At 71.4% G+C, this 113479-nt stretch carries 105 protein-coding genes and 4 pseudogenes (2 of these 109 cut by a window edge); 33 read left to right on the top strand and 76 right to left on the bottom strand.

Annotated elements, in window-relative coordinates; genetic code table 11:
• Window positions 1-863: the 3' portion of a serine/threonine-protein kinase gene (locus OG413_RS24755; protein WP_266808868.1), read on the top strand. It extends 451 nt beyond the left edge of the window; the window shows 863 of its 1314 coding nt (coding positions 452-1314); its start codon lies beyond the left edge, outside the window; it ends in the stop codon at window positions 861-863.
• Window positions 864-924: 61 nt separating this feature from the next.
• On the opposite strand, the gene OG413_RS24750 is transcribed toward OG413_RS24755, so the two are convergent.
• The 8 genes from OG413_RS24750 to OG413_RS24715 form a co-directional block, all read right to left on the bottom strand.
• Window positions 925-1743, bottom strand: coding sequence for an RNA methyltransferase (locus OG413_RS24750; RefSeq protein ID WP_266808866.1), 819 nt, complete (start codon window positions 1741-1743; stop codon window positions 925-927).
• A gap of 64 nt (window positions 1744-1807) precedes the next feature.
• Window positions 1808-3061: a uroporphyrinogen-III C-methyltransferase gene (gene cobA / locus OG413_RS24745; protein WP_266808865.1), complete on the bottom strand. Its 1254-nt coding sequence runs from the start codon at window positions 3059-3061 to the stop codon at window positions 1808-1810.
• Window positions 3062-3447: 386 nt separating this feature from the next.
• Window positions 3448-6903: a nicotinate-nucleotide--dimethylbenzimidazole phosphoribosyltransferase gene (gene cobT / locus OG413_RS24740; RefSeq protein ID WP_266808864.1), complete on the bottom strand. Its 3456-nt coding sequence runs from the start codon at window positions 6901-6903 to the stop codon at window positions 3448-3450.
• 336 nt (window positions 6904-7239) lie between these two features.
• On the bottom strand, window positions 7240-8478 hold the full coding sequence (gene cbiE, locus OG413_RS24735; RefSeq protein WP_266808863.1) for a precorrin-6y C5,15-methyltransferase (decarboxylating) subunit CbiE: 1239 nt from the start codon (window positions 8476-8478) through the stop codon (window positions 7240-7242).
• A 105-nt stretch (window positions 8479-8583) separates the two neighbouring features.
• Window positions 8584-9270, bottom strand: coding sequence for a GNAT family N-acetyltransferase (locus tag OG413_RS24730; RefSeq protein WP_266808862.1), 687 nt, complete (start codon window positions 9268-9270; stop codon window positions 8584-8586).
• 103 nt (window positions 9271-9373) lie between these two features.
• Window positions 9374-10240, bottom strand: a complete 867-nt coding sequence (locus tag OG413_RS24725; RefSeq protein WP_266808861.1) for a MetQ/NlpA family ABC transporter substrate-binding protein — start codon at window positions 10238-10240, stop codon at window positions 9374-9376.
• Between the two features lie 81 nt (window positions 10241-10321).
• Entirely contained in the window at window positions 10322-10993 is a 672-nt protein-coding gene (locus OG413_RS24720; RefSeq protein WP_073729361.1) for a methionine ABC transporter permease, read from the bottom strand.
• Window positions 10990-12051: a methionine ABC transporter ATP-binding protein gene (locus tag OG413_RS24715; protein WP_266808860.1), complete on the bottom strand. Its 1062-nt coding sequence runs from the start codon at window positions 12049-12051 to the stop codon at window positions 10990-10992. The genes OG413_RS24720 and OG413_RS24715 overlap by 4 nt, the downstream gene beginning before the upstream one ends.
• Window positions 12052-12724: 673 nt before the next feature.
• Here OG413_RS24715 and OG413_RS24710 point away from each other — a divergent pair.
• Together OG413_RS24710 and OG413_RS24705 are read left to right on the top strand one after the other, a co-directional pair.
• Window positions 12725-13084 (top strand): hypothetical protein, encoded by a 360-nt coding sequence (locus tag OG413_RS24710; RefSeq protein ID WP_073729357.1) that lies wholly within the window; start codon window positions 12725-12727, stop codon window positions 13082-13084.
• Between the two features lie 2 nt (window positions 13085-13086).
• Window positions 13087-13515 carry a hypothetical protein gene (locus OG413_RS24705; protein WP_266808859.1) on the top strand — a complete coding sequence of 143 codons (429 nt, stop codon included), beginning with the start codon at window positions 13087-13089 and terminating at the stop codon, window positions 13513-13515.
• A gap of 29 nt (window positions 13516-13544) precedes the next feature.
• Here OG413_RS24705 and OG413_RS24700 read toward each other — a convergent pair whose 3' ends face one another.
• From OG413_RS24700 to OG413_RS24690, 3 genes are all read right to left on the bottom strand, one after another.
• A complete protein-coding gene (locus OG413_RS24700) occupies window positions 13545-14048 on the bottom strand; it encodes a GNAT family N-acetyltransferase (protein ID WP_266808858.1) in 504 nt (167 codons plus the stop codon).
• A gap of 45 nt (window positions 14049-14093) precedes the next feature.
• Complete coding sequence (locus tag OG413_RS24695) at window positions 14094-14666, bottom strand: sigma-70 family RNA polymerase sigma factor (protein WP_266810345.1); 573 nt, start codon at window positions 14664-14666, stop codon at window positions 14094-14096.
• A 133-nt stretch (window positions 14667-14799) separates the two neighbouring features.
• Window positions 14800-15954, bottom strand: a complete 1155-nt coding sequence (locus tag OG413_RS24690) for a glycerophosphodiester phosphodiesterase (protein WP_266808857.1) — start codon at window positions 15952-15954, stop codon at window positions 14800-14802.
• Between the two features lie 244 nt (window positions 15955-16198).
• Here OG413_RS24690 and OG413_RS24685 point away from each other — a divergent pair, with 244 nt between their 5' ends.
• Window positions 16199-16870 carry a 1-acyl-sn-glycerol-3-phosphate acyltransferase gene (locus OG413_RS24685; protein ID WP_266808856.1) on the top strand — a complete coding sequence of 224 codons (672 nt, stop codon included), beginning with the start codon at window positions 16199-16201 and terminating at the stop codon, window positions 16868-16870.
• An 82-nt stretch (window positions 16871-16952) separates the two neighbouring features.
• Here the strand turns inward: OG413_RS24685 and OG413_RS24680 are convergent, their stop codons facing one another.
• The 4 genes from OG413_RS24680 to OG413_RS24665 all read right to left on the bottom strand — a co-directional run bounded on the left by OG413_RS24680 (window position 16953) and on the right by OG413_RS24665 (window position 21932).
• Window positions 16953-18497 (bottom strand): MFS transporter, encoded by a 1545-nt coding sequence (locus OG413_RS24680; RefSeq protein WP_266808855.1) that lies wholly within the window; start codon window positions 18495-18497, stop codon window positions 16953-16955.
• Window positions 18494-19045 (bottom strand): TetR/AcrR family transcriptional regulator, encoded by a 552-nt coding sequence (locus tag OG413_RS24675; protein WP_266808854.1) that lies wholly within the window; start codon window positions 19043-19045, stop codon window positions 18494-18496. Before OG413_RS24675 ends, OG413_RS24680 begins: the two co-directional genes overlap by 4 nt.
• A gap of 119 nt (window positions 19046-19164) precedes the next feature.
• Window positions 19165-20514, bottom strand: a complete 1350-nt coding sequence (locus tag OG413_RS24670) for an MFS transporter (protein WP_266808853.1) — start codon at window positions 20512-20514, stop codon at window positions 19165-19167.
• Window positions 20511-21932 carry an alkyl sulfatase dimerization domain-containing protein gene (locus tag OG413_RS24665; RefSeq protein WP_266808852.1) on the bottom strand — a complete coding sequence of 474 codons (1422 nt, stop codon included), beginning with the start codon at window positions 21930-21932 and terminating at the stop codon, window positions 20511-20513. The genes OG413_RS24670 and OG413_RS24665 overlap by 4 nt, the downstream gene beginning before the upstream one ends.
• A gap of 240 nt (window positions 21933-22172) precedes the next feature.
• On the opposite strand from OG413_RS24665, the gene OG413_RS24660 reads away from it, so the two are divergent.
• Together OG413_RS24660 and OG413_RS24655 are read left to right on the top strand one after the other, a co-directional pair.
• Complete coding sequence (locus tag OG413_RS24660) at window positions 22173-23414, top strand: CdaR family transcriptional regulator (protein WP_266808851.1); 1242 nt, start codon at window positions 22173-22175, stop codon at window positions 23412-23414.
• An 81-nt stretch (window positions 23415-23495) separates the two neighbouring features.
• Entirely contained in the window at window positions 23496-24020 is a 525-nt protein-coding gene (locus OG413_RS24655) for a hypothetical protein (protein WP_266808850.1), read from the top strand.
• 86 nt (window positions 24021-24106) lie between these two features.
• Here the strand turns inward: OG413_RS24655 and OG413_RS24650 are convergent, their stop codons facing one another.
• From OG413_RS24650 to OG413_RS24640, 3 genes are all read right to left on the bottom strand, one after another.
• Window positions 24107-25078, bottom strand: a complete 972-nt coding sequence (locus OG413_RS24650; RefSeq protein ID WP_266808849.1) for an aldo/keto reductase — start codon at window positions 25076-25078, stop codon at window positions 24107-24109.
• A gap of 100 nt (window positions 25079-25178) precedes the next feature.
• Entirely contained in the window at window positions 25179-26618 is a 1440-nt protein-coding gene (argH, locus tag OG413_RS24645) for an argininosuccinate lyase (RefSeq protein ID WP_266808848.1), read from the bottom strand.
• 88 nt (window positions 26619-26706) lie between these two features.
• Window positions 26707-27900, bottom strand: a complete 1194-nt coding sequence (locus OG413_RS24640; protein WP_266808847.1) for an argininosuccinate synthase — start codon at window positions 27898-27900, stop codon at window positions 26707-26709.
• 170 nt (window positions 27901-28070) lie between these two features.
• On the opposite strand from OG413_RS24640, the gene OG413_RS24635 reads away from it, so the two are divergent.
• Both OG413_RS24635 and OG413_RS24630 read left to right on the top strand, forming a co-directional pair.
• Complete coding sequence (locus tag OG413_RS24635; protein ID WP_266808845.1) at window positions 28071-28679, top strand: pyridoxamine 5'-phosphate oxidase family protein; 609 nt, start codon at window positions 28071-28073, stop codon at window positions 28677-28679.
• Between the two features lie 64 nt (window positions 28680-28743).
• Entirely contained in the window at window positions 28744-29445 is a 702-nt protein-coding gene (locus OG413_RS24630; RefSeq protein ID WP_266808843.1) for a L,D-transpeptidase, read from the top strand.
• A gap of 118 nt (window positions 29446-29563) precedes the next feature.
• Here the strand turns inward: OG413_RS24630 and OG413_RS24625 are convergent, their stop codons facing one another.
• From OG413_RS24625 to argC, 5 genes are read right to left on the bottom strand one after another with little or no spacing between them, the layout of a single operon-like run.
• A complete protein-coding gene (locus OG413_RS24625; protein WP_073729331.1) occupies window positions 29564-30100 on the bottom strand; it encodes an arginine repressor in 537 nt (178 codons plus the stop codon).
• Window positions 30101-30125: 25 nt separating this feature from the next.
• Entirely contained in the window at window positions 30126-31322 is a 1197-nt protein-coding gene (locus OG413_RS24620) for an acetylornithine transaminase (protein WP_266808840.1), read from the bottom strand.
• On the bottom strand, window positions 31319-32233 hold the full coding sequence (argB, locus tag OG413_RS24615; RefSeq protein WP_266808839.1) for an acetylglutamate kinase: 915 nt from the start codon (window positions 32231-32233) through the stop codon (window positions 31319-31321). The genes OG413_RS24620 and argB overlap by 4 nt, the downstream gene beginning before the upstream one ends.
• Window positions 32230-33384: a bifunctional glutamate N-acetyltransferase/amino-acid acetyltransferase ArgJ gene (gene argJ, locus OG413_RS24610; RefSeq protein WP_266808837.1), complete on the bottom strand. Its 1155-nt coding sequence runs from the start codon at window positions 33382-33384 to the stop codon at window positions 32230-32232. Before argJ ends, argB begins: the two co-directional genes overlap by 4 nt.
• Window positions 33381-34409, bottom strand: coding sequence for an N-acetyl-gamma-glutamyl-phosphate reductase (argC, locus tag OG413_RS24605; RefSeq protein ID WP_266808836.1), 1029 nt, complete (start codon window positions 34407-34409; stop codon window positions 33381-33383). The genes argJ and argC overlap by 4 nt, the downstream gene beginning before the upstream one ends.
• A 594-nt stretch (window positions 34410-35003) precedes the next feature.
• On the opposite strand from argC, the gene rox reads away from it, so the two are divergent.
• Window positions 35004-36431 (top strand): rifampin monooxygenase, encoded by a 1428-nt coding sequence (rox, locus tag OG413_RS24600; protein WP_266808835.1) that lies wholly within the window; start codon window positions 35004-35006, stop codon window positions 36429-36431.
• 330 nt (window positions 36432-36761) lie between these two features.
• Here the strand turns inward: rox and OG413_RS24595 are convergent, their stop codons facing one another.
• Window positions 36762-37337 (bottom strand): TIGR03086 family metal-binding protein, encoded by a 576-nt coding sequence (locus tag OG413_RS24595; RefSeq protein ID WP_266808834.1) that lies wholly within the window; start codon window positions 37335-37337, stop codon window positions 36762-36764.
• Window positions 37338-37554: 217 nt separating this feature from the next.
• Here OG413_RS24595 and OG413_RS24590 point away from each other — a divergent pair, with 217 nt between their 5' ends.
• Window positions 37555-38409, top strand: a complete 855-nt coding sequence (locus OG413_RS24590; protein WP_266808833.1) for an isocitrate lyase/phosphoenolpyruvate mutase family protein — start codon at window positions 37555-37557, stop codon at window positions 38407-38409.
• Window positions 38410-38442: 33 nt separating this feature from the next.
• Here OG413_RS24590 and OG413_RS24585 read toward each other — a convergent pair whose 3' ends face one another.
• Complete coding sequence (locus tag OG413_RS24585) at window positions 38443-38958, bottom strand: DUF6630 family protein (RefSeq protein ID WP_266808831.1); 516 nt, start codon at window positions 38956-38958, stop codon at window positions 38443-38445.
• A gap of 135 nt (window positions 38959-39093) precedes the next feature.
• Between OG413_RS24585 and OG413_RS24580 the strand changes: the two genes are divergently transcribed.
• On the top strand, window positions 39094-39480 hold the full coding sequence (locus OG413_RS24580; protein ID WP_266808829.1) for a hypothetical protein: 387 nt from the start codon (window positions 39094-39096) through the stop codon (window positions 39478-39480).
• 114 nt (window positions 39481-39594) lie between these two features.
• Here the strand turns inward: OG413_RS24580 and OG413_RS24575 are convergent, their stop codons facing one another.
• The 5 genes from OG413_RS24575 to OG413_RS24555 all read right to left on the bottom strand — a co-directional run bounded on the left by OG413_RS24575 (window position 39595) and on the right by OG413_RS24555 (window position 44059).
• Window positions 39595-40092 (bottom strand): peptidylprolyl isomerase, encoded by a 498-nt coding sequence (locus OG413_RS24575; protein ID WP_266808827.1) that lies wholly within the window; start codon window positions 40090-40092, stop codon window positions 39595-39597.
• A gap of 92 nt (window positions 40093-40184) precedes the next feature.
• Window positions 40185-41336, bottom strand: a complete 1152-nt coding sequence (locus OG413_RS24570; protein WP_266808825.1) for a serine hydrolase domain-containing protein — start codon at window positions 41334-41336, stop codon at window positions 40185-40187.
• A 183-nt stretch (window positions 41337-41519) separates the two neighbouring features.
• A complete protein-coding gene (locus tag OG413_RS24565; protein ID WP_266808823.1) occupies window positions 41520-42095 on the bottom strand; it encodes a histidine phosphatase family protein in 576 nt (191 codons plus the stop codon).
• A gap of 60 nt (window positions 42096-42155) precedes the next feature.
• On the bottom strand, window positions 42156-42587 hold the full coding sequence (locus tag OG413_RS24560) for a GNAT family N-acetyltransferase (protein ID WP_266808821.1): 432 nt from the start codon (window positions 42585-42587) through the stop codon (window positions 42156-42158).
• Entirely contained in the window at window positions 42584-44059 is a 1476-nt protein-coding gene (locus tag OG413_RS24555; protein WP_266808819.1) for a PLP-dependent aminotransferase family protein, read from the bottom strand. The genes OG413_RS24560 and OG413_RS24555 overlap by 4 nt, the downstream gene beginning before the upstream one ends.
• On the opposite strand from OG413_RS24555, the gene OG413_RS24550 reads away from it, so the two are divergent.
• The 3 genes from OG413_RS24550 (at window position 44058) to OG413_RS24540 (ending at window position 46259) form a co-directional block, all read left to right on the top strand.
• The gene (locus OG413_RS24550; RefSeq protein ID WP_266808817.1) at window positions 44058-45149 is read left to right on the top strand and encodes a DMT family transporter; all 1092 of its coding nucleotides are present in this window, start codon (window positions 44058-44060) and stop codon (window positions 45147-45149) included. The two genes, OG413_RS24555 and OG413_RS24550, sit on opposite strands and share 2 nt — an antisense overlap.
• A 42-nt stretch (window positions 45150-45191) precedes the next feature.
• A complete protein-coding gene (locus OG413_RS24545; protein ID WP_266808815.1) occupies window positions 45192-45401 on the top strand; it encodes a DUF1918 domain-containing protein in 210 nt (69 codons plus the stop codon).
• 294 nt (window positions 45402-45695) lie between these two features.
• Window positions 45696-46259 (top strand): hypothetical protein, encoded by a 564-nt coding sequence (locus OG413_RS24540; RefSeq protein WP_323137891.1) that lies wholly within the window; start codon window positions 45696-45698, stop codon window positions 46257-46259.
• A 319-nt stretch (window positions 46260-46578) separates the two neighbouring features.
• Here OG413_RS24540 and OG413_RS24535 read toward each other — a convergent pair whose 3' ends face one another.
• On the bottom strand, window positions 46579-47853 hold the full coding sequence (locus OG413_RS24535) for a glycoside hydrolase family 10 protein (RefSeq protein WP_266810343.1): 1275 nt from the start codon (window positions 47851-47853) through the stop codon (window positions 46579-46581).
• A gap of 258 nt (window positions 47854-48111) precedes the next feature.
• Between OG413_RS24535 and OG413_RS24530 the strand changes: the two genes are divergently transcribed.
• Complete coding sequence (locus OG413_RS24530; RefSeq protein ID WP_266808813.1) at window positions 48112-48972, top strand: 3-hydroxybutyryl-CoA dehydrogenase; 861 nt, start codon at window positions 48112-48114, stop codon at window positions 48970-48972.
• A 194-nt stretch (window positions 48973-49166) separates the two neighbouring features.
• On the opposite strand, the gene OG413_RS24525 is transcribed toward OG413_RS24530, so the two are convergent.
• The 9 genes from OG413_RS24525 to infC all read right to left on the bottom strand — a co-directional run bounded on the left by OG413_RS24525 (window position 49167) and on the right by infC (window position 59389).
• Window positions 49167-49697: an NUDIX domain-containing protein gene (locus tag OG413_RS24525; protein ID WP_266808811.1), complete on the bottom strand. Its 531-nt coding sequence runs from the start codon at window positions 49695-49697 to the stop codon at window positions 49167-49169.
• Between the two features lie 88 nt (window positions 49698-49785).
• A complete protein-coding gene (locus OG413_RS24520) occupies window positions 49786-51126 on the bottom strand; it encodes a transcriptional regulator (RefSeq protein ID WP_266808809.1) in 1341 nt (446 codons plus the stop codon).
• Window positions 51127-51579: 453 nt separating this feature from the next.
• The gene (pheT, locus tag OG413_RS24515; RefSeq protein ID WP_266808807.1) at window positions 51580-54093 is read right to left on the bottom strand and encodes a phenylalanine--tRNA ligase subunit beta; all 2514 of its coding nucleotides are present in this window, start codon (window positions 54091-54093) and stop codon (window positions 51580-51582) included.
• Window positions 54093-55232 (bottom strand): phenylalanine--tRNA ligase subunit alpha, encoded by a 1140-nt coding sequence (pheS, locus tag OG413_RS24510; RefSeq protein ID WP_266808805.1) that lies wholly within the window; start codon window positions 55230-55232, stop codon window positions 54093-54095. Before pheS ends, pheT begins: the two co-directional genes overlap by 1 nt.
• A 199-nt stretch (window positions 55233-55431) precedes the next feature.
• Entirely contained in the window at window positions 55432-56691 is a 1260-nt protein-coding gene (locus tag OG413_RS24505; RefSeq protein ID WP_266808803.1) for a PAS domain-containing sensor histidine kinase, read from the bottom strand.
• A 202-nt stretch (window positions 56692-56893) separates the two neighbouring features.
• Window positions 56894-57733, bottom strand: coding sequence for an RNA methyltransferase (locus OG413_RS24500; RefSeq protein WP_266808801.1), 840 nt, complete (start codon window positions 57731-57733; stop codon window positions 56894-56896).
• A gap of 116 nt (window positions 57734-57849) precedes the next feature.
• Window positions 57850-58233 (bottom strand): 50S ribosomal protein L20, encoded by a 384-nt coding sequence (gene rplT, locus OG413_RS24495; RefSeq protein ID WP_007457565.1) that lies wholly within the window; start codon window positions 58231-58233, stop codon window positions 57850-57852.
• Between the two features lie 106 nt (window positions 58234-58339).
• Window positions 58340-58534 (bottom strand): 50S ribosomal protein L35, encoded by a 195-nt coding sequence (gene rpmI, locus OG413_RS24490; RefSeq protein ID WP_266808799.1) that lies wholly within the window; start codon window positions 58532-58534, stop codon window positions 58340-58342.
• A gap of 120 nt (window positions 58535-58654) precedes the next feature.
• Entirely contained in the window at window positions 58655-59389 is a 735-nt protein-coding gene (infC, locus tag OG413_RS24485; RefSeq protein ID WP_266808797.1) for a translation initiation factor IF-3, read from the bottom strand.
• A 320-nt stretch (window positions 59390-59709) separates the two neighbouring features.
• Between infC and OG413_RS24480 the strand changes: the two genes are divergently transcribed.
• The gene (locus OG413_RS24480) at window positions 59710-60081 is read left to right on the top strand and encodes a DUF1844 domain-containing protein (protein WP_266808795.1); all 372 of its coding nucleotides are present in this window, start codon (window positions 59710-59712) and stop codon (window positions 60079-60081) included.
• A 101-nt stretch (window positions 60082-60182) separates the two neighbouring features.
• Here OG413_RS24480 and OG413_RS24475 read toward each other — a convergent pair whose 3' ends face one another.
• Window positions 60183-60896: an MIP family channel protein gene (locus tag OG413_RS24475; protein WP_266808794.1), complete on the bottom strand. Its 714-nt coding sequence runs from the start codon at window positions 60894-60896 to the stop codon at window positions 60183-60185.
• Window positions 60897-60990: 94 nt separating this feature from the next.
• Window positions 60991-61719 carry an SseB family protein gene (locus OG413_RS24470; protein WP_266808792.1) on the bottom strand — a complete coding sequence of 243 codons (729 nt, stop codon included), beginning with the start codon at window positions 61717-61719 and terminating at the stop codon, window positions 60991-60993.
• Between the two features lie 164 nt (window positions 61720-61883).
• On the opposite strand from OG413_RS24470, the pseudogene OG413_RS24465 reads away from it, so the two are divergent.
• A pseudogene (locus OG413_RS24465) lies at window positions 61884-62779 on the top strand (serine hydrolase).
• Here OG413_RS24465 and mycP read toward each other — a convergent pair.
• Window positions 62763-63947: a type VII secretion-associated serine protease mycosin gene (mycP, locus tag OG413_RS24460; RefSeq protein WP_266808790.1), complete on the bottom strand. Its 1185-nt coding sequence runs from the start codon at window positions 63945-63947 to the stop codon at window positions 62763-62765. The pseudogene OG413_RS24465 and the gene mycP overlap by 17 nt on opposite strands.
• Entirely contained in the window at window positions 63944-64852 is a 909-nt protein-coding gene (locus tag OG413_RS24455) for a hypothetical protein (protein WP_266808788.1), read from the bottom strand. The genes mycP and OG413_RS24455 overlap by 4 nt, the downstream gene beginning before the upstream one ends.
• 735 nt (window positions 64853-65587) lie before the next feature.
• Here OG413_RS24455 and OG413_RS24450 point away from each other — a divergent pair.
• Complete coding sequence (locus OG413_RS24450; RefSeq protein WP_266808787.1) at window positions 65588-66790, top strand: amino acid deaminase/aldolase; 1203 nt, start codon at window positions 65588-65590, stop codon at window positions 66788-66790.
• A 103-nt stretch (window positions 66791-66893) separates the two neighbouring features.
• Here the strand turns inward: OG413_RS24450 and OG413_RS24445 are convergent.
• From OG413_RS24445 to OG413_RS24430, 4 genes and pseudogenes are all read right to left on the bottom strand, one after another.
• Window positions 66894-67864 (bottom strand): annotated as a pseudogene (locus OG413_RS24445) (DUF2510 domain-containing protein).
• Window positions 67865-67916: 52 nt separating this feature from the next.
• Window positions 67917-68705: a 3-oxoacyl-ACP reductase gene (locus OG413_RS24440; protein ID WP_266808785.1), complete on the bottom strand. Its 789-nt coding sequence runs from the start codon at window positions 68703-68705 to the stop codon at window positions 67917-67919.
• Window positions 68706-68711: 6 nt separating this feature from the next.
• Complete coding sequence (locus tag OG413_RS24435) at window positions 68712-70079, bottom strand: aldehyde dehydrogenase (RefSeq protein WP_266810341.1); 1368 nt, start codon at window positions 70077-70079, stop codon at window positions 68712-68714.
• A gap of 65 nt (window positions 70080-70144) precedes the next feature.
• Window positions 70145-71506, bottom strand: a complete 1362-nt coding sequence (locus tag OG413_RS24430; RefSeq protein WP_266808783.1) for a glutamine synthetase family protein — start codon at window positions 71504-71506, stop codon at window positions 70145-70147.
• A gap of 74 nt (window positions 71507-71580) precedes the next feature.
• Here OG413_RS24430 and OG413_RS24425 point away from each other — a divergent pair, with 74 nt between their 5' ends.
• A complete protein-coding gene (locus OG413_RS24425; RefSeq protein WP_266808782.1) occupies window positions 71581-72318 on the top strand; it encodes a FadR/GntR family transcriptional regulator in 738 nt (245 codons plus the stop codon).
• A gap of 109 nt (window positions 72319-72427) precedes the next feature.
• Entirely contained in the window at window positions 72428-73174 is a 747-nt protein-coding gene (locus OG413_RS24420) for a gamma-glutamyl-gamma-aminobutyrate hydrolase family protein (RefSeq protein WP_266808781.1), read from the top strand.
• Between the two features lie 139 nt (window positions 73175-73313).
• Here the strand turns inward: OG413_RS24420 and OG413_RS24415 are convergent, their stop codons facing one another.
• Window positions 73314-74252, bottom strand: coding sequence for a LysR family transcriptional regulator (locus OG413_RS24415; RefSeq protein ID WP_266808780.1), 939 nt, complete (start codon window positions 74250-74252; stop codon window positions 73314-73316).
• A 70-nt stretch (window positions 74253-74322) separates the two neighbouring features.
• Between OG413_RS24415 and OG413_RS24410 the strand changes: the two genes are divergently transcribed.
• Complete coding sequence (locus OG413_RS24410; protein ID WP_266808778.1) at window positions 74323-75498, top strand: TDT family transporter; 1176 nt, start codon at window positions 74323-74325, stop codon at window positions 75496-75498.
• On the opposite strand, the gene OG413_RS24405 is transcribed toward OG413_RS24410, so the two are convergent.
• The 4 genes from OG413_RS24405 to OG413_RS24390 all read right to left on the bottom strand — a co-directional run bounded on the left by OG413_RS24405 (window position 75437) and on the right by OG413_RS24390 (window position 80793).
• Entirely contained in the window at window positions 75437-76144 is a 708-nt protein-coding gene (locus OG413_RS24405) for a helical backbone metal receptor (protein WP_266808776.1), read from the bottom strand. The genes OG413_RS24410 and OG413_RS24405 overlap by 62 nt on opposite strands.
• Window positions 76145-76346: 202 nt before the next feature.
• The gene (locus OG413_RS24400; RefSeq protein ID WP_266808775.1) at window positions 76347-76892 is read right to left on the bottom strand and encodes a helix-turn-helix domain-containing protein; all 546 of its coding nucleotides are present in this window, start codon (window positions 76890-76892) and stop codon (window positions 76347-76349) included.
• A 180-nt stretch (window positions 76893-77072) separates the two neighbouring features.
• Window positions 77073-79709, bottom strand: coding sequence for an ABC transporter permease/substrate binding protein (locus tag OG413_RS24395; RefSeq protein WP_266808773.1), 2637 nt, complete (start codon window positions 79707-79709; stop codon window positions 77073-77075).
• Window positions 79702-80793: a glycine betaine/L-proline ABC transporter ATP-binding protein gene (locus tag OG413_RS24390; protein ID WP_266808771.1), complete on the bottom strand. Its 1092-nt coding sequence runs from the start codon at window positions 80791-80793 to the stop codon at window positions 79702-79704. The genes OG413_RS24395 and OG413_RS24390 overlap by 8 nt, the downstream gene beginning before the upstream one ends.
• 228 nt (window positions 80794-81021) lie before the next feature.
• On the opposite strand from OG413_RS24390, the gene OG413_RS24385 reads away from it, so the two are divergent.
• Both OG413_RS24385 and OG413_RS24380 read left to right on the top strand, forming a co-directional pair.
• Complete coding sequence (locus OG413_RS24385) at window positions 81022-81930, top strand: 5'-3' exonuclease (RefSeq protein WP_266810339.1); 909 nt, start codon at window positions 81022-81024, stop codon at window positions 81928-81930.
• Between the two features lie 77 nt (window positions 81931-82007).
• The gene (locus OG413_RS24380; RefSeq protein WP_266808770.1) at window positions 82008-82841 is read left to right on the top strand and encodes a siderophore-interacting protein; all 834 of its coding nucleotides are present in this window, start codon (window positions 82008-82010) and stop codon (window positions 82839-82841) included.
• 518 nt (window positions 82842-83359) lie between these two features.
• Here the strand turns inward: OG413_RS24380 and OG413_RS24375 are convergent.
• Window positions 83360-83959: pseudogene (locus tag OG413_RS24375) on the bottom strand (MerR family transcriptional regulator); the annotation flags it as partial.
• A gap of 112 nt (window positions 83960-84071) precedes the next feature.
• Between OG413_RS24375 and OG413_RS24370 the strand changes: the two are divergent.
• From OG413_RS24370 to OG413_RS24355, 4 genes are all read left to right on the top strand, one after another.
• Entirely contained in the window at window positions 84072-85034 is a 963-nt protein-coding gene (locus tag OG413_RS24370; RefSeq protein ID WP_266808768.1) for a hypothetical protein, read from the top strand.
• Window positions 85031-85519 carry an ABA4-like family protein gene (locus OG413_RS24365; RefSeq protein WP_266808766.1) on the top strand — a complete coding sequence of 163 codons (489 nt, stop codon included), beginning with the start codon at window positions 85031-85033 and terminating at the stop codon, window positions 85517-85519. The genes OG413_RS24370 and OG413_RS24365 overlap by 4 nt, the downstream gene beginning before the upstream one ends.
• A 152-nt stretch (window positions 85520-85671) precedes the next feature.
• The gene (locus OG413_RS24360) at window positions 85672-86256 is read left to right on the top strand and encodes a sigma-70 family RNA polymerase sigma factor (protein WP_266808764.1); all 585 of its coding nucleotides are present in this window, start codon (window positions 85672-85674) and stop codon (window positions 86254-86256) included.
• Window positions 86253-87008, top strand: coding sequence for an anti-sigma factor (locus OG413_RS24355; RefSeq protein ID WP_266808762.1), 756 nt, complete (start codon window positions 86253-86255; stop codon window positions 87006-87008). The genes OG413_RS24360 and OG413_RS24355 overlap by 4 nt, the downstream gene beginning before the upstream one ends.
• Before the next feature lie 143 nt (window positions 87009-87151).
• Here the strand turns inward: OG413_RS24355 and OG413_RS24350 are convergent, their stop codons facing one another.
• From OG413_RS24350 to OG413_RS24330, 5 genes are read right to left on the bottom strand one after another with little or no spacing between them, the layout of a single operon-like run.
• Window positions 87152-87955, bottom strand: a complete 804-nt coding sequence (locus OG413_RS24350) for a DUF1295 domain-containing protein (protein ID WP_266808760.1) — start codon at window positions 87953-87955, stop codon at window positions 87152-87154.
• A complete protein-coding gene (locus OG413_RS24345) occupies window positions 87952-88083 on the bottom strand; it encodes a hypothetical protein (RefSeq protein WP_266808758.1) in 132 nt (43 codons plus the stop codon). The genes OG413_RS24350 and OG413_RS24345 overlap by 4 nt, the downstream gene beginning before the upstream one ends.
• On the bottom strand, window positions 88080-89345 hold the full coding sequence (locus tag OG413_RS24340; protein ID WP_266808757.1) for a cyclopropane-fatty-acyl-phospholipid synthase family protein: 1266 nt from the start codon (window positions 89343-89345) through the stop codon (window positions 88080-88082). The genes OG413_RS24345 and OG413_RS24340 overlap by 4 nt, the downstream gene beginning before the upstream one ends.
• A complete protein-coding gene (locus OG413_RS24335; RefSeq protein ID WP_266808755.1) occupies window positions 89342-90064 on the bottom strand; it encodes a DUF1365 domain-containing protein in 723 nt (240 codons plus the stop codon). Before OG413_RS24335 ends, OG413_RS24340 begins: the two co-directional genes overlap by 4 nt.
• A complete protein-coding gene (locus tag OG413_RS24330; RefSeq protein ID WP_266808753.1) occupies window positions 90061-91335 on the bottom strand; it encodes an NAD(P)/FAD-dependent oxidoreductase in 1275 nt (424 codons plus the stop codon). Before OG413_RS24330 ends, OG413_RS24335 begins: the two co-directional genes overlap by 4 nt.
• 247 nt (window positions 91336-91582) lie before the next feature.
• On the opposite strand from OG413_RS24330, the gene OG413_RS24325 reads away from it, so the two are divergent.
• The 5 genes from OG413_RS24325 to OG413_RS24305 all read left to right on the top strand — a co-directional run bounded on the left by OG413_RS24325 (window position 91583) and on the right by OG413_RS24305 (window position 96891).
• A complete protein-coding gene (locus OG413_RS24325; RefSeq protein ID WP_266810338.1) occupies window positions 91583-93118 on the top strand; it encodes a molybdopterin-dependent oxidoreductase in 1536 nt (511 codons plus the stop codon).
• Window positions 93119-93200: 82 nt separating this feature from the next.
• Window positions 93201-93845, top strand: coding sequence for a fasciclin domain-containing protein (locus tag OG413_RS24320; RefSeq protein ID WP_266808752.1), 645 nt, complete (start codon window positions 93201-93203; stop codon window positions 93843-93845).
• A gap of 75 nt (window positions 93846-93920) precedes the next feature.
• Window positions 93921-94928: an ADP-ribosylglycohydrolase family protein gene (locus tag OG413_RS24315; RefSeq protein ID WP_266808750.1), complete on the top strand. Its 1008-nt coding sequence runs from the start codon at window positions 93921-93923 to the stop codon at window positions 94926-94928.
• Between the two features lie 103 nt (window positions 94929-95031).
• Entirely contained in the window at window positions 95032-95472 is a 441-nt protein-coding gene (locus OG413_RS24310; protein WP_266808748.1) for an SPW repeat protein, read from the top strand.
• Window positions 95473-95790: 318 nt separating this feature from the next.
• Window positions 95791-96891, top strand: a complete 1101-nt coding sequence (locus tag OG413_RS24305) for an LLM class flavin-dependent oxidoreductase (RefSeq protein ID WP_266808746.1) — start codon at window positions 95791-95793, stop codon at window positions 96889-96891.
• Window positions 96892-96978: 87 nt separating this feature from the next.
• On the opposite strand, the gene OG413_RS24300 is transcribed toward OG413_RS24305, so the two are convergent.
• The 12 genes from OG413_RS24300 to OG413_RS24245 form a co-directional block, all read right to left on the bottom strand.
• Window positions 96979-99807 carry an RNA helicase gene (locus tag OG413_RS24300; RefSeq protein WP_266808745.1) on the bottom strand — a complete coding sequence of 943 codons (2829 nt, stop codon included), beginning with the start codon at window positions 99805-99807 and terminating at the stop codon, window positions 96979-96981.
• Window positions 99808-99868: 61 nt separating this feature from the next.
• A complete protein-coding gene (locus OG413_RS24295; protein ID WP_266808744.1) occupies window positions 99869-100744 on the bottom strand; it encodes a diacylglycerol kinase in 876 nt (291 codons plus the stop codon).
• Between the two features lie 18 nt (window positions 100745-100762).
• Window positions 100763-101728: a twin-arginine translocase subunit TatC gene (gene tatC / locus OG413_RS24290; RefSeq protein WP_266808742.1), complete on the bottom strand. Its 966-nt coding sequence runs from the start codon at window positions 101726-101728 to the stop codon at window positions 100763-100765.
• A 49-nt stretch (window positions 101729-101777) separates the two neighbouring features.
• Window positions 101778-102074, bottom strand: a complete 297-nt coding sequence (tatA, locus tag OG413_RS24285; RefSeq protein ID WP_266808740.1) for a Sec-independent protein translocase subunit TatA — start codon at window positions 102072-102074, stop codon at window positions 101778-101780.
• Between the two features lie 216 nt (window positions 102075-102290).
• Complete coding sequence (locus OG413_RS24280) at window positions 102291-102488, bottom strand: hypothetical protein (RefSeq protein ID WP_266808738.1); 198 nt, start codon at window positions 102486-102488, stop codon at window positions 102291-102293.
• A gap of 16 nt (window positions 102489-102504) precedes the next feature.
• Window positions 102505-102768, bottom strand: coding sequence for a hypothetical protein (locus tag OG413_RS24275; RefSeq protein WP_266810337.1), 264 nt, complete (start codon window positions 102766-102768; stop codon window positions 102505-102507).
• 54 nt (window positions 102769-102822) lie between these two features.
• Window positions 102823-103779: a YafY family protein gene (locus OG413_RS24270; RefSeq protein ID WP_266808736.1), complete on the bottom strand. Its 957-nt coding sequence runs from the start codon at window positions 103777-103779 to the stop codon at window positions 102823-102825.
• 12 nt (window positions 103780-103791) lie between these two features.
• On the bottom strand, window positions 103792-104745 hold the full coding sequence (locus OG413_RS24265) for a YafY family protein (RefSeq protein WP_266808735.1): 954 nt from the start codon (window positions 104743-104745) through the stop codon (window positions 103792-103794).
• A 139-nt stretch (window positions 104746-104884) separates the two neighbouring features.
• The gene (locus OG413_RS24260) at window positions 104885-105259 is read right to left on the bottom strand and encodes an FKBP-type peptidyl-prolyl cis-trans isomerase (protein WP_266808733.1); all 375 of its coding nucleotides are present in this window, start codon (window positions 105257-105259) and stop codon (window positions 104885-104887) included.
• A gap of 43 nt (window positions 105260-105302) precedes the next feature.
• Window positions 105303-106241 (bottom strand): FKBP-type peptidyl-prolyl cis-trans isomerase, encoded by a 939-nt coding sequence (locus OG413_RS24255; protein ID WP_266808731.1) that lies wholly within the window; start codon window positions 106239-106241, stop codon window positions 105303-105305.
• Window positions 106242-106368: 127 nt separating this feature from the next.
• Window positions 106369-107730, bottom strand: a complete 1362-nt coding sequence (gene pafA / locus OG413_RS24250; protein WP_266808729.1) for a Pup--protein ligase — start codon at window positions 107728-107730, stop codon at window positions 106369-106371.
• Between the two features lie 9 nt (window positions 107731-107739).
• Window positions 107740-108999 carry an MFS transporter gene (locus OG413_RS24245; protein WP_266808727.1) on the bottom strand — a complete coding sequence of 420 codons (1260 nt, stop codon included), beginning with the start codon at window positions 108997-108999 and terminating at the stop codon, window positions 107740-107742.
• A gap of 167 nt (window positions 109000-109166) precedes the next feature.
• Between OG413_RS24245 and OG413_RS24240 the strand changes: the two genes are divergently transcribed.
• Window positions 109167-110207, top strand: coding sequence for a LacI family DNA-binding transcriptional regulator (locus OG413_RS24240; RefSeq protein WP_266808725.1), 1041 nt, complete (start codon window positions 109167-109169; stop codon window positions 110205-110207).
• Window positions 110208-110269: 62 nt separating this feature from the next.
• Here OG413_RS24240 and prcA read toward each other — a convergent pair whose 3' ends face one another.
• The 5 genes and pseudogenes from prcA to dop all read right to left on the bottom strand — a co-directional run.
• Complete coding sequence (prcA, locus tag OG413_RS24235; protein ID WP_266808723.1) at window positions 110270-111199, bottom strand: proteasome subunit alpha; 930 nt, start codon at window positions 111197-111199, stop codon at window positions 110270-110272.
• 57 nt (window positions 111200-111256) lie between these two features.
• The gene (prcB, locus tag OG413_RS24230) at window positions 111257-112102 is read right to left on the bottom strand and encodes a proteasome subunit beta (protein WP_266808721.1); all 846 of its coding nucleotides are present in this window, start codon (window positions 112100-112102) and stop codon (window positions 111257-111259) included.
• Window positions 112054-112248: pseudogene (locus OG413_RS24225) on the bottom strand (endonuclease VII domain-containing protein); the annotation flags it as partial. The gene prcB and the pseudogene OG413_RS24225, both read right to left, overlap by 49 nt.
• 121 nt (window positions 112249-112369) lie before the next feature.
• Window positions 112370-112588: a ubiquitin-like protein Pup gene (locus OG413_RS24220; RefSeq protein WP_016325855.1), complete on the bottom strand. Its 219-nt coding sequence runs from the start codon at window positions 112586-112588 to the stop codon at window positions 112370-112372.
• A gap of 120 nt (window positions 112589-112708) precedes the next feature.
• Window positions 112709-113479, bottom strand: partial view of a depupylase/deamidase Dop gene (dop, locus tag OG413_RS24215; protein WP_266808719.1) — the 3' portion only. It continues 741 nt past the right edge of the window; 771 of the gene's 1512 nt are visible here — the last part of the coding sequence; its start codon lies off the right edge, out of view; it ends in the stop codon at window positions 112709-112711.

Here is a 113479-nt window from a genome sequence, read left to right as displayed (position 1 = left end):
GCCCCCGGATCATCGACTTCGGTATCGCTTGGGCGACCGGGGCGAGCACGCTGACCCACGTCGGTACGGCGGTGGGGTCGCCCGGCTTCCTCGCGCCCGAGCAGGTCCGGGGCGCGGCGGTGACGCCCGCGACGGACGTCTTCTCGCTCGGTGCCACCCTCGCCTACGCGGCGATGGCCGATTCGCCTTTCGGGCACGGCAGTTCCGAGGTGATGCTGTACCGAGTGGTGCATGAGGAGCCGCAGCTGTACGACGTGCACGACGCGCTCGCCCCGCTGGTACGCGCCTGCCTGGCGAAGGACCCGGAGGAGCGGCCGAGCACACTCCAGCTCTCCATGCGGCTCAAGGAGATCGCGGCCCGGGAGGCGCAGGGCCTGCACGAGAGCCGGCCGCCCACCCAGCGCTCCGCGCAGGAGCTGGACCGGCCGACCGGCCGCCTGGACGGTCCGTACACCGAGCAGCACACCCGTCGCGCGGACGGCTCCCCGGCGTCCCGCCCCCAGCAGAACAGGCGTACCGCGCCCGCTCGTCCGGCCGCGCCCCGTACCGGAGGTTCGCGCTCCCAGCCGGCTCCGCGCAACACCACGCGTTCCGGCAGGCGCCCCGGCGCGGCGAACGGGACGAACGGGCGGCCGGGCACGAGAGGCGGGGCCCGGACCACCTCGGCGGGACGGCGGCCGGCGAATCCGCGGCTGCTGCGGCAGCGGCTCGTCGTCTTCGTCGTCGTGACCCTCCTCGTGGCGCTGGGCATCGCCGCCGCACAGGGCTGCCAGGGTCCGGCGCGGGGGCTGGGCGTCTCGCAGCCGCACACGCAGGCCGCCGACGCGCGGCACGCGCAGGCGGGTATCCCTCTGGAACGGTAGGTTCCGGGGCGAGCGACCGCCGGAGCGCGGTCAGCCCGGCGGCCGGGTCCCAGGGGCGCGGTCAGCCCTGGGGCCGGCCCGTCGCCACCGCGTAGAAGGCGACCGCCGCCGCCGCTCCCACATTCAGCGAGTCGACGCCGTGCGCCATGGGGATACGGACCCATTCGTCGGCGGCCATCAGTGCCTGGGTGGACAGCCCGTCGCCCTCGGCCCCGAGCATCAGTGCCACCCTCTCCAGCCGGTGCGGTGCCGCCTCGTCGATGCTGGACGCCTTCTCGTCGGGCGTGAGCGCGAGGAGCTTGAAGCCCGCCTCCCGTACCGACTCCAGCGTCTTGGGCCAGGCGTCGAGCCTGGCGTACGGAACGGAGAAGACCGCGCCCATCGAGACCTTGACCGAACGCCGGTAGAGCGGGTCGGCGCAGTCCGGTGAGAGCAGTACGGCGTCCATGCCGAGGGCGGCCGCGCTGCGGAAGATCGCACCGATGTTGGTGTGGTCGTTGACCGACTCCATGACGACCACGCGGCGGGCCGTGGCCAGTAGTTCGTCGGCGGAGGGCAGCGGCTTGCGCTGCATGGAGGCGAGGGCCCCCCGGTGCACGTGGTAGCCGGTGACGCGCTCGGCGAGCTCCGGAGTGACCGCGTACACGGGGGCCGGGACCTCGTCGATGACGTCGCGCATCACATCGACCCACTTGGCGGAGAGCAGCATCGACCGCATCTCGTACCCGGCGTGCCTGGCCCGTCTGATCACCTTCTCGCCCTCGGCGATGAAGAGACCTTCGGCCGGCTCACGGCGGCGCCGGAGTTCGACATCGGTCAGGCCCGTGTAGTCGCGCAGGCGCGGGTCGTCGGGATCGTCGACGGTGATGAGATCTGCCACAGGGTGATACTGCCTTGTCCGGTGTGTGGTGCCAACGCCTTGGATGAATATCGGTTACCGCGGGTTACCCAGCGGGGGGTGCCACGGAGTCCGGTCCGACCGCGACGACTTCGCCGATGACGATCACGGCGGGCGGGCGCACCTCTTCGGCGACGGCTCGTTCGCCGACGGTCGCCAGGGTCGCGTCGACCCGGCGCTGCGCGGCCGTGGTGCCTTCCTGGACCAGCGCGACCGGGGTCTCGGGGTCCTTGCCGTGGGCGATCAGCGCGGCGGCGATGGCGCCGATCTTGTCGACGGCCATCAGCAGGACGAGAGTGCCGCGCAGTCGGGCGAGCGCCGCCCAGTCGACCAGTGAGCGCGGGTCCTCCGGGGCGACATGGCCGCTGACGACGGTGAACTCATGGGCGACGCCGCGGTGGGTGACCGGGATACCGGCCGCGCCCGGAACGGAGATGGAGCTGGAGATCCCTGGGACGACCGTGCAGGAGATGCCCTCGGCGGCCAGCGCCTGGGCCTCCTCCATGCCCCGGCCGAAGACGAACGGGTCGCCGCCCTTGAGCCGGACGACGGCCTTGCCCGCTTTGGCGTGCTCGATCAGCGCCTGGTTGATAGCCTCCTGGGCCATGTAGCGGCCGTACGGGATCTTCGCGGCGTCGATCACCTCGACGTGCGGCGGGAGTTCGTCGAGCAGGTCACGGGGGCCCAGCCGGTCGGCGATGACCACGTCGGCCTCGGCGAGCAGACGGCGGCCGCGCACGGTGATCAGGTCCGGGTCGCCGGGACCGCCGCCGACCAGCGAGACGCCCGGGGCGCGGGTGCGGTGGTGCGGGGCGGCGAGGGTGCCGTCGCGCAGACCCTCGACGATGGCGTCGCGGATGGCCGCGGAGTGGCGGGGGTCGCGGCCCTGCGAGGTGGTGGTGAGGACGGCGACCGTGACGTTCTCGCTGCGGCCGGTGGCCGGGGTCCAGGCGGTGGCGGCCTCGGCGTCGTCGCTGCGGACGCACCAGGTCCGGGAGCGCTCCGCCTCGGCGGAGGCGGCGTCGGCGGCGGCCGGGTCGGAGCACGCGACGAGGGCGTACCAGGTGTCGCCGAGGTCGCCGTCGCGGTACCGGCGGCGCTCCCAGCGGATCTCGCCGGCGTCGGCCATCGCCTCGACGGACGGGGTCGCGGACGGGGAGATCAGGGTGATATCGGCACCGGCCGCGATGAGCGCGGGCAGGCGGCGCTGCGCGACCTGGCCACCGCCGACGACGACGACGCGGCGCCCGCTCAGGCGCAGTCCGACGGGGTACGCGGGGTGATCGGCGTGCTCGGCCATGGCGGTGCGGGCTCCTCGTGCGGGGTGGTGCGTAGGGGGCCGCTACGGGGGTGGAGCGGCTGGGGCGAGTGGGGGTGGGGGTGTCGCGGGGGACCACGATACGTGGGGTGGGTACGGAGGTGGGGCGCCTGCGGCGGGCTTGTCCCCTACCCGCCCCTTCCCGAAACCGGGGCGCTGCCCCGGGCCCCGGGAAAGATGCCCTCAAACGCCGGGCGGGCTGAAGAATCGGACCCCGCTCCTCAAGCACCGGCGGGGCTTGAGTTGAGCTCAAACGCCGGGCGGGCTGAAGAATCGGACCCCGCTCCTCAAGCGCCGGAGGGCTTGAGTTGAGCTCAAGCGTCGGGCGGGCCGGAGGAGCGGGGGTGGCTGGTCTGTCGCCGGGGGTGTTACTTCTCCGTGACGCCTGCTGCGTCGAACGTCGCCACCTCGTGCATCGCGCGGGCCGCGCTCTGCACGATCGGGAGCGCGAGCAGGGCGCCCGTGCCCTCGCCGAGGCGCAGGTCGAGGTCGACCAGTGGGCGCAGGCCCAGCTTGTTGAGGGCGGCGACGTGGCCGGGCTCCGCGCTGCGGTGACCGGCGATGCAGGCGGCGAGGGCCTCGGGGGCGATGGCCCGTGCGACCAGGGCCGCCGCGCCCGCGCTCACGCCGTCCAGGATGACCGGCGTGCGCAGCGACGCGCCGCCGAGCAGGAAGCCCGCCATCGCGGCGTGCTCCAGTCCGCCGACCGCGGCGAGCACGCCGATCGGGTCGGCCGGGTCGGGCCGGTGCAGGTCGAGCCCCCGGCGTACGACATCGACCTTGCGGGCGTGCATCTCGTCGTTGATCCCGGTGCCCCGGCCGGTCACCTCGGCCGCGTCGACGCCCGTGTACACGCAGATCAGGGCGGCCGACGCGGTGGTGTTGGCGATACCCATCTCGCCGGTCAGCAGCGCCTTGTTTCCCGCGGCCACCAGATCGCGGGCGGTCTCGATGCCCACCTCGATGGCCGCGAGGACCTCTTCACGGCTGAGAGCGGGACCGGTGGTGAAGTCCGCCGTGCCGGGGCGCACCTTCCGCGGCAGGAGACCCGGCGTCGCGGGCAGTTCGGAGGCAACCCCGACATCGACCACGCAGACCTCGGCGCCGACCTGGGCCGCGAAGGCGTTGCAGACGGCTCCGCCACCGAGGAAGTTGGCCACCATCTGGGCCGTGACCTCCTGCGGCCAGGCGGTCACGCCCTGGGCGTGCACCCCGTGGTCACCGGCGAAGATCGCGACGGCCGCGGGCTCGGGGATCGGCGGCGGGCACATCCGGGAGAGCCCGGACAACTGGGCGGAGATGATCTCCAGCATGCCGAGCGCACCGGCGGGCTTGGTCATCCGCTTCTGGCGTTCCCACGCCTCGCCGAGCGCCTTGGCGTCCAGCGGACGGATGTTGGAGATGGTCTCCTGGAGCAGGTCGTGCGGCTCCTCGCCGGGCAGGGCGCGACGCCCGTACGTCTCCTCGTGCACGACCCAGGACAGCGGGCGGCGCTTGGACCAGCCCGCCTGCATCAGCTCGGGCTCCTCGGGGAACTCGTCGACGTATCCGACACAGAGGTACGCGACGACTTCGAGGTGCTCGGGCAGTCCGAGCGCGCGGACCATCTCACGCTCGTCGAAGAAGCTGACCCAGCCGACGCCGAGGCCCTCGGCGCGTGCGGCGAGCCACAGGTTCTCCACGGCGAGGGCCGAGGAGTACGGGGCCATCTGCGGCTGGGTGTGCCGGCCGAGGGTGTGCCTGCCGCCACGGGTGGGGTCGGCGGTGACGACGATGTTCACCGGAGTGTCGAGGATGGCCTCGATCTTCAGTTCCTTGAACTGCTTGGCCCGGCCCTTGGGAAGCGAGCTGGCGTAGGCGTCACGCTGACGCTGGGCCAGTTCGTGCATGGACCGGCGGGTCTCCGCGGAACGGATGACGACGAAGTCCCAGGGCTGCGAGTGGCCCACGCTCGGTGCCGTGTGCGCGGCTTCGAGGACGCGGAGCAGGACCTCGTGCGGGATCGGGTCGCTGCGGAAGCCGTTGCGGATGTCGCGGCGCTCGCGCATGACCCGCAGGACCGCTTCGCGTTCGGCGTCGTCGTACCCGGGAGCGGGCGGGGTGAACTCCTCCGCGGGCTGATCCTGTGCGGGCGGTTCCTCGGCAGGCTGCTCCTCGGCGGCCACGGCGTCGGCCGGCCGCACGGCAGCGGGGGGAGCCTCGGTCGGCTCCTGCTCCACGAGCTCCGGGGTTTCGATGATCTCGGGCCCGGTGAAGTCCTCGGGTACGGGGACCTGCTGGGGGGCCTGGGCGGTCTCCGGCTCCACCACGGGTTCCGGAGCGGCCACCACTGCGGGCGCCTCCTGCGTCACCACAGGTCCGGCTTCGGCGGGCGCCGCCGCCACGGGCGGCGGCTCCACCGGTGCGGCGGGCTCGGCGGTACCGGGCTCCACGGCTTCCGGCGCGACCGGCGCTGCCACGGGCTCGATCACCGCGGGGGCGACGGCGGGCGCCTCGATAGCCGCCTCGACGACGACCGGTTCGGGCTCGGGCGCGGGTTCCGGCTCGACAACGGCTTCCGGCAGCTCGGCCTCGGCGACCGGCACCGGGGCGGGCGCGGGCGCGGGCGCTGGAGCGGAAGCGGGATCCGGAGTCGTTGCCGGGCCCTCCACGGGTACGAGGGGTTCTGCGGGCTCCTCCACCGTGGCGGTGGCCTCGGCCGTGACCTCGACGGGGACCTCCGCCGGGGTCTCGACGGGGATGTCCGCCGAAGGGGCCGTCGCTGCCTCCGCGGAGACCTCGACCGACGCCTCGACCGGCACCTCGGCGGGTGCCTCGGCACCTACCTCCGTCGGGATCGCCGGAGCCTCCGCCTCCGTCTGCTCGGGGACGACCGTTTCTGCCGGAGCGGCCTGCTCGGGCTGGACGGCCTGCTCGGGCAGGATCACCTGGTCCTGCTGGCCCGTGGCCTCCGGCTGGACGACCTGGACCGCCTGCTCGGGTGCGGGTGTCTCCACCGCCTGCTGCTGGGGGGCCTGGGCGGCCCACGGAGCCCCGCTCTGCGGCGGGAGCTCGCCGAGCTGCGGGCCGGGCAGCACCGGGGCCTCCTCGGCCGGGGCGTCGAAGTACTCGGGACCCGTCGGGGGCGGTCCCGCGTGCCGTGCGGGCATCGGGGTCTGGGTCTGCGTCTGGGTCTGCGGTGCCCCGGCGGGTCCCCGGTCGGCGAGCGAGCGGACCACGCCGCCACTGGGCGTACCGCCGTACGACGGCGCCTCCGCCGATGCCGGGCCGCGGTGCAGCGGGCGGCGGGTGGGAGCCGCGGCGTGCGCGGCGACCGGGACCTGGGCGGGAGTCTGCGCGGGCGTGGGGCCCGGAATCCGTACGCCGTTGAGGTCGATGCCACCGGCGTCGCGGCCACCGGACTCGTGGGTGCCCTGGACGGTGCCGGGCGCCTGGGTGGCGTACGCGGCCTGTTCCTGCGCGGGAACCCCGGACTGCGGGGCGGTCCTGGCCTGCGCCTGTGCCTGGTTCTGGGGTTGGGCCTGAGCCTGATCCTGGGCAGGGGCCTGCTGCGCGGCCTGCTCGGCGCTCGGGGCCGGTGCGTGGCCCGGGGCCGGTGCGTAGGACGCGGCGACTCCCGGGGCCTGGCCGGGAGCGACGGGGGCCGCCTGCGGGTCGCTCCAGGCGCCCTGGGAAGTCGGCATCAGCAGAAGATCGTCGTCCTCGGGTGTGTGCTCGGAGGGATCGAGGAAGGTGTACGCGTCCGGGGCGGGGATGCCCGGCTGCTCCACCATGCCTGCGTTCTCCGGCAGTCCCTCGCCCGGGATCTGGCCGGTGTCAGTCATGCGTACCCCTCGCCCATCGTCAGTGCTCCTTCGGCCCTTCGCCCGGGATGCCCGAACCACGGCACGCCGGTGCTCGTCAACAAGAACGAGCGGGCTCGCCGCGCGGCACGAAACGCCCGCGGACCTCTTCATATTCTCGCGGCCCTACGCCGCCGCGGCAGGAACTTCTGCCACGGCTCTCTGTGGACTGCGCCACTTCGCGCGTCCCCCGGGATGCGCCGTACCACAGTGCGGACCAAAACGGTCCCCTTTTCCGGACATTGACGAACGAAGCGACGAACGGCCGGGCGCGGTACAACGATCGGCCAGCCTACCCCGCGCGGCGCGCCGCACAGGTCAGGGGGCGAGGTCCGAACGCCGTGCGGAGAGCAGGAAGACAACGGACCGTTCGCGTTCGGTCCATGCCGTGGTGTCGAGTTCGACGGACTGGAGCAGGGAGCATTCGACGGTGAATCCGTTCCCCGCGAGCGCGGCTCCGAGCGCCTCCGCCTCGTCCCGGGTCGACGCGTGGGTCACGATGCGTTCCGGGCGACGGTCGGCGACGGCGGTGACGACGGGGACTCCGCCGCCCCCGATCCGTACGACGTCCGGTTCGGGCAGCCGTTCCAGGATGTGCGGGGCCCGCCCCTGGACGATCTGGAGGGGTACGCCGAAGGCGCGGGCGGCAGCCGCCGTACGGTCGCAGGCGGCCCGGTCGCTGTCCACGGCCAGCACCGCCGCGCCGAAGCGGGCCGCCTCCACGGCCAGGGCTCCGCTGCCGGAACCGATGTCCCAGAGCAGGTCGCCGGTGCGCGGGCCGAGGCGGGCCAGCTGGGCGGCGCGCAGGCCCGGGGACTCGCCCTCGCCGCTCTCCTCGCCGGGGTCCGGCGCGCCGTCCCGGTACGCCTCGGCGGGCAGCGCCCAGCCTCGGGCCCCGCGGGGGTAGGCGGGCTGGCGGCCGGCGATCCAGGCACCGGTGGCGGTGGTCTCGGGGCCGCCGCCGATGACGATGACGACGTTCGGGTCGCGCCAGGCGTGGTCGGCCGCCTTGTCCGAGGTGAGGACCGTGACCTGCTCGCGTGCGGTGCCGAGCTCCTCGCAGATCACGAAGGTGCGGTGCACGCCTTCGAGGAGGAGTGCCAGTTCGGCGGGGCCCGCGCCGGGTGAGGTGAGGACGGCGACCTTGTGGTGGGCGCGGCAGACGTTGACGGCGCGGCGCAGCGTACGGGGGTGGGCGACGACGACCTGTGCGTCGTCCCAGGGCATGCCGGCGCGGGCGAACGCGGTCGCCACGGACGAGACGGCGGGCACGACTTCGACTTCCAGGCCGTGTTCGGGGGCGCGCAGGGTGCGTACGACGCCGAAGAAGCCGGGGTCGCCGTCGGCGAGGACCACGGGGCTGCCGCGATGTCCGGCGATCCGGCGGGCGGCCAGGTCGACGCTGCCGAGGCGGATGCGTTCGGCGCGTTCGGGGACTTCGGGCAGCGCGAGGTGGTGGGCCGCGCCCGCGACGAGCGTGGCGGCCGAGAGCGCCGCTGTCGCCGCTGCGGTCAGTGGCGAGCCGTCCCAGCCGATCACCGTGACCCGGTCGGCCATCGTCGTCTGTCTCCTGGGGGTGTAGCAGGCGGGGGTTGCCCACGGGTGGCGGGCAGGGTGAGAGTACCCGGTCGGTGCCGGGGCCCGGCGGGGGGCTGCGCGGTGTCAGTTCCAGTCGTTGTAGGTGCCGTAGCCACCGGCGTCGGCCAGCTCCTCGGCGACGCCTTCGAGGTCCTCGGGGAGCAGACCCCAGACGATCAGGTCGGTGCGGATGTCGGTCCAGCCGCCGTCCGTGCCGTTCTCGGTCCGGGTGCGCGCTATCCGGGCGTTGCGCAGGACGCCCTCGCTGATGCAGCCCAGCTTCTGGGCGACCTGCTGGGAGGCGGTGTTGTCGGCCGGGGTGCGCAGCTCGATGCGTTCGAACCGCTGGTCGCGGAAGAGCCATTCGGCGACCGCCAGCACGGCTTCGGTGGCGTAACCCTCGCCGCGCGCCCAGGGGGCGGTGATGTAGCTGACCTCGGTGGCCAGGGTGCGCCAGTCGGTGTTCAGGAGCCGGACGGAGCCGACGAGGCGCTGGGTGAGGAATTCGGTGACGGCGAGGACGATGCCGTTGCCCGCGGTGCGCTCGGCGGGAGCGATCCTGCGGACCCAGCGTTCGGCGTCGACCTGGGTGTACGGGTGCGGTCCGTCGGTCCAGGCGGTGACGAGTTCGTCGTTCATCATCTCGATGTACGCGGGGATGTCGGCCATCTCGAAGGGGCGCATCACCAACCTGTCCGTGCTGATGGAGATGGACGGAAAGGTGGTAGTCATGCGCAGCTCCATGCCGAAGACCGGGTAAAGGCACAGCATGCAGCATCGGGCCGAGGTTGTGCATGGGCGGGTCCGCACGGCGGAGCCCCGCGCCCTCCCTCGGGGAAGGCGCGGGGCTCCGTTCGCAAGTGCCCGGCGGGGGTCAGGACTTGGCGGGGGTACCGAAGGCCGGGATGACCGAGCCCTGGTAGGTGTCCTCGATGAACTTCTTGACCTCGTCGGAGTTGAGGAGCTTGATGAGCTTCTGGACGCGGGCGTCCTTCTCGTTGCCCTTCTTCACGGCGATGATGTTGGCGTACGGGTTGCCGTCGGCCTTCTCCAGCGCCAGGGAGTCCTTGGAGGGCTTGAGCTTCGCCTCGATGGCGTAGTTGCCGTTGATGACGGCGGCGTCGACGTCGTTCAGGGCGCGGGGCACGGTTGCGGCCTCCAGCTCCTTGAACTCCAGGCCCTTCTTGTCGGTGATGTCGCTCAGCTTGGCGTCGGTGCCGACGCCGTCCTTGAGGGTGATCAGACCGTTCTGGGCGAGCAGCTGAAGGGCGCGGCCCTCGTTGGTGGTGTCGTTCGGTACGGCGATGGTCTGGCCGGACTTGATGTCGCCCAGGTCCTTGACCTTCTTGGAGTACAGGCCCAGGGGCTCCAGGTGCACCGTGCCGACGGAGACGAGGTGGGTGTTGTTCTTCTTGTTGAAGTCGTCCAGGTACGGCTGGTGCTGGAAGAAGTTGGCGTCCACCTGGCCGGTCTCGGTGGCGGTGTTCGGCAGGACGTAGTCCGTGAACTCCTTGACCTCCAGCTTGAGACCTTCCTTGGCCGCCAGGTTCTTCTGGACGAAGCCGAGGATGTCGGCGTGCGGCGTCGGGGACGCGGCGACGACGAGCGCCTTGGAGGTGTCGGCCTTGGCGCCGGTGTCGCCCTTGGACGCCGGGTCGGAGTCCGTACCGCAGGCGCTGAGGCCCAGGGCGAGGGCGGCGGTGGCGGCGGCAGCTGCGGTGATCTTGATGTTCTTACGCACGAAAAGTGCCTCTTTCGGTGATGAGGTGGTGCGCCCGGACAAGGAGTTCGGGCTTGAGGGAGGAGAAGAAGTCGGGGGGCGTCAGGAGAGGGTGCGGCCCCGGCGGGCCAGCAGCCGCACCACTCCGTCGCCGATCAGCTGGATCACGGTCACGATGACGATCAGCAGCGCGACGGTGATGAGCATGAACTGGTTGTCGAAGCGCTGGAATCCGTAGGTGACGGCCTTCGAGCCGAGCCCTTCGCCGCCGACCGCGCCCGCCATGGCGGAGTAGCCGATGAGCACGATGACGGTGGTGGTGACGCCGGAGACGAGCGAGGGCAGCGCCTGCGGCAGCAGCACCTTGCGGACGATCGTCGGAATGGATCCGCCCATCGACTGGACGGCCTCGACGAGCCCGTGATCGACCTCGCGGACCGCCGTCTCGACGAGCCGGGCGAAGAACGGGATGGCGCCCACGGCGAGCGGCACGATCATCGCCGTCGGGCCGATGAAGGTGCCGACGACCCAGGTGGTGAAGGGGATCAGCGCGATCAGCAGGATGATGAACGGCAGCGAGCGGCCGATGTTCACGATCACGCCGATGACCTTGTTGACCGCCGTGTTCCGCAGGAGTCCACCCCGGTCCGTGAGGACCAGCAGGACACCGAGCGGAAGGCCGACCAGCACGGTGACGACCGCGGACCACAGCACCATGTAGAGGGTGTCGACGGTGCCCTGGGTCAGCAGTGGCTGCATTTCGGACCAGGTCACTTGGCGACCTCCTTGGTGAGCGGGGCGGATGCCTGTTCCGGTACGGCGGGGGCCTCGGCGTCCACGACCTCGGCCTGGAGTCCCTGCTCACGCAGGAAGCCGATCGGTACGACGTTGTCCTCGAAGCGGCCGGGCAGCTCGATGCGCATCCGGCCGATCTGGTTGCCGCCGACGGTGTCCATCGCGGCTCCGAGGATGGAGATGTCGATGTTGTACGTACGCGAGAGCTGGGAGATCACCGGCCGGCTCGCGGCCTCCCCGTGGAAGGTGACGTCGACGACCGTGCGGTCGGGGCCGGAGGCGGCGCCGCCGACCGGGAACAGCTCGTGGGCCAGTTCGGAGCCGGGGGTGGCGAGCAGCTCACCGACGGTGCCGGACTCGACGATGCGGCCGCGCCGCATCAGCGCGGCGGAGTCGCAGACCGTCTTGACGACGTCCATCTCGTGCGTGATGAGCAGGACGGTGAGACCCAGCTGCTGGTTGAGGTCGCGCAGCAGCGCGAGGATGGAGCGGGTGGTCTCGGGGTCCAGCGCGGAGGTCGCCTCGTCCGAGAGCAGCACCTTGGGGTCGCCGGCCAGGGCGCGGGCGATGCCGACGCGCTGCTTCTGACCGCCGGAGAGCTGGCCCGGGTATGCCTTCGCCTTGTCGGTGAGGCCGACGAGGTCGAGAAGTTCGAGTGCCTTACGGGTACGGGCCTGGCCGGAGACGCCGAGGATCTCCAGCGGGAGTTCCACGTTGTCCCGCACATTGCGCGAGGCCAGGAGGTTGAAGTGCTGGAAGACCATGCCGATACGGCTGCGCGCCTCGCGCAGCTCCTGGCCCGCGCGGCGACCGCGGCCCGCGAGTGCGGTGAGGTCCTGGCCGGCCACCGTGACGGTGCCGGACGTGGGCCGCTCCAGCAGGTTGACGCAGCGGATCAGGGAGGACTTCCCGGCGCCGCTCTGTCCGATGACGCCGTATACCTCGCCCTCGCGGACGTGCAGGTCGACGCCGTCGAGTGCGGTGACCTCACGGCCGCGCGACTGGTAGACCTTCGTGAGGCCCGTAGTGGTGATCACAGGGGTTTCCGTCACTGTCGAGTGCGCGACGCGGTGTCCGCCGGGCACGGGGCATTCGTCTGAAGAGACTGTTCGGGCTGGTCTGCCGGTGGGTCTCGGCATGGCTGAGTGCGGCGGAAGGCCGGGAGGCAGCGCATGCTCGGGCGGGCTCGTTCCATTGGGTGCAAACGGCGCAGGCTCGGTCTCGCTTCGGGGCGCGAGGCTCAGGCGGGGGCCCTCAGAAGGCGCGCATTCGACACATACAACGAGCACCGGGCGTGCTGATCGCCTCGGTCGCAAGGATGCGGCTGCTCGTCGTGGTCATGTCCCAAGTAAAACAGACGTAACGACTGCCCGATCCCGGTTGTCCGGATAGCGGACAGCCGTGGATGGTCGCGCGGGGCGGGGTGAGGGCCGCCGGAGTCCTCCCCGCGCAGGTCTGTGACCTGCGTCGATACACGGGGTCAGGGGGTGGGGGCGGCCACCTGGGTCGGTGCGATGCGGAGGGCTGCTGTGGCCAAGGCCACGATGCCGGGTGCCGCTGCGGCCAAGGCCACGATCCCGTGAGCGAGACCGTGCCCGTGCGGCGTGCCCGTGCGGCGTGCCCGCGACCGTTGCCGCGACACGGGCCTTCGGGCGCGAGGGGCGCCGGGCCCCTCGCGGAGGTCCGGCGGCCCCGTAATACCCTCGCTACATGCTTGACGCCCTGACGGTCGCGGTCGCCGTGTCCGCGCTCGCCCTCGCCGCCTGGTGCGGATTCGCCGCCTACCGGGACCAGCCCACGAAGGACTGGCACTTCATCGGGATGGCCGTCGTCTCGGTGCTGGCCCTGGCCCAGCTGGTGGTGGGAATCGTGCAGCTGGCCCGCGGCGAGCGGCCGGAGCAGGGCATGACCATCTTCATCGCCTATCTCATCGGTTCCTTCGCCGCCGTACCGGCCGCCGGTTTCCTGTCGCTGACCGAGCGGACCCGCTGGGGTTCGGTCACGGTGGCGGCGGGCGCGGTCGTCCTGGCGGTCCTCGAAGTGCGGCTCTACGACATCTGGGGAAACTGACCGTGACCGACACCGAACGCCCCGAGGCTCCCCCGAAGCAGCCCTTCGAGCTGGGCACCGGTCCCGGACGGGTACTGGTCTGGTTCTACGGCGTGTTCACCGTGGCGGCCGCCTCCCGCTCCATCGTCGAGATGATCCTGGACTTCGACAAGGCACCGCTGGCCTATGTGCTGTCGGCCGTCGCGGCCCTCGTGTACGGCTTCATCACGTACTCGCTGGTGCGGGGCGGGGAGAAGGCCCGAAGGGCGGCGCTGGTGTGCTGCGCCGCCGAACTCGCGGGAGTGCTCGTCGTCGGTACGTGGACGCTGGTGGAGCCGTCCGCCTTCCCCGATGCGACCGTCTGGTCGGACTTCGGGATGGGCTACCTGTTCATCCCGGTGATCCTGCCGGTCACCGGGATGATCTGGCTGCGCCGCGCCAGGACCGCCTAGGGGCTACCCACGACGACCCGACGACCCCGTCAGGCGCTGGCCACGTAGGCCCGCGCCTCGGCATCCTTCTCCAGCAGGAGCATCCGCACCCCGTCCGCACCGGTGGCGGCCCCCACCTGCGCGTATCCCGCCCTGCGGTAGAGCCGCAGATTGTTCTCGCTGCGGTGGCCGGTGTGCAGCCGGAAGCGGGTGGCCGAGCGGTCCGCGGCCAGGCCCGCCTCCGCGGCCCGCAGCAGACGGGCCCCGAGGCCGTGTCCCTGGAGCCGGGGGTGGACGCAGAGCCTGGAGATCTGACCCGTACCGTCCTGGTCGATGAATCCGCGTACCGAACCGACCACTTCCTCACCCAGCCTGGCCACGAAGACCAGATCCGCGGTGACTTCACCGCGCACCGATTCGAGGCTCTGGACGAGAGGGTCTATCCGGTAGTTGTCGTAGAGCTCCGCCTCGCTCTGGAAGCAGAGGTACTGGAGCCTGAAGATCTGCTCGACGTCCTGTGCCGTCGCCGCCGAGATGGTCACACTCATGCCCATGTGCGCATGCCTCCCGCTCACCTGTCCGCCGGTTGTCTACCGCTCCTATCCCCGCGGTTCAGGAGCAACAACCTCCGCCGCCAGCATTCTGCGCAGACATCCAAGGCAACGGGAACGCATCGGACCCAAACTGCCCTGTGACATACCCAACTCCCCTGCGATTTCCCGGTAGGTCGGATCGCCGGGGGCGAGCATCGCCTCCAGCAGCCGGGAGCAGCGCCGGGGCAGCCGGGCCACGGCCGCGCGCAGCGCCCGGCGTTCGGCCGCGCCCAGGGCGGCGCGCTCCGGGCACCCGGCCGGATCGGCGCGGGGTTCCACCCGGGCGTACGGGTGCTCGTGCCGGGCCGTGCGGCGGCCCCGGCGGGCCTCCGCCCGTACGGAGTCTCGCACCCAGCGGGCGGAGTCGTCCGGTGGTCCGACCGTCGCCAGACGTTCCAGCAGCCGCAGCCATACGGCCTGTTCGAGGTCGGCGGGGTCGAGGGCGGCGGCGGACGCCTCGGCCGAAGCCTCCGCGCGCACCAGGGGGCGCAGAGCACTGACGACGAGGGCGGGAGCGGCGGAAGGGCAAGCGGAGGCGGGGGAAGCCGGGGCGGCCGGGGCATGATCGAGAGGGGTCATGCCCCAGCGGACGTGCCCCGCGGGCAGCCGGTTGCCGTGTGCGGGGAGCACCACCCGACCGGGGCATGCCCGGCCGGGTGGCTGACGGCGGCGGCTGACGGCACGCGGTGCTCGGCGGGGCCGGAGGGGTACGTCAGTTCCTGGCGAAGTCCGCCGCCGCGAGCAGGGCGGTGTCCGGGTTGTCGGAGAAGACTCCGTCGATACCGGTGGCGAAGTACGCCCGGAAGGCACCGAACGCGTCGCCGTACGCGTTGGGATCGGTGCCCCGGCGGAAGTCGGCGGGCAGGAAGGTGTTCTCGTTGCGCATCGTGTACGGGTGGAGGATCAGGCCCTGCGCGTGCGCGTCCTTCACCAGCGTGGTCGGCGTGGTCAGCCGGCCCGAGGCGTCCTTGGGAATGATCAGGTCCAGGGTGGGGCCGATGCCCTGTGCGAACGAGGCCATCCACTTCAGGCCGGCCGGCGTGACGAGGTCGGCGACCGTACGCGGGTCATTGGCCTCCACGAAGTCCCAGGGACGCTCCTTGGGCCCGGACAGCAGGACGACGCGCGGGGTGGCGACGAGCCTGGACAGCCGCTGGATGGAGCCCGGCTCGAAGGACTGGAGTATGAGCGGGGCGTTCGCGCGGTGGCGGTGGTAGCGGCGCAGCAGCCGGGCCAGCGGCTCCTCCAGGCCGAGGCCCAGGCCGCGGAAGTACGTGGGGTGCTTGGTCTCGACGTAGAGCCAGACCGGCTTGCCGCGTCGGCGGCCCTCCTTGTCGGCCCAGCGCAGGACCTCCTCGAAGGTGGGGATCTCCCAGCGGCCGTCGTAGAGGGTGTTCTTCTGGCGGTTGCCGGGGATGCGCTCCTTGGCACGCAGCGTCTTCAGCTCGGCCAGCGTGAAGTCCTCGGTGAACCAGCCGGTGAGGGGGATGCCGTCGATCTTCTTGGTGGCCTTGCGGCTCGCGAACTCGGGGTGGTCGGCGACATCGGTGGTGGCGGTGATGTCGTTCTCGTGGCGGCACACGAGGTGACCGTCCTTCGTCGGCACGAGGTCCTGCTCGACGATGTGCGCGCCCATGTCGAGGGCCAGCCGGTAGGAGCCGAGGGTGTGCTCGGGGCGGTAGCCGCTGGCGCCCCGGTGGCCTATGACGGTCGGTACGGGCAGGTCCCGGAGGGAGCCGTTGCCGTGGCCGCCGCCGGCACGCTCGGTGGCCTGCGCCGCGGCGGGCAGTCCCAGGGCCGCCGTACCGAGGACGGCCGCCCCCAGCAGGGTCCGCCGGCCGGGGCTCGTCTGCGCACGCTCTGTCATGAATGCTCCTCGCTGTAGTGTCTGGCACCTGTCGAGCGAGGGCCGATCGTAGGCAGCGGGGCCGTCCGCACGGCAGCGCCGGTGCGAACATGGCGCAAACACGCGTCAACACTGCGTATCCACTTCGTGAACCCGATGTGCGATCAGGCGGTACCCGCGAGTATCGTCCTCACCTGCACAGACCCTCACCCGCACAGACCCTCACCGCACCTCGGCCGGCCCGGCCACGACACCGGAGGAACCGTTGTCCCGACTCACGGTCATCAAGGCAGTGCTCGGACCGATCCTGCGCCTGATGTTCCGCCCGCAGGTGGAAGGCGCGAAGAACATCCCCGGGTCCGGGCCGGTGATCCTCGCGGGCAACCACCTCACGTTCATCGACTCGATGATCATGCCGATCTGCTGCGACCGGCCGGTGTTCTACATCGGCAAGGACGAGTACGTCACGGGCAAGGGCCTCAAGGGCCGCCTGATGGCCTGGTTCTTCACCGGCTGCGGCATGATCCCGGTGGACCGGGACGGCGGGCGCGGCGGTGTGGCGGCGCTGATGACGGGCCGCCGGGTGCTGGACGAGGGCCATGCCTTCGCCATCTACCCGGAGGGCACCCGCTCCCCCGACGGCCGGCTCTACCGGGGCCGTACGGGTATCGCCCGGCTGACGCTGATGACGGGCGCGCCGGTGATCCCGTTCGCGATGATCGGCACGGACAAGCTCCAGCCGGGCGGCTCCGGACTGCCCCGGCCCGGCAAGGTCACCGTGCGCTTCGGTGAGCCGATGGAGTTCTCGCGCTACGAGGGCATGGACCGCGACCGCTATGTGCTGCGGGCCGTGACGGACTCGGTGATGGCCGAGGTGATGCGGCTGTCCGGCCAGGAGTACGTGGACATCTACGCGACGAAGGCCAAGGCCGCCTGAACCCGGTGACGGAGAGGGCCCGCACCCCTGGGGGTGCGGGCCCTCTCGCGTACGGGTGACTACGGGTGCTGCGTACGGGTGGTCACGGGTGCTCGATGCCCTCCTCCAGCTTCTGGCCCCGCAGCAGGAACCAGGCGGCGACGGCGGTCGCCAGGAGTACCGAGGCGCCGATGCCCGCGGCGAGCTGGAGCCCGTCGACGAACGCCTCCTGGGCCACCGAGATCAGGGGATCCGCCTGCCCGGCGGGCAGGGCGGTGGCCGCTTCGACGGCGCCGCCGAGGGATTCATGGGCGGCCGCCGCCGTGTCCGAGGGGATGCCCGGCGGGGTCACGAAGTCCTGGTAGACGCCGGTGACGATGGATCCGAGCAGGGCGATACCGAGGGCGGCGCCGAGTTCGTACGCCGTTTCGGAGACGGCGGACGCGGAGCCGGCCTGCTCCTTCGGCACGCTGGAGAGGATGACATCGGCGGTGACGGTGAAGGCGAACCCGGCGCCGACGCCGACGACCAGCAGCATGCCGCCGAGCAGCGGGTATCCGGTGTCCTTGCTGAGCACGGTCACGGACGCCAGGGCCAGGCCGACCGCCGCGAGTCCGCCGGAGACCACGGAGCGGACCGAGAAACGGCGGGCGGCGAATCCGGCCAGCAGACCCGCGGTGACCGCGCCGACGGCCGCGGGCAGTTCGGCGAGCCCGGCTTCCAGCGGGCCGCGGCCCTGGACCAGTTGCAGGAACTGGGAGAGGAAGAAGACCAGTCCGGACAGGCCGAGGATGGTCAGCAGGTCGGCGAGGACCGCGCCAGAGAAGCCCCGGTGGTGGAAGAGCCGCATGTCCAGCAGGGGTGCGGGCAGCTTGAGCTGCCTGCGGATGAACCAGGTGAGCGCGGCCACGCCGATGACGGCCGACGCGGCGACCTCCCAGCTCGGCCCGTGTGCGGCCACCTCCTTGATGGCGTACACCACTGCGATCATGCCGATCAGGGAGAGCGCGACACTGACCAGGTCCCAGGGGCCCGGTGCCGGGTTCTTCGACTCGGGGATCAGCTTGATGCCGACGACCACGAGGACCGCCATGACGGGCAGGTTGATGAGGAAGACCGATCCCCACCAGAAGTGTTCGAGGAGGAATCCGCCGACGACGGGTCCGACGGCCGCGCCCGCGGAGGCCATGGCGCCCCAGATGCCGATGGCGAGGCTGCGTTCGCGCGGGTCGTGGAAGAGGTTGCGGATCAGGGCCAGGGTGGACGGCATCAGGGTGGCACCCGCGACACCGAGCAGCGCCCGGGCCAGGATCATCATCTCCGGGGTGTGCGCGTACGCGTTGAGCACGGAGACCGCACCGAACGCGACGGCGCCGATCAGCAGCAGCTTCTTGCGGCCGATACGGTCACCGAGGCTGCCCATGGAGACGAGGAGTCCGGCGATGACGAAGGAGTAGACGTCGCCGATCCAGAGCAGCTGGGTGCCGGTCGGTTCGAGGTCCTCGCTGAGGAACGGGGTCGCGAGGCCGAGGACGGTCGCGTCGACGGCCACCAGCAGCACGGCGAGGACGAGTACGGCCAGGGCGATCCACCGCCCTGGGCGGCGTACGGCGTCCGCGGTGTTCTGTCGCTGGTCGATGCTGGTCATTGCTCCACGCTCCGCCGTGCTCCGCCGAGCAGCAACTCGACGATCATGTACTGGAAGTCCTGTGCGGCGACCCGTCCCACCTGGACGGACCAGGCGCCGGCGCCGATGAGCCCGTAGAGGGCCTCGGTCAGCCAGGCCGGGGTGAGGTCGATACGGAACTCGCCGCGTTCCTGACCGCGCCGGAAGAAGGCGGAGACCCTGGCATCGAGCCGGTTCCAGCCCTCGTGGACCTCATCGCCTTCGAAGAGCTGGTTCTCGGTGACGAGGAAGGACAGCAGTCCGGCGCCGGGTTCGACGGCCGCGACGAGGCGGCGCAGCCCCTCCTCGGCGGTGCCCTCGTCGAGCACCGCGGCATCCAGGGCCGCTTCGAATTCCCGGATGCCGAGGTCCTCCAGCGCCTTCACCAGGGCGTCCCGCCCGGCGAAATGACGGTGCAGGGTGGCGCGGCCGATGCCCGCGGCCTTGGCGACCTCATCCATGGTGGCCGTGGATTTATGGGTCAGCAGGGCGGCGGCACTGCGCAGCACCTGCTCACGGTCGAGAGTCATGAGACGATCTTAACCCATGCGAGACATTAAAGTCTCATCAAGGTGGTGGAGTGCCGCAGTACCGCACGCCCTGTCCGCGCCCTGGCCGCGCCCCGCCCAGTAGCGCGACCAGGAAGCGCTCAGTGGCTGACAGGCACGCCGACGTGTGGTGACTCCGGTACCCCCAGGCGCCGGGCGTCCCGTTCCGGGCGCGTGAAGAGAGCCGCCAGGACGCCCGCGACCAGCAGCAGAGCCGCCGTGACCAGCCAGCCGTTCCGGTAGCCGGACGCCGCCGTCGCGGCACTGTCCACGACCCACCCCAGGACCAGGGGCGACACGACGCCCCCCAGCGCGAAGACCGCCACCAGGGCACCGAGGACGACACCGCGCTGGGAGGGTGGCGTGATCCGCGCGATGGCCGTCTGCGCGGCAGTGATCATCACCAGGCCCACCGCCATCGGGCCGAACATCATCGGAACCTTGATCCAGAGCACGTCGACGGTGGCGAACAGCGTCACCGCGCCCGCCGACACGACCAGCAGCAGACCGGCTCCGGCGCCCTCCGGCAGCCTGCGGCCGGTGCCGCGCAGGGTGGCCCGGCGGGCCAGCAGCCCGTGTGCCAGCAGGACCACACCGTTGGCCACGGCGCCCGCGCCGACCGCGGCACTCGCCCGGCCGAGCTCCCAGCCCACCACCGACCGCAGATAGTCCGGCAACCAGGTGAGTTTGGCGCTCATCACCCAGTAGGCGGCGAACGCTCCCAGTGCGGCCGTGAGGAACGTACCGGAGGTGAGGACGGCCTTCAGCCGGACCTCGGATCCCGGGTCGTCGCCCGCGGCGGACGGGCCGCGGGCCACGGGCGGGGCCAGCGGTCCCTCCTTGCCCTTGACGCTCCACACCACGGCCCACAGCAGGCCCGCGGCGCCCGACACCCCGAACGCCCAGCGCCATCCGAAGTGGGAGATCACCGCCCCCAGGGCCGGTGCCGCGACGGCGACACCGGCTGCCGCGCCCACCATGAGGATCGCGGTCGGCAGGGTGCGCTCCCGCTGTTCGAACCAGCCGTGCACATGGTGCACGGCCACCGGCGCCGCGGGCCCCTCGGCGAATCCGAGGAGCACCCTGGTCGCGATCAGCGCGCCGAAACCCGCCGCGCTCCAGAGCATCGGCAATTGCGCGACCGACCACAGCAGGGCCATCACCAGGAGCAGCACCGAGGTGCGTACCTTGCGGGTCAGGAACGACACTCCCAACGCGGACAGCGAGAACAGGCTGAAGAACGCGGCCTGCGCCAGGCCGAACTCCTGGCGGCTGAGGCCGAACTCCCGCATGATGTCCGGCCCGGCGAGCCCCATGACGGCCTTGTCCGCGAAGTTCACCAGCATGAAGACCAGCAGCAGCCAGGTGGTCGTCCACGCCTGTCGCCCGGCGGCCGGCGGGCGCGCGGCTCCCGTGCGCGGCGCGCCGGTGACCGCTCCTCCCGCGGTCATGCCCCTCCCTCTGCTCCCTCTGCGCCGGCCGCCGCACGTGCGCCGCATCCGCAGCCGTCGTCGTCGACGACGCCCACGCTGATGGCGCCGGCGGCCCGCCGCCGCCCCGCGTCGCTGCGCGTCAGTTCGGTCGTGAGGTCCGTGCCCTCCGCCACGGCGGCGGACTCCGCGGCCGCCCATTCGAAGACGCCGCGCGCCATGGTCGAGGTCTCGCGCGCGGCCCGGCGCGCGAACACCCGCGCCCTGATCCGGGCCACCTCACGGTCGTCCGGAGCGGCCAGCGCGGCGGTCTCGGCCAGGTGCGACGCCAGGCGCGGCTCCCCACGGTCGAGCAGTCGCTCGGCCCGGTCGGCCAGGAGCCGGGCCCCGCCCGCGGCCTCGGCGAGTTCGGCGGCCAGCGCGGCCTCGGGGGCCGGCTTGAGGTTCGCCGGATTCTGGTCGTACCAGCCGCCCCACAGCCGCCACAGGTTCCGTACGACGAACTCCGGCTCGTCGTACGCGGGGTGCAGATACGGCTTCTCCAGCAGACCGGCCGGGACCGTGACGCCGTGCAGTACCTCGTCGAGGCGGGCGCCGCTGTTCATCAGCTCGCGGGTCTGGGCGCACAGTGATTCAAGCAGCTCCGCCGTGTCGCCCAGGGCCTGGCCGATGCGGTCCCGGCCGATGATCGGTACGCCGTGTCCGGGGAGCAGCACCTCGGCGCCCAATTCCCGCATGGAGCGCAGCGCCCGTGCCCACTCCACCGGATAGCGCTGCACCTTCTGCGGATTGCCGGCGTTGGGGGAGTTCCAGATGAACAGGTCACCGGTGCACAGGGTGCGCAGTTCCGGGATCCACACATAGGTGTGGTCGTCGGTCTCGCCGCGGGCATGGACCAGCTCGAAGGTCAGCCCGCCCCGGCGCAAGGTCAGCCGGTCGCGGTAGGTCGTGTCCGGGTAGCGGTACTCGGTCGGCCAGACCAGCGAGGGCACGCCGAACTGCCGCCGGTTGATCCAGGTGTTGTAACCCGCGGTGTCGCGGTAGCGGTCGAAGCGTGCCGCCACCGCCTCGTGCGCGATCACCTCGGGCCGTCCTGTCCCGTTTCCGGCCGCCTCCTTGTCGAAGGGGCCGACGCCGAAGACATGGTCCACGTGGCCGTGGGTGTAGACCACCGACCGTACGGGGGAAGCCGAGAAGCCCCGCACGGACTCGTGCAGCGCGGCCGCGGTGCGGAAGTCCCCGGAGTCCACCAGCACCAAGCCGTCCCCGGTGTCGAACACGGCCACGTTGGAGAAGGCGGGGAAGAACCCGGTCCGCTCGCCGATCCGCACCAGCCCGTCGCCGGTGAACTCGCCGGTGAAGTGCGCCAGCAGGGTCTCCTCGCCCGACCAGACCCGGTCCGCGTACTCCATGTATCCCTGGGAACTGTGCTCCGTCATAGTCCTGGCTCCTCACACGTCTTTCGTGGAACCACCACCTGCGCTGCGCGGCGGCCCGTCGATGTCCGTAGAGTCTGTGGCGCTGCCCGCCGGGGAGACATCCGTCGTCCTCACAGGAGCGCGGGACGGGTTCTGTGATCCGTCACAGTCCACCCGTGCGAGAAGTCCGCTCATGCCAGAAGACCGTCCGTGCGAGAAGTCCGTACCTGCGAGAAGTCCGCCCGATCGAGAGGAGGCCCGGTGCCGCCCGGTTCCCCGCCGGTCCCCCGGTCCGGCCCGCCTGCGGTCTCCGCCGCGGCGCGGGCTCTCGCGGCGCGCTGCGAGAGCCGGGTCAACGAACTCGCCCGGCGGATGGCCCGGGACGCGTTCGAGCGGCTGCCCGGTTACCCGGATCTCCCCGCCGACGTCAAGGACGTGGAGATCGCGGCCACGGTGCGCAACGGCCTGCGCCTCTTCCTGCGCCGCGTGCGCGACTCGCAGAGCCGTCCCGGGGACTACAGCCTCTTTCGCGAACGTGCGGCACAGCGCGCCGAGGAGGGGATGCCCCTGCACACCCTGCTGCGCAGCCACTCCATGGGTGTCTACGTTCTCTGGCAGGCGCTCAGGGACGAGGCCAGGAGCGGGGAGGAGGAGGCCCTCATCGAGCTCGTGGACTTCCTTCTGCGTGGCCACGAGGCGATCGTCGGAGCCGTCGCCGAGACCTATCTCGATGAGCGGGCCGCACTCTTCGCGGAACGCCGCGAGCATCACCGCTCCCTGGTCCGGGGGCTGCTGGACGGATCGCTGCCACCCCTGCGCGCCTTCGAGGAGCTGGGCCTCCACGGCCCGTCCCTGGTCCTCCATCTGCACCTGCCCCAGGGGCCGGACCCCGCGGCATCGGCCGTCGCGGTCCGTCGCCGGATCCGCCGCGTCCAGATGGCCCTCGACCGCACGTTCGACACCGAAGTGGTGTGCCTGCTCGGCGTCGGCGGAGGCGACGCCATCGTTCCGCGGCGGGCGGACGACCTCACCGGGCAGCACCGTTGCGAGGAGCTGTCCTCCCGGCTCCGGCAGGTCTGCGGCAGCGACGTCCGGCTGGCCGCGGTGGCGGCGGAGACCGCCGCGGACGTGCCCGCCGCCGCCCGCACCGCCGCCGAGGTCGTACGGGTCGCCCGCGCCTGCGGCCGGCCGGCGGGACCGCACCGCATGGAGGACGTCCTGCTGGAGTACCACCTCTCCCGGCGTGACGAGAGCAGCGACCGCATCGCCGCACTTCTCGACCCCATCGGCGACCGGCCGGAACTCCTCAGGACGCTGCGCGTCTACCTCGAACACCGACAGGACCGCCGCGTCAGCGCCCGCCATCTCGAACTGCACCCCAACACCGTGGACAACCGGCTCACCAGAATCACCGAGCTCACCGGCCTCGACCTCGCCTCCCCGCGGGGCACCGCTCTGGCACTGGCGGCTCTGCTCCTTCGCGGCGACGCGCCGACGCCGTGACCCGGTCCGCCGCCGCTGCCGAGTCCGCCGCCGGGCGATAATCCGGTGCCGCCCCTGCGGTGAAGTGGGCAGCATAAGGTCATGAAGCCGCTGCTGCTGATCGACATCGACGGTCCGCTCAACCCGTACGCGGCGCTGTCCCGCCGCAGGGCACCGGCCGGATACCGCAGACACCGGATGCGCCCGACTGGGTGGACCGAGGGCTCTCCCCTTCCCGTCCTGCTCAACCCGGAACACGGCGACGAGCTGCTGAGCCTGGCCGGACGGTACGAGCTGATCTGGGCCACCACCTGGAAGGACGAGGCCAACGAGTGGATCGGCCCGCATCTCGGGCTGCCCGCGCTGCCGTACATCGACTGGCCCGAGATGCACGGCAGCGCGCCGGACGGGACGTACTGGAAGACGCGGTACGTCGTCGAGTACGCGGCCGGGCGGCCATTCGCCTGGGTCGACGACGAGATCACCGGCCGGGACCGGGAGTGGGTCGCCGCCCACCACCCGGTGCGAGCGCTGCTGCGGCAGATCGATCCGCGGATCGGCCTGGAGCGCGGCGACTTCGACGCACTCGCCGACTGGGCCACGGGAGCCGGGGCCACCGGTCCTTGAGGGATCGGTCCTTGAGGAGTGTCAGGTCCAGGCCCCGCGGACCGGGCGAACATCATCGCCCGGCGGGCCGGTGTGGCGGGGCCGGGTCAGCTCCACGGCAGTGCGGAGCGGTGACGCCAGTACGCCTCCGGATCCTCCACCAGCGCGTCGAGCCGGTCGCGCCGTTCCTCGTCGAGATCGACGACGGCGGCGTGCAGATTGCCGGAGAGCTGGTTCACGGTGGCCGCGCCGGAGAGGACGACGCCGGTCCACGACTGGCGCAGGACGAACGCGAGAGCGACCGCGTCACTGCCGACCCCGGCCTGTGCGGCGATCTCGCGGACGACGGCGGGGGCCTCGGCACCGGCCAGGCGCCCGTTGGCCATGCCCTCCTTGACGATCACGGTGAGCCCGGCGTCATGGGCCTCGGCGAGCGCCGGTCCGGCCGAGGTCTCCAGCGCGTTGTAGGTGGCCTGGACGGTGCGGAACAGGGGCTCGCCGTCCACCGTGACGGTGAGGGCGGCCCGGATGGCGTCGGCCTGACCGGGTCCGCTGGTGGAGAGCCCGACCGTGACGCCCTCGGCGGCGAGCGCGGCGAGGCGCGCGTGCAGCGCCTTGTCGCCGAGCGCCGGGCTGTCGGCGGTCACCGAGTGGATCTGGTAGAGGTCGAGCCGGTCCCCGAGCAGCTCGCCGGTCTCGGCGCGCTGGCGCTCGTACATCGACAGGCTGTGGTCCTTGACCTCGTGTGCCTCGGCGTCGACACTCCAGTCCGCCGTGTAGGTGTAGCCCCATTTGCTGCCGATGACGACGTCCGTGGCCTCGGGGTGGGCGCTCAGCCAGCCCGCCAGGAACTCCTCGGAGCGGCCGTAGGAGCGGGCCGCGTCGAAGTAGCGGACGCCCTGGGCGTAGGCGGCGTCCAGGAGCTCATGGGTGCGCGCGCGCAGCGCGTCGACGCTCCGGTCGGCGGGCAGGTCCCGGTCGCGGTGCAGATTGATGTAGCCGGGCCTGCCGACGGCGGCAAGGCCGAGCCCGATGTGAGCGGTCGGGGTCGTCGCGGCGGCCAGGGCGGCGAAGGGCATCGCGGGCTCCTCGTGGTCGGTTCCGTTGCTCCGTCCCGACCAACGTAGCCCGCGATGCCGTTCGTACACCTGTTGAGCGGGCGCCGCGCCCCTCGTGCCGCTACCGCTGTGCGGTCGCCCAGGCGTGCTGGGCCGCCAGGTCCGTCTTCACCTCGGCGAGCTGCACGGCGACTGCGGAGGGCGCGGTACCGCCCCGGCCGTTACGGGAGGCGAGGGCGCCGCGCACGTTGAGGACGGTGCGGACCTCCGGGGTGAGGTGCTCGGAGATCTTCGCGAACTGCTCGTCGGTGAGCTGGTCCAGCTCGATGCCGTGCTGCTCGCACTCCTTGACGCACTCGCCCGCGACCTCGTGCGCGACCCGGAACGGGACGCCCTGCTTGACCAGCCACTCGGCGATGTCGGTGGCGAGCGAGAAGCCGGCCGGGGCCAGCTCCTCCATGCGCTCCCGGTTGACGGTGAGCGTGGCCATCATGCCGGTGAAGGCGGGCAGCAGGACTTCGAGCTGGTCGCAGGAGTCGAAGACCGGCTCCTTGTCCTCCTGGAGGTCGCGGTTGTACGCGAGCGGCAGGGCCTTCAGCGTGGCCATCAGGCCCGTCAGGTTGCCGATCAGACGGCCGGACTTGCCGCGCGCCAGCTCGGCGATGTCCGGGTTCTTCTTCTGCGGCATGATCGACGAGCCGGTGGAGAAGGCGTCGTGCAGGGTGACGAAGGAGAACTCCTTCGTGTTCCAGATGATGACCTCCTCCGCGATCCGGGAGAGGTTGACGCCGATCATCGCGGTGATGAAGGCGAATTCGGCGACGAAGTCCCGCGAGGCCGTGCCGTCGATGGAGTTGGCCACCGAGCCGTGCTCGAAGCCGAGGTCGGCGGCGACCGCCTCCGGGTCGAGGCCGAGCGAGGACCCGGCGAGCGCTCCGGAGCCGTACGGGGACACGGCGGTCCGCTCGTCCCACTGGCGCAGCCGCTCGGCGTCCCGGGTCAGGGACTGGACGTGGGCCAGCACATGGTGGGCGAAGAGGACGGGCTGGGCGTGCTGGAGGTGCGTACGGCCGGGCATGGCCACCTCCGGGTGTGCCTCGGCGAGACCGACCAGGGCGTCCTGGAGGTCGGCGATCAGCGAGCCGATGATCCGGGCGTGGTCGCGCAGGTACATCCGGAAGAGCGTGGCGATCTGGTCGTTGCGGGACCGGCCGGCCCGCAGCTTGCCGCCCAGGTCGGGGCCGAGACGCTCCAGCAGGCCGCGCTCCAGCGCGGTGTGGACGTCCTCGTCGGCGATGGTGCCGGTGAAGGATCCGTCGGCGACGTCGGCTTCGAGCCGGTCGAGACCGGCGGTCATCCGGGTCAGTTCGTCCTCGGTGAGCAGGCCCGCCTTGTTGAGGACACGCGCGTGGGCGCGGGAGCCGGCGATGTCGTACGGCGCGAGCCGCCAGTCGAAGTGGACGGACGCGGACAGCTTGGCCAGCGCCTCGGCCGGGCCGTCGGCGAAGCGGGCGCCCCAGAGGCGTACGTCGCTGTTGCCGTTGCCGGTGCCGTTGCTCACTGCGTGCTCCTCGGAGAACAAGGGGGTGGATGTGCGACCGCCTCCCCGCCGCGAAGGAACGGGGAGGCGGTGACGTAACAGGTGGCGGTCAGACCAGGTCACGCTTGGCGGCGATCTTCGACGAGAGGCCGAAGATCTCGATGAAGCCCTGCGCCTTGGACTGGTCGAACGTGTCGCCCGAGTCGTAGGTGGCGAGGTTGAAGTCGTACAGCGACTGCTCGGACCTGCGGCCCGTGACGACGGCGCGGCCGGCGTGCAGGGTCATCCGGATGTCACCGGTGACGTGCTGGTTGGCCTCGTTGATGAAGCCGTCCAGGGCGCGCTTGAGCGGGGAGAACCACAGGCCGTCGTAGACCATCTCGCCCCAGCGCTGCTCGACCTGCCGCTTGTAGCGGGCCAGTTCGCGCTCGACGGTGACGTTCTCCAGCTCCTGGTGGGCGGTGATCAGGGCGATCGCGCCGGGAGCCTCGTACACCTCGCGGGACTTGATGCCCACGAGCCGGTCCTCGACGATGTCGATCCGGCCGACGCCCTGGCCGCCGGCCCGCTCGTTGAGCTGCTGGATCGCCTGGAGCACGGTGACCGGCTTGCCGTCGATGGCGACCGGGACGCCCTCCTTGAAGGAGATGACGACCTCGTCGGCCTCGCGCACGGCGGCCGGGTTCTCGGTGTACTCGTAGATGTCCTCGATCGGCGCGTTCCAGATGTCCTCCAGGAAGCCCGTCTCGACGGCGCGCCCGAAGACGTTCTGGTCGATGGAGTACGGGGACTTCTTGGTGGTCGCGATCGGGAGGTCCTTCGCCTCGCAGAAGGCGATCGCCTTGTCCCGGGTCATCGCGTAGTCACGGACCGGGGCGATGCACTTCAGGTCGGGGCCGAGGGCCGAGATACCGGCCTCGAAGCGGACCTGGTCGTTGCCCTTGCCGGTGCAGCCGTGGGCGACGACGCCCGCGTTGTGCTTCTTCGCGGCGGCGACGAGGTGCTTGACGATGGTCGGCCGGGAGAGGGCGGAGACCAGCGGGTAGCGGTCCATGTAGAGGGCGTTGGCCTTGATCGCGGGGAGGCAGTACTCCTCGGCGAACTCGTCCTTCGCGTCCGCGACCTCGGCTTCGACGGCACCGCAGGCGAGCGCGCGCTTGCGGATGACGTCCAGGTCCTCGCCGCCCTGGCCGACGTCCACGGCAACGGCGATGACCTCGGCGCCCGTCTCCTCGGCGATCCAGCCGATGGCGACGGAGGTGTCCAGGCCGCCCGAGTAGGCGAGTACGACGCGCTCGGTCACGGGTTTCTCCTTACGGTGCAATCACTGATGGGTATAACTATGCAGTCCTCCGTATGCTTTGTCAAAACCGCTGGTCAGGGGCGTACGGCGGGGATGCGTCGTGTCGCATCCCTCGGCAGGCGGGCCTTCATCCCTCGGCAGGCGAGCCTTCGCCGCCGATACTCGACGCCATGGGAAAGACATATGAACGCATCGACGGACGGCTGAGGACCTTCATCGAGGAGCAGCCCCTGTTCTTCACGGCGACCGCTCCCCTGGACGCCGACGGCACGGTCAACCTCTCCCCCAAGGGCGTCAGCGGCTCGTTCGCCGTGGTCGACGAACGGACCGTGGCCTACCTGGACTTCGCCGGGAGCAACGCGGAGACCATCGCCCACCTGCGCGAGAACGGGCGCATCACGCTGATGTGGTGCGCCTTCCAGGGGCCGCCCAACATCGTGCGGGTACACGGCCGCGGTGAGCCGGTCTTCCGCGACGACCCGCGGTTCACCGGACTCCTGGACCACTTCCCCGGTGTCGACCCCACCCCGCACGGGCTGCGCGCGATCATCGTCGTGCGGGCCGAACTGATCCGGGACACCTGCGGATTCGCGGTGCCCCACCTCTCGTACGACCAGGACCGCTCGCTGCACGCGGACCGGTTCCGGCGCGAGGACGACGAGAGCCTCAGCGCGTACTTCGAGAAGAAGCCGGACATCGCCACGAGCATCGACGGGCTGCCGGGGCTCCCCCTCCCGCTGCCGCCGATGGCGCCGACGGCGGCGCCGCCCGGGCGATGAGCGACTGGGCCGTACGGAGCAGGCCCGGTGGGGCCGCCGCACCGGGCGCCGTACGGTCCGGACCATGCGCGTTTCTCTGGTGACCGGTGGAGTACTGCTCGCCCTGCTGGGCTCGGTCGCGGCCCGGCCCGACGACGGGCCGCCGCTCCCCGCACGGCTGGCCGACACCGGCGGCGGCAGCCAGCTGATCACGGCCGAGGCCCCGGAGGCGGGCTCCACCACCGGCACGGTGACCTGGTGGGAGCGGCGACGGGGCGGCTGGCTGGCGGCGGGTTCGGCACCGGCCCGGTTCGGCGCGAACGGGCTCGCCGAGGGCCGTACGCGCGAGCAGGGCACGAACACCACGCCCACCGGGCTGTACGACCTCCCGTACGCCTTCGGGATCAAGGAGCCCGCACCGGGGACGGCGTACCCCTACCGGCGCGTCAACGACCGCTCCTGGTGGTGCCAGGACAACGCGGCACGGGCCTACAACCGCTGGGTGGAACCGCGGCCCGCGGACTGCCGGGCGGACGAGGCCGAGCATCTGGTCACGTACACCGCCCAGTACGCCCGTGCCCTGGTCATCGGCTTCAACTACGCCCGGCCGGTACGGGGCCGGGGCGCCGGGATCTTCCTGCATGTGAACGGGCGCGGTGCGACCGCCGGCTGCGTTTCCGTACCGGCGGCCGCGATGGACCGGATCCTGGCCTGGGCGAACCCGGCCCGCCGCCCGCACATCGCGATCGGGACCGCCTCGGGACCGACCGCGATCACCCGCTACTGAGGGCTGTCCCGTAGGCCGTGTCCGCAAGGTTCCGCCCGGCCGGTCCGGACGGAAGGGCCTGGACCGGCCGGGGGGGGCGCCGGACCGGACGAGAAGGCCCCGGACGGAAGGCCCCGGTTCAGCGGTCGTTCTGGGCCAGTCGCAGCAGATGGTCCGCGAGGGCCTGGCCGCCGTTCGGGTCGCGGCTGATCAGCATCAGGGTGTCGTCACCCGCGATGGTGCCGAGAATGGCCTGGAGTTCGGCCTGGTCGATGGCCGAGGCGAGGAACTGAGCCGCGCCCGGCGGTGTGCGCAGCACCACGAGGTTGGCCGAGGCCTCCGCCGAGATGAGGAGTTCGGAGGAGAGCCTGCGCATCCGCTCCTCCTTGGCGGAGCCGCCCAGCGGCGCCTGCGGGGTACGGAATCCGCCCTCGCTCGGCACCGCGTAGATCAGCTCGCCGCCGGTGTTGCGGATCTTGACCGCGCCCAGCTCGTCGAGGTCCCGGGAGAGCGTCGCCTGGGTGACGCTCAGCCCGTCGTCGGCCAGCAGCTTGGCCAGCTGGCTCTGGGAGCGCACCGGCTGCCGGTTCAGGATGTCCACGATCCGGCGGTGGCGGGCCGTGCGGGTCTGCGGCACGGACGGCCCGCCGTGCTCGGATTCCTGCGCCTCGGTCATCGTCGTCGCCTCATTCTCCGGACCGTCATGCTCCGGATCGTCCGTCCCCGTATGCCGCGTCGAGAGCGCCCGGCAGAATCCGCAGGAACGCGTCCACCTCTTCGTCACCGATGATCAGCGGCGGCATGAGCCGTACGACATCGGGGGCGGGCGCGTTCACCAGGAGACCGGCTCCCTGGGCCGCCTGCTGCACCTGTGGTGCGAGGGGTCCGGTGAGCACGATACCCAGCAGCAGTCCCGAGCCGCGGACATGGGAGACCAGGGGGTGTTGGAGTCCCTCGACCCCCTCCCGGATCCGCTCGCCGAGCCGCTTCACGTTGTCCAGGGTGCCGTCGGCGGCGAGGGTGTCCAGGACGGCGAGCCCGGCGGCGCAGGCGATCGGGTTGCCGCCGAACGTCGTGCCGTGCTGGCCGGGCTTGAGCAGGTCGGCCGCCGGTCCGAACGCGACGGCGGCGCCGATCGGCAGTCCGCCGCCGAGACCCTTGGCGAGGGTGACGACGTCGGGCTCGACACCCTGGTGGGCCTGGTGCTCGAACCAGTGGCCGCAGCGGCCGATGCCGGTCTGCACCTCGTCCAGGACGAGCAGGGTGCCGGTGGCCCGGGTGATCTCCCGGGCGGCCTCCAGATAGCCCTTGGGCGGCACGACCACGCCGTTCTCGCCCTGGACGGGCTCGATGATCAGCAGGGCCGTGTCGGTGGTCACCGCGGACCGCAGCGCCGCCACGTCCCCGTACGGGACATGGGTGACGTCGCCGGGCAGCGGCAGGAAGGGCTCGCGCTTCGCCGGCTGGCCGGTGAGGGCGAGCGCGCCCATCGTCCGGCCGTGGAAGCCGCCGTCGGTGGCGACCATGTGGGTGCGTCCGGTGAGCCGGCCGATCTTGAAGGCGGCCTCGTTGGCCTCGGCGCCGGAGTTGGAGAAGTAGACGCGGCCGGGCCGGCCGAAGAGCTGGAGCAGCCGTTCGGCGAGCGCGACGGGCGGTTCGGCGATGAAGAGGTTGGAGACATGCCCGAGGGCGGCGACCTGCGTGGAGACGGCCTCGACGACGGCGGGGTGGGCGTGGCCCAGCGCGTTCACCGCGATGCCGCCGACGAAGTCGAGGTACTCGGTGCCGTCCGCGTCCCAGAGGCGGGCGCCGGAGCCGCGGGCCAGGGACAGCGCGGGGGTGCCGTAGTTGTCCATGAGCGCGCCCTGCCACCGCTGCGAAAGCCCGGCGTTGGTCATGCTTCCCCCTGCGTCGCGTGCTGTGCGTCGGGCACGACCATCGTGCCGATTCCCTCGTCGGTGAAGATCTCCAGCAGGATCGAGTGCTGGACCCGGCCGTCGATGACCCGGGCGGTCTCGACACCGTTGCGTACGGCGTGCAGGCAGCCCCGCATCTTGGGGACCATGCCGCTGGAGAGGTCGGGCAGCAGCTTCTCCAGCTCGGTCGCGGTGAGGCGGCTGATCACGTCGTCGCTGTTGGGCCAGTCCTCGTAGAGGCCCTCGACATCGGTGAGGACCATCAGCGTCTCGGCGTTCAGCGCGGCGGCGAGCGCGGCGGCCGCGGTGTCGGCGTTGACGTTGTAGACGTGGTTGTCGTCGGCGGAGCGGGCGATGGAGGAGATGACCGGGATGCGGCCGTCGTCCAGCAGTGCCTGGACGGCCCCGGTGTCGATCGCGGTGATCTCGCCGACCCGGCCGATGTCGACGAGTTCGCCGTCGATGGTGGGCCGGTGCTGGGTGGCGGTGATGGTGTGGGCGTCCTCGCCGGTCATGCCGACGGCGAGCGGGCCGTGCTGGTTGAGCAGCCCCACGAGTTCGCGCTGGACCTGTCCGGCCAGGACCATCCGTACGACGTCCATCGCCTCGGGCGTGGTGACGCGCAGACCGGCCTTGAACTCGCTGACCAGGCCCTGCTTGTCCAGCTGGGCAGTGATCTGCGGGCCGCCGCCGTGCACGACGACGGGCTTGAGACCGGCGTGCCGCAGGAAGACGACGTCCTGGGCGAAGGCGGCCTTCAGCTCCTCGTCGATCATGGCGTTGCCGCCGAACTTGATGACGACGGTCCGGCCGTGGTGCCGGGTCAGCCAGGGCAGCGCCTCGATGAGGATCTGCGCCTTCGGCAGTGCGGTGTGCTTGCGGGCAGTGCTCATGAGCTGTACGCGCTGTTCTCGTGGACGTAGTCCGCGGTGAGGTCGTTGGCCCAGATGACGGCCGATTCGGTGCCCTCGGCGAGGTCGGCGGTGATCGTGACCTCCCGGTAGCGCATGTCGACGAGGTCGCGGTCCTCGCCGACGCCACCGGCCCGGCAGACCCAGACACCGTTGATGGCGACGTTCAGCCGGTCGGGCTCGAAAGCGGCCTTCGTCGTACCGATCGCGGACAGGACACGGCCCCAGTTGGGGTCCTCACCGTGGATGGCGCACTTGAGGAGGTTGTTACGGGCGATGGAGCGGCCCACCTCGACGGCGTCGTCCTCGGTCGCGGCGTTGATCACCTCGATCCGGATGTCCTTGGAGGCACCCTCGGCGTCGCCGATCAGCTGGCGGGCGAGATCGGCGCAGACGGTCCGTACGGCCTCGGCGAACTCGGCCCGCTCCGGGGTGATTCCGCTCGCCCCCGAGGCGAGCAGCAGCACGGTGTCGTTGGTGGACATGCAGCCGTCGGAGTCGACCCGGTCGAAGGTGGTGCGGGTGGCGTCGCGCAGCGCGGAGTCGAGACCCGCGGCGTCCACGTCGGCGTCCGTGGTGAGGACGACGAGCATGGTGGCGAGGCCGGGGGCGAGCATGCCCGCGCCCTTGGCCATACCGCCGACGGTCCAGCCCTCGCCGCCCGCGACGGCCGTCTTGTGCACGGTGTCGGTGGTCTTGATGGCGATGGCGGCCTTCTCGCCGCCGTACTCGCTGAGGGACGCGGCTGCCTTCTCGATGCCCGGCAGGAGCTTGTCCATCGGGAGCAGCAGGCCGATGAGTCCGGTCGAGGCGACCGCGATCTCGCCCGCGCTGTGTCCTTCGAGGACCTCGGCGGCCTTCTCGGCGGTGGCGTGGGTGTCCTGGAAGCCCTGGGGTCCCGTACAGGCGTTGGCACCACCGGAGTTGAGGACGACGGCGGTGACCTCGCCGCCCTTGAGCACCTGCTCCGACCAGAGGACGGGGGCGGCCTTGACGCGATTGGAGGTGAAGACGCCCGCGGCGGCGCGACGCGGCCCGTTGTTGACCACCAGGGCCAGGTCGGGGTTACCGCTCTCCTTGATTCCGGCGGCGATGCCCGCCGCCGAGAACCCTTGTGCTGCCGTGACGCTCACGGTGCCACTCCGATCGTGGAAAGACCTGTGCTCTCGGGGAGTCCGAGCGCGATGTTCATGCTCTGCAGGGCGCCGCCCGCGGTGCCCTTGGCGAGGTTGTCGATGGCGCTGATCGCGATGATCCGGCCGGCCGCCTCGTCGTACGCGACCTGGATCTGTACGGCGTTGGAGCCGTACACGGACGCGGTGGCGGGCCACTGGCCCTCGGGGAGGAGATCGACGAACGGCTCGTCCGCGAACGCCTTCTCGTAGGCGCCGCGCACGGCCCCGGCGTCGACGCCCGGCTTCGCCTTCGCGCTGCACGTGGCGAGGATGCCGCGGGGCATGGGCGCGAGGGTCGGTGTGAAGGAGACGGTGACCGGAGTACCGGCGGCGGCGCTGAGGTTCTGGATCATCTCCGGCGTGTGCCGGTGGACACCGCCGACGCCGTACGGGGTCATGTTGCCCATCACCTCGGAGCCCAGCAGATGAGGCTTGGCCGCCTTGCCCGCGCCGGAGGTGCCGGACGCGGCGACGACGACCGCCTCGGGCTCGGCGAGCCGGGCCGCGTACGCCGGGAAGAGCGCGAGGGAGACGGCGGTCGGGTAACACCCGGGCACGGCGATGCGCTTGGCGCCGTCCAGCGCCACGCGGGCGCCGGGCAGCTCGGGCAGACCGTAGGGCCATGTCCCGGCGTGCGGCGAACCGTAGAATTTCTCCCAGTCGGCGGCGTCCTCCAGCCGGAAGTCGGCGCCCATGTCGACCACGAGGACGTCATCGCCGAGCTGCTCGGCCACCGCGGCGGACTGGCCGTGCGGCAGGGCCAGGAAGACCACGTCGTGCCCGGCGAGCACCTCGGCGGTGGTGGGCCGGAGCACCCGGTCGGCGAGCGGCCGCAGGTGTGGTTGCAGCGAGCCGAGCGACTGCCCCGCGTTGGAGTGGCCCGTGAGGGCGCCGATCTCGACCTCGGGGTGGACCAGCAGGAGGCGGAGCAGCTCCCCGCCGGCGTATCCGCTTGCCCCTGCTACCGCTGCACGTACCACCATCGATATCCTCCTCGTCGATGGCATGACTATACGCAGTGCTGCACTTTTATGCAAAGAAGAAGCGTGCTGCTCCCGGAGCATGAACGTTACGGCCCGGACTCCGGAGATCGAAATCCCGGCCGGTGCGGTCGCACAGGTGCGCACAAGCGGATGCGATCTGCCGCATCTTGATGCGCGGGTCGACATCGGGCTCGTGGGTGAAGGGCGCCTGGTGGCCGCGAACGTGGCACCTTCGCGAGTCGGCTGAAGATGTTCGACGGCTGGGACGGGAGCCCGTTCAGCCCCCTGTGCGGGAAACAACAAAAGGCAAGGAGTAACGACTCCTTGCCACTCTCAAGGTATAGCCCACCGGGGGGCTTGCGGCAAGGCCCCGGTCGTACCGCAGAATGATCGGCCAAGGCCGGAACCTGCGGAAATGACAGATCCACGAGTTATGCGCGGTTTTGTCGATGTATGGGCTGCGCGGGACTATCGAACCGCCGGAGCGACTCGCGTCGCGGTCTCGGTCTCGGTCACCACGGGTGCGGGTGTGCGTGCCGCCGGACCGCGCGGAGCTGCCGGCCGAATTCCACTCTTGTTGAATGGGGCGTTCTGATGATTGACGTGATCGTGGTCGGCGGCGGACCGACCGGCTTGATGCTGGCCAGTGAGCTGAGGCTGGCCGGAGTGCACGTGGTCGTACTGGAGAAGCTGGCCGAACCGACGAAGGAGTCCCGCGGGCAGGGCCTCCACGCCCGCAGCGTCGAGATCATGGACCAGCGCGGCCTGCTGGAGCGGTTCCTCGCGGTCAGTGAGAAGTTCCAGGTCGGCGGTCTCTTCGGCGGCATCATGAAGCCGTGGCCCGACCGGTTGGACACGGCGCACCCGTACGGCCTCGCCACTCCGCAGCCGGTCAGCGAGCGACTGCTCAACGCACGGGCCCTCGAACTCGGTACCGAGATCCGGCGCGGCTGCGAAGTGGCCGGGCTGAGTCAGGACGAGGAGGGGGTGACCGTCGAGCTGGCGGACGGCACGCACCTGCGCTCGCGCTACCTCGTCGGGTGCGACGGAGGCCGCAGCACGGTGCGCAAGCAGCTCGGCGTCGGTTTCCCCGGCGAGCCCTCGACGGTCGAGACGCTCCTCGGCGAGATGGAGGTGACCGAGGATCCGGCGACGATCGCCGCCGTCGTCGAGGAAGTCCGCAGGACCCAGCTGAGGTTCGGCGTCGCCCACGGCGAGGACGGGGTGTGCCGCATCGTCGTGCCCGCCGACGGGGTGTCCGAGGACCGTACGACCGCGACGACCCTCGAAGAGTTCAAGCGGCAACTGCGGGCGGTCGCCGGCACCGACTTCGGCGCGCACTCGCCGCGCTGGCTGTCCCGGTTCGGCGACGCCACCCGGCAGGCCGAGCACTACCGGGTCGGCCGGGTGCTGCTGGCCGGCGACGCGGCGCACGTCCACCCGCCGACCGGCGGGCAGGGAATGAACCTCGGCGTGCAGGACGCGTTCAACCTCGGCTGGAAACTGGCCGCCGAGGTCAATGGCTGGGCACCGGAGGGGCTGCTCGACAGCTACCACGCCGAACGCCACCCGGTGGGCGCCCGCGTGCTGGACAACACCCGGGCGCAGATCACCCTGTTGGGGACCGATCCGGGTGCGACCGCGCTGCGGGAGCTGTTCTCGAAGCTGATGGACTTCGAGGAGGTGAACCGGTACGTGACCGGGATGATCACCGCGGTGGAGGTCCGCTACGACTTCGGCGAGGGCCACGAACTGCTCGGCCGGCGGATGCGGGACGTGGGGCTGAAGCGGGGGCGCCTCTACGAGCTGATGCACGACGGCCGCGGGCTGCTGCTCGACCGGACCGGCCGGCTGTCGGTGACGGGATGGGCGGACCGGGTCGACCATGTCGTCGACGTCAGCGAGGAGCTGGACGCGCCCGCCGTACTGCTGCGGCCCGACGGCCACGTGGCGTGGGTCGGTGACGATCAGCAGGATCTGATCGACCGGCTGCCCCAGTGGTTCGGCGCCGCCACCTCCTGAGCGCACGGTCGCGGCCCGGAAGGGCGGGACCTGTACGCGGGGCGCCGGCCGTCCACACCCGCCGCGATGAACCGCGGCCGCTCGTCCGCGCCCTGTGGGAGGGCGGCGGCGAGGCCATCCGTACGGAGCTGGTCGCGTTCCCCGCCTCGCCGCGTCTCGCCTCCTCGCCGGCAGGGTCGCCCGACGGATCGCGGAGGCTGCCAGGCTGACCGGCCGCCCAGCTGTCCAGCCACCCGCTGTCCGACCTGCTCGGCCGACACGCTTCCGACACGACCCTGCTCGCCCTCGTGTTCGCCGGGCCCACCGGGCAACCCGTGCGGTTCCGGAGGTCTACCGGGCCATCGGCGGCACCGGGTCGCGTCCGAGGAATGCCACGAACCGGTCCATCGCCGACGCGTCCTCGGCCACGGGAACGATCTCGCCGAACGCCATGCCCTCGCCCCGGAACTGCGGCGGGAGCGTGGCGTGTGCGCGGGTCAGGACGGCCGTCGCCTCCTCCTCGGTGAAGGGGACCGGCTGCCCGGTGGCGACCGCCAGGTCCCAGCCGTGGGTCAGGTACTCCATGAGGGTCATGTTGAACACCTGCTCGGCCGGCATCTCACGGCCTGTGACGGGGACCTCGCGGTCGAAGCCGTACTTCTTCCATCCGGACACCACGCCCGCCGCGGCTTCACGGAACTCGGCCGCCGGGTCGGCGCCGCAGCGGTGGTTCGCGGCGTCACCCTCGTACGTACGCCCGTGGCTGCCCGCCTCGAACACGAGGATCCACCCGCCGATGTGACGGATCAGAGTCCCGACGTCGTACGCGTCGCACGGCGTGGGGAGACTCAGCTGGTCGGCGCCGACACCGCCGATGACGTCGGCGGTCTTGGACAGGACGCCCTCAAGCAGATCGACTTCATTCATGTCCGGAGTGTAGGAGCGGACGCGGCGCTACCGCCGGTGGGGGCGAAATGAGGTGCGGTCCAGGGACCCGTACGGGAAAATGACGCCCTCCCGTACGGCGGGCCATCGCCCCGGCCCTGGCGTCAGGCGGTCACGCGGTCACGCGGTCAGGCGGTCAGGCGGTCAGGCCATACGGCCGTGTGCGGTACGGGGCCCCTGAGCCAAGGAAGAGATCACCATGACGTCCCTTCACGACCGGGCACTTCTGCTCCGCTCGCTGCACGTGCCCGGCAGGCCCCTCGTGCTGCCCAACGCCTGGGACGTGGCCTCCGCGCGACTCGTCGAGGCGGCCGGAGCCGCGGCCGTCGCCACCACCAGCGCGGGCGTCGCCTGGTCGCTGGGATCGGCCGACGGCGACCGGCTGGACCGCGATGCCGCCCTCGCTCTCATCTCCCGTATCGCCGCCGCGGTGAGCGTCCCCGTCACCGCCGACATCGAGAGCGGCTTCGCCCGTACCCCCGCGGAACTGGCCGACACCGTACAGGGCGTGCTCGACGCCGGTGCCGTCGGAATCAATCTTGAGGACTCCCTCCGCTCCGGCGCACAACCGTTGCGGCGGCCGGCCGAGCAGGCCGCTCGCATCGCGGCCGCGCGAGCCGCCGCGGACGCCGCGGGCGTGCCGCTCTTCCTCAACGCCCGGATCGACACCCACCGGCTGCACCCCACGGATCCCGACTCCTGGTTCAAGGAGACCATGGACCGGGCCCGCGCCTACGTCGAGGCGGGCGCGGACGGGGTGTTCGTCCTGGGGACCTTCGACGAGGCGACCGTATCGGCCCTGGCCGACGGGGTACCGGGCCCGCTGAACCTGCTGACCGGACCGGGCGCGCTCCCGGTCCCCACGCTGGCGAAGCTCGGCGTGGCACGGATCAGTGCGGGCTCCGCGATCGCCGAGGCCGCCTACGCCCTGGTCGACCGCAGCGCGCGTGAACTCCTCACCTCCGGTACGAGCACGGCGCTGGCCGACGGCCTCGACTACGGCACGCTCAATGCCACGATGCCGGGCCGGCCGCCCACTCCCCCACCGGCGTAGCGCACCCGGATCGCTTCCGGCGCGCACGGTCTCTCACGCGCCGAGGCTCCAGGCGGGGAAGTCCGCGCGAGCCGCCAGCGCGGTCAGCTCCCCGGCCCGTGCGGCGCGCAGACACACCACCGGATAGCAGTCCGACTCGATGTCGAGGACGGCCAGCGCCGCGCCGACCTCCCGGTAGTGGCGGCCGCAGGCGTCCAGGAACTCGGCGGTCGGCAGGAGCATCTCATCGGCGTCGAAGAGCACCCAGGGGTCCACGGACGGACGGGACGCGAGACCGGTCAACCGGGCCCGTATCTCTGTGGAGTCCTCTTTCCAGTCGAACTCCGCGAGCAGCCGGTGCTCTTCGAGCGCGTCGATGAGCGCTATCCAGGCGAGGTTGGGGACGGGTTCCTCGATACCCCGGTCCTCCAGCCGGTCCGCGTGGTCACGCACATAGCCGCCGGGGTCGACGTGGGCGCGCAGCACCCGTTCGGCGACTGCCGGGCTGTCGGGCGCCAGCAGCGAGGCGATGGCTTCCAGGGACGGGGCGACGGCGTCGGTGCCGGACATGATGTGCACTCCTTCGACAGCCGCGCGACTGCGGCCGGTACACGGCGCGCCCTGTTCGGCGTCCTTGTGGCACCCTCCCACGGGGGTACGACAACGAGCCGCGGGACCAAGCCGGGTGCCGGGCGGGTGGTCCGGGTGGAAGGCACGTCGCCGGTGCCGCCCGGCGCCTCGTTCGACGTGGCTGTCATGACCAGCCATGTCGCGCGGTTCTTCGTCACGGACGCCGCGTGGGCCGGTGCGCTCGCCGATCTGCGGCGCTCCCGCGTGCCGGGCGGCCGGATCGTCTTCGACACGCGTGATCCACGGGCCCGCGGTGGGGAGCGGTGGAATCCGGTCGACTCGGAGCGGCGCGTCGAGCTGCCCGATGGCGGTTCCGTGACGGTGTGGACCGAGGTGACGGCCGTCCGGGACGCCGCAGGCGCCGGGGTAGGTGCCGGACACGTGGCCGAGGGCGGGGCGAGGGCGGGGCGAAGACGAAAGGGTGCGGGCGACGGAGAGTTCCTCGTGCTCGCGCACCGATAGCGCGTGGGTGCGGGGGGCGGGGGTGCGAGAGCACGGAGGTCCGGCCGAGGCGCCGGCCGACGTGTTCCGTCGGCCGGCCGGCTCAGCCGTGGGCCCGAAGGGGTTCCGGACCGGTCAGAGCACGCCGCAGTCGGCGATGGTGACCTTCGCGCGGGTGCGGCCGTTCGGGGTGCCGAGGCTCTCGATCTTGCGGACGAGCTCCATGCTGTCGTCGCCGTCGACCTCACCGAAGACGACGTGCTTGCCGTCCAGCCACGAGGTCACGACGGTGGTGACGAAGAACTGCGAACCGTTGGAGTTCGGTCCCGCGTTGGCCATGGACAGCAGGCCCGGACGGTCGTGCGTGAGCTTGAAGTTCTCGTCGGCGAACTTCTCGCCGTAGATGCTCTTGCCGCCCGTGCCGTCACCGCGGGTGAAGTCGCCGCCCTGCAGCATGAAGTCCGGGATGACCCGGTGGAAGGAGGAGCCCTTGTAGCCGAAGCCCTTCTCGCCGGTCGCCAGGGCGCGGAAGTTCTCCGCGGTCTTGGGCACGACGTCGTCGAACAGGTTGAAGTTGATCCGCCCGGCGGGCTCGTCATTGATGGTGATGTCGAAGAAGACCTTGGTTGTCATGGAGCCATCCTCACACTCCGGGCAACCGCAGGTGAAACCCGGGGATGCCCGGTGAAACACAGCGCCGGGGACCCGGGCCGGTCGCACGGGCGTCAGAGCGCCGCGTACACCGCCTCGACCAGGGCCATTTTCCGCGGGTCGTCGGCGAGGCCCGTACCCATCCGGTTCATGACATAGCCGAGGGCGACCCCGGACTCCGGATCGGCCAGGCCGCAGGAGCCGCCCGCGCCGTCGTGGCCGACAGCCCTGGGATTGGGGCCGTACGAACGGTTCGGGCCGCTCAGCCACACGCCGAGCGCGATCTCGGTTTCGTGCGCGAAGCCCCCGCCGACCACCAGGTCCCGGCAGCCGCCCTGCCCCTCACGGACGCGTTCCGCCGCCTCGCGGGAGAGGATCCGGCGGCCCTCCAGGCTGCCGCGCCCGGCCAGGATTCCGTACAGCGACGCGACCGCGCGGGCCGTTCCGTGGCCGTTGGCCGCGGGGATCTCGGCGGCCCGCCACTCGGGCGTATTGGCCACGGCCCGGCCCGTGGCGGGGTTGAGCAGCGAGGCGACGGCCACCGGCTCCAGCTGCGCGAGGAGCGCGGCCTGTGCGGCTCTCGCGGGCTTCGCCTGGACGAGTTCGGCGACGCGGTACGTGTCCTGCTCCGGGAGGCCGATCGTGAAGTCGATGCCGAGCGGTCCGGTGATCTCCTGCCGCAGGAACTCCCCCGGCAGCAGGCCGCTGATCCGGCGGACCACTTCGCCGACCAGGAAACCGTATGTGATCGCGTGGTAGCCGGACCGGGTGCCGGGCTCCCACCAGGGTTCGGTGGCCGCCAGCCGGGCGCAGGTCAGCTCCCAGTCGTACAGCTCGGCCAGCGTGTGCGGCTGCCGGAGACCGGCCAGACCGGAGCGGTGCGACAGGAGGTGGCGTACGAGGACGGACTCCTTGCCCGCCGCGGCGAACTCCGGCCAGTACCGGGCGACGGGCGCCTGGAGGTCGAGCAGTCCGCGGTCGGCCAGGATGTGGGCGCAGAGCGCCGTCGGGCCCTTCGTCGTGGACCAGATGTTGACCAGCGTCTCCCGTTCCCAGCGGCGGGTCCGCGCCTCGTCGGCCCAGCCGCCCCAGAGGTCGGCCACCGGTGCGCCGTCGACCAGGACGGTGACGGCCGCGCCCAGCTCGTCCCGCTCCGCGAAATTCCGCTCGAACGCCTCACGCACCGCGGCGAACCGTTCGTCGCAGTGACCGTGGATCTGCGGCACGGTGGCCTCCTCGTCCCGGGCGCGTGCCCGCTGGAACCCTGACGCCCCGCAACATACCGACTGGTCGGACGGACGGGAAGACGCGGGGAGCATCGGCGGGAAGCCGCCGGAGGTATCGGCAGGAAGCGGCTGGGGGCATCAGTGGGAAGACGTCGGCGGTATCAGCGGGAGGACGCGGGGATGTCAGCGGATGCCCGCTTCGAAGTTCAGGCTCCAGCGGCCCGGCAGACCGGTCAGTGTGAGCGTGGAAAGCGGACGGACGTCCACGTTCCAGTACGCCGACGGCGGGGCGTTGAGCGCGTAGACGAGAGCGGCGCGGATCACCGCGGGTTCGGCGACCGCGACGATGGCGCCTTCGCAGGCGGGGCGGGTGTCCAGCCAGCCCCCTATCCGCGAGATGAAGGCGAGCAGCGATTCACCGCCGTGCGGGGCGTGGCGCGGATCGGCGAGCCAGGCGTCGACGGCGCCCGGTTCACGGGCGGCGACCTCGGCCAGGGTCAGGCCCCGCCAGCGGCCCATGTCGCAGTCGCGCAGTGCGGGCTGCGCCATCGGGGCGTAGCCGAGCGCGTCCCCGGTGGCACGACTGCGCGGGGTGGGCGAGCAGTAGCGCAGTTCGGCCCCGCCGAGCGGCACCAGGGTGTGCGCGACGAGCTGTATCTCGTGCCATCCGGCGTGGTCGAGCGGCCGGTCGTCGTCGAAGCGCTCGGCCAGCAGGGACGAGCTGCGGGCCGCGGCGACCAGGGAGACTCGAACACTCATGGCGGCGATCGTGGAGCCGAATGTCACGCCGGTCAAGAGGGTGCCGCGCGGGAATCCGGGTCAGGCCGGCCGGAGGGACATCCACCTCTCCGGGTGGTCCAGTCCGGTGAAACCGACCTTCTCGTAGACCCCGTGGGCATCGTCGGTGGCCAGCAGGAGCCGGCGGACGCCGGTGGGCGCGAGATGGTCGCGGACGGCCTCGACGATCCGGACGCCGAGCCCGTGACCGCGGGCCGACCTGTCGACGTACACATCACAGAGCCAGGCGAAGGTGGCCAGGTCGGTCACGACCCGCGCGTAGGCGACCTGTTCGCCCGACGCCGTGTCGTACGCGCCGAAGTTCAGCGATCCGGCGATGGCCCGGTCCTGGTGTTCGCGGGTGCGTCCCAGCGCCCAGTAGGCGTCGGTGGAGAGCCAGTTGTGGATACGGGCCGGATCGAGCCGGCCCGGGGCGGACGATATCTCGTAACGGTGCTCGGGCGTTTCGGTCATGCCCGGAGGCTATCGCCCCGTGGCGGTCCGGCGAAGAGTTCGTCGCAGGCCGTGCGCAGCCGCCGTACGCCTTCCGCGATCTCGGCCGGTCCGGAGACCGCGGCGAAGCTCAACCGCACGTGCCCTGCCGGGGGTTCGGCGCAGAAGTACGGTCGGCCCGGGGCGATGGCGACTCCCGCGCGCAGGGCCGCGGAGATCACCGCGGACTCGTCGGCGCCCGCACCGTCCCCGGGGAGCTTCAGCCAGAGGCTGCCGCCGCCCGAGGGGACGTGCGGCAGCGCCAGCTCCGGCAGCTCCTTCAGGAGCGCGGTCGTCATGGCGGTGCGACGGTTATTCAACTCGGCTGCCACCGCACGCAGATGGTGACCCCAGGACGGGGCGCCGACCAGTTCCAGCGCGGCTTCCTGGAGCGGGCGGGGGACGAAGAAACTGTCGACGACCTGGATGGCCCGCAGCCGTTCCAGGACGGGGCCGCGGGCGGCCAGGGCGCCCACCCTGAGGTTGGGGGAGGTGGCCTTGGTGAGCGAGCAGACGTGGACGACGACCCCGTCCGGGTCGTCGGCGGCCAGGGGCGCCGGGAGCGGGCCCGCGTCCTCGTGGACGAGACGGCGGGCGAAGTCGTCCTCGATGACGAACGCCCCGGCGGCGCGCGCGATCCTGACGACCTCGGGGCGTCGCTCGGCCGCGAGGACGGCACCGCTGGGGTTCTGGAACAGCGGCTGGCAGACGAAGGCCCTGGCCCCGGTGGCCCGGAACGCGGCGGCGAGCAGATCGGGCCGCACCCCGTCGGCGTCCGCGGGCACGGGCACGGGGCGCAGTCCGGTGGCGCGGGCCACGGCGAGCATCCCGGGGTAGGTGGGCGATTCGACGAGGACCGGGGCGCCGGGCGGGGCGAGGGCGCGCAGGGCGGTGGCCAGGGCGCTCTGCCCGCCCGAGGTGATCAGGACGTCGGCGCCGGAGACGGCCGGGCCGATCTCACGGGCGAACCAGGCGCGCAGTTCGGGAAGCCCGTCGGTGGGCGGCCTCCCCCAGGCGCCCGGTCGGCGTCCGGCCCGCGCCAGCGCGGCGGACAGGGCCCGCTCGGGCTGGAGCGAGGAGTGGAGATAGCCGCCGTTGAACTCGATGACGCCGGGCGGCGGGGCGGCGAGGGTGACCAGGACGCCGGAGGCGTCGACGGTGCGCGGCACCACCTCCGGGCCGCCGTCACCGCTCAGGGAGACCTCCTGCCAGGAGGTGTCGCCCGGGGCGGGGACGGCACCGCGGTGCTCCGCCCGGAAGGCGCCGGAGCCGGGCCGGGTGATGACGAGCCCTTCGGCGGCGAGCTGGGCGATGGCCCGGGAGACGGTGACGGGGCTGACCCGGAAGCGCTCCACGAGGGAGCGACTGGATGGCAGTTTCCCACGGTATGGGTAGCGGTTCAGCTCCCCGCGGAGAGAATTTGCCAGCTCGGCGACGCTGCTACGCTCTTGCATGACAGCACAGGATAGCGCTACTGGATCAACCGCGATAGCGGTTGATCCCTCGACGTCGACGGGTGCCTCGGACGGCCCGGCCGCCCGGTCGGTGAGCCCGGCCGGCCCGTCGGCGGGCATACCGACGCCCCCGGACCCCTCGGAGGCCCGCAGCGGCACCGTGCTCGCCGGGCTCGGCGTCGTCGCGTTCTCGCTGACCTTCCCCTCCACCGTCTGGGGGCTGGAGAGCTTCGGCCCGTGGTCCCTGGTCGCGCTGCGCAGTGTGCTCGCCGCGCTGATCGCGGGCAGCGTGCTGCTGGCCGCCCGCGTCCCGCTGCCCGACCGCCGCCACTGGGGTCCGCTCGCGGTCGTCGCGGGCGGTGTGGTCGTGGGCTTCCCGCTGCTGACCACCCTTGCCCTCCGGACCTCCACCACGTCGCACGCCGCGGTGGTGGTGGGGCTGTTGCCGCTGACCACGGCGGTGTTCGCGTCGCTGCGTACCGGAGCACGCCCTTCCCGTACGTTCTGGATCGCCGCGCTGGCCGGAGCGGCGGTGGTGATCGCCTTCACGGTGCGGGAGAGCGGCGGGGCCGTGTCGTCCGGCGATCTGTACCTCTTCGGCGCCCTGCTGGTGTGCGCGGCCGGGTACACCGAGGGAGGCGGGCTGGCCCGGGTGATGCCCGGCTGGCAGGTGATCGGCTGGGCGCTGATCCTCTGCCTGCCCCTGGCGGTGGCGGGCGCCGCGGTCGCGCTGCCCTTCGAACCGGTGCACCTGACCACGCACGGCGTCGTCGGCCTGGTGTGGGTGGCCGCGGTGTCGACCTTCCTCGGCCTGTACGTCTGGTACCGGGGCATGGCGGAGATCGGCGTACCCCGGGCCAGTCAGCTCCAGCTCGCCCAGCCGCTGCTGACGCTGGTGTGGTCGTTCCTCCTCCTCGGCGAGACGGTCTCGGCGGCGGCACCGGTCGCCGCGGTGGCCGTACTCGTCTGCATCGCGGCCACCCAGCGGGCGAGCGGACGACGGGGCGGGCGCACGGAAGGCCAAGCAGAAGGCCGAACAGACGACGAGGCGGAAGGCCGGGCAGGAGGCGAACCCGCCGTACGGTCATAGACTTGTCGACATGAACCGCCACCCGTGAGGAGGTCACTCCCGATGGAGGCACACACCGGCGACCGGCTGCTGACGCACGGCAGGACCGTGGGGCAGCACGACCGTGTCGCGGAGATCATCGAAGTGCTCGGCGACGGGGGTACACCCCCGTACCGACTGCGCTTCGAGGACGGTCACGAATCACTGATGTCCCCCGGGCCCGACAGCGTCGTACAGCACACCGCCGCGCAGAGGGACCGGGAGCCGTACTAGCGAGCGGCCAGGAGGCGGGAGCCGGGGGCCGGGCCGGGGATCCGTCCGGGCCCCCGGCCCGGCCCCCGCCCCCCTACGTCCGGTCGGTCCGGCGTACGCACGCGGCTGGGGCAGTGACCAACCACCACCCGTACCAGTTTTCCTCCGGCGTACCGGCGTACAGGTGCACTTCGAGACGGCGGAGAGGTCCGCCGTCTCACAGGCATGTCACAACTTACGTGCACACTGAACCACTTCCGGATCGGACGCGTGATCACCAGTGACACATTTATGCCGCACCTCCTGAGGAAATTCATGACGCGCAGATGGGCGCTTATCACCACGATCACCGTATTGACCGTCGCGCTGGCCTTCGTCGTCGTCCAACTGGTGCGCGGCCCGGACTCCGGGAAGGAACTGGCCGCGACGGAACAGGCCGGGAAGGAAAAGGACGGGAAGGACGAGGCCGGGGCGAAACCGGCCGCGTCGAACCCGACCGAAGACAAGAGCAACAGCGACGACTCCATCCCGGCCGGCTACCTCGGCACCTGGTCGGGCTCCATCGACAACGCCGCGGGCCGCTCCACCCGGCAACTCGTCATCCAGCAGGGCACGGTCGGCCGGACCGTTCTCAGCCTCACCGCGGACGGACCGCTCGACAACGGCGGCTCCTACCACTGCGTCTTCCAGGCGATCCTGACCGCGGAACCGTCCCCGAGCGGCCCCGTCGAGGTCGGCCCCTCCACGGTCGTCGTCGGCGAACCCATGTCGTCCTGCACCGCGGGCGGGCCCACTACGCTCACCCTGCTCCCGGACGGCTCCCTGAGTCGCGCGAACACGGACAGCGGCGAGCAGCTCACGTACACCAAGACCGCCTGATCATCCCGGTAACGAACAGCCTCGCACTTCAGGAAGCCTTGCGAGAGCACGTCACCGACCTGCTCGTAGCACGGCGAACGGTCACCTTCATTGTCCGAGCCCGAGGCCGGGAAAGGGAAGCGGAGTCCGGACAGCGGACTGCGGAGCTTCCGGGCGCCTCGCCGGGGCTCGGCGCAGGGTGGCGAATACCGCTTCGCACGCGTCCCGTCGGAGGCTGAGGCACGCGTCACGCCGGAGCCCAAGGGCTGTCCCGTGGCCAGGAGAGCAGCCATCGCCTCGTAGGCATGCACCGCTTCCCCTTTACTTGTAGCGCTCAGCTTCACTTGTAGCGCTCGGCGATGAGGGCCATAGCGCCCAAACGATCGCTGGCCACATGCTTCGCTGAGAAGTAGATGTTCCCTCGGGCTTCCGGGTGCCGCGCGCAGATGTCCAGGTGACGGGAGAGTTCGGCAGGGTCCTGCCAGCCTGCCGGCTGTACCGGATCACCCACCTTGTACAGCGCCTCCCCCACGTACAGATCGACCCCGGTGCCCCGCACAACGTCCGCCCACCAGGGCACCAGCACCGCGTAGTTCGCAGGAACCCGCAGGTCAAGCGGTTGCGCCAACCAGTAGATCTGCGGGCAGATGTAGTCGATCCAGCCCTCCTTGATCCACTTACGGGTGTCGGCGTACAGGTCGTCATAGGTCTCCACCCCGGCACGGGTGTCCGAACCGAGCGGGTCACTAGCGACGTTGCGCCACACCCCGAAGGGGCTGATCCCGAACCGGACGTCCGGCTTGACGCTCTTGATCAGTTCGGCGGTCTCGCGCACCAGCCGGTCGGTGTTGTCGCGGCGCCAGGCGGCCCTGTCCGGGAAGCCCGCGCCGTACCGCGCGTACGCGGCGTCGTCGCCGAAGACCTGACCGGCCACCGGATACGGGTAGAAGTAGTCGTCCCAGTGGACCGCGTCGATGTCGTACCGGCGCACGGCGTCCAGCATCGCGTCCTGGACGAAGCGGCGGACCTCGGGCAGACCCGGGTTGTAGTAGAGCTTCCCGCCGTACGGCAGGACCCATTCCGGGTGCAGCCGGGCCGGGTGGGTGGCGATGAGCCTGGAGGGGTCGGTGTGGTTCGCCACGCGGTACGGGTTGAACCAGGCGTGCAGCTCCAGACCCCGCCGGTGCGCCTCGCTCACGGCCGTGCCGAGCGGGTCCCAGCCCGGGTCCTTCCCCTGAACGCCGGTGAGGCACTGGGCCCATGGTTCGTACGGCGAGGGCCACAGCGCGTCGGCGGTCGGCCGGACCTGGAGGACCACGGCGTTCAGCCGGAGCTCTACCGCCCGGTCCAGATACGCGATCAGTTGCGCCTGCTGCTCCGCCGCCGGACGGCCCGGCGCGGAGGGCCAGTCCAGGTTGGCGACCGTGGCGATCCACATACCGCGCAGCTCGCGCGACACGGAGCCGCGTCCGTGACCGTGTCCACGGCCCTGACCCTGACCGGGTCCATGACCCCGTCCGTGGCTGCTCCCGTGACTCCGTGTGGAGCCCTGCGCGGAGTCGGCGCCGCGCGCCGCCGCACCCGAGGACGCCACGGCATCACCTGCCGCCGTCATCGCGGCCACCACCCCGGCCGCGCCCGCCACAAAGGCTCTCCGACCCAGTTGCGACATTTCTACCCACCACCGTTTCGCTTTCTCTGCGTACGGCACCGGTAGCCGTGCGTGACGCACATCATGCCCGCTCACGGCCGGATGACCCGCGGACCGGCGGGACCGGATCGCGGAGTAACGTCGGGGGGTCGAGGCGGGCACCGGAATCACACGGGACCCTGCGATACGGAGAACAGCGAAAGGCACGAGGTGACGGACTCTATGGCCGACATTGCACGCGTCGGAGTGGTGGGCTGTGGCCAGATGGGCGCAGGTATCGCGGAGGTGTGCGCGCGCAGCGGCCTCGAAGTGAAGGTGGCGGAAACCACCGGCGAGGCGCTGGAGATCGGCCGCACCCGACTGCACAACTCCCTCTCCAAGGCCGCCGAACGCGGCAAGATCACCGAAGAGGAGCGCGACGAAACCCTCGGTCGCCTCAGCTTCACCACCGACCTCGGTGAGTTCGCCGACCGCGATCTCGTCATCGAGGCCGTCGTGGAGAACGAACAGGTCAAGACCGAGATCTTCCAGGTGCTCGACCAGGTGGTGACCCGGCAGGACGCGATCCTGGCCTCCAACACCTCCTCCATCCCGCTGGTGAAGCTGGCCGTCGCGACCTCGCGCCCGGACCGGGTCATCGGTATCCACTTCTTCAACCCGGCCCCGGTGCAGAAGCTCGTGGAGCTGATCCCGGCGCTGACCACCTCGGACGAGACCATCGCGCGCGCCGAGGCCGTGGTCCGCGACGTGCTCGGCAAGCACGCGATCCGTGCCCAGGACCGGTCCGGCTTCGTCGTGAACGCCCTGCTGATTCCGTATCTGCTCTCCGCGATCCGGATGTTCGAGTCGGGCATCGCCAGCCGTGAGGACATCGACAACGGCATGGAGCTCGGCTGCGCCCACCCGATGGGCCCGCTGAAGCTCGCCGACCTGATCGGTCTGGACACGGTGGCCTCGGTGGCCGACTCGATGTACGCCGAGTTCAAGGAGCCGCTGTACGCCGCTCCCCCGCTGCTCCAGCGGATGGTCGACGCGGGCCGGCTCGGCCGCAAGACGGGCTCGGGCTTCTACCCGTACGCCTGACCTGCGGCGCTGTCTCCTCAAGGGCCGGCCGGGCACCCCCGACCGGCCCTTCGCACGTCTTCGCCACTCTCGTACGCCCTCGGCGCACCCTTCGCACGCCGTCGCCCACCCCTCACAGGGCCCCTGCTACCCACCCTTAGCAGGGCCCCGCGCGTTTCCCTCAGCACGGCCCCGCGCGCATCCCGGCACGGCTCTCACCCCAGCCGCACATGACGGAGCATCAGCAGCGCGGCGGCCATATTGGCCGCGGGCACCTCGCCCCGGGCGATCAGGTCCGGGATCAGCTTGAGCGGTATCCACTCGCGGCGCGAGGACTCGAAGCCGTCCCGCGGAGGGCCGGTGTAGTGGGCCTCCCGCGACCAGTAGAGGTGGTGCCGGGCGTCGGTGAGCCCGTTGGCCGGTTCCACGGTCATCAGCGGGTGCAGTTCGCCGGGGCGCCAGCCCGTCTCCTCCTCCATCTCCCGGGCGGCAGCCGCGGCGATGTCCTCGCCGTCCTCGACGACACCCGCGGCGAGTTCCCAGCCCCAGCTGTCGGTGATGAAACGGTGCCGCCACAACAGCAGTACCTCGTCGGCCTCGTTGACGACGGTGGCCGCGGCGACTGGCCTGAGCCGGATGACGAAGTGGTCGAGATGGCGGCCGTCGGGGAGGACGACGTCCGCCAGGTTCACCCGGAACCAGGGATTCTCATACACATTCTGTTCGCTTGAGTTCGTCCACTGCACAGTGCTGCCGCCTTTCGACACGTCGATGGCAACATGGCAGCAGGGTCCGTCCCGCGGGGGAACGCACGGAGCCGGTGTACGGGGGAGCTCACAGAGGCACGCGCAGTGCCCCGTCGATGGCTTCGGCCGTCCGCGCCGCTTCGGCGCAACCACTCGCCGCCAACTGCTCCCGCACCGAGCGGAGCCGGTCGCGCAGCCGCCGGGAGTCCATCCCCCGGGCCCCTTCGGCCATTTCGGCGGCCGTGCGCGCCGCCCGGTCCGCCTCGCCCTGGAGCAGTTCGATCTGGGTCAGCATCGCCAGGCGGTGCACTCTGCCCCGGTCGTGCGCCGGGGCGCGCACCGCCGAGACCGCGTGCTGCCGGGCGGCGGACACGTCCCCGAGCGTGAGCAGCGCCTCCGCCACCTGTACGTCGACCAGCCCCGGCTGGACGTATCCCGTCTCGTCCGGCTCCCCGCCGGGCAGGACGCGGTCCGCCTCGGACTCGGCACGGCGGATGCACGCCAGGGTGCTGCCGGAGTCCCCGAGCCGGGCGTACGCCTTGGCCTGCATGGCGTACAGATCGGCGGCCAGGGCCGGGGTGATGTGCGGTCCGGCGGCCCGCAGCGCCGCCTCGGCGAAGGCGACGGCGCGGCGGTGTTCGGCGAGGAAGAGCGACTGGTTGACCAGCAGGGCGATCACATAGGCGCCCAGGCCCCGGTCCCCGCCGGCCTTGGCCAGACGCAGCGCCTGGTGGAAGTAGCGCTGGGCCAGTCCGTGGGCGTCGGAGTCGTACGCGCAGATGCCCGCGACGGCCACCAGTCCGGCCGTCGCCCGGTGCAGTCGCCGGCCCAGCTCGTCGCCGCAGCCGCCGCGCAGCAGGGGCGCGGCCTCGGCGTTGAGGAAGCCGACGACCCGGGAACGGGTCGCGATGCCGCCCGCCTTGCGGTACATCTGCTCGTAGTGGTCACGGGCCGCCCGGAGCGTGACGATGTCGGCCGTGCTCACCCGGGCCTGCCCCGGCCGGGAGACATCGGTGTCCTCCGGCGGGTTCTCCCACTCCCAGACCGGCATCACCGCCGTCGTTCCGGTGACCGCGGGGGCGGTGGCGAGGTGCGGGCGCCGCTGCTCGTCCCAGCGCCACAGCGTGGTGGCCCGGTCGACGAATGCGGAGAGCGACATGCCGTGCGTCGTGGTGTTCCCGCCGGACGCGCCCATGCCGATGTCGTCGAGGGCGACCGGGCGCCGCAGGCGGCGGCCGAGGACTTCGCAGATCAGGTCGGGCACCTGGCCGCGCGGTCGCTGCCCCTTCAGCCACCGGGACACCGCCGTGTGTTCGTAGCGCAGGCACAGGCCGCGGGCCCGGCCCGCCTGGTTGACGTGCCCGGCGAGCCCCGCCCGGGAGACACCGGCCTCGTCGATCAGGGCTTCGAGCAGGATGTTGGGCTCCATTGCCCCCCCAGTCGTGCGTCGCGATGAGCCTAAGGGCTGTCCCGTGATCCCCGTCGGGACAGCCCTAGTGGAGCACGATTCACACGGGGTGTGAACGGAATGCCCGAACCATCCTGCTGTGCACCCTGTCGCGCCGGTTCGCGTATCGGTTGACTGGGCCGTCTCGCAAGAGGCGGCCGGGTCGTCGGCTCCCCCTCGTACAGACGACGACCCGCACCCGCGCCGTCCGCCCTGCCGGCCTGCCCGACGCTCCGAGGCAGGGCGGACGGTGCCGGATCGCACGACCCACTGCCCAACGAAGAGGAGGGTGGCTGCGGAACGGAGTCCGGGACCGATTTCCTCCCGGTTCCGCCTCCGGGTCCGCGTGCGGTCCCTCCGCCGTTCGGCGGGACATGAGGAGGGGCGTATCCGGTGACCGGATACGCCCCTCCCTGATGTGCCGGGTGCCTGGTGCTACGCGCCGCGCAGCACCGCGCCGGTGCGCTCGGCGGCCAGTGCGACCGCGCTGTCGCGGGCGGCCGACGCCTCCTCGACGGTCAGCGTGCGGTCCGCGGCACGGAACCGCAGCGCGTACGCCAGGGACTTGCGGCCCTCGCCGATCTGGTCGCCGGTGAACACGTCGAACAGTCGCAGCGATTCGAGGAGTTCACCCGCGCCCGCGCGCAGGGACCGCTCCACCTCGGCGGCGGGCACGTCCTCGGCGACGATCAGCGCGACGTCCTGGGTCGCCACCGGGAAGGTGGAGATCCGGGGTGCCTGGAGCGCGCCGTCGACGGCCTGCTCCAGGACGTCGAGCTCGACCTCCATGGCGCAGGTCCGCTCGGGCAGGTGGAGCTCCTTGATGACCCGCGGGTGCAGTTCGCCCGCGTGACCGAAGAGGGTCTCCTCGCCGTTCACCGTGACGAACAGCGCGGCGCAGCGGCCCGGGTGCCACGGCTCGTGCCGGTCGGCGCGGACGGTCAGCTCGACGCCCGCCTCACGGGCGATCGTCCGGGCGGCCTCGATGGAGTCCGCCCAGTCGGCGGGGCGGCCCTTGCCCCACCAGCCGGCCTGCTCGCGGGCGCCCGCGAGGACGACCGCGGCGCGGCGCGGCTGGCGCGGCAGCGCCGCGTCGAGTCCGGCGATCTCCTCGGCGGAGGGGCGCCGGTCGACGGGCAGCCGTACGGCCTGTGTCTCATGGCCGGTCGGCCGGAAGACGAGTCCGGTCTCGAAGAGCGCGAGATCGTGACTGCCGCGGCCGTCGTTGCGCCGCAGTGCGCCGAGGAGGCCCGGCAGCAGTGTGGTGCGCAGCGCCGGCTCCTCGTCGGAGAGCGGGTTGACGAGCTTGACCGTACGGCGGCGGGCGTCGTCCTTGTCCAGGCCGAGCCGGTCCAGGACCGCGTCGCCGATGAACGGGTAGCTCAGCGCCTCGACGTAGCCCGCTCCGGCCAGTACCCGGCCGATGCGGCGGTGCAGCCGCTGGCGGTCGGTGAGACCGCGGCCGGACGGCGGCGTCGGCAGCGTGGACGGGAGGTTCTCGTAACCCTCCAGCCGGATGACCTCTTCGGCCAGGTCGTTCGGCTCGCCGAGGTCGGAGCGCCAGGACGGCACCGTGACGATCAGCTCGTCCTGCCCGTAGACGTCGCAGCCGACCTGCTGGAGGCGGCGTACGACGGTCTCGCGGCCGTACTCCATACCGGCGACCCGGTCGGGGTGGTCGGCGGGCATCGCGATGGTGCGGGGCGCGGAGGGTGCGCTGATCTCGGTGACGCCCGCCTCGGCGGTGCCGCCCGCGAGGAGGACCAGCAGATCGACGGTGCGCTGCGCGGCAGCGGCGGCGGCCTGCGGGTCGACGCCGCGCTCGAAGCGCTTGGACGCCTCGGAGGACAGCCGGTGGCGGCGCGCGGTCCGGGCGATCGCGATCGCGTCGAAGTGCGCGGCCTCGATGACGACCTCGGTGGTGAGCGTCTCGCCGTTCCGGGCGTCGGCGATCTCCGTGTTGGCACCGCCCATGACACCGGCGAGGCCGATCGGCCCGCGGTTGTCGGTGATGACCAGGTCCTCGGCGTCCAGCACGCGCACGGTGCCGTCGAGCGTGGTGAGCTTCTCGCCCTGCTGGGCGCGGCGCACCCCGATCGGCCCGTCGACACGGGTGCGGTCGTAGGCGTGCAGCGGCTGGCCGAGCTCCAGCATCACGTAGTTCGTGATGTCGACGGCCAGCGAGATCGGACGCATCCCGGCCTTCTGCAGACGGCGCTGCATCCAGATCGGGGAGCGTGCCTCGGGCTGGAGGCCGGTGACGGTGCGCGCGGTGAAGCGGTCGCAGCCGATCGGGTCGGCCACCTTGACCGGGTAGCCGTACGCGTTCGGCGCGGGCACGTCGAGGAGGGCCGGGTCGCGCAGCGGCAGCCCGTAGGCGATGGCCGCCTCGCGGGCGACGCCGCGCATGGACAGGCAGTAGCCCCGGTCAGGCGTGACGGCGATGTCGAGGACCTCGTCGACGAGCTGGAGCAGCTCGATCGCGTCGGTGCCGACCTCGTGCTCCGGCGGCAGCACGATGATGCCGTGGGTGCCGTCGTCGCCCATGCCGAGCTCGTCGGTGGAGCAGATCATGCCGTGCGAGGTCCGGCCGTACGTCTTGCGTGCGGCGATCGCGAAGTCGCCGGGCAGGACGGCGCCGGGCAGGACCACGACGACCTTGTCGCCGACGGAGAAGTTACGTGCGCCGCAGACGATCTCCTGCGGCTCACCGGTGCCGTTGGCGGTGCCGACGTCGACCGTGCAGAAGCGGATGGGCTTCTTGAAGCCCTCCAGCTCCTCGATGGTCAGGACCTGTCCGACGACCAGGGGGCCCTTGAGCCCGGCGCCGATCTGCTCGACGGTCTCGACCTCGAGACCGACGGCGACGAGCTTGGCCTGTACGTCACGGCCGGTCTCCGTCGCCGGCAGGTCGACGTACTCCCGCAGCCAGGAAAGCGGGACGCGCATCAGATCTCCATCCCGAACGGCCGGGTGAACCGGACGTCACCCTCGACCATGTCTCGCATGTCTTCGACGTTGTGGCGGAACATCAGCATCCGTTCGATGCCGAACCCGAAGGCGAATCCGCTGTACTTCTTGGGGTCGACGCCGCAGGCGATGAGCACCTTGGGGTTGACCATGCCGCAGCCGCCGAGCTCGATCCAGCCCTCGCTGCCGCAGGTGCGGCAGGGGCGGTCCGGGTTGCCGACGGACTCGCCGCGGCAGACGTAGCAGACCATGTCCATCTCGGCGGACGGCTCGGTGAACGGGAAGAAGTTCGGCCGCAGCCTGGTCTTCATGTCCGGCCCGAAGAGCGCCTGGACCATGTGGTCGAGGGTGCCCTTGAGGTCGGCCATGGTGAGGCCCTCGTCGACGGCGAGCAGCTCGATCTGGTGGAAGACCGGGGTGTGCGTGGCGTCGAGCTCGTCGGTGCGGTAGACCCGTCCCGGGCAGACCACGTAGACGGGCGGCTTGCGCTCCAGCAGGGAGCGGGCCTGGACCGGCGAGGTGTGCGTGCGCAGCACGACGCCGGACTCGTCGCCCGTGGTCGTCCTGCCGTCGGGCGTGGTGCCCTGGACGAAGAAGGTGTCCTGCGTCTGCCGGGCCGGGTGGTCGGGCACGAAGTTCAGGGCGTCGAAGTTGAACCACTCCGCCTCGACCTCGGGGCCCTCCGCGATCTCGTAGCCCATGGCCACGAAGACGTCCGCGACGCGCTCCATGATGGTCGTGAGGGGGTGGCGGGCTCCTGCCGGGGTGCGGTCGTAGGGCAGGGTGACATCCACCGCCTCCTCGACCAGTACCCGGGCGTCCCGCTCGGCCTCCAGCTCCGCCTGACGGGCGGCGAGGGCCTTGGAGACGGCGCCGCGGGCCTGGCCCACGCGCTTGCCCGCCTCGGCCTTGGCCTGCGGCGGCAGAGCGCCGATCTCCCGGTTGGCGAGGGACAGCGGCGAGGTACCTCCGGTGTGCGCGGTCTTCGCCTGGGCGAGCGCGTCGAGGTCGCCCGCGGCGGCGAAGGCGGCGAACGCCTCGTCCCGCATGCGCTCGATCTCTTCCGGTTTCAGTGCCTCGACCTCGACTGGGTCGTACGACTTGTTCGGTGCCGACATCTCTTCCCGTGCTTCCGATTGGCTGATACTGCTCTTACCGGGGGATACCCCCGGACCCCCGTGGCCCCGCTCGACGCCTGGAGGACACAAAGGTGCCAAAGGTCGAGTCTAAGCGCCGCAGTGGGTGGAGGGGGCCGTGGGCGGCTCAGGGCCCGCCCGTCACCCACCGACACGCTGCCCGATCGCTCCGCGGACCCTCTCAGTTCAAGTAGGCCGGCGCGCTCACGGGCAGAATAAATCGGAATTCGGCGCCGCCGCCGGGTCCCCGGTCGACGGTGATCGTGCCGCCGTGGGCCTCGACGATTCCCTTGACGATATACAGGCCCAGACCGGTCCCGCCGCGCTTGCTCCCCCGCCAGAAGCGGGTGAAGACGCGTCCCATCGACTCCTCGGGGATGCCGGGGCCTTCGTCGCTCACGGTGACTGCCGTTCCTGTTTCGTCGCTCTTCGCCGGCGCGGGTGCGGGGGCGATGTCAATAGTGACGGTTCCCTCACCGTGCCGCACCGCGTTTTCGAGCAGATTGCCGAGCACCTGGTCGACCTTGTCGGGGTCGGCCCACAGGTCGGGCAGCGGCTGCCGGGTACGGACGAGGAAGCGGTCGGGCTCCTGCCCGTTCGCGGTGAGGGCCTGGACGTGGCGTTCGACGGCGGCGGAGATGTCGACCGGCTGACGGCGCAGCTCCAGGCGGCCGGAGTCGATCCGGGAGATGTCGAGCAGTTCGGCGATGAGCCGGGTGACGCGGCCCGCGTCGGCGTCGACGGTCTCCAGCATCAGCCGCTTCTGGTCGTCGGTGAAGCGCTCCCACTTGGCCAGGAGCGTCGCGGTGAAGCCCTTGACCGAGGTCAGCGGGGAGCGCAGCTCATGGGCGACGGTGGCGATCAGCTCGGCGTGGCTGCGTTCGGTACGCCGCCTGGCCTCGGTGCCGCGCAGCGAGACCACGACGCGGCGCACCGGCCCGGTCGGCCGCTCGCGTACGTACCGTGCGGAGACCAGGACCTCGCGGGCGCCGGGCAGCAGGAGGTTGCGCTCGGGCTGCCCGACGCGGGTGGCGAGACCGCCGTACGGGTCGGTCAGGGTCCACCAGCGCTGCCCCTTGAGGTCCTCCAGGGGGAGCACCTGCTCCAGGGAACGGCCGAGTGCCGCGGCGCGCGGAGTAGCGGTGATCCGGGCGGCGGCGGAGTTGAAGCAGATGACGCGGCCGCTCGCGTCGGCGATGACGAGGCCGTCGGGAAGGTCGTCCGCGTCGATGCCGATACCGACGTCACCGGCGGATTCCCGGCCGGTCGTTTCCCTGAGGTCCCGGCCGGTTTCCCTGAGGTGCCGGCCGGTTCCCGTGAGCTCCCGGTCGGCGCTGTTCCCGCCCGGGTCCATGATGTCCGGACCCGTACCGTCCCGGTCCGCGGTAGTGCGTACGACGGCCGTGTGCGCCTGACGCGGACCGCTCATGCCGACAGCCATATTCCCGTACCCCACCTCTCGAACCGGTGCAGTGGGCCCCCGAGTTCGTCACCCTACTAGTCGTCGGGGAACGAGCGACACCCTGCGGGGGCGCACTGCGCCGGTGCGCCGGTGGGACGGCTCACGCGGTGGCCGGTATCAGTCGGTGACCGGTGGCGCCGCGCGTCCGCGGCGTGCCGCCGCGGACGCCGGCCGCGGTGGATCAGGCGGTACGGCGCGGGCGCTGCGCCCGCGCGGAGGCGTACAGGCAGACGGCCGCGGCCGTCGCGAGATTGAGGCTCTCCGCCTTGCCGTGGATGGGGACGCGGACCACGGCGTCGGCCAGCGCACGGGTCTCCTCGGGCAGGCCCCATGCCTCGTTGCCGAAGACCCAGGCGGTGGGCCCGCCCATGGTGCCCGCGTCCAGCTCGTCGTCGAGGTCGTCGGCACCGGCGCCGTCGGCGGCGAGGATACGCACCCCGGCGTCCCGCAGTCCCCGCACGGCCTGCTCGACGGGGACTCCGACGACGACCGGCAGATGGAACAGCGAACCGACCGACGCCCGCACGGACTTGGGGTTGTAAAGGTCCACCGAGGCATCGGTGAGCACGACGGCGTCGGCACCCGCCGCGTCCGCGCAGCGCAGCACCGTACCGGCGTTCCCGGGGTCCCGTACGTTGGCGAGCACGGCCACCAGCGTGGGCTTCGAGGCGAGGACCTCCTCGAACGGCGAGTCCAGGAAGCGGCAGACGCCGATCAGGCCCTGCGGGGTGACGGTCTGCGACACATCGGCCAGTACCTCGCTGTCGGCCAGCTGCACCCGGGCGCCCGCCGCGTGGGCGGCGTCGACGATGTCGCCGTACCGCTCGGCGGCCTCGACGGTGGCGAACAGCTCGATGAGCGTCGGCTCGCCGTCGCCGCCCCGGTGCCCGGCGGCCTCGCGCACGGCCTGCGGCCCCTCGGCGATGAACCGGCGCTCCTTGCCGCGGAAGTTTCGCTTGGCCAGCCGCCGGGCGGCGGTGACGCGCGGCGATCGCGGGGAGATCAGTTCGGGGGTGCCCATGGTCGGCGGCGAGCCTCTCTGCGTACGGAGGTGGGGATCAGGTGGCGCAACGCACCGGACCCGCAGACGGCGTGCGCCTGCGGGTCCGGCTCGATTACCTGGAAGAGCGGCCTGGATCAGGCGGCCTTCGGGGCGTTGACGTCGCTCGGGAGGGCCTTCTGGGCAACCTCGACGAGGGCGGCGAACGCGTTGGCGTCGTTGACCGCGAGCTCGGCCAGGATCTTGCGGTCCACCTCGATGTTGGCGGCCTTCAGACCCTGGATGAGGCGGTTGTACGTCATGCCGTTCTGGCGGGCAGCGGCGTTGATGCGCTGGATCCACAGCTGACGGAAGTCGCCCTTGCGCTTCTTGCGGTCGTTGTAGTTGTAGACCAGGGAGTGGGTGACCTGCTCCTTGGCCTTGCGGTACAGGCGCGAGCGCTGACCGCGGTAACCCTTGGCGGCCTCGAGAATTGCCCGGCGCTTCTTGTGGGCGTTGACTGCCCGCTTGACGCGTGCCACTTGTTAACTCCTTGTAGCGGGGCCGTGGTGGTCCTCACACGGCCCGGAAACGAATTGGTCCCGGTGTGATCGAGGTCGTGCCCCCGGATTCACCGGGGGCCGAGCCTCACTTGCCGAGAAGCTTCTTGATCTTCTTGACGTCGGCCGGAGCCACGACGACCGTGCCGGTCAGCGAGCGGGTCTTCTTGGACGACTTGTGCTCGAGCAGGTGGCGCTTGCCGGCCCTCTCTCGGAGCACCTTGCCGGAGCCGGTGATCTTGAAGCGCTTGCTGGCACCGCTGTGCGTCTTGTTCTTCGGCATCGCGCCGTTCTCTCCTCGTCAGTGGCGCCCCTCACGGTGCGGGCACCGGACTGCAGGGGCGTCAGATCTCTATGGGATTCCGCGGGGACCCGGGGGCGCCTGGATGGCAGCCCCCGAGGATCACGCCTCGGAAGGTGTCTCGGTCGGAGCCTCGGCGGCCGCGGCCGGAGCCTCGGCAGCCTCATCACCCTCGGACTCGCCGTCGGGCGCATAGCCCTGACGCTCCGCCTTGCGGGCGGCCTGGGCCTCACGGGCCTCGGCCATGGCTTCGGTCTTCTTCTTGTGCGGGCCCAGAACCATGATCATGTTCCGGCCGTCCTGCTTCGGGTTGGACTCGATGAAACCGAGGTCCTCGACATCCGAAGCGAGACGCTGGAGCAGTCGGAAGCCCAGCTCGGGGCGGGACTGCTCACGACCACGGAACATGATCGTGATCTTGACCTTGTCGCCCTGCTTGAGGAACCGGACGACGTGACCCTTCTTGGTGTCATAGTCGTGCGGGTCGATCTTCGGCCGGAGCTTCATCTCCTTGATGACCGTGTGCGCCTGGTTCTTGCGCGCCTCACGGGCCTTCATGGCCGACTCGTACTTGAACTTCCCGTAGTCCATGAGCTTGCACACGGGCGGACGGGCGGTCGCCGCCACCTCGACCAGGTCGAGGTCGTACTCCTGTGCGAGCTCCAGGGCCTTGGCAAGCGGAACAATCCCGACCTGCTCGCCGCTGGGACCGACAAGTCGCACCTCGGGAACGCGAATCCGGTCGTTGATGCGGGGCTCGGCGCTGATGGATCCTCCTCGGTAGCACCACGCGACCGCCTGGCGGACAGCCGCGTAACGTCTGTTTCGTGAGACCAACCGAGCCGGAACGGCAAAAATGCCCCGGACGGGACACAGGCGGGGCTCCTGGAACTACCGGAACACCGCCGCGATCTACCGCGGGGCGTATCGGGCGGCTCCATCGTCCGTACGGAACGATGGTCGCCACCTGACCGGTGACCCGCCGTCCTCAAGGGACAGCCAGGTGGGAGATCGGAGCCTCCACTTGTGGGCCGGGCACATAGATGTCCGGCCGGTCGTTACACAAGGTTAGCAGCTTCCCCGGAGTGGTGCCGACCGGTGCGCGCGACGGGCTCCCGAGGACAGTGGCGTACGGGCCTGGCCTTATCGTGTGGGACATGAGCGACGCGACCCCCAGCACCGATTCCCCCGGTTCCCCCGGCTTCGACGACATGGCCCGCGACATCGCGGAGGTCCCCGCGGTCGAGGTGATCGTGACGGTCGCCGTCAACCTGATGAGCGCGGCCGCCGTCAAGCTCGGCCTGACCGAGGAGGGCGAGGAGCACAAGGACCTGGACGAGGCCCGCAAGCTGGTCCAGGCGCTCGCCGGACTGCTGGACGCGAGCACCACGGAGATCAGCACCTTCCACGCCTCTCCGCTGCGGGACGGCCTGAAGTCGCTCCAGCTGGCGTTCCGCGAGGCGTCCCTCGTACCGGACGAGCCCGGCCAGGGCCCCGGCGAGAAGTACACCGGCCCGGTCTACGGCTGACCGCCCTCCCCCGCACCCACCGCGCGAGCCCGCCGCCAGTGTCACTGGTGGCGGGCTCGCGCTTTCGGTCGGAGCCCCGGGGCCGGGTGTGCGCGCCGGGTTCAGGCCGTCCCGTCGAGCCGGGCGGGCTCCAGGGCCGGCACCGGATGGGTCAGCCGGTGCGCGAACGCCGCGATCACGCCGCCGACCAGCGGCGCCACGATGAACAGCCACAGCTGGGAGAGAGCCGCGCCGCCCGCGAACAGGGCCGGACCGAGCGAGCGGGCCGGGTTGACCGAGGTGCCGGTCAGCGGGATGCCCACCAGGTGGATCGCCGCGAGGGACAGCCCGATGGGCAGCCCGTCGAATCCGATGACCGCGACCTTGTGGGTCACCGCCAGCACCACGAAGACCAGCAGGAAGGTCAGCACCACCTCGGCGAGGAACGCTCCGCCCAGGTTGATGCCGACGGCCGACCGGTCGTCGTAGCCGTTGCTCCCGAACGCGCCGCTCGTCTTCAGCCCCGGAACCTGCTTGGCCAGCAGGAAGAGCAGTGCCGCACCCACGATGCCGCCGAGGAACTGGGCCACCCAGTACTCGACGGCCGTCCGGGGGTCGATCCTGCGGGCCACCAGCATGCCCAGCGTGACCGCCGGGTTCACATGGCAGCCGGAGATCGGCCCCAGCGCGTAGGCGAGCGCGAGCAGCGTGAAGCCGAACGCGAGGGCGATGCCCACCGTTCCGATGTACTCGACTCCGAGCACCGCCGATCCGACGGCGAAGAAGACCAGCAGCAGCGTTCCCAGGAATTCCGACACCACTGTCCGCGTCTGCATACAACCACCTCGCGAGATCTGGGACGATCAGTCGGTTTCATCCGATTTCTCGCTCATTCTCATGGTGCGAGGCGAGATGCGCGCGTTGAGGCGATCAGCGAGTGAACAGCGCTTCACCCGGAGTGGCCGTCCCGGCGGGCAGCAGCGCCAGATCGAGGCCGCGCACCAGCCTGGCTCGCAGCACCTCGCTGGCCGACAGGGCTTCGGCGAGGCGGCGGGCCGCCTCGGCGGGCACGGCGTCCGGGGCGAGGACGAGTGCCAGGGTGCCGTCGGCCCGGCCCGGCCCGAGGTGGGCGCGGATCACGGCGGGCTCGGCGGCCACGGTGTCCCGCACCGCCGCGACGACGGCCGGGTCCTGGAGCGGGTCCGTGCTGGTGCGGTTCTCGGCCAGCGCCAGCAGTGCCGGACCGGTCAGCTCGAACGCGACGGGCCCCGCGAGGTCCAGCACCACCGTGTCGGCCCTCTCGTGCGCGGCGGCCTGGAGTGCCTGGTGCAGGGGTACGGCGACGGGGCGTGCCTCGGGGTCCCAGCGGGCCAGCGACGCGGTCGAGGTGAAGGCGGGCAGCGCGCGCCGGTCACCGGCCTGGAGCGTGGGGACCGCCATGTCGCTGGTCTTCTCGCGGCGCAGCCCGTTCTCGTCCTCCTCGACCTCGCCGAGAACGGCGACCACCGGGACGAGCAGCCGGGCGGTCCGAAGTGCTTCGAGGACCGGATCCACCGCCGTACGGTCCGTCGACCAGGCGGCGAGCGCCGCTGTCAGTGCGGGATCGGCCGTGCCGTCGTCGTCGGAGAAACCGGGGTCCGGAATGTTCTTGAGCGCCACGGGACGAGCGTAGTCCCTGCGTCTTTCCACCCCGGCGACAGGTCGGGCACAGGCTGCTGCCAGGTGGCGCACCTGGCGTCCGCACCATGTCCCGACACGGAGCGCGCCGACGGTCCACACGGTGGTCCGCGCGGTCCGCCCCGGCCGCCGCGGTGGTGAAGGCCGTGGTGACGGCCGCGGTGCTGCCGGCCTGTTCGACCGCGGGGGGCGCGTATCCGGTGGGTCGCGCGCCGGATACCCCGCCCGGTGCCGTGCCTCCGTATCGTCCGCCCCACCGCCCGCTTCGCGTGGACCGGCGGCGGCGAGGGGCAAGGAGGCCGAGGTGGATCTCGACGCGGAGCTGGCCGGGGTGGTCGCGCCCCTGATCGGTGACGCCCGGCTGTCGGTCGCGGTGCTGGACACCGGCAGTGGGACGCGTGCGGTGTACGGGGACGGGGCGGCGTACGACACCGCGAGCATCGTCAAGGTGGACATCCTGGCGGCCCTGCTGCTGCGGGCCCAGGACGAGGGGCGTGAGCTGAGCGGTACCGAGCAGACGTACGCGGCCGCGATGATCGGGCGCAGCGACAACGCCTCGGCCACCAGGCTCTGGCGGGTGATCGGGGGTGCGGAGGGGCTCGACGCGGCGAACGTACGGCTCGGGCTGACCGGCACTGTGGCCGCGCGGGCCTGGGGGCTGACACAGACCACCGCGGCGGATCAGGTACGGCTGTTGCGGGCGGTGTTCGACGGGGACGGGGACTCCGTGCAGGAATCCGCCTGGGAATCCGTCCTCTCCCCGGCGTCCCAAGACTATGTGCGGCGGCTGATGGGGCGGGTCGAGGCGGACCAGCGGTGGGGGGTCTCCGCGGCGGGCGACGCGTGGGCGCTGAAGAACGGCTGGATGCCGCGCACCACGACGGGGCTCTGGGACATCAACAGCATCGGGCGGGTACGGGCCGGTGGGCGCTCCTACCTGGTGGCCGTGCTCTGTGACGGGCAGCCGACGAAGGAGGCCGGCATCACGCTGGTGGAGTCCGTCGCGAAGGCCGCGGTCGGGGTGGTCAGCGACGCCCGGTGAGCTTCCGGCCCCGCCACAGGACGACGGCCAGGGCCAGCAGGACGGCGCCGAGGCCGCCCGCCGCCGGGGCCGGCCAGTTCACCGGGGCATCGGCCTTGTCCGGCGGGGTGGGTCCCGGGCCGAAGTACTGCTTGCGGTATCCGGTCACGGCGGACTTGGCACCGAGGTCGGCCGGGCGCATCCGGGACCCCGTCTCGATGGCCTCGGCCGGGTCGACGATGCCGTAGCCGCGGGCGTCGTCGCGGCCGTTGGCCGGGGCGTTGCGGGCGGTGTCCGCGAGGAGCTTCTTGATCTGGGCGGGCGTGAGGCCGGGGTGGGCGGCGCGGACCAGGGCGACGGCTCCGGAGACGAAGGCCGAGGCCGCGGAGGTGCCCCACTCGATGTAGTACTTGCGGTCGGGGTTGGCGACGACGATGTCGACGCCGGGCGCGCTGACGGTGGCGTACCAGCGGCGGGTGGAGAACGAGGCGTGCGTGCCGTGCTTGTCCACGGCGGCGACCGCGATGACGCCGGGGTAGGCGGCGGGGTAGGAGACCCGGTCCCCCTTCTCGCCCCCGTTGCCCGCCGAGGCGATGACGGACACGCCCTTGGCCAGGGCGTACTGGATGGCGGCGTCCTCGCCCGGTTCGGGGTGGGCGGACTTGCTGTCGTCGCCGAGGGAGAGGTTGATGACGTCGGCGCCGTGGTCGGTGGCCCAGCGGATGCCGTCGGCGAGCGCGGTGCCGCGGGACTTGCGGGCCTTGGCGCGGGAGGGGTCGTTGGACTCCAGGATCACCCGGACCGGGAGGATCCTGGCCTCGGGAGCGATGCCGAGGATGCCGTCGCCCCGACCCGTGCCGCTGCCGCGGCCCGCGATGATCCCGGCCATCGCGGTGCCGTGCAGGGCCCAGGCCGCGTCGCCCCGCCCGGCGCCGAAGCCGATGAGGTCCTTGCCGGGGAGCACGCCGCCGGCCAGGTCGGGGTGGGTGTTGTCGACCCCGGTGTCGAGGACGGCGACGATGATGCCCCGGCCCTTGGTGGTCTGCCAGGCCCGGTCGGTGTGCAGGGCCCCCAGGCCCCACTGCTGGTCCCGGATGGCGTCCGCGTGGGCGGGGACGGCGGCGCTGAGCGCGAGGACGGTGGCGGCGCAGACCGCGGCGAGGGCACGGTGGCGTCGGCGGCGGTTCATTCCGGCTTCTCCGTGAGGTCGGTGACGGTCCTGCGCAGGCCGCGCTCCACCCGGTCGGCCACGCCCTCCGCCTCGTGGCCGAGCCCGGCCTGGGCGGCGGGCGTCGTCGCACCGGCGGCCATGGCCGCGGCGGCGGGCTGCGGGTCGGCGACGGTACGCCCGTCGGCGAAGCCGGAGACGGCGAACACGACGACCGGCACCTCGGTGAGTACGTGGACCGTCCAGCTGGCGCGCTGCGCGTCGCCGAACGCGGCGGCGACCGTCCCCTCGGCGGCGTACGTGCGCGGCATGAGGTCCTTGCGCGCGGCGAGACGCTGCTCGGTGAAGCGGCTGCTGAGCGCGCGCATGCCCTCTTCGGCCGCCTCGGTGAAGATCATTCCGACGGTGGTGACGCTGCTCCGCGTCGCGTCGGTGTAGGTGGCCCGCACCATGCGCTCGCAGCCGACCGGGCGGAGCGTCCGGAGGAGCAGCGGGTCGAGGCCCTCGGCACAGCCACTGTCGGCGGCGACCGCGACCCGCGTCCATACCCGGGCCGCGGCGCCGGGGCCCGCGCCGTCGCCCTTGAGGGTGCGTGGGAAGAGGGTGTCGACGGGGACGCTGTGCCAGACGGTCCGGCCCGTGGTGTACGCGCTGCGGGTGCCGGGTTCGGCCGAGGAGTCGCCGGTGAGCCAGGTGCCGGTGACCGCGCCGCCGATCAGCCCGAGACCGAGGACGACGCAGGCGGCGGCCGCCGTGGTCCGGCCCCGGTGCCGCGGCCGGACCGGGCGCAGCCGGGTGGTGGTCTCCACGGGCGTCTCGGGGAAGCCGTAGCGGTGCGGTGCCGGGTAGGAGCCGGGGTACGCGCCGGGGGGTGCGGAATGCGGTCCGGGGCGGGGCGCCGTACCGGGGAGGGGCGTGAGGTCCACCGCGCCGACGGGTCTGCGCCGGGTCGCGGGAGGCGGCGGCACGGCGGGGTGCGCGGCCGGTGGAGGCGGCGGGGTCCGCGGCGACTGTGTGGCCGACGGAGGCTGGGTCTGCGCGGCCGGCGGGAACTGCGGGCCGGTGGTCCCGGGCACGGATGGCGGTACGGGGCGCAGCCGGGCGGTCGTCTCGGCGGGGGTATGTCCGGCGGGCGGGCTCACGGCGGGGGTGGCCGGGCGCGGGGGCGCGGCGGGGGCCTGGCCGGTGGGCGCGGGGGGCGCGGCGGGGGTCGGCGCGGCGGGCGTGGGAGGGGTCTGGCGCGCGGGTGCGACGCGGGGCGGCGCGGGAGGGGCCTGGTGGTTCGGCGCGGTCGGCCGCGGCTGCGGGGCCGGTGCGCGAATCGGTTGCGGCTGCGGCTGCCGCTGCGGTTTGGGCGGGGCCGTTGTCTCCGCGGGTGCGGTAGGCGCGGTGGGGGGCGGTCCCGTGGGGTGGGGCGTCGGCGGGGTGGTCGGGCGGGGCGGCACGGGAGCGCGCTGCGCTTCGGTACTCATCCGGCCCGCCCCCTGGTTCACGTCCTCCGTACCGCCCGCGGATCAGCGTCACAGGCAGGCCCGTTGGTCTTCGCGTGCCCGTCACTCTACGGGCTGGGGGGCCGCTGAGGGGAACGGGCCGCCGCGGCCGGGGGATCTGCCCCGATCGTCCCCCTACCCAGCGGTACGGGTGTCTGGCAAGCTGCGGCCATGACTGCCCGCGCCGCTGACCGGACCCGTTACAACCGGGCCACCGCCCATCTCGACGCCCCGATCGCCGTGGTCGATCTGGAGGCCTTCGACGCCAACGCCGACGATCTCGTCGGCCGGGCCGCGGGGAAGCCGATCCGGGTGGCGAGCAAGTCGGTGCGCTGCCGGGCCCTGCTGGAACGGGTGCTCGCGCGTCCCGGGTTCGCCGGGATCATGTCGTTCACGATGGCGGAGTCGCTGTGGCTGGCGCGCGCCGGTTTCGAGGACGTGCTGCTGGCCTATCCGTCGGCCGACCGCGCCGCGTTCGCCGAACTGGCCGCCGACCCGAAGCTCGCCGCCGCGGTGACGGTGATGGTCGACGACCAGGCGCAGTTGGAGCTGATCGACGCGGCGCGGGCCGGTGGGCGTGAGGAGATCCGGGTCTGCCTGGAGCTGGACACCTCGCTGCGGCTGCTGGGCGGCCGGGTCAGGATCGGCGCGCTGCGCTCCCCGCTGCGCTCCCCCGTCCAACTGGCGGAGCTGGCCCGCTCGGTGGCCCGCAGGCCGGGATTCCGGCTGGTGGGCCTGATGGCGTACGAGGGCCACGTCGCCGGGGTCGGCGACTCGATCGCGGGACGTCCGCTGCGCTCCCGGGCGGTCCGGCTGATGCAGTCGGCGGCCCGCAAGGAGCTGGCGACCCGCCGGGCCGAGGTCGTGCGGGCTGTGCGGGCGGTGGCGCCGGACCTGGAATTCGTGAACGGCGGCGGTACGGGCAGCGTGCAGCACACCGCCGCCGAGCGCGCGGTGACGGAGATCGCGGCCGGGTCGGGGCTGTACGTTCCGCGGCTGTTCGACAACTACACGTCGTTCACCGGCCGTCCGGCGGCGCTGTTCGCGCAGCCCGTGGTGCGCAGGCCAGGGGTGGGCGTGGTGACGGTGCTGGGCGGCGGTTATCCGGCGTCCGGCGCGGCGGGTGCGGACCGGCTGCCCGTGCCGTATCTGCCGGAGGGGTTGCGCTACGACCCGCAGGAGGGCGCGGGCGAGGTGCAGACACCGCTGCTTGGCGCCCCGGCTGACGATCTCCTGATCGGCGACAAGGTGTGGTTCCGGCACGCCAAGGCCGGTGAACTGTGCGAGCGGTTCGACGAGTTGCACCTGATCGAGGGCGACCGGATCACGGCGACGGTACCGACGTACCGGGGCGAGGGCCGTACCTTCCTCTGACCGACGGCCCAGCAGCCTCCGGTACGGCCCCGGCTGCTCCAGCGGGATTCGGCACGACTCCGGCGCGGCCCCGTTGCGGCTCCGGAGGTTCGCGCGAGCGGTGTCAGGGCGCGACCGAGCTGCCCACTCCGCCGCTCGTCGCGCTGTCGCCCACCGGACGGATGCCCTGCGTGATCGTGTCCATGAGGGAGAGCGGCAGCTCCTCGCGGCCCGCGTCGAAGGCGAACCGGACGAGGACCGGTGTCTCGCTGCCCGCCGCCGAGGGGAAGGCCAGCGACTGCACCACGCCGCCGGGGCCCTTCCCGGTGGTGACCTGCCAGCGCACCAGGTAGCCCGTACGCCCGGCCACGCTCACCGACTCGGACTTCAGCACCTTGTGCGACACGATGCCGCCGTGGATGCGGTCGCCGACGATGTCCTCCTCGTACGCGTTGTCGGCGGCGGTCCCGATGTCCTGCTCGGCCAGCGCCTCGGGGGTGCTCGCGTCGGTACGGGCCGGGGTGCGGGTGGTGACCGTGCCGTGGTAGCAGAACGTGCCGGAGTCGCCGGGGCAGCGGTAGGAGAGGACGGTGCGCATGGTGGTCACGTCGTCGACGGTGCCGTCGGGCTTCTCCCAGCCCGCGGGAACGGGCAGGGTGATCCCGTTGAGCTGATCGGTGAGGACGGCCGGGTCGTCGGCCGGGAGTCGTCGGGGGCGGGGCCGCTCGGGGAGGCGGTGGCCGGGGCCGTGGGGGACGGGGCCGTGCCGCTGGGATCCGCACTCGGCCGCGTACCGCCGTCGTCCCTGCCCAGCAGCACGACACCGGTGACGGCGACACCGACGACCACCAGTGCGGACAGCGCGACCGCCAGGACCCGGCCGCGGGACGTGCCGCCGCGGGGCACGCCGCTGCCGGTGCGCTGCCGCGGAAGCGTGGGCGGCCCGAACGACGGTGCCGTGTCCGGCTGTCGCGGTTCGGGGTGCCCGGCAGCGAGCGGGCGGGTGTGCGCGGTCCAGGCCGTGCCGTCCCACCAGCGCTCGGTGCCGGGCGCACCCGTGTCCGGGTACCAGCCGGGCGGTGTCGCGAAGCTCATGCCCCCACCTTAGGGTCCGGTTCAGAGTCCGGGCCCGGGGCTGCCGCGGCCGTTAGAGCGGGGTCACATAGGCCCCGGAGATACCGCCGTCGACGAGGAAGTCGGTGGCGTTGACGAACGAGGAGTCGTCGCTCGCCAGGAAGGCGACGGCCGCCGCGATCTCGGTCGCCTCGGCGAACCGGCCGAGCGGGATGTGGACGAGCCTGCGGGCCGCGCGCTCCGGGTCCTTGGCGAACAGTTCCCGCAGCAGCGGGGTGTTGACCGGCCCCGGGCACAGGGCGTTGACCCGGATGCCCTCCCGGGCGAACTGCACCCCGAGTTCGCGGGACATGGCGAGGACACCGCCCTTGGACGCGGTGTACGAGATCTGGGACGTCGCCGCGCCCATCCTGGCCACGAAGGACGCGGTGTTGATGATCGAGCCGCGGCCCTGGCGGCGCATATAGGGCAGGGCGGCCTTGCAGCAGAGGTAGACGGAGGTGAGGTTGACGTCCTGGACGCGCTTCCACGCCTCCAGGCCGGTGGTGAGGATGGAGTCGTCGTCGGGCGGTGAGATGCCCGCGTTGTTGAACGCGATGTCGACGGAGCCGTAGGTGTCGTAGGCGGCCTTGAAGAGCGCCTCGACCTGTCCGGGGTCGGTGACATCGGCCTGGACGAAGGTACCTCCGGCCTCCTCGGCGGCGGCCGTGCCCGCTGCCGCGTCGATGTCGGCGCAGACGACGTGGGCGCCCTCGGACGCCAGCCTGCGGGCGGTGGCCAGGCCGATGCCGCTGCCGGCTCCGGTGATGACGGCGGTGCGGCCGACCAGGCGGCGGCAGATGTTCTCGGTGTCGGTGGTCATGCGGGTTCAGGCCTCCGTGCTGAGGAAGACGTTCTTGGTTTCGGTGAAGGCGGTGAGGGCGTCGGGGCCCAGTTCGCGGCCGAGCCCGGACTGTTTGTAGCCGCCGAACGGGGTCCAGTAACGGACGGCGGAGTGGGAGTTGACGGAGAGGTTCCCGGCCCGGACCGCCTGGGCGACGCGCAGGGCGCGGCCCACGTCGCGGGTCCAGAGGGAGCCCGCGAGGCCGTAGTCGGTGGCGTTCGCGAGCCGTACGGCGTCGGCCTCGTCCTCGAAGGGGAGAACCACCGCCACCGGCCCGAAGACCTCCTCGGTGGCGACGGGCGCGTCCGGGCGGACGTCGGTGAGGACGGTCGGCGGGAACCAGAATCCGGGGCCCTGGGGGGCGCTGCCGCGCAGGGCGGCCGCACCCTCGGGGACATAGCCGCGGACCCGTCGCAGGTGGGCGCGGGAGATCAGCGGTCCCATCGCGGTCTTCTCGTCGGTCGGGTCCCCGACGACGACCGAGGCCAGTGCGGGGGCGAGCAGTTCCAGGAACCGGTCGTACGCGGATCGCTCGACGAGGATGCGGGTGCGGGCGCAGCAGTCCTGCCCCGCGTTGTCCAGGAAGGACATGGGGGCGGCGGCCGCGGCGGCCTCGATGTCGGCGTCGGCGAAGACGATGTTGGGGCTCTTGCCGCCGAGTTCGAGGGTGAGCCGCTTCACGCGGTCGGCGCATTCGGCCATGATCCGTTTGCCGACGCGGGTGGAGCCTGTGAAGACGATCTTGGCGACGCCGGGGTGCGTGACCAGGGCGTTGCCCGTCACCTCGCCCGCCCCCGGCAGCACCTGGAAGAGGTCTTCGGGAAGACCCGCCTCCCGCCCGATCCGCGCCAGTCGCAGGGCGGTGAGCGGGGTCGTCTCGGCGGGTTTGAGGAGTACGGCGTTGCCCGCGGCGAGAGCGGGGGCGACGCCCCAGGCGGCGATCGGCATGGGGAAGTTCCACGGGGCGATCACCCCGATGACGCCGAGGGGTTCCAGAAGGGTGAAGTCGATTCCGCCGGGGACCGGGATCTGCCGGCCGCTGAGGCGTTCCACTCCCCCGGCGGCGAAGTCGAGCAGGTCGCGGACGTTGCCCGCCTCCCAGCGGGCGTTGCCGAGCGGGTGACCGGCCTCGGCCGTCTCCAGCCGGGCCAGGGGCTCGATCTCGGCGTCGACCGCTGCCGCGAAGCGGCGCAGCAGACGGGCCCGGTCGGCCGGGGCCAGGGCGGCCCAGGTGCGCTGGGCCGCCGCGGCGCGGGCCACGGCGGCGTCGACCTCGGCGGGGGTGGTGGCCGCGACGGTGGCGAGGTGTTCCTCGGTCGCCGGGTTGATCACGTCGTGGGCGTCGGGGTGCACGGGTCGGTCCGCGCTGACGGTGTCGCTGACATCGGCGGGGTGGTGGTCGGCGGTCACAGGGTGCCTCACAGGCGTTCGAAGGAGCGGCGGAGCTCCCAGTCGGTCACTGCGGCGTCGAAGGCTTCGAGTTCGACGCGTGCCATGTTGCGGTAGTGCCGCACGACCTCGTCGCCGAAGGCCGCACGGGCCACCTCGCTCCGTTCCCAGAGGCCGGCGGCTTCCCTGAGGGTGGTGGGCACCTGCTCGTACCCGGCGGTGTAGGCGTTGCCCTCGCACGCCTCGGGGAGTTCCAGTTTCTCTTCGACGCCGTGGAGTCCGGCGGCGATGAGACCGGCGACCGCGAGGTGCGGGTTGACGTCCCCGCCGGGCAGCCGGTTCTCGAAGCGCATCGAGCGGCCGTGGCCCACGACGCGCAGGGAACAGGTCCGGTTGTCGTGGCCCCAGGCGACCGCGGTCGGGGCGAAGGAGCCGGGCTGGAAGCGTTTGTAGGAGTTGATGTTCGGCGCGTGGAGGAGGGTGAAGTCGCGCAGGGCGGCGAGCTGTCCGGCGAGGAAGTGGCGCATCAGCGGGGACATGGCCCCGTCGTCGCCCGCCATGACGTTGCGGCCCTCGGCGTCCTGGAGCGAGAGGTGGATGTGGCAGGAGTTGCCCTCGCGCTCGTTGTACTTGGCCATGAAGGTGAGCGCGACACCTTCCTGCGCGGCGATCTCCTTGGAGCCCGTCTTGTAGACGGCGTGCTGGTCGCAGGTGACCAGGGCCTCGTCGTAGCGGAAGACGATCTCGTGCTGGCCGGGGTTGCACTCGCCCTTGGCCGACTCCACGGTGAGTCCGGCGGCGGCCATCTCGTTGCGGATGCGGCGCAGCAGGGGTTCGACGCGTCCGGTGCCGAGGACCGAATAGTCGATGTTGTACTGGTTGACCGGTGTCAGATCGCGGTAGTTGCGGTCCCATGCCTGTTCGTAGGTGTCCTTGAAGACGATGAATTCGAGTTCGGTGCCGACGTGGGCGGTGAGGCCGAGTGCGGCGAGCCGCTCCAGTTGGCGGCGCAGGATCTGACGGGGCGCGGCGACGACGGGCGATCCGTCCTCCCAGGCGAGGTCGGCAATGACCATGGCCGTCGCCTCGTTCCACGGAACCCGGCGCAGGGTGCTGAGGTCGGGGCGCATGGCGAAGTCGCCGTATCCGCGGTCCCAGGAGGACATCTCGAACCCGTCGACGGTGTTCATGTCGGTGTCCACGGCGAGCAGATAGTTGCAGCCCTCGGTGCCGTGTTCCATGACCTCGTCGAGGAAGAACCCGGCGGCGAAGCGCTTGCCCTGCAGCCTTCCCTGCATGTCGGGGAAGGCGAGGACGACGGTGTCGATCTCGCCGCTCGCGACGAGGACACGTAGTTCGTCGGTACCGAGCGGGGGTGTTCGCTCTGCCACGGGATACTCCTCCATCGGCCGGCCGGGAGCCTTAAGGTATGGGATGGAACCATTGAATGAAAGGGAAGCGGAACGTGATCGAGGAATCCGGTGAGAGACCGGCGACGGCCCGCCTGCGGCCCGTGCTGCGCCCCGTCCGCGCGGGCAACGGCTTCGAGGAGGCCCTGGCGCAGATACTCCAGGTGATCCGGCTCGGCCTGGTGGCCGGCGGCGAGCGGCTGCCGGCCGAGCGCGAGCTGGCCGAACTGCTCGGGATCAGCCGGGTCACCCTGCGCGAGGTCCTGAAGGTGCTCCAGGAGCAGGGCCTGGTGGAGAGCAGACGCGGGCGCTACGGCGGTACGTTCGTGGCGCCACGCACCGGCACGGCGGGCGAGGACGAGCTGCACCGCCGGGTGGCGGCGGTCGACATGGAGGACATCCTGCGCTTCCGCGAGGTGCTGGAGACCGGGGCCGCCGGACTCTGCGCCGCGCACGGGCTGACCGGCGAGGGCGCTGACCGGCTGCGTAGGGCACTGGCGGCGACACACGAGACACCTCTGCCCGACTACCGCAGGCACGACACCCTGTTTCACCTGACACTGGCCGAACTTTCCGGATCACCGACGCTCACCGGCCAGTACGCGGCGGTCCGGGCCACGGTGAACGACCTGCTGGACTGCATACCGCTGCTCGTGCGGAACCTGGAGCATTCCCAGCACCAGCACACGGCGCTCGTCGGGGCGGTGCTGGACGGGGACGAGGAGGCGGCCCGCGCGGTGATGCGCGAACACTGCGCGGGCACGGCGGCGCTGTTGCGCGGTTTCCTGTCCTGAGCGGACCGCGGCCCGCGGCCATTTGCACGAGGGCACCAGGGCCATAAGGTATGCGGTGACACCATTGACTTCGGCCCGCCCGCAGGCGGCCCACCGGAGGGAACGCACCGTGCCCGAACCCCTCGTCGGCATCACCACCTACCTGGAACCCGCGACCAGCTGGGGCGTCTGGGAACTGCCCGCCGCCCTCCTCCCCGCCGCGTACCCGCGGCTGGTCCAGCGGTCCGGCGGCCTGGCCGCGCTGCTCCCGCCGGACGCGCCGGAGCGGGCCGCCGCCGCCGTGGCCCGGCTGGACGCGCTCGTCGTCGCGGGCGGCGCCGATGTCGCGCCCGAGCTGTACGGGGCGGAGCTCGACCCCCGTACCGGTCCACCGGCCCGTGAGCGCGACGCCTGGGAGAAGGCCCTGCTCGACGCGGCGCTGGCGTCCGGCATCCCCGTGCTCGGGATCTGCCGGGGCATGCAACTGCTGAACGTGGCACTGGGCGGCACCCTGATCCAGCACATCGACGGGCACGCCGGTCCGCCCGGCACGACCGGGGTTCTCGGCGAGCACCTGGTGACGCCGGTGCCCGGTACCCGGTACGCGTCGGTGGTCGCCGAGGCGTCCGTCGTACCGACCTATCACCACCAGGCCGTCGACCGGCTCGCGCCGTCGCTGTCGGCCTCCGCCCACGCGGCGGACGGTACCGTCGAGGCGGTCGAACTCCCCGGGCCGCAGTGGGTGCTGGGCGTGCAGTGGCATCCGGAGATGGGCGACGACCCGCGGGTGATGCGGGCGCTGGTGGCGGCAGCGGCCACGGAGCGCGACCGGCGGACGGGCGAAGCCGCCCTGGTCCCGAACCTCGCCCCGGCCTGACGCGCTCGGAGGCGGAGCCAACGTTTGGTCAGGACGCCGGAGACCAAAGTTTGGCCAGGACTCGCGTGGGCCCGGACTCTCATCCCCGGACGCCCGTCCCGGCCCGACATCCCCGGACGCCCGTCCCGGCCCGAAGGTCTCAGACGCCTGACGGGCCGGAGTCGCGCGCCGTCAGGGACAGCAGGTCGCGGGCCGGTCCCGTGGGCCGGTGGCCGGAGGGCCATACGGCGCGCAGCTGACGACGGAGGCGTACGCCCTCGACCGGGATCTTCACCAGGCGGCGGGCCGACAGCTCCTCGCCCAGCGCCAGTTCGCTGAGCACACAGGGTCCGGCACCGCTCTCCGCCGCGCCCTTCACGGCGGTCGTCGAGGACAGCTCCAGCAGCGGCTGGGCCAGTCCGCCGTGAACGGCGAGCGCGGCGTCCAGGACCTGCCGGGTGCCGGAGCCGTGCTCCCGCAGGATCAGCGGGGTCGCGGCCAGCTCCCCGGGCAGCAGGGGCGTCCGACGGCGGGCCCAGGGATGGGAGGGGGCGACCACGACGACCAGGCGGTCGTGCGCGATCACCGTGCCGTCCAGGCCCTCCGGTATCGACAGGCCCTCCACGAAGCCCAGATCGGCCTCGCCGGTGAGGAGCCGCCGGGCGACCGCCGCCGAATTGCCCGCGAGCAGCGACACGGCGGTGTCCGGCCGCTGGGCGCGCAGCGCGATGAGCCAGCCCGGCAGCAGGTACTCCGCGATCGTCATGCTCGCCGCGACCCGCAGCCGCGAGTCGCGCCGGTCGCGCAGCGCCTGGGCGCCCGCGTCGAACGCCTCGGCGGCCTCGATGATCCTGCGCGCCCAGTCGGTGACCAGGGCGCCCGCGTCGGTGAGCCGGGAGCCGCGCGGGGATCGGTCCAGGAGGGCGACGCCGAGCTGCCGCTCCATCGACCGGATGCGGCTGGACGCGGCGGGCTGGGTGACGCCGACGTCACGGGCCGCCCGCCCGAGACTGCCGTGCCGGGCCACGGCGAGCAGCAGCTCCAGCGCCCCGAGGTCGGGGACCCGGTGGGACAGGGGCACATGTTCGTCGCTGGGCATAAAGCCAGCTTATGACCTCATAGAGACGGACTCCCTGGTGGGGGACGGTGCCGCCGCCAAGAATCGTGGCATGGCCATCTTTCCGCAGACCCAGCCCCGGACCGAGCCGCAGTCCCCGCCGTCCTTCGTCTCCCGCCCGGCCGCTCTCCGGCTGCCGTCGCTGCGGCACATCGGCCCCAATTGGTACGCCTCCGTCATGGGTACCGCGATCGTCGCGAGCGCGGGTGTCGCGCTCCCCGTGCACCTGCCGGGTCTGCGCGCGCTGTGCACCGTCGTGTGGGCGCTCTCCGCGCTTCTGCTCGTCGCCGTCCTCGCGGCCCGCACCGGGCACTGGGTCTTCCACCGCGACCAGGCCCGCGCCCATCTCCTGGACCCGGCCGTCGCCCCGTTCTACGGCTGTCTGTCCATGGCGCTGCTCGCCGTCGGTGGCGGCACCATGGTGGTCGGCAAGGACGTCATCGGGCAGCAGGCCGCGCTCGCGGTCAACACGGTGCTGTTCGTCGCGGGCACGCTGGTCGGGCTCGTCGCCGCCGTCGCCGTCCCGTATCTGATGGTCGTACGCCACCGTCTCGAACCCGGCACCGCCTCACCCGTCTGGCTGCTGCCGCTGGTGGCGCCGATGGTCTCCGCGTCGCTCGGCGCGCTGCTGGTGCCCGAACTGCCCGCGGGGCAGTGGCGTGGGGCGCTGCTGATGGCCTGCTACGGGATGTTCGGTCTGTCCCTGCTGGCGACGCTGGTCGTGCTGCCGGTCGTCTTCGCCCGGCTGGTGCACCAGGGTCCGCTGCCGCTCGCGCTGACGCCGACGCTGTTCCTGGTATTGGGTCCGCTGGGCCAGTCGACGACCGCGGTCAATCAGCTGGCCGATGTGGCGCCGGGGGCGGTCGCGGCCCCGTACGCCTCCGCCTTCGGTGCGTTCGCCGTGCTGTACGGGGTGCCGGTGATGGGGTTCGCGCTGCTGTGGCTGGCGCTGGCCGTCGCGATGGTGGTCCGGGCGGTGCGGAGCGGCATGACGTTCACGATGACGTGGTGGGGTTTCACCTTCCCGGTCGGTACGTGCGTGACCGGCGTCGCCGGACTGGCCCGGCACACCGGGCTCGATGTGTTCACCTGGCCGGCCGTCGCGCTGTACGTGTTCCTGGTGGCGGCCTGGGCCGTGGCCGGGACACGCACGCTGCGCGGACTGGTCAGCGGAGCGCTGCTCGCAGCGCCGAAGCCGCCTCTGCCAGTGACGGCCCGTACCACGTGAGGTGGCGCCCGTCGACGAGTGCGGCGGGCAGCGCGGGGAACGCCTCGGGCCCGTCGTCGGCGGTGAAGCGGTACGGCTCGTCGGGCAGCACGACCAGTTCGGCTCCGGCCGCGTTCAGCTCGGCGAGCGGGATACGGGGATAGCGCTCGGCATGGTCCGCGTAGACATTGCGCACCCCGAGGCGGGCCAGCAGATCACCGGCGAACGTGTCGCGGCCCAGCACCATCCACGGTCTGCGCCAGACGGGCACGATCGCGGGGCGCGGAGTGCCCGGCGGTGGGAGTGCCGCCCAGGCGGCCTCGGCCTCGTCCAGCCAGCGGGGCCGGGCGAGGCCGCATCCGGTGACCAGGACGCGTTCCAGTTCGGCGAAGGCCGCGTCGAGGGTACGGATCTCGGTGGCCATGACGTCGAGTCCGGCCTCCCGCAGGGCGGCGAGGTCCGGTGCGCGGTTCTCCTCCTCGTTGGCGATGACCAGGTCGGGACGCAGCGCGACGACGGCCGCCACGTCGGGGTTCTTCGTGCCGCCGATCCGGGCGGCGGCGAGGTCCGGCGGGTGGGTGCACCAGTCGGTGACCCCGGCCAGCAGCCCGGGTGCGGTGACGGCGACGGCCTCGGTGAGCGAGGGGACCAGGGAGACGACACGCACGGGCGGGGCCTTTCGGGGACGTACGGCGGCTGCGGAGACGGCGCGCGGACTCGCGGCCCGCCGCAGGTTCGCAGTGGCCGGGGCCCCTGCGTCAACGGCCCGAGGCGGCCTTCGGGCAGCGGCCCGAGGCGGCCTTCGGGCAGCGGCCTGAGGCGGCCTGACGCAGTCAGCGGCGGGCAGCAGCGGCAGCGGCCTGAGGCGGTCAGCGGCGGGAGTCGTACGTGGCGTCGATGTTCTCGGCCACCGCGACGAACAGGAGCCGGGTGTCCGGCACGGTGGCGCGCCAGCGGTGCCGGACACCGCCGGACAGGAAGAGCGTGTCGCCGCGCTCCAGCCGGTACGCCTGCCCCTCGGCCTCCACCTCGGCGGCGCCCTCGACGACGTACATCACCTCGTCGTTCCGGTGCTGGAACTCGCGCCCGAGGTCCTGCTCACCGGTGAACTCCAGGGCGCTGAGCTGGTGGCGGCCGCGCACCACGCGGCGTACCCCGTCGCCCTCCCCCGCCCGCACGACGTCCACCGAGCGTGCCGAGTCGGCGGCGGCGCGCAGCCGCGCGGTCGTGGTCTCCAGCGCCTCGGCGACGCGGTCCAGGGACCGGGCACTGGGGCGGGCGCGCTCGTTCTCGATCTGGCTCAGGAAAGGCACGGACAGTCCGCTGCGCGCGGCGACCGAGGCCAGCGTGAGCCCCAGGGTTCTGCGCCGTCGGCGGACCGCGGCACCTACCCGCGGTGCTTCCTTCTCGTCCATGTCCGGGCTCCCTCCCGCCTGGCCATCCTCCCGGTTGCCAGCACACTACGCACATCGTTTGCCGAGATGGAGCACGGGCGAAGAAGCGGGAAACCTCCCCAGCGCATCCTTTCGGCCATGCCGAAGGGGACGGCCCCGGTGCGACACCGGGACCGTCCCCTCGTTGACGAGGCGCCGAAATCAGCTGCCGACGGGCGTCAGCTTCTCCACCACGTCGGGGTTGGCGTCCATCCAGCGGCGGGCGGACTCCTTCTCCTTGCCCGCGCCACCCTTCTGGATCTCCACCTCCAGCGAGGCCAGCTGCTCCTCACTGAGCTTGAAGTCCTTCAGCCAGCCGGTCAGCTCCGGGAAGTCCTTCGCGAAGTCCTTCTTGGCGACCGTGTGGATCTCCTCGCCCTTGCCCCAGGCGCCCTTGGGGTCCTTGAGCTTCTTCAGGTCGTGCTTGCCGTAGGCCCAGTGCGGCGACCACAGGGTCACCACGACCGGCTCCTTCTTCTTGATCGAGCGGTTCAGCTCGGCCAGCATCGAGGACGTGCTGGAGGAGACGACCTTGTACTCGCCCTCCAGGCCGTACTCCTTGAGCACCTTCTCGTTCAGGGTGCCCATCATCCCGGCGCTCGACTCGATGCCGATGATCTTGCCGTTGAACTTCTTGCCCTGGCCCTTGAGGTCATCGAGCGAGTCGATGCCCTTGACGTACGACGGAACGGTCAGCTCCAGCGACGTCGGCCCGTACCACGAACCGAGATCGGTGAGGTTGTCCTTGTACTTGTCCCAGTAGACCTTGTGCGTCGTCGGCAGCCAGGAGTCGAACTGGACGTCCATCTGGCCCTGCGCGAGCCCCGTGTAGAGCGGTCCGGGATCGAGCTGCTTGACGGTCGTCCGGTAGCCGCGGTCCTCCAGCATGTTCTGCCACAGGTACGTGCTGGCGATGGCCTCGTCCCACGGGAAGTAACCCATGTTGACGGTCTTGCCCGCGTCCTTGCCCTGCTGCTGGGCGCCACCGGCGCCCTTGGGCAGCGGGGCGAGCTTGTCGACGAGGCCGGGGGACTTCTTCAGCCAGGCGCGTACGCCGTCCTGCTCCTTGCCCTGACCGGCGCTCTGGATCTCGTTCTCCAGGCTGGTGAGCTGCTCCTCGGTGAGCTTGAACTTCTTCAGCCACTCGGCGACCGGAGGTGCCTTCTTGGCGAAGCCCTTGTGGGCGACGGTGTGTACGTTCTCGCCCTTGCCCCAGGCACCCTTGGGGTCCTTGAGCTTCTTCAGGTCGTGCTTGCCGTAGGCCCAGTGCGGCGACCACAGGGTCACCACGACCGGCTCCTTCTTCTTGATGGAGGCGTTCAGCTCGGCCAGCATCGAGGACGTGCTGGAGGAGACGACCTTGTACTCGCCCTCCAGGCCGTACTCCTTGAGCACCTTCTTGTTGAGGGTGCCCATCATTCCGGCACTGGCCTCGATGCCGATGATCTTGCCGTTGAACTTCTTGCCCTGGCCCTTGAGGTCATCGAGCGAGTCGATGCCCTTGACGTACGAGGGAACGGTCAGCTCCAGCGAGGTCGGCCCGTACCAGGAACCGAGGTCGTCGATCTTGGAGCTGTACTTGTCCCAGTAGTCCTTGTGGGTGGTCGGCAGCCAGGAGTCCGTCTGGAAGTCGATGTCCCCGCGGGCGACGCCGGAGTAGAGCGGACCGGCGTCGAGCTGCTTGATGCCGGTCGTGTAGCCGCGCTGCTCCAGGAGCTCCTTCCAGAGGAAGGTGGAGGCGATGCCCTCGTCCCAGGGGATGTAGCCCAGGTTGATCTTCTGGCCCTTGCCGACGTCCGTGCTGTCGCCCGCCTCGGCGCTCTTGCCGTCGTCCGAGCCGGCAATGTTGAGCCCGCCGGCGATCAGGGCGAGGACGACCACACCGATCATCGCGACCGCGGTGCCCGGCTTGTAGTGGGTGACCTTGAGGCCACGCGCCCCGGACGCGATCTTGGCCGCCGCGCGGCGGCCGAGCGGGGAGACCCGCTCGTTGAGCGCCCCGGTCATCCGGTCCAGGTACATGGCGAGGATGACGACGGCGATACCGCTCTCGGCGGCGAGACCGACCTGGAGCTGGGTGATCGCGGCGTACACCTTCTCGCCGAGACCGCCCGCGCCCGCCATGCCGCCGATGACCACCATCGACAGCGCGAGCATGATGACCTGGTTGATACCGGCCATGATCGTCGGCAGGGCGAGCGGCAGCTGGACCCGGGTCAGGGTGTCGCGGGGTGTGGTGCCGAACGCCTCGGCCGCCTCGACCAGCTCGCTGTCCACCTGGCGGATGCCGAGTTCGGTCATCCGGACGCCGGGGGGCATCGCGAACACGATGGTGGCGATGACGCCGGGGGTGACGCCGACGCCGAAGAACATGACGCCGGGGATCAGGTAGACGAAGGCCGGCATCGTCTGCATGACGTCGAGCACCGGCCTGAGCGCGGCACTGACCTTGTTGTTCCGCGCGGCCCAGATGCCCGTGGGCACCGCGATCACAATGGTGATCACGGCTGCCACGACGACCAGCGAGAGCGTGGTCATGGCCTCGTCCCACAGGGCGAGGGAGTCGATCAGGGCGAAGCCGGCGAAGGTGAGAACGGCCGGAACCGCGCCGCGCAGCCAGAACGCGATGACGGCGAAGATCGCGGCCATCAGCAGCGGCTCACCACCGCCGAGGACGGCGTTGACGCCGTCGTACATCCCGCCGAGCACGGCCTTGATGGCGTCGAAGATCCAGGTGAGGTTCGACTGGAGCCAGTCGACCGCGTCCTCGACCCATTCGCCGAAGGTGAACCTAGGCACCGGCGGTCACCTTCCTGACGTCGGACCGGGACGGGCTCACGGGCTCGACCCGCGGTTCCTCGCCGAGTGCGGCGAGCAGACGCGCGCGCGGCACGACACCGATCACCTGGCCCCGGTCGCCGGTGACGGCCACGGCCACACCACTGGTGGAGCAGGGCGTGAAGAGCTCGGCGATCGGCGTCCCGGCGGACACGGTCGCGGGCGCCTCGGCCAGCAGGTCCTTGTCCGAGCGGCCCTTCTCGGGCTGCTCCATGATCGAACCGGCGGTGAGCACCCTGGAGCGGTCGACGTCCTGGATGAACGACGCGACGTAGTCGTTGGCCGGACGGACCAGGATGTCCTCGGCGGTGCCCTGCTGGACTATCCGCCCGTCACGCATCACGGCGATCCGGTCACCGAGGCGCATGGCCTCGTTGAGGTCGTGGGTGATGAAGACGATGGTCTTCTTGAGCCGCTTCTGCAGTTCGAGCAGCTGGTCCTGCATGTCGCGGCGGATCAGCGGGTCCAGCGCGCTGAAGGACTCGTCCATCAGCAGCAGGTCGGCGTCGGTGGCCAGCGCGCGGGCCAGGCCCACGCGCTGCTGCATTCCGCCGGAAAGTTCGTCGGGCCAGGACTTCTCCCAGCCGGCCAGACCGGTCAGCTCCAGTGCCTGGGCGGCGCGCTGCTCACGCTCGGCGCGCGGCACACCCTGCACTTCGAGGCCGTAGGCGGCGTTCTCCAGGACGCTCCGGTGGGGGAAGAGCGCAAAGTGCTGGAACACCATGCTGATCTTGGAGGAGCGGACGTGGCGCAGTTCACGGGGGCTCAGGGCGGTCAGGTCCTGGCCGTCGAACAGCACGCGTCCGGCCGTGGCGTCGAGCAGTCCGTTGAGCATCCGCAGCAAGGTGGACTTGCCGGAACCCGAGAGACCCATCACGACGAAGATCTGGCCGGGTTCCACCGTGAACGAGGCATCGATCACCGCTGCGGTCGTTCCGTCGGCGCGCAGCTCGTCGCGGCCGGTGCCGTTTTCGAGTTTCCGCACGGCTTGATCGGGTCGTCTGCCGAACACTTTGTACAAGTGGTCGGCTTGCAGCCTTGACACATACACCTCACGCGTTGAACCGAAAACGGTCTGCCACCCCCTCCGGCAGACCGTGGAGCGGTGCGGATTCGGTCCGCATTGCACGCGCATTAGTTGAAAATGCGACGTGGTCCGCTCCGCTGGCGCGCCTGCCCGTACTTACGCACACCAAACATAAGAGTGATTCAGCTCACCTCTGAGCCGGTGTCAGTGGTGTGCGGCATCATCGGGGGTGTGACGCGACGCCTGATGCTCCTCGACACCGCTTCCCTCTACTACCGCGCCTATTTCGGCGTCCCGGATTCGGTGCGCGCACCGGACGGCACCCCGGTCAACGCCGTGCGCGGGCTCCTCGACTTCATCACCCGGCTGGTGCACGACCACCGGCCCGACGACCTGGTCGCCTGCTGGGACGCCGACTGGCGGCCGCACTGGCGGGTCGAGCTGATCCCCACGTACAAGGCGCACCGGGTGGCGGTGGAGACGGCGGAGGGGCTGGCCGACGAGGAGGACACCCCTGACACGCTGTCCCCCCAGGTGCCGATCATCGAGGACGTGCTGGACGCGCTCGGGATCGCCCGGGTGGGAGTCGCGCCGTACGAGGCGGACGATGTGATCGGCACGCTCACCGGCCTGGCGACCGGCCCCGTCGACATCGTCACGGGCGACCGCGACCTCTATCAGCTGGTCGACGACGCCCGGCAGGTGCGGGTGCTGTACCCGCTCAAGGGTGTCGGGATGCTCCAGATGACGGATGAGGCGTGGCTGCGCGAGAAGTACGGCGTGGACGGTTCCGGTTACGTGGATCTGGCCCTGCTGCGCGGCGACCCCAGCGACGGCCTGCCCGGCGTCCCCGGCATCGGCGAGAAGACGGCGGCCAAGCTGCTGGACGCCTTCGGCGATCTGGCCGGGATCATGGCCGCCGTGGACGACCCCGCCGCCAAGCTGACACCCTCGCAGCGCAAGCGGCTGGACGAGGCGCGCGATTACGTCGCCGTCGCGCCGAAGGTGGTCCGGGTCGCCGGTGATGTGCCGCTGCCCGACTTCGATCCGGCCCTGCCCGACGAGCCGCGTGACCCGGCAGCCCTTGAGGTGCTCTCGGACCAGTGGGGTCTGGGCGGCGCTCTGCAGCGGCTGCTCTCCACACTTCGGGCATGAGGTGCTAGCTTAGGTAAACCTAAGTTCCCGGCCCGGTGGTAGCCGGGTCCCCGTACGTCCAGATCAGGGAGATCCTCGTGGCAGAGCGGCAGGCACCCAAGGCCCAGGGTGCGCAGGTCCTGCGTACCGAGCAGATCACCCCGCACATGGTGCGGGTGATCCTCGGCGGTGACGGACTGGCCGGCTTCGCGCTCTCCGGGTTCACCGATCACTACGTCAAGCTGTGCTTCGCGCCCGAGGGCGCCGATTACGCGCACCCGTTCGACATGGGCGCGATCCGCGAGGCGTATCCCCGTGAGCTGTGGCCCACCACCCGCACCTACACGGTGCGCTCCTGGGACCCGGTGACCCGCGAGATGGCCATCGACTTCGTGGTGCACGGCGACGAGGGCCTCGCCGGACCGTGGGCGGCCCGTGTGCGGCCGGGCGAGCAGGTGACGTTCCTGGGACCCGGCGGCGGGTACGGGCCGCGGGCCACGGCGGGCTGGCACCTGCTGGCCGGTGACGAGAGCGCGTTGCCCGCGATCGCGGCGGCGCTGGAGCAGATGCCCGCGGGCGCCCCGGTGCACGCCTTCATCGAGGTGCCGGACGCCTCGGAGGAGCAGAAGATCGTGACGCCCGACGGGGTGGCGGTGACCTGGCTGCACCGCGGCGACCGTCCGGTCGGGGAGGCCCTGACCGCGGCGGTGAAGGCGCTGGACTTCCCCGAGGGCGAGGTACAGGCGTTCGTGCACGGCGAGGCGGGCTTCGTGAAGGAGATCCGCCGCCATCTGCGACTGGACCGGAAGATCCCGCTCCAGCAGCTGTCCATCTCCGGCTACTGGCGCCTCGGGAAGAGCGACGACGCCTGGCGCGCCGTCAAGCGCGAGTGGAACGAGCAGGTGGAGCGCGAGCAGGAGAGCGCCGCGTAACGCGCGGTCGCGATCGCACGGTCGCGGTCGCGCGCGCTGCCCCGGTCGGGGCGGTCCCGGTCGCGCGCCGCCCCGGGTGAGGAGGCGGCGTGAAGCGGGGACGGCGTGCGCCCTCCGACAGCTCGGACATGGACCCCGGTCACCGTTCCCCACGGTGACCGGGGTCTTCGGCTGTCAGGTGCGCGCACTCACCTCTGTGCCGCCCTGTCCCGCCCGCGCACGCCGTTCCGCTTCTCCCCCGCACCGTCCGGCGCCGCGCTCATGCCGTCCGGCGCCGCGTCAGAAACCTCCGGCGCTACGCCGGTGACGCCTGGCGCTACGTCGGGAGCGTCCGGCGCTACGTCGGGAGCGTCCGGCGCTACGTCGGTAGCCTCCGGCGCTACGTCGGGAGCGTCCGGCGTCGCTCCGTCAGCAGCGCCCGTCCCGTCCGCTGCCCCGTCCGCTGCCCCGGCCGCCGCCCCGTCCGCGCCCTCCGCACCCTCCGCCGTCCCCGTCTCCTCGTAGAGGCGGGCGGACGCGTCGACATGCGCCAGCCGCCGCAGCGCCCCGAACATCGCCTCACCGAGCACGGTGCCCACGACCACGCTCTCCACCAGGTCCTCGCGTGCCACGCGCCGCGCCACATAGTCGAGGTCGGCGCGGGCGACCGGCTCGGCGGCGTCCGCGTACACATCCAGCAGCTCGGTGAATCCGCCGTGCCCGGCCCGTCGCAGCGCGACCAGCACCCGGGCCAGCGACTCACCGGCCGTGCTCTCCTCCTCCACGTGCCAGCCCCGCCGCTCCAGCAGCTCGGCGACCTCGTCGCGAGCGTCCTCCAGCTCGGGCCCCGCCTCCTCGTCGTCCGTCGGCATGACGCCCTCCACCGCCGCGCCCAGCACCTTGTGCACCGGCTGCTCGGGGTCGCCGACAGCCTCCAGCACTTCGCCGATGGCGGACAGCGAGAGTCCCCCGACATCCAGCAGGGCCCGGATCAGCCGCAGCCTGCGCTCGTGCCCGGCGTCGTAACTCGCCTGGTTCGGGCTGGTCAGCTGCCCGGCGGGCAGCAGCCCCTCGCGTACGTAGTACTTGATCGTCGGCACCGGGACCCCGGACCTGCGACTCAACTCACCGATGCGCACCGCGTGTCCGCCCTTTCGTACTTGCCAAATCCCGCCCTCATCATAGATAGTCCCTCTATCGGATAGCGGGGAGTCCCACTATCCATAATCGTTGGCCTCCTGGGGGTTACCTATGTCGACGTGGCGTTTATGGCACCGGCCGCTGGTCCTGTTCTCCGCCGCGATGGCCGTGATGGCCGTCGTCTCCGCGGTGGGCCTCGTGGCCGACGACCGGATGCTGGCGGGTGCGCCGATCTGGGCCAAGCCGTTCAAGTTCGCCGTCTCGTTCGTGCCGTACTGCCTGGCGCTCGCCTGGATGCTGACGCTGCTCACGCATGGCCGTCGAATAGGGCGGTGGGCCGGCAACGTGGTCGTACTGGCCAGCCTGTGCGAGATGGCGATCATCACCGGGCAGGTCATCCGCGGGAAACGCAGCCACTTCAATCACGAGACGCCGTTCGACACGAGGCTGTACGACGTGATGGCCTACACCGTCATCACCCTCTGGGCCGCCACGCTGGTGATCGCCATCCTGCTGCTCCGCGCCCGCATCGCCGACCGCGCCTCCGCCTGGGCGATCCGCTCGGGAGTGCTGCTCGCCCTGGTCGGCGCGGGGTTCGGCTTCCTGATGTCGCAGCCGAGCGCGGGACAGCGCGCGGCCGGTGACCTGGACACCGCCGATGTGGTGGGCGCGCACACCGTCGGCGTACCGGACGGCGGCCCCTCCATGCCGATCACCGGCTGGTCCACGACCGGAGGCGATCTGCGCATTCCGCACTTCGTCGGCATGCACGCGCTCCAGCTGATCCCGCTCTTCCTGCTCCTCCTGCTCCTGCTCGCGCCCCGCGTCGCCCGGCTGCGCGATCCGCGCGTGCGCTTCCGGCTCGTGGTCGTCGCCTCCGGCACGTACGCGGCGGTCGTGGCCCTGGTCACCTGGCAGGCACTCCGCGGTCAGCCGTTGATCCACCCGGACGGGTCGACCCTCGCGGCCGGGGGCATGATCCTGGCCGCCACCGCGATCGGCGCCTGGGCGGCGCTGCGGTCGGCACCCGCACGGCGAAACTCCGATTCCTACGACAAGGAGCTCGTGGCATGACCGGTGCACTGTTCGAGATCACGTTCTATCTGACGGCCCCGTTCTGGCTGCTCATGATCTTCGCGCCCAACTGGGCCACCACCGCGCGGATCGTCGCCTCACCTCTGACCGTCCTGCCGGTGCTGGCGGTCTATCTCGTGCTGGCCGTGCCGGTCTTCCCGGAGCTCTGGACGGCGGTGAGCAACCCCGACATCGATACGTTCCGTGACCTGGCGGCCCTCGCGAACGGGGCGGGAGCGCTCTGGGCACAGGTCATCGCCTGGGATCTGCTGCTGGGTCAGTGGATGTTCCTCGAAGCGCGGAAGCTGGGCGTGTCGCCCCTGGTGATGGGCCCGCTGCTGGTGCTGACGATCCTGCTGTCGCCGTTCGGACTGCTGATCTTCCTCACCATCCGGGCGGTGCGGCGGGCGAAGAGCGCCGAGGCGGCGGCGCCCCGGCGCGGCGACGGCGTTCCCGGCCGGGTCGGGGACACGGCGGTGAGCTGACGGCCGTCGCCCGGCGACGCGGTCCCGGAACAGTACCGGAGCAGTCCCTGCGCGATCCCGGCGGCGTGGAAGGATCGCGCGGGTTGACCAATCCGCGCCGCCACCGGCTCCGAATCACTCCTGGAACCGATGAGCGTCCTGGGAGGACCCGCGTGAAGGAAGCCGTACGGATCAGCGGAGTGCCCGTGCCGGGGCCCGATCTCCAGGAGCTTCTGGTCCTGGTCGCCCGGGGAGACCAGGACGCCTTCGCCTCGGTGTACGACGCCGTCTGCGGGCCGGTACTCGGGGTGGTGCGCAGCGTGCTCCGCGATCCCGCCCAGTCCGAGGAGGTCGCGCAGGAGGTACTGGTCGAGGTGTGGCGGACCGCGCCCCGCTTCCAGTCGTCCCGGGGAACCGCCATGAACTGGGTGCTGACCCTCGCCCACCACCGGGCGGTCGACCGGGTCCGCTCGGCGGAAGCCTCGGCGGCAAGGGAGCACAGGGCCGCGCTGCTGGAGCGGACGCCCGCGTTCGACGAGGTCTCCGAACAGGTCGAGACCCGGCTGGAGAGGGAACAGGTACGGCGCTGTCTGCGCAACCTCTCCGAGCTGCAGCGCCAGTCGGTGACCCTGGCCTATTACCGGGGCCTGACCTATCGCGAGGTCTCGGAGCTCCTCTCCGTACCTCTGGGCACCATCAAGACACGACTGCGCGACGGCCTGATCCGGCTGCGCGACTGCCTGGGGGTGAGCGCATGAGCACGGCCGAACTGCACACGCTGACCGGGGCCTACGCCCTGCACGCGCTGCCGGATCCCGAGCGCCGCGAGTTCGAACGCCATCTGGACGACTGCGGGGCCTGCGCCCAGGAGGTACGGGAGCTGTCGGCCACCGCCGCCCGGCTCGGTCTCGCGGTGTCGGTGCAACCGCCCCCCGAGCTGCGCGCCCGCGTACTGCGGGAGATCACGGCCGTACGCCAGGAGCCGCCCGCCCACGCCCGCGGCGGCTCCGCCCGCGACGAGCGCTCCGGCCGCACCGGCCGCTGGTCGGCGTACGCACTCGCCGCCTGTGTCGCGGCGGCTGCCGCGTTCGGCGGCATCGCGGTGTGGCAGAACCAGGTGGCACAGGATGCCCGGCACGAGGCCGACCGCGCCCAGCGGCAGAGCGAGCAGCTGGCCCAGGTGCTCTCCGCGCCGGACGCGAGGAGCAGCTCGGGCGAGCTGGCCGGCGGTGCCCGGGGCACGGTCGTCGTCTCGCAGAGCCGGGACCGCGCGGTGTTCCTGGCCTCGGGCATGGCCCGGCCGCCGGGCGGCAAGGTGTACCAGCTCTGGTTCAACGACAGCGGAACGATGCGCTCCGCCGGCCTGATGAACCCGTCCGCGACCGACGGTGCGGTTCTGCTCGACGGGCCGGTCGACGGGGCGTCCGGCATGGGGATCACCGTCGAACCGGCGGGCGGGTCGGAACGGCCCACATCGAATCCGGTGGCCCTGATGGACTTCCCGGCCTGACCGGCACCGGCGTCACCGCCCGACGAGGCGGTGACGCCGGTACGCGTGACGCCAGTACGCGTGACGCCGGCCAGTGCGCGGGACATCTCTGCGCGCTCACGCGCACCGCCAGGGCCACCGCCACCCCCCGGCCAGGGCCGAGATCACCTCCCGCGCGGAGGCCACGGGAAGAATCCGCTGGTCCGGGCCAGGTAGTCGGCGTAACCGGGCCGCTGTGCCATGTGCCGCTCCAACAGCGCCTTCCCGCTTCCCCCGATCAGCAGGAAGCTCATCACCACCGGAGCCACGAGCGTCGCCCCCGCCACCGCGGGCTGTTCGCACACCAGCAGGAACAGCCCCCACCAGACGCAGAAGTCGCCGAAGTAGTTCGGGTGCCGGGTCCAGGACCAGAGCCCCCGGTCCATGATCCGGCCCCGGTTGGCGGGATCGGAGGTGAAGCGGACCAGTTGCCGGTCCCCGACCGCCTCGAAGACGAACCCCACCGCCCACAGCGCCGTCCCGGCCCAGGTCCACCAGGTCGGCGGCCCCGTCAGATACTGCGCGGCCTGCACCGGCAGCGAGATCAACCAGACCAGAGCGCCCTGGAGGAGGTAGACCTTCCGCAGCGCGTACAGGTCCCGGTGGCCGGGGGCCTTGGCCAGCATCGCCTCGTAGCGCGGGTCCTCGCCCCGGCCCCGGCCGCGCAGGCCGATGTGCGCGGCGAGCCGCAGGCCCCAGACGACGGTGAGCACCGTCACCAGCAGCCGCCGCCCGTCGTCGCCCTCGCCCGCCGACAGGACGTACGAGACGACCGCCACCGCCGCGAAGGCGATCCCCCAGGCGACATCGACGACGCGGTGCACGCCCTTGCCGAGCGCGATCACGAAGGTGACCAGCATGACGCCGAGGGCGGCGGCCGCCGAGGCCGCGAGGCCACCGGCGAACGCCGCCCAGGGGAACCCGCTCACCGCTCCGGCTCCGTCGTGCCCCGGGACATCTGCCGGACCGGGGCCCGGCGCCCCGGCCGCGGCGAGAAGTGCGGCCGGGCGGCGCCGCGCGGGGCGGCCCTGCCGGGAGTTTCGGTGGAGGTGGTCACGCGGTCTCCTCGCGGGTCAGGAGCAGTTGCTGCACATCGAGATAGCCGGAGCGGAAGCCCGCCTCCGAATAGGCGAGGTAGAAGGTCCACATCCGGCGGAAGGTCGCGTCGAAGCCGAGGGCGTCGATCTCGTCGGTCCGTTCGGTGAACCGCTCCCGCCACAGGCGCAGGGTCTCGGCGTAGTGCGTGCCGAAGGGGGTGCGCTGCCGTATCCGCAGGCAGGTGTGGTCGGCGGTGACCCGTTCCACGGCCTGGGTGGAGGGCAGCAGCCCGCCGGGGAAGATGTACTTCTGGATCCAGGTGTACGTGGTGCGCCCGGCGCGCATCCGGTCGTCCGGCATGGTGATGGCCTGGAGGGCGATACGCCCTCCAGGGGCCAGGAGCCGTTCCAGGGTGGTGAAGTAGACCGGCCAGTACTCCTCGCCGACCGCCTCGATCATCTCGACGCTGACGATCGCGGCGTACTCCCCGGTGATCTCGCGGTAGTCGCACAGCCGGACCTCGACCAGGTCCTCGAACCCGGCCGCGCGGATGCGGGCTTCGGCCAGTTCGCGCTGTTCGGCGGAGAGCGTGACCGTGACGACACGGGCGCCGCGGCCGGCGGCCCGGATGGCGAGTTCGCCCCAGCCGGTGCCGATCTCCAGCAGGGTGCTGCCGGGTCCGACGGCGGCCAGGTCCAGCAGGCGGTCGATCTTGCGGTGCTGGGCGGCGGGCAGCAGCGACCGCTCGGCGGGGAAGCCGCGGAAGTACGCGGCGGAGTACGTCAGGGTCTCGTCGAGGAAGAGGGAGAAGAGGTCGTTCGACAGGTCGTAGTGGTGGCTGATGTTGTCGCGCGCGTGCTCGGGGGTGTTGGTGTGCCCGGCCGGCCGGCGCGCCGCCCACAGCCCGCGCAGCCGTTGCAGGGGGCGGGGAACGAGTTCGGCCGCGTGTCCGGCGAGCACGGTCAGCACGCCCACCAGATCGGGCGAGTCCCACTCGCCCGCCATGTAGGACTCGCCGAAGCCGATGAGACCGTGCGCACCGATCCTGCGGAAGAACAGCTCCGGTTCACGGATGTCCATGAGCGGGCCGCCCAGGCCCAGGCTCCCGCCGTCGGCGAGCCGGGCCCGGAGCGGCAGCCGGGCCAGCGCGTTCCGGACGATCCGCTCCGCGAGGGCGGTCCGTGTCCGGGAGGTCCGGGGCGGCGTGACGATGTCGGGCCAGCGCTCCGGGTCGGGAGCGGGGGTGCGGTGCGCGGACAGCTCGGATGTGGGCGCTTTCACTGCATGCCTTCCTGTGTGCGGTGGGAGGGACGGGGCCGCACGGGCAGCCCGCGCAGATACAGCCGGATGCCGTGCAGCCGGATCGCGGCGGAGACGAGAACGGTGGACCAGGGGTGACGCAGGGACAGCCGGGCGAGCTCGGCAGGGGTGGCTTCGCGCCGGGTGCCGCGCACGGTCGCGGTGAACGGGCGGGCTCCGTCACGCTCCAGACGGATGGTCAGGCGGAGGTCGGGGCCGGGCTCCGGCAGCCACATCCGATAGCCGCCGTCGACGGGGAAGAACGGCGATACGTAGAACTCCTTGGCGGTCTCCGCCCGGTCCGCCGCGTCCGGGCGGAGCAGATACCCGTGCCGTTCGCCGTAGGTGTTGTGCACTTCGGCGACGACGCAGAGCGGGGTCCCGTCGCGGCGCCGGCACCAGTAGACGGTCAGCGGGTTGAACACATGGCCCAGGACGCGGGCCTGGGTGAGCATCGTGACGGTGCCGTCGCCCAGGTCCAGGCCGTGGCCGCGCAGGAAGCGTTCGAGCCCGGCGCGGATGGTGGGCGCGGTGCCGCCGAAGTGGTCGCGGGCGTCGAAACGGGCCAGCGGGCGCAGGACGCGCGGCAGCCGGGGCGGCCGCTCGGGGTCGATGAACCACAGATAGGTGCGGTGGCGGAACGCGTACCGGCCGGGGATGGTCCGCACATGGGTGATCGTGCACGGGTAGAGGGCGCTCACCACGCCACCCCCAGCGCCGCGGCCGCCTCGGCCCCCGAACGGCAGCCGTCCTCGTGGAACCCCCAGCCGTGGTACGCCCCGGCGTAGGCGGTGACGGGTCCGGACAGTGCGGGCAGCCGGGCCTGGGCGGCCACCGATTCCGGGGTGTAGACGGGATGTTCGTAGACCATGCGGGCCCGGACCCGGTCCGGATCGACGCGGTCGGCGCCGTTGAGTGTGACGACGAAGGTGTCGGGGGCGTCCAGCCGCTGGAGCCGGTTCATGTCGTAGCTGACGGTGACCCGGTCGCTGTCGGCGGTGCAGGAGGGCATCAGGTAGTTCCACGAGGCCCGTGCGCCGCGGCTGCGGGGCAGGAGCGTGGTGTCGGTGTGCAGCAGGGTGGGGTTGCGGGAGTAGCGGAACGCGCCGAGGGTGCGGCGCTCCTCCGCGGTCGGGTCGGCCAGCAGCCGCAGCGCCTGGTCCGGGTGGGTGGCGATGACGACGGCGGCGTACGTCTCGGTGGTGCCGTCCTCGGTGAGGAGTTCCAGGCCGTCGGCGTGGCGGCGCAGGGACCGCACCGGTGTGGCGGTGTGCACGGCGTCGAGCTGCTTGGCGACGCGGTCGACGTAGGCGCGCGAGCCGCCGGTGACGGTGCGCCAGACCGGGGAGCCGCCGACCGTGAGCATCCCGTGGTGGTCCAGGAACCTGAACAGGTAGCGGGCCGGGTAGCGCAGGGCGGTCACCGGGTCGCAGGACCAGACGGCGGAGACCATCGGGGTCAGGAAGTGGGAGTGGAAGTACGGCGAGAAGCGGGCGCGTGCGGTGAACTCGCCCAGCGTCGGCTCGGGGGTCGCGGTGTCCGGCCGCGCGAGGAGGGCGCGGGCGGCCCGGTGGAAGCGCGGCACCTCGGCGAGCATCCGCAGGTAGCGGCCGCGCAGCGCGGCCCGCGGCTGGGCGAGCAGCCCGGCGGGGCCGCGGGCGCCCGCGTATTCGAGACCGCACCCTTCGCAGCGTACGGACATGCTCATCTCGGACTCCTGTGTGGGGACGCCGAGTTCGTCGAAGAGGCGCAGCAGGTGCGGGTAGGTACGCCGGTTGTGGACGATGAAGCCCGAGTCGACGCGGTGCGTCCGGCCGTCCGACGCGGTCAGGTCGTGGGTGTGCGCGTGTCCGCCGACGCGTTCGTCCGCCTCGTACAGCGTCACGTCGTGGGCCTTGTGGAGGATGTGTGCCGCGGTCAGTCCCGCCACTCCCGCGCCCACCACGGCCATCCGCCGCCGCTCCCGTGCCATCGCCTGCTCCTCGGGTCCTTCTCCGCCGGTCGGGGGCTGCTGGAGCCCTTTGCGTTGATTCGTTGCCGGGGGCGGGGCGGATTGGTCGGCCATCAGGGCTGACTCGATCGGGTGAATAACCAATCCACGGGCCGTTCCGTGCCGAATACATGGCGTGAGGAAAGTTCAGAACGACTCGCGGACGCAGGGCACCTCAGGGTCCCGTCGGTCCCGCTGGGCACGTGCCGCCTTCGCCGCGCTCGGCGGTCTGATCGCCGGGTTCTGCGCCCTGTGCGTGGCCGAGCTGGTCGCTGCTGCCGTACGTCCCGAGGCGGGGCCGGTCACAGCGGTGGGCGGGGCGGTCATCGACCGCACTCCCCCGGCGCTGAAGGACTTCGCCGTACGGCATTTCGGCACCAACGACAAGCTGGTGCTCCAGCTGGGCATCCTCGTGCTGCTGGCGGTCTTCGCCATGGCGGTGGGGGTGCTCGCGCTGCGGCACCGGCGGATCGGTTCGGCGGCCGTTCTGGTCTTCGGTGTGGTCGGGGCGGTGGCGGCGACCACCCGGCCGGAGGGCGGGCCGGGCGACGCGCTGCCTTCGGTGGTGGGAGCCGTGGTGGCGGCGGGAGTGCTGTATCTCCTGATCGGGCGGCTCACCCGGGTTCCCGGTCCGTATCCCGCGGCTGGGGAGACGGGCCGGGGGACGGCGGGCTCCTTCGACCGCCGCGGTTTCGTGATCGCGGCGACCGCGGCCGCGGCGGCCTCGGCCGGTGCGGGCCTGGTGGGACGGCGACTCACCTCGTCCGTACAGGCCGGGGCCGCCGCCTCACGCGCGAAGATCGTCCTCCCGGTGCCGGATTCGGCGGCGCCCGCCGTCCCGCGCGGCGCCGATCTGGGAATCCGGGGTGTGAGCTCGTTCATCACCTCGAACAAGAGCTTCTACCGGGTGGACACCGCTCTGGTGGTGCCCCAGGTCGATGCCGACGGATGGCGGCTGCGCATCCATGGCAAGGGCGTCGGCCGTCCCCTCACCGTCACCTTCCGCGACCTGCTGGCGCGGGAGATCATCGAGCGCGACATCACCCTGACGTGTGTGTCCAACGAAGTCGGCGGACCCTACATCGGCAATGCCCGCTGGATCGGCGTGCGACTGGCCGACCTGCTGCGCGAGGCCGGAGTGAAGCCACCGTCCCAGGGCGGGCCCGCCGACCAGATCGTGGCGCGCTCGGTGGACGGCATGACGATCGGCTCGCCGGTCGAGGAGGTCATGGACGGGCGGGACGCGCTCCTCGCACTCGGTATGAACGGCGAGCCGCTGCCCTTCGCGCACGGTTTCCCGGTCCGGATGCTCGTCCCGGGGCTGTACGGCTATGTGTCGGCCTGCAAATGGATCCAGGACATCGAGCTGACGACGTTCGCCGACTACGACGCCTACTGGGTCAAGCGCAGCTGGTCGCAGCGGGGTCCCATCAAGACCGAGTCGCGCATCGACACCCCGCGCCCCTTCGCGTCCCCCAAGGCGGGCACGGTGCCCGTCGCCGGTGTCGCCTGGGCCCAGCACCGGGGCATCGCCCGGGTGGAGGTCCGGGTGGACGGCGGCGAGTGGCACACCGCCCGCCTCGGCGCGGAGGACAGCCGGGACACCTGGCGTCAGTGGGTGTGGGAATGGCCGGCCACGTCCGGCAACCACACCCTTGAGGTCCGCGCGACGGACCGCACCGGCGCCACCCAGACCGGCAAACGGGTCGGCACCGTCCCCAACGGTGCGACCGGCTGGCATTCGGTGGTGGTCAACGTGTCCTGATCCTCCGTCACCTATCACCCGAAGCCCAACACCCATCGCCCATGACCAGCGTATTGATCACTACCCCATCCAGGAGAACACCATGAACACCCTGCACTTCCGTCGCATCGCCGTCGCCGTGTCCGCCGCGGCCGTTCTGCCGCTGGCCCTGACGGCCTGTTCCTCCGACGACTCCAAGGACTCCGCGGCCGGTTCCACACCGAGCGCGGCGTCGTCACCGGCCACGTCGGACGGTGACTCCATGAACATGGACGAGCCGTTCGGCCCGGCGTGCGCATCGGTGCCGAAGGACGGCGCGGGCTCGTTCTCCGGCATGGCGAAGGCCCCGGTCGCCACGGCCGCCTCTAACAACCCGGACCTCTCCACGCTGGTCACCGCCGTCAAGCAGGCGGGTCTGGTCGACACCCTGAACAACGCCGAGAACATCACGGTGTTCGCGCCGACCAACGAGGCCTTCGCCAAGGTCCCGAAGGCCGACCTGGACAAACTGCTGGCGAACAAGGCCGAGCTGACCAAGGTGCTCACGTACCACGTGGTGGGCGAGAAGCTGACGCCCAAGCAGCTGGAGAACGGGTCCTTCGACACCTTGGAGAAGAGCAAGCTGACGACGTCCGGTTCGGGGATGGCCTACACGGTGAACGACTCCTCGAAGGTCGTCTGCGGCAATGTGCCGACGGCCAACGCGACGGTCTACATCATCGACACGGTCCTGATGCCGCCGAAGTAGTCCCGAAGCGGTTCGTGCGAGCCGTGACGGCCCCCGATGCGTGCGGGCGCGTGCCGCCCGCCCTACCCTGGCCCGATGAACCCGCTGGATCAGGTATCCCGCACGGCCCGGGTGTCGGGCGCCGTCGTCGGCTCGGCGGCCGGCGACGCGCTGGGGGCGCCGTTCGAGTTCGGCGCCGCCGGAGCGTTCACGGCCCGCTTCCCGGACGGCGTCGGCACGATGTGCGGGGGCGGCGGCTGGGATCCGGGCGAGGCCACGGACGACACGCAGATGACGGTTCTCGTCGGGGAGTCCCTGCTGGAGCGCGGCGGCCTGGACCTGCCGGAGATGTTCGGCCGGTTCCGGCGGTGGGCGGCGGGCGATCCGAAGGACATCGGTCTCCAGACCGAGGACGTCCTGACGAGCGGTGATCCCTGGGACCTGGCCGCCGCGCTGCACTTCCAGGTCAACGGACGGGCCGCGGGCAACGGTTGCCTGATGCGGGCCACCACCTCGGCGGTGTACTTCGCGAGGGCGGGCCGAGCGGCGACCATGGACGCGGCCCGCCGGATCGCGGCGCTGACGCATGGTGACCGGGCGGCCTGGGAAGGCACGGCCCTCTTCCACGAACTGGTCCGGGTGGCGCTGGCCGGCGGCGACCCGCTCGCCGCCGTGCCCGACGCCCTGGAGCACGTACACGAGGATCACCGTGCGCGGTGGGCCGCCAACCTCGCGCCCGGCTGGCACCCGGACAGGGCGACCGAGCTCAACGGTGCGGTGTGGCCGTGCCTCGGCACCGCGCTGTGGGCGCTGCGCACGACGGACTGCTTCGAGAGCGCGCTGGCGGCGGCCGTCGACGTGGGCGGGGACACCGACACGGTCGCGGCGGTGACGGGCGGTCTCGCGGGCGCGGTGTACGGGATCGGGGCGATCCCGGAACGCTGGACGGAGCCCCTGCACGTCCCCCTGCCGGGGTACGGGGGCCGGGTACTGAGGACCGGCGATCTGGTGTCGCTGGCGGGACGGCTGGACGGCCCGGGAGCCCGTACCACGCCGGGGTCCGACGGTCATGACCGTACTTCCGTCGACCGCACTGTGAGATAAATCTACGCATAAGGGAGAGATAAGAGCAGAATGGTATCTACAGGCACTTTCCGCACACTTCCCACAGCGGTCGGGCCTGTTGGACCGAAGGAGACGAAAACTCATGAGCAACGTCTCACACACCCGGCGTGACCTCGCCGGTCACCCGGATGTCCCCGAAATGCGTGAGCGGTACAACCGCATGCTCGGTGGCCGCGACGTGGCACTGGTGGACGGACCGGCGTTCCTCGTCGGCCTGTACTGCGCCGTCTCGCCGTGGGTGCTCCACTTCACCGCGAGCCAGCCCGCCCTCGTGACGCACAACCTCGTGATGGGTATCGCCATCGCCGTGCTGGCGCTGGGATTCTCCGTCATGCCTGAGCGCATGTACGGCCTGAGCTGGGCCATGTGCGCCATGGGTGCCTGGATCATCGTGTCGACGTGGGTCGTGGGCAGCAGCCCGGACACCGGGGTCGTCATCAACAACATCGTCATCGGTGGGCTGACCGTCCTGCTGGGACTGATCTGCGCGGGAGCGGCGGCAAGGAGCCGCAGGAAGATCTGACCGAGCGGTACCACGGGCGGGGGACCATCGTGGCCGCAGGCTCTCGGACGAGGGCTGCGGCCACAACCCCTGCCCGCACCTCGGGCGGCGTGTCCAACCAGGTCCGCCCACCGGCCCAGTCCGTCCACCGGCCCATGGTTGACGAGACACCAACACGCCTGTTCCACTGGGCGAATGCGCCCTCAGCTGCGGCTGGTCACCCGTGACCACATCGACTTCGGTCGAGTGTGGTCCTCCTCGTGTCGTCCCTGACCGCTCCACGTCACGGCATTCCCCGACACGACCGGTTTCCACCGCAGCACGAGATGAGGCTTCGCCATGCCCGTCGAGTTCCTCGGCATCGCAGCGACCAATGAAGGTTCCGAAGTGACCGCCCGCTCAGGGGCGTCCTTCGACAAGGAGTACACGCTCAAACTGGCCCGCGCCCACCAGGACCACGGCTGGGACCGGGTGCTGTTCGCCTACGGCTCGGGCTCCCCCGACCCGTCCCCCGCCGCCGCGTACATCGCCGCCCGCACCGAGACGCTGCAGATCCTGGTGGCCCACCGCCCCAACGTCTCGTACCCCACCTTCGCGGCCAAGACCTTCGCGACCCTGGACCGGATCAGCGACGGCCGCCTCGCCGTGCACTTCATCACCGGCGGAAACGACCACGAGCAGCGGCGCGAGGGCGACTTCCTCACGAAGGACGAGCGGTACGCGCGTACGCGCGAGGCCATCCAGATCATCAAGAGGGCCTGGACCTCGCACGAACCCTTCGACCACGAGGGCACGCACTACCGGTTCAACGACTTCGTGAGCGACACCTTCCCGGTCCAACAGCCGCATCCGCGCGTCTCGTTCGGCGGATCGTCACCCGCCGCCTACGCGGCCGGGGGCGCCGAGGCCGACATCTACTGCCTCTGGGGCGAACCGCTCGCCGAGACCGCCGAACAGATCGAATCGGTGAAGGCCGCCGCGAAGGCCGCGGGCCGCACCGACATCCCGAAGATCCAGGTCGCGTTCCGCCCGATCATCGCGCCGACCGAGGAACTGGCCTGGGAGAAGGCGCACCGCACGCTCGACCGCATCAAGGCCCGCAGGGCCGGCGCCCCGCCGGCCCGTCGCCACCCGCTGACGAACCCCGAGAACTCCGGTTCGCAGCGGCTGCTCCGGGTGGCCGCGCAGAGCGAGCGCCACGACCGGGCGCTGTGGACGCCCACCGCGGCCGAGACGGGCGGCGCGGGCAACTCGACGGCACTGGTGGGCACTCCGGAAACCGTGGCGCAGGCGCTGCTCGACTACTACGACCTGGGCGTGGAGATCCTCTCCGCCCGCGGCTACGACCTGCTGGACGACGCCATCGACTTCGGCCGGTTCGTGATTCCGCTCGTCCGCGAGGAAGTGGCCAAACGAGACGCGTCCAAGCAAGCGGCCTGAGCCGCCCCGCCGCCGCCCCCTTCCCACACCCGGTCGCGGGAAGGGGCGGGCAGAGGGTGGACACCCCCTGCCCGCCCCGCCCGACGGTCACCCCACGGAGCTGTACGCCACCACTCCCCGCAGCACCCCGTCCACGGCCTTGCGCGCGTTCTTCGCCACCGAACTCCCGTCCCGCGGAGCCGCGGCGGCGACCTGTCCCAGCACGTCGATCACCTGCTTGCACCACCGTACGAAGTCCCCCGCCGGCATCTCCGCCTCGCGCAGCACCTCGTCCAGCGTGCGCCCGGATGCCCACATGTAGACCGCCCAGGCGAACCCGAGGTCGGGCTCGCGCTGTCCGACCCCCTCGGTCTGGTTGATCTTGAAGTCCTCCTCCAGGGCGTCGAGACGGCCCCAGATGCGGACCATCTCGGCCATGGCGGTCTTCGCGGGCCCGGACGGCAGCCTGGGCGCCACCGCGTCGTCCGCCTGCCGCGCCTCGTACACCAACGCCGAGACACACGCGGCGAGTTCGGCGGGATTCAGCCCTTCCCAGACGCCCTCCCGCAGGCACTCGCTGGCGAGCAGGTCCAGCTCACCGTAGAGCCGGGCGAGCCGCCTGCCGTTGTCGGTGACCTCGCTGCCCTGGAGGTAGTCCAGCTCGGTGAGAAGCGCGACGATCCGGTCGAAGGTCCGGGCGATCGTGTTCGTCCGCCCCTCGATCCGGTGCTCCAGCTGCCGGGTGTCGCGCTGCAGCCGGTGGTACCGCTCGGCCCACCGGGCGTGGTCCTCCCGCTCGTCGCACCCGTGGCAGGGATGCGCGCGCAGTTCGGTGCGCAGCCGGGTGATCTCCCGGTCGTCGGCCGCCGCGGCCCGCTGCTTGCGGTGCCGCTCCGGCTCGATGTGCCCCGCCTTGCTCCGCAGCGCGGACGCCAGATCACGGCGCGACTGCGGCGCACGCGGATTGAACGACTTCGGGACGCGCATCCGCTCCAGCGCCTCCACCGGCACCGGGAAGTCGATCGACGCCAGTCGCTTGACCTGCCGCTCGGCGGTCAGCACCAGCGGACGCGGACCGTCGTGCTGGTCGAATCCGCGATGCCCGTTGGCCCGCCCGGCCGGCAGCCCCGGGTCCAGCACCAGCGCCAGCCCGGCGAACTTGCCGGTCGGCACATGGATGACGTCACCGGGCTTCAGCTTCTCCAGGGACGCCGCCGCCGCGGCCCGCCGCTGCGCGGCGCCCTGCTTGGCCAGCTCCGTCTCCCGGTCCTTGAGGTCGCGCCGCATGCGCGCGTACTCCTCGAAGTCACCGAGATGGCAGGTCATGCCCTCCCGGTAACCCTCCAGCCCCTCCTCGTTCCGCTGGACCTGCCGGGAGATCCCGACGACGGACCGGTCGGCCTGGAACTGTGCGAAGGAGGTCTCCAGCAGCTCACGCGAACGGTGCTTCCCGAACTGCTGCACCAGGTTCACCGCCATGTTGTACGAGGGGCGGAAGCTGGAGCGCAGTGGATACGTACGCGTACCCGCGAGGCCCGCCAGCGCCGTCGGGTCCATCCCCCGCTGCCACAGGACCACCGCGTGGCCCTCGACGTCGATGCCCCGGCGTCCGGCCCGGCCGGTGAGCTGGGTGTACTCGCCGGGAGTGATGTCGGCGTGCTGCTCACCGTTCCACTTGACCAGCTTCTCCAGCACCACCGAGCGCGCCGGCATGTTGATGCCGAGCGCCAGCGTCTCGGTGGCGAAGACCGCCTTGACAAGGCCGCGGACGAACAGCTCCTCGACGACCTCCTTGAACGTCGGCAGCATGCCCGCGTGGTGCGCGGCGATGCCCCGCTCCAGACCTTCGAGCCATTCGTAGTAGCCGAGGACATGGAGGTCCTCGCCGGGGATGGACGCGGTCCGCTCCTCGACGATCTCCCGCACCAGACGGCGCTTGTCCTCGTCGTTGAGCCGGAGCCCGGCGTGCAGACACTGCTGTACGGCGGCCTCGCAGCCGGCCCGGCTGAAGATGAACGTGATGGCGGGCAGGAGCCCTTCGGTGTCCAGCCGGTCGATGACCTCGGGGCGGCCCGGCGTCCAGATCCGGCTGCGCTGACGCCGCTCGCGCTCGCGGTCCGCCTCGCGCACCATCTTGCCGCGGCGGCGCTCGCGCGGGTTGTACCCGCCCTGGTTCTCCATCCGGGCCAGCCGGACGAGATCGGGGTTGACCTCACGGCGTCCGGCGCCGCGGCCGCCGTGGTCGGTCTCCTCCTCGAAGAGGTCGTACATCTTGCGCCCGGCCATGACGTGCTGCCAGAGCGGTACGGGCCGGTGCTCGGAGACGATCACTTCGGTGTCGCCGCGGACGGTGTCCAGCCAGTCGCCGAACTCCTCCGCGTTGGACACGGTCGCCGACAGGGACACCAGAGTCACCGACTCCGGCAGATGAATGATCACTTCTTCCCACACGGCGCCGCGGAAGCGATCGGAGAGGTAGTGCACCTCGTCCATCACGACGTAGCCGAGGCCGGTCAGGGACTGGGAGCCCGCGTACAGCATGTTCCGCAGGACCTCGGTGGTCATGACGACCACCGGTGCCTCGGAGTTGACGCTGTTGTCCCCGGTCAGCAGGCCGACCTTGTCCGCGCCGTACCGCTTGACCAGATCGGCGAACTTCTGGTTGGACAGGGCCTTGATGGGCGTGGTGTAGAAGCACTTGCGGCCCTGCGTCAACGCCAGGTGTACGGCGAACTCGCCGACGATCGTCTTGCCCGACCCGGTGGGGGCCGCGACCAGCACCCCCTTCCCCGCCTCCAGTGCCTGGCAGGCCTCGATCTGGAACGGGTCCAGTCCGAATTCGTACATGTCTCGGAAGGGCCCGAGGGCCGTGGCCTGCTCGGCCGCACGGACCCGAGAAGCCTGGTATCGCTCAGCTGGTGAGAAGTCCTCTGTCATCTTGATACGAGCCTACCCGCCACCTCTGACAGTCAGCCCGATCTTTAAATCGCCGATGGGTTCACCCGGTGAGCACCCTGACCGCGCCGGGCACACAGGTGGCGGTGAGCGGCAGCGGCCCCAGCGGTTCACCGTCCGCGTACGCGGTCACACCGGCCGCCGCCAGCTCGATCGAGGAGACCCGGTGCACGGTGACCTTGGGGTGGCTCAGGTGCGTTCCCCGGTAGACCTTCGGGAACACCTTGAGCAGCGTGGCCCGGCCGCAGTCCGCGACCACGGTGACGTCGAAGAGCCCGTCGTCCATCAGGGCGTCCGCGCAGATCCGCATGCCGCCGCCGTACGTGGTCCCGTTGCCGACGGCGATCAGTGTCGCCTCGATCTCCCGGACGTCGCCGCCGTCCAGCCGTATCCGGTACGGGATCGGCCGGAACGCGGCCAGCTCGGCGAGGATCGCCAGGTCGTACTTGAACCGGCCGCCGACCCGGCGCATCCGGTTGCCCCGGTCGTTCACCCGTGAGTCGAAACCGGAGGCGAGCACCGACCCGAACCACCGCTCCCCGGCCCGGCCGAGGTCGATGTCGCGGACGCCTCCGGACTTGAGCGCCCCGGCGGCGGCCGGGTCCCGGATCGGCAGGCCCAGCGCACGGGCGAAGTCGTTGCCGGTGCCGACGGCGACGACACCGAGCGGTGTCGTGGTCCCGGCGACGGCCTGGAGGGCGAGGGACATCAGCCCGTCCCCGCCCACGGCTATCAGCGCCCCGGTCCCGGCGGCCACGGCCTGCCGGGACCGGTGGAGGGCGTCATCGGCGTCCTCGCCGAGAACCGTACGGACGGAGAATCCGGCGTCCCGCAACGCGGAAGCGGCCGGCTGCGCGGCGTGCGCGCCCCGGCCGCGTCCTGCGGTGGGATTGACGAAAAGGGTGATCTCGCTGGTCACCCGCCGGACCCTACAAGGTCAGGTGATGTCGTCGTAACCGTTCAGCCGGTGCCCGTCCGCACGGTCGGACTCCCCGGAAGCCTGTCCCGGCAGGGCCTTGCGCGAAGCGGACACGCTCTCCACCCCTCCGACGTCCTGGGGGGTGAGGTCGAGCTGCGACGCTTCGTCGTCGTCGAGCTCGGCGTCCGGGTTGTTGCGGTTCCTCCGCTTGTCGTTCAGCAGGGAGAAGCCGACCGCGATGAAGTACAGCAGCGCGAGCGGTCCGGCGAGCAGCAGCATGGACACCGGCTCGCCGCCGGGGGTAGCGATGGCGGCGAAGGCGGTGAGCCCCACGATCATGCCGCGCCACCAGGTGAGCATCCGCTTGCCGGAGACGACACCCGTCAGGTTCAGCGCGATGAGCAGCAGCGGCAGCTCGAAGGCCAGGCCGAAGACGATCACCATGCGGGTGAGCAGATCCAGATAGCTGTCGAGCCCGATCTGGTTCTGTACGTTCTCCGGGCTGAAGCCGAGCATGATCTCGGCCGTCTGCGGAAGGATCGCGTACGCGAGATAGCCACCGGCGAGGAAGAGCGGGGCGCCCACGACGGCGAAGCCGTACGCGTACCGCTTCTCGCCCCTGTGCAGTCCCGGCGCGACGAAGGCCCACAGCTGGTAGAGCCAGACCGGGGTGGCGATCAGCACGCCGGACATCAGCGCGACCTTGAGGGCGTTGGTGAAGGGCGCCATCAGGGTGTCGGTCTTGAGCAGCGCGCACGGTTTCCCGTTGATCGCGATGACCACGCCGTCCTTGCAGCCGACCGAATTCAGCAGGGGGCGCAGAAGGAAGTCGTAGATCTCCTTCTGGAAGAACGCGGCGACGATCGTCACAACGACGATCGCCAGAACGGCCTTCAGAAGCCGGTTACGCAGCTCACGCAGGTGATCGAGGAGGGGCATGCGCCCCTCGTCGTCCTTCTCCTGCTTGCGGGCAGACTTGAGCAACCCACTTCCCTCGTCTCGTGCGGCAGCTGTCGGCGGAGCGTGTCAGCTGTCAGCTCTGGGTGGTGGGCTTGGCCTCGCTGACCGGGCGGGAGCTGGTGACATCTCCCGGAGCGGCCTGGATGGTGCGTGCGGCGGTGGACTGCGGCGGGGTCTGGTCCGCGACGGTCTCCGTCGTGGGCGCCGCCGGCTCGGCGTCGTCCTTCTTCATGGCCTTGGCCTCGCTCTTGAGGATGCGGGCCGACTTGCCGAGCGAACGCGCCATGTCGGGAAGCTTCTTGGCACCGAAGAGCAGCAGGATGACAGCGATGATCAGAACGATCTCGAGGGGCTTCAGATTGCCGATCATGTGCGACTTCCTTCTCACTGAGGCGACTGGAGGGCGGGCTCGCCACCCGTTCGGCAGGACATACGTCCGACCTGTGCGCTGGCAGCGATCGTAACCCGCAGGGGTAAACGTCAGGCAATGCCTGTGCATACTCCCGATTGCGGCCCGCACCTCCCTGCCTGGGCCGACCCCAGCAGCGTACCCCTCGAAGTGGAGAAACATCAGGCCGCGACCCTGCTATCGCAGGGCGTCCCCGGTGGCGGCGAGGTCGGTCGCCGCTCGTTCGAGATCCTCGGCCGCTCGGTTGATGCGCTGTGTGGTGGTGGTCACCTGACGGCCCAGCCGCTGCGCTTCGACGAACACCTTGATGGCGAGGACACCGAGTACGGCGATGCCCAGGAATCCCAGGGCGATGGCGAGCATGGGCCAGAACATGCGACAGAGCCTCTTCCTACGGGGCGGTGTGCAGGCGCAGCGTGGAGACGCCGCCGCCGGTGAGGAGTTCGATGATGCGTTCCCCGGCGGGCTTGCGGACCGCGGCGCCGCACTCGGGGCAGGTGAAGGAGTAGAACGTGATGCGGCGGCTTGCGCCGATCGCGAGGCGCAGGGCGTCCGCGGCGAGCTCGAAGCAGCCGCGGCAGTCCGGGCAGGCGGCCCGGAACCGTACGGCGGCGGGAACCGGGACGGGAACAGGGCCGGAGGCCCGTCCGGCCATCACCGTCACACCTGACATCACAGACGTATGGTCCATATCTCCTCCGGTCGCCGCTCAGGCCACGCCGTCGTAGGCCGCCAGCGCCTCGCGGGCCGCTCGCCGCGCGCTGTCCGCCAGTTCGGGCGGGGACACGATGCGGCCTTCGCCGCCCAGCCGCAGCGCGAGCCTGCGCAGCGAGGCCGGGTCCGGGGTCCGCAGCGTGATCCGCAGTCCGCCGTCGGGACGTTCCTCCGCGCTGTCGTGCGGGTAGTACTCGGCGACCCACCGGCCACCGGGCCCCACCTCGATGACGACCTCCGGGTCCTGCGCCGAGGGCTGCACCAGTCCCTCCGACAGGTCCCTCAGCTCCAGTTCCGGCGGCGCGGCCGGGGCGTCGAGCAGCCGGATCTCGGCGACCCGGTCCAGCCGGAAGGTGCGCCGGGCCTCGGAGAGCCGGCACCAGCCCTCCATATAGGTGTGTCCGACCGCGAAGAGCCGGATCGGGTCCACCTCGCGCTCGGTCAGCTCGTCGCGGGCGGGAGAGTAGTAGCGCAGCCAGAGCCGACGCCGCTCGGAGATCGCCCGGTCGACCTCGGCGAAGACCCCGCCCTCCGATTCGAAGGTCACCGAGAGCCGGGAACTCGCGGCCCCGACCTCACCGGCCGCCGTCTCCAGCTTGGCGGTCGCCCGCACCAGGGCCAGCCGGTCGCTCTCGCGCAGGCCGGGCAGGGTAGCCACGGCACGCGCCGCGACGAGCAGGGCGGTGGCCTCGTCGGCGGCGAGCCGCAGCGGCTCGGCCACGTCGTCGGGGTTGTGCCACCAGATGCGGTCACCGTCGGTGTCGATGTCCAGCAGGTCCCCGCCCCGGAAGCTGGTCCCGCACATGGGGAGCACATCGAGGTCCGAGATCAGCTCGTCCTCGGTGATCCCGAAGGCGCGGGCCACGTCCTGGACGTGCGCGCCGGGGCGCTCGCGCAGATACGTCACCAGGGAGAGCATCCGCCGGGTCTGGTCGATCGCGTTCGTGGCCATCGGTACGGTCCCCTAGTCCTTGGCCACGGCGCGCAGCCGGTCCACCACATCGGCCCGCAGGTCGGCGGGCTCCTCCACGACGACGTCCGGGCCGAACTCGACGAGCCAGGCGTCCAGGCCGTGCCCGTACGGAATCTCCAACTCGTCCCACCCGTCGCCGAGTTCCCGTACCGCTGTCGCGCGTGAGCGCAGCGGGTAGCCGGAACCGGTCCGCAGCCGGATCCGCGCGGTCCTGGTCGCGGTCTCCCCCGCCCAGCTCTCGACGGTCTCGCGCACCGTCACCACGTCGGGCACCTCGGCGGTGAAGGCACCGGACCTGGAGCGCACCTTGCCGGCGATCCGGGACAGCCGGAACACCCGCTCGGCACCCCGGTCCCGGTCCCAGCCCGCCAGATACCAGTGCCCGCGCCAGCACTCCAGGGTCCAGGGCTCGACCTGCCGCTGCGCGGGCCGGGCCGAGTTCGCCTTGCGGTAGTCGAAGGTGACCGGGCGGCGGTCCCGGCAGGCCAGCATCAGCGGCTCGAAGGCCGCCTCATGCACCGGGATACGGGGTTCGAGGGCGCTGTGGACCTCGTACGCGTCCTCCGCCTCCGGCATGCCCGCGGCCCGCAGCTTCTGCAGCGCGCCGCTCGCCGCCCCGGCGAGCCGGGCCTGCTGCCACACCTTGGCGGCGAGCCCGAGCGCGGCGGCCTCCTCGGCGTCCAGCGTGATGGGCGGCAGCCGGTTGCTGTCGCGGCGTGCCAGATACCCGGTCTCGCCGTCCAGGTTCTCCACGGTCTCGATGATCAGCCCGAGTTCCCGCAGATCGTCCTTGTCCCGCTCGAACATCCGGTTGAAGGAGTCGTCGGAGCCGGCTTCCAGGTAGGCCTCGATGGAGCCTCGAAGCTCACGCTTACTGAGCGGGCGCCGGGTTCCCAGCAGACACAGCGCCAGGTTCATCAGCCGCTCGGCCTTGGCAATCGCCATCGACGCCCTTTCTCTACGTGCTATGACCGTCGACCGTACCGCCCTCGGGTGTCCGAACAAAAAGCGAGGGCCCCGCGCCGGACGTGAGTGAGGGCCCATGCCGTACGGCATGGGCCCTCACTCACGTCCGGCGGACCGGTCAGACGCCGACCAGGTCGCAGACGAAGATCAGCGTCTCGCCCGGGGCGATGGAGCCGCCACCGGCGCCGCGGTCACCGTACGCGAGGTGCGCGGGGATGGTCAGCTCGCGACGGCCGCCGACCTTCATGCCCTGGACGCCCTGGTCCCAGCCGGAGATGACCTGACCGGCACCGAGCTGGAAACGCAGCGGGGTGCCGCGGTTCCACGAAGCGTCGAACTCCTCGCCGGTGGAGAAGGCCACACCCACGTAGTGGACGGAGACGCTGTCGCCGGCCTTGGCGACGGGGCCGTCGCCCTCCCAGATGTCCTTGATCCGAAGGTCGACCGGCGGCTCGCCACCCGGGAAGTCGATCTCGGGCTTCTCGATGCTCACTGAACTGCTCCTCTAAATGATGAACTGGGCAACCGGGACAGTCTTACATCTTTGCCAGGATGTCCACGGCGAAGATCAGCGTGGACTTGGCGGGGATGCTCTGCTGCGCCTTGTCACCGAACGCCTGGTCCGGCGGGATGACGAGCAGCACCCGGCTGCCGACCTTCTTGTCGATCAGACCGTCCTTGAGTCCCTTGAGAGTGATCTGGGCCAGCGGGAAGGTCTGGGTCTTGCCCTGTGCGTAGGTGCTGTCGAACTGCTTGCCACCCTTCCACACAAGACCCACATAGTTCACGACGACACTGTCGCTCTCCTTGATGACCGCGCCGTCGGACTCCAGGATGTAGTTGGAGACCAGCTTCTTCGGCGGATCGCTCTTGGGGATCGTGACGGTCGGCGCCTTGCCGTCGGTCTTCGTACCGACCTTCGGCAGGTCGATGTTGTCCTGGGCGACCTCGCTGCCCTTGGCGGAGGCGGGGATCTGCGTCGCCTTCAGGACGTCGACGACGAAGACGAGCGTGGCGTTGGGCTTGATGTCGCCCTGCCCCTGATCGCCGTAGCCGAGCGCCGGGGGGATGACCATCTGGACACGGCTGCCGACCTTCTGCCCGACCAGGCCCTTGTCCCAGCCCTGGATGACCATGCCGGCGCCGAGCGTCAGATCGAACGGCTGCTTGCGGTCGAAACTGTTGTCGAACGGCTTGGTGGAGTCCCACGACTGCCCGAGATAGTTGACCTGGATCGCGTCGCCGTTCTTGAGCTTCGCGCCGTCACCCTCACTGATGACCTCGGTCTTCAGCTCCTTGGGCGGATCGCCCTTCCCCTTGGCGAGGGTGGGCTTCTCGCCGAACTTCGCGCCCGCGGTGATCGCGGGCATTCCGTTCTTCGACGAGGCGGAGTCGGAGGCCTTGTCGTCGCTGCCGCATGCCGCTGTCGACAGCAGCAGGAGGGGGACGACGAGAAGGCCGGCAAGTCGGCGCACTGGTTCCTCAGATCTCAGGGGGCACGGTAGTTGGGTCCCGGACACTCTAGGCCGTGCACAGGGCCCCGTACGAGGAACGTACGGGGCCCTGTCATGTGGAGAAGCCGAGGCGTGTCCTGTCGCCGGCTCACATACCCGCGATCAACTTCTCCACTCGGTCGTCCACGGAACGGAACGGGTCCTTGCACAACACCGTTCGCTGTGCCTGGTCGTTGAGCTTGAGATGGACCCAGTCGACGGTGAAGTCCCGCCGCTGTTCCTGCGCCCTGCGGATGAAATCACCGCGCAGGCGCGCCCTGGTGGTCTGCGGGGGCACCGATTTGCCCTCGAAGATCTTCATGTCGTTGCAGATGCGGGCGACCTGGCCCTTGCGCTCCAGCAGGTAGTAGAGCCCGCGACGACGGTGGATGTCGTGATACGCGAGGTCTATCTGGGCAACCCGCGGATTCGACATGGTCATGTTGTGCTTGGCCCGGTACCGCTCGATGAGCTTGTACTTCATGACCCAGTCGATCTCGGTGCCGATCCGGTCGAGGTCCTCGGCCTCGACGGCATCGAGGGTGCGGCCCCACAGTTCGAGGACCTGGTCGACCGTGCCGGTCCGGATGCCCCGGCGCTCGACGAAGTCGACGGCCTTCTCGTAGTACTCGCGCTGGATCTCGATGGCCGAGGCCTCACGGCCGCTGGCCAGGCGCACCTTGCGCTGACCGGTGATGTCGTGGCTGACCTCGCGGATCGCCCGGATCGGGTTCTCCAGGGTCAGGTCCCGCATGACGGTGCCCGCCTCGATCATGCGGAGCACCAGGTCGGTCGCGCCGACCTTGAGGAGCATGGTCGTCTCGGACATGTTCGAGTCCCCGACGATGACGTGGAGGCGGCGGTACCGCTCCGCGTCCGCGTGGGGTTCGTCGCGGGTGTTGATGATCGGACGCGAGCGGGTCGTCGCGGAGCTGACGCCCTCCCAGATGTGCTCGGCGCGCTGGCTGACGCAGTAGACCGCTCCGCGCGGCGTCTGGAGCACCTTGCCCGCGCCGCAGATCAGCTGCCGGGTGACGAGGAAGGGAATGAGAATGTCCGCGAGCCGGGAGAATTCTCCGTGCCGGGCCACGAGGTAGTTCTCATGGCATCCGTAGGAGTTCCCCGCCGAGTCGGTGTTGTTCTTGAAGAGATAGACGTCGCCCGCGATTCCCTCCTCGTGCAGGCGGCGTTCGGCGTCGACGAGCAAACCTTCGAGAATGCGTTCGCCGGCCTTGTCGTGCGTGACCAATTCGGTCACGTTGTCGCATTCGGGGGTTGCATATTCCGGATGCGATCCCACGTCGAGGTAGAGGCGGGCGCCGTTCCGCAGAAAGACGTTGCTGCTGCGGCCCCATGACACAACACGGCGGAAGAGGTAGCGCGCCACTTCGTCAGGTGACAGTCGGCGCTGTCCCCTGAACGTGCACGTGACGCCGTACTCGTTCTCCAGCCCGAAAATGCGGCGGTCCATGACTGAACATTACGCCTTATGGCCTGAGCTGAAACCGGGTTCGACGGCACCGTTTCGATCATTTTCCGATCCCGCCACAACAGCGGTCGTACGCCCGGGATCTGCGAGGACCCTTCCGGTGGCCAGCAGAACCACCAGGGCGGCCACCCCACCGGCCCCCGCGACCGCGAAGCTCCACGCCGTTCCGCCGATCTCCACCGCCGGGCCCGCCGCGGCCGTTCCGGCCGCGGCGCCTACGCCGAACGTGGTGACGAGCCAGGAGAACGCCTCGGTCACCGTGCCCCTCGGGGCGTGCCGGTCCACGACGATGAACGAGCAGGCGATCGCCGGGGCCAGGAACACTCCGGCCAGCGCGGCGAGCGCCGTCATCACGGGCACCGAGGGGGTCAGCATCAGCGGCAGGTAGCCCAGCGCCAGCAGCGCGACGATGACCCGCAGCCGCCGCTCCGGCGCGCCCGCCCACTGCCGTGCCCCGTAGGCCGCGCCGCCGATCAGCGCGCCGAGACCGAGCGCGGCCATCAGCCAGCCGTACACGGATTCCCTGCCGTGGTCGTCGGCGTAGGCGACACCCGCCACGGTGATCGAGCCCAGCGCGAGCCCGACGAAGAAGAACGAGCCGAGCAGCGCGAGGAGTCCGGGCGAGCGCAGGGCGCCCAGCCAGTGCGCCTCGCGGGGCGCCGAGCGCCAGGTGCGGGAGGGCTCCGACAGCACGACGGACAGGGCCCCCAGGACGCCTATCGCGTTGATGACGAGGAGCGCGGCGGCGGGCGACCAGAGGGAGACCAGGACCGTCACCAGGAGCGGGCCGACGGTGAACATCACCTCCTGGGCCACGGCGTCCATGGCGTACGCCCGGTGCACCCGGTCCTCGCGCCCCAGGACGCTCGGCCACAGGGCCCGCAACCCGCCCTCCAGCGGCGGCGTGAAGAGTCCGGCGACGATCACCGCGAGGTAGGCCAGCGGCAGCGTGCCGAGGCCGACCAGGGCGAGCAGGGACATGCCGAGCGCGGAGAGCACCGCGGCGGGGAACTGGACGCGCGGCTGTCCGTAGAGGTCGACGGCCCGCCCGAGCAGCGGCTGCCCGACCGCCGTCGCGAGGCCGTACGCCGCGGCGAGGGCGCCCGCCTGCGTGTAGCTGCCGCCCTCGGCACGGGTGAACAGCACGATGGCGATGTGCGCGGTGCCGTTCGGCAGCCGCCCCACCAGAGTGCCCGTCAGCAGCCGGGCGGCATGCCGCGCCCGGAGGATGTCCAGATATCCCGCGGCCATTCCCGCCCCCTCTCCCTCGGCCTGACTCCCGTCCCGCCGAGGTTTTACGTATAACGTCGAGGCTCATACGTACCATGACGGCAGTCCGCAGGTCCACCTCGCGGCATCCCGGGATCTCGCACCGCCCCGTCCCGGTCACCCCCGCACCACCCCGCACGGAGGCCCGAGTGACCAGCGCACAGCAGCCCGCCCCGGCACGGCCCACCAGCCGCGACGTGGCCCGCGCGGCAGGCGTCTCCCAGGCCACCGTCTCCCTCGTGCTCGGCGACAAGTGGCACGGCCGGGTGTCGGACGCCACAGCACAGCGGGTACGCGAACGCGCCACGGAGCTCGACTACCGGCCGAACCTCGCCGCCCGCAGCCTCCGCCTCGGCCGCACCCGGACCGCGCTGCTCGTGGTCCCCGCCCTCACCAACGAGTTCTTCGCCCGCGTCTACACCGGCGCCGCCGCCGTCGCCGCCGAGCACGATTTCGGCGTCGTGCTCTACCCCTCGCCGGACGGCACCGGCCCGGCCCGGGACCCCTTCGCCTCCGCCCGCGCGGCCCTCGACGGGGTGATCGCCTCCTCCATGGCCGCCGATGCCCTCGGCGCGCTGCACGGCGCGGAGCTGCCCCTGGTCATGCTGGACAGCGACCCGTCCGGCCCGGAAGCCGCCGCCCATGTGAATCTCGACATCACCGACGGCATGCGGCAGGTGGTGGAGCATCTGCTGTCCCTCGGGCACCGCCGCTTCGTGCACCTCGCGTCCGCCGTGGACACCTGGACCTTCGCGGTCCGCGCCCAGGCCCTGCACGACGCGCTGCGGAACGTGCCGGACGCCGTCGTCGATACCGTCCGGGCTCCCCTCGACGTACGCGCGGGGCGGGAGGCCACCGCGCGGGTACTGGACACGGACGGGCCCCGGCCGACCGCGATCGTCTGCGACGACGACATCCTGGCCGCGGGTGCCTGCAAGGCCGTCCGCCGGCTCGGGCTGCGGGTACCGGACGACGTCTCGGTCACCGGCTTCGACGATCTGGCCCTGGCCACCGCGGTGGAACCGGAGCTCACCACGGTGAGCCTGCCCGCCGAGCGGGTCGGCGAACGGGGCATGAGGGCGCTGCTCGCGGTCCTGGACGGCCGCCCCGCCGAGCCGGGCAGCCTGCCCGTCGAACTGGTGGTACGCGGCTCGACCGCGCCGCCGCCCGTGGTCGCCGCCCGCTCATGACGGTGCCCCGGCCCGCGGTGGACCGCGGGCCGGGGCACCGGAGCAAGCCCGGCCGGAGGGGTCTAATCCTCCGAGGACTCCGACGACTCCGGCGCCTCCGAAGCTCCGGACGGCTCCGACGGCTCGGAAGCGTCCTTGCCCGCGGTGGATCCACCGGCCCCCTTGGAACCGGCCTTCTTGGCCCCGGCCCCCTTGGAACCGGTCTCCTCGGCGCCGGCCGACTCGCCCGGCGCGTCGGCGGAATCGGCGTCCTCGATGTCGGACGGGGCGTCCGTCGGGGTGGTACCCGCCGCGTCCGCGTCCAGCAGCCGCGTCAGCTGCCGGCCGACGATCCGCTTGAACTTGCGCTGCTGCGGCCGCGTACGGTCCAGAACCGCGACCTCCAGCCGCTCCGCGGGAATCTCCCGCTCGCCACCGTTGGGCTCGCGCGACAGGGCCTGAACGGCGAGCTTGAGCGCCTCCGCGAGCGTCATCCCATCACGGTGGCGCTGGTCCAGGAAGCCGCTGATCTGCTCCGCGTTGCCGCCGACCGCGACCGAGCCGTGCTCGTCCACGATGGAACCGTCGTGCGGAAGGCGGTAGATCTGGTCGCCTTCGGCCGCGGCTCCGACCTCGGCGACCACCAGCTCCACCTCGTACGGCTTCTCGGCCGCGCTGGAGAAGATGGTGCCCAGCGTCTGCGCGTAGACGTTGGCCAGCCCGCGGGCCGTCACGTCGTCGCGGTCGTAGGTGTAACCCCGCAGGTCCGCGTAACGCACACCGCCGATGCGGAGGTTCTCGTACTCGTTGTACTTACCGGCGGCCGCGAAGCCGATCCGGTCATAGATCTCGCTGAACTTGTGCAGCGCACGGGACGGGTTCTCGCCGACGAACACAATGCCGTCGGCGTACTGCAGCACTACCAGGCTGCGACCACGGGCGATGCCCTTCCGGGCGTATTCCGCCCGGTCGGCCATGGCCTGCTGAGGTGAGACATAGAACGGCGTCGACACCGGCTATCCGTCCCTTTCTGTCAGTGACGAGTGCATCGAAGGAGCCTCGGGGACCGGTCAGAGCAGCGCGGCGCGCGGGCCGTCGGGCTGCTCCAGGCGCCGCTCCAGGATCGCGCGCGCGATCTCGGCGGACTCCTGGTCGGTCAGCCTCCGGAAGCCTTCGTCGGTGATGACGGTGATGATCGGGTAGATCCGGCGGGCCACGTCCGGGCCACCGGTCGCCGAGTCGTCGTCCGCGGCGTCGTACAGCGCCTGCACGACCAGGGTGAGGGCCTGCTGCTCCGTCAGGTCCTCGCGGTAGAGCTTCTTCATCGACCCGCGGGCGAAGATCGAGCCGGAGCCGGTGGCCGCGTAGCCGCTCTCCTCCGAACGGCCGCCGGTGACGTCGTAGGAGAAGATCCGGCCCTTCTCGCGGTCCACGTCGAAGCCCGCGAAGAGCGGGACGACCGCGAGGCCCTGCATGGCCATGGCCAGATTGCTGCGGATCATGGTGGAGAGCCGGTTGGCCTTGCCCTCCAGGGAGAGCTGAGCGCCCTCGACCTTCTCGAAGTGCTCCAGCTCCAGCTGGAAGAGCTTGACCATCTCCACGGCCAGACCCGCCGTACCGGCGATGCCCACCGCCGAGTACTCGTCGGCCGGGAAGACCTTCTCGATGTCGCGCTGCGCGATCATGTTGCCCATGGTGGCGCGCCGGTCACCGGCCAGCACGACACCGCCGGGGAACGAAGCCGCGACGATGGTCGTACCGTGCGGCGCCTCGATGGCCCCCTGCAGGGGCGGCAGACTCCGGTTGCCCGGGAGCATCTGGGGCGACTGGTCGGACAGGAAGTCCATGAACGAGGACGAACCCGGCGTCAGGAAGGCAGCTGGTAGACGCCCGGTGCTACGAGTGTTGGCTTCCACGCGTTTCCCTCCAGGTATGCGATGGCCCTGCGCAAGGTGTCAGGATCATCCCCCAACTTGCCGATGGCCGAATTACAGTTGAAGCACATTACGCCACGGACCCTACCCGTCCCGTGACAGTGATCCACATGTTCGGCGGGAGCCGCGGAAATTGATCGTGCGCCCGTGTGCGGGGTGACGGCTCGCCTCCGTCGCGCAAGCCGTCACCCCGCCTCCCCCATGCACCGCGAGCGCCCGGGTTCACTTCCGGGCGTTCATATCCGTGAACTACTGTCCACCCTTTTGAACGAAGGACCTGACGAAGTCCTCGGCGTTCTCTTCGAGGACGTCGTCGATCTCGTCCAGTACCGAGTCGACGTCGTCGCTCAGCTTCTCCTGGCGCTCCTTGAGGTCCTCGGACGCCTGCGCGTCCTGCGCCTGCTCCTCGACCTCCTCGGTGGAGCGCGTCGCCTTCTGCTGTCCGCCGCCGGTGTCCTTGGTCGCCATGTAGCTCACCCCGCTCGGTTCGAAGCACTTGATCAGACCCTACCCATGGGGTCCGACATTGGCCCGGTACTTGTCTCAACGTCCGGAGGTCATCTGAATGATTCCCAGCCGAGCGGCCTTTCAGCCGCCCGACAGCACCCGGACCAGCTCTTCCGCCGTACGGCAGCGGTCCAGGAGGTCCTTGACGTGTTCGCGGGTGCCGCGCAGCGGCTCCATGGTGGGCACCCGTTGCAGCGAGTCACGGTCCGGCAGGTCGAAGATGACCGAGTCCCAGGAGGCCGCGGCGACGTCGTCCGCGTACTGCTCCAGGCAGCGGCCCCGGAAATAGGCCCTGGTGTCCTCGGGGGGCTTCGTGCGGGCCCGGGTGACCTCGTCCTCGTCCAGCAGGCGCTTCATCCTGCCGCGGGCCGCCAGGCGGTTGTAGAGCCCCTTCTCCGCCCGTACGTCGGCGTACTGGAGGTCCACCAGGTGCAGGCGCGGCGCGTCCCAGTCCAGGCCGTCGCGGCGGCGGTAGCCCTCCATGAGCTCCCGCTTCGCGATCCAGTCCAGCTCCCCCGCCAGGCTCATCGGATCGTTCTCCAGCCGGTTGAGGGTGTCCTCCCAGCGGAGCAGGACGTCCTTGGTCTGCTCGTCCGCGTCGGCGCCGTAGCGTTCCTCGACGTACTTGCGGCCCAGTTCGAAATACTCCATCTGCAGCTGGACAGCGGTGAGTGTCCGGCCGCTGCGGAGCGTGATGAGCTGCTTCAGGGTGGGGTCGTGGGAGACCTCGTGCAAGGTCCGTACGGGCTGGTCGACTGCGAGGTCGACATTGATGAAGCCGTCCTCGATCATGGAGAGGACCAGGGCCGTGGTGCCGAGCTTCAGATAGGTCGAGATCTCCGAGAGATTCGC

It is taken from the genome of Streptomyces sp. NBC_01433 (assembly GCF_026340105.1).
Taxonomy (GTDB): Bacteria; Actinomycetota; Actinomycetes; order Streptomycetales; family Streptomycetaceae; genus Streptomyces.
This window is presented reverse-complemented; position numbering and strand designations above follow the sequence as displayed.

What these genes read in the sequence shown, in the direction of transcription:
- OG413_RS24595 (WP_266808834.1), bottom strand. Translation starts at nt 37,337, where the DNA reads ATGAATGAAGTCGATCTGCTTGAGGGCGTCCTGTCCAAGACCGCCGAC.
- OG413_RS24520 (WP_266808809.1), bottom strand. Translation starts at nt 51,126, where the DNA reads ATGGAGCCCAACATCCTGCTCGAAGCCCTGATCGACGAGGCCGGTGTC.
- OG413_RS24565 (WP_266808823.1), bottom strand. Translation starts at nt 42,095, where the DNA reads ATGAGTGTTCGAGTCTCCCTGGTCGCCGCGGCCCGCAGCTCGTCCCTG.
- OG413_RS24700 (WP_266808858.1), bottom strand. Translation starts at nt 14,048, where the DNA reads ATGGGCATGAGTGTGACCATCTCGGCGGCGACGGCACAGGACGTCGAG.
- OG413_RS24545 (WP_266808815.1), top strand. Translation starts at nt 45,192, where the DNA reads ATGGAGGCACACACCGGCGACCGGCTGCTGACGCACGGCAGGACCGTG.
- mycP (WP_266808790.1), bottom strand. Translation starts at nt 63,947, where the DNA reads ATGAACCGCCGCCGACGCCACCGTGCCCTCGCCGCGGTCTGCGCCGCC.
- OG413_RS24690 (WP_266808857.1), bottom strand. Translation starts at nt 15,954, where the DNA reads ATGACAGAGCGTGCGCAGACGAGCCCCGGCCGGCGGACCCTGCTGGGG.
- OG413_RS24695 (WP_266810345.1), bottom strand. Translation starts at nt 14,666, where the DNA reads ATGACCCCTCTCGATCATGCCCCGGCCGCCCCGGCTTCCCCCGCCTCC.
- OG413_RS24315 (WP_266808750.1), top strand. Translation starts at nt 93,921, where the DNA reads ATGAACCCGCTGGATCAGGTATCCCGCACGGCCCGGGTGTCGGGCGCC.
- OG413_RS24730 (WP_266808862.1), bottom strand. Translation starts at nt 9,270, where the DNA reads ATGCTGTGCCTTTACCCGGTCTTCGGCATGGAGCTGCGCATGACTACC.
- OG413_RS24320 (WP_266808752.1), top strand. Translation starts at nt 93,201, where the DNA reads ATGAACACCCTGCACTTCCGTCGCATCGCCGTCGCCGTGTCCGCCGCG.
- OG413_RS24280 (WP_266808738.1), bottom strand. Translation starts at nt 102,488, where the DNA reads ATGTTCTGGCCCATGCTCGCCATCGCCCTGGGATTCCTGGGCATCGCC.
- OG413_RS24590 (WP_266808833.1), top strand. Translation starts at nt 37,555, where the DNA reads ATGACGTCCCTTCACGACCGGGCACTTCTGCTCCGCTCGCTGCACGTG.
- pheS (WP_266808805.1), bottom strand. Translation starts at nt 55,232, where the DNA reads ATGTCGGCACCGAACAAGTCGTACGACCCAGTCGAGGTCGAGGCACTG.
- argC (WP_266808836.1), bottom strand. Translation starts at nt 34,409, where the DNA reads ATGGTGGTACGTGCAGCGGTAGCAGGGGCAAGCGGATACGCCGGCGGG.
- OG413_RS24560 (WP_266808821.1), bottom strand. Translation starts at nt 42,587, where the DNA reads ATGACCGAAACGCCCGAGCACCGTTACGAGATATCGTCCGCCCCGGGC.
- OG413_RS24710 (WP_073729357.1), top strand. Translation starts at nt 12,725, where the DNA reads ATGCTTGACGCCCTGACGGTCGCGGTCGCCGTGTCCGCGCTCGCCCTC.
- OG413_RS24275 (WP_266810337.1), bottom strand. Translation starts at nt 102,768, where the DNA reads ATGGCCGGACGGGCCTCCGGCCCTGTTCCCGTCCCGGTTCCCGCCGCC.
- OG413_RS24550 (WP_266808817.1), top strand. Translation starts at nt 44,058, where the DNA reads ATGACAGCACAGGATAGCGCTACTGGATCAACCGCGATAGCGGTTGAT.
- OG413_RS24575 (WP_266808827.1), bottom strand. Translation starts at nt 40,092, where the DNA reads ATGACAACCAAGGTCTTCTTCGACATCACCATCAATGACGAGCCCGCC.
- OG413_RS24625 (WP_073729331.1), bottom strand. Translation starts at nt 30,100, where the DNA reads ATGACCGAGGCGCAGGAATCCGAGCACGGCGGGCCGTCCGTGCCGCAG.
- rpmI (WP_266808799.1), bottom strand. Translation starts at nt 58,534, where the DNA reads ATGCCGAAGAACAAGACGCACAGCGGTGCCAGCAAGCGCTTCAAGATC.
- OG413_RS24540 (WP_323137891.1), top strand. Translation starts at nt 45,696, where the DNA reads ATGACGCGCAGATGGGCGCTTATCACCACGATCACCGTATTGACCGTC.
- OG413_RS24500 (WP_266808801.1), bottom strand. Translation starts at nt 57,733, where the DNA reads ATGGGCACCCCCGAACTGATCTCCCCGCGATCGCCGCGCGTCACCGCC.
- OG413_RS24450 (WP_266808787.1), top strand. Translation starts at nt 65,588, where the DNA reads ATGACTGCCCGCGCCGCTGACCGGACCCGTTACAACCGGGCCACCGCC.
- OG413_RS24370 (WP_266808768.1), top strand. Translation starts at nt 84,072, where the DNA reads ATGTCGACGTGGCGTTTATGGCACCGGCCGCTGGTCCTGTTCTCCGCC.
- OG413_RS24355 (WP_266808762.1), top strand. Translation starts at nt 86,253, where the DNA reads ATGAGCACGGCCGAACTGCACACGCTGACCGGGGCCTACGCCCTGCAC.
- OG413_RS24555 (WP_266808819.1), bottom strand. Translation starts at nt 44,059, where the DNA reads ATGCAAGAGCGTAGCAGCGTCGCCGAGCTGGCAAATTCTCTCCGCGGG.
- pheT (WP_266808807.1), bottom strand. Translation starts at nt 54,093, where the DNA reads ATGCGCGTCCCGCTTTCCTGGCTGCGGGAGTACGTCGACCTGCCGGCG.
- OG413_RS24365 (WP_266808766.1), top strand. Translation starts at nt 85,031, where the DNA reads ATGACCGGTGCACTGTTCGAGATCACGTTCTATCTGACGGCCCCGTTC.
- OG413_RS24650 (WP_266808849.1), bottom strand. Translation starts at nt 25,078, where the DNA reads ATGCCCTTCGCCGCCCTGGCCGCCGCGACGACCCCGACCGCTCACATC.
- OG413_RS24505 (WP_266808803.1), bottom strand. Translation starts at nt 56,691, where the DNA reads ATGGCTGTCGGCATGAGCGGTCCGCGTCAGGCGCACACGGCCGTCGTA.
- cobA (WP_266808865.1), bottom strand. Translation starts at nt 3,061, where the DNA reads ATGGCCGAGCACGCCGATCACCCCGCGTACCCCGTCGGACTGCGCCTG.
- rox (WP_266808835.1), top strand. Translation starts at nt 35,004, where the DNA reads ATGATTGACGTGATCGTGGTCGGCGGCGGACCGACCGGCTTGATGCTG.
- OG413_RS24305 (WP_266808746.1), top strand. Translation starts at nt 95,791, where the DNA reads ATGCCCGTCGAGTTCCTCGGCATCGCAGCGACCAATGAAGGTTCCGAA.
- tatA (WP_266808740.1), bottom strand. Translation starts at nt 102,074, where the DNA reads ATGATCGGCAATCTGAAGCCCCTCGAGATCGTTCTGATCATCGCTGTC.
- OG413_RS24665 (WP_266808852.1), bottom strand. Translation starts at nt 21,932, where the DNA reads ATGACGGAGCACAGTTCCCAGGGATACATGGAGTACGCGGACCGGGTC.
- OG413_RS24670 (WP_266808853.1), bottom strand. Translation starts at nt 20,514, where the DNA reads ATGACCGCGGGAGGAGCGGTCACCGGCGCGCCGCGCACGGGAGCCGCG.
- OG413_RS24475 (WP_266808794.1), bottom strand. Translation starts at nt 60,896, where the DNA reads ATGCAGACGCGGACAGTGGTGTCGGAATTCCTGGGAACGCTGCTGCTG.
- cobT (WP_266808864.1), bottom strand. Translation starts at nt 6,903, where the DNA reads ATGACTGACACCGGCCAGATCCCGGGCGAGGGACTGCCGGAGAACGCA.
- OG413_RS24310 (WP_266808748.1), top strand. Translation starts at nt 95,032, where the DNA reads ATGAGCAACGTCTCACACACCCGGCGTGACCTCGCCGGTCACCCGGAT.
- OG413_RS24655 (WP_266808850.1), top strand. Translation starts at nt 23,496, where the DNA reads ATGAAGCCGCTGCTGCTGATCGACATCGACGGTCCGCTCAACCCGTAC.
- OG413_RS24330 (WP_266808753.1), bottom strand. Translation starts at nt 91,335, where the DNA reads ATGGCACGGGAGCGGCGGCGGATGGCCGTGGTGGGCGCGGGAGTGGCG.
- OG413_RS24535 (WP_266810343.1), bottom strand. Translation starts at nt 47,853, where the DNA reads ATGACGGCGGCAGGTGATGCCGTGGCGTCCTCGGGTGCGGCGGCGCGC.
- OG413_RS24220 (WP_016325855.1), bottom strand. Translation starts at nt 112,588, where the DNA reads ATGGCGACCAAGGACACCGGCGGCGGACAGCAGAAGGCGACGCGCTCC.
- OG413_RS24415 (WP_266808780.1), bottom strand. Translation starts at nt 74,252, where the DNA reads ATGCCCAGCGACGAACATGTGCCCCTGTCCCACCGGGTCCCCGACCTC.
- OG413_RS24480 (WP_266808795.1), top strand. Translation starts at nt 59,710, where the DNA reads ATGAGCGACGCGACCCCCAGCACCGATTCCCCCGGTTCCCCCGGCTTC.
- OG413_RS24680 (WP_266808855.1), bottom strand. Translation starts at nt 18,497, where the DNA reads ATGACCAGCATCGACCAGCGACAGAACACCGCGGACGCCGTACGCCGC.
- OG413_RS24630 (WP_266808843.1), top strand. Translation starts at nt 28,744, where the DNA reads ATGCGCGTTTCTCTGGTGACCGGTGGAGTACTGCTCGCCCTGCTGGGC.
- OG413_RS24635 (WP_266808845.1), top strand. Translation starts at nt 28,071, where the DNA reads ATGGGAAAGACATATGAACGCATCGACGGACGGCTGAGGACCTTCATC.
- OG413_RS24440 (WP_266808785.1), bottom strand. Translation starts at nt 68,705, where the DNA reads ATGACCACCGACACCGAGAACATCTGCCGCCGCCTGGTCGGCCGCACC.
- OG413_RS24265 (WP_266808735.1), bottom strand. Translation starts at nt 104,745, where the DNA reads ATGGCGATTGCCAAGGCCGAGCGGCTGATGAACCTGGCGCTGTGTCTG.
- argB (WP_266808839.1), bottom strand. Translation starts at nt 32,233, where the DNA reads ATGAGCACTGCCCGCAAGCACACCGCACTGCCGAAGGCGCAGATCCTC.
- OG413_RS24245 (WP_266808727.1), bottom strand. Translation starts at nt 108,999, where the DNA reads ATGGCCGCGGGATATCTGGACATCCTCCGGGCGCGGCATGCCGCCCGG.
- OG413_RS24585 (WP_266808831.1), bottom strand. Translation starts at nt 38,958, where the DNA reads ATGTCCGGCACCGACGCCGTCGCCCCGTCCCTGGAAGCCATCGCCTCG.
- OG413_RS24620 (WP_266808840.1), bottom strand. Translation starts at nt 31,322, where the DNA reads ATGACCAACGCCGGGCTTTCGCAGCGGTGGCAGGGCGCGCTCATGGAC.
- cbiE (WP_266808863.1), bottom strand. Translation starts at nt 8,478, where the DNA reads ATGGCCGACCGGGTCACGGTGATCGGCTGGGACGGCTCGCCACTGACC.
- OG413_RS24530 (WP_266808813.1), top strand. Translation starts at nt 48,112, where the DNA reads ATGGCCGACATTGCACGCGTCGGAGTGGTGGGCTGTGGCCAGATGGGC.
- OG413_RS24675 (WP_266808854.1), bottom strand. Translation starts at nt 19,045, where the DNA reads ATGACTCTCGACCGTGAGCAGGTGCTGCGCAGTGCCGCCGCCCTGCTG.
- pafA (WP_266808729.1), bottom strand. Translation starts at nt 107,730, where the DNA reads ATGGACCGCCGCATTTTCGGGCTGGAGAACGAGTACGGCGTCACGTGC.
- OG413_RS24270 (WP_266808736.1), bottom strand. Translation starts at nt 103,779, where the DNA reads ATGGCCACGAACGCGATCGACCAGACCCGGCGGATGCTCTCCCTGGTG.
- OG413_RS24300 (WP_266808745.1), bottom strand. Translation starts at nt 99,807, where the DNA reads ATGACAGAGGACTTCTCACCAGCTGAGCGATACCAGGCTTCTCGGGTC.
- OG413_RS24400 (WP_266808775.1), bottom strand. Translation starts at nt 76,892, where the DNA reads ATGGACGAGAAGGAAGCACCGCGGGTAGGTGCCGCGGTCCGCCGACGG.
- OG413_RS24410 (WP_266808778.1), top strand. Translation starts at nt 74,323, where the DNA reads ATGGCCATCTTTCCGCAGACCCAGCCCCGGACCGAGCCGCAGTCCCCG.
- OG413_RS24385 (WP_266810339.1), top strand. Translation starts at nt 81,022, where the DNA reads ATGCTCCTCGACACCGCTTCCCTCTACTACCGCGCCTATTTCGGCGTC.